A 115,343-nucleotide genomic window follows, 5' to 3' on the forward strand; every position below is an offset into this window, starting at 1 on the left:
TCCTTCGGCGCGGTCGCACGTGGGCTCTTACGGTTCCGCCGACCGATTCCCGGAAGGGCGTCGCTGTAGCGGAACGCTCCGATCCTCTCGTCATGCTGCGCATTGAGCCGGTGGATCAGGAACATTCCCACGATGATGACGAAGATGATCACGGCGACGGTGACGGCTGTCTCCACATCCTCACCTCCCCAGGGCGGAACTCAAGATCCCGATCGAGGCTCCGGCCGCCGAAGCGGCTCCGCCGTCGGTCTCCCACTCCTCTTCCCGGCTCCGAGCCTCCGCCGCGTCGTGGCTCATGGCCTCGTCGGCTATCAGACCGCTGGCCGTGCGGATGCCTCCCGGCACGGTTGCTGCTGCCATCAGCCGGGCGGTGGCGGCCGGCTCCGTCTCCGGAGGGATCACCAGTAGGTCCAGGCGGCCCACCGTGTAGGAGAGGAGGATCACTTTGTTCGGGTCCTGCTCGTCGGCGAACCAGCCGACATGCACGGTGTGCCCCGTGACGGGGACCTTACGCGGGATGACGGGCCAGTGGGCCGGGTTCACGGTGACGTGGGTGATCCGGCCCCAGCACGCGTCCAGCGCGTCCGTCAGAGTGGGGATCTCCCGGAGGAGATCACGGGAGCGGGGCCACCAGGCACCGTCCAGGAGACCTGGACCCGAGCCGGTCGGGGCCAGGGACAGCCGGGCCGACGCCGAAGGCAGGCGCTCTTTGATGATCGTAGGTTCGATGGTCGCGGTCATGACACGGACCTGTCCCCGAGCCTCCTGCTGGAGGCCGGTGTTGTTGCTCGCCGGGAACAACACCGACGTGGCGGCCGGTGTGCGAAGTACTCCCGGTGCTTTCACTCTACGCCGCTCCGAGGTCCGGGACGCGCTCGTGAGCAGGCATTTCACCGAGACACAACGGTGTGCCCCGCACCTCTTGGTCCCGCCTTATGGAGCACAGGAACGGGGCCACGAGAGGCCGAACATGCGAGAAGCGTTCGCGCCAGCCGTCTGCTGTCCCGAGGCGCTCGATCACCTTGAGGGTCTGCAGATTGGGGCGCACACTCGGCATCGCTCGCACGCGCTGGGCGAGTGCTCGGGCGTGGTCGTGGGGACGCGCTGAGTGATGGCTTGCCAGGTGTCGTGATCCTCAGGGCGGTTGAGGCGGGCGGGCATGGTGTTCCCGGCCGACTGCGGGGCTGGATTCGCGAACGCGCAGGTCCGACTGCCCTCAGCCGCCGTACTTCTGACGGCCCCACCAGTCATCCCCTGGGAGAAGCCGAGCAAGATCTTCTCCCAGATTTCTCCCAAACGATCTCCAGAAACCCGTCAGGGGCCTGATCCACTTGGTGGATCAGGCCCCTGACCTGGTGTTTCACTGTCGGGGTGGCGGGATTTGAACCCACGACCTCTTCGTCCCGAACGAAGCGCGCTGCCAAGCTGCGCTACACCCCGATGTCACTGCTTGTCGCGGCGACGACGTTTACTTTAGCCCACTGGTGGCTGGAGACGAAATCCGGTTTTGGTGCGGCGAAGGACGCGGCGGCGGATCGGGTTGGGGCGGGCGTGGTCGAGGGCCACGAGGAGGATGGCCAGGGCGTAGATGCCGAGGCCGATGAGAAGGGCGTTGCCCAGGACGCTCTTGTAGCCGTGCCGGTCCACGTCGAGGAACGGATAGAGGTAGCGGCCCGGTGAGCCGGGGAGGAACTCGCCTCGGACGAGGCTGAACGCCAGGTAGGTGAGGGGGTAGAGCAGCCATGTCGCCGCCTGCCGTAGCCGCAGCTGGCCGGGGGCTGTCAGGAGCAGCCAGTCCAGTACGGCCGCGACGGGTGTCACCGTGTGCAGGATCTGGTTGGTGATCGCGTGCCAGCCCGTCGGGGCGGTGGCCTCGCCCGTGAGGACGCCGGGGAGTCCGAAGGGGCTCGCCTGGTTTGCCAGCAGCAGGTGGTAGACGATCCCCGTGACCACGACGTAGAGCAGCGTGGCGCCCGTCAGGGCCGACGGCAGGGGACGGCGGGCCGTCCGGGCGCGGCGGGCCGCGAGGGTGAGGACCAGGGCCAGCAGGATGTTGCTCTGGATCGCGAAGTGGCTCAGGGTGCGCAGTGGGCCGCCGAAGGTCACCTCGACCGCCACTGCCGCGGTCGCGCCCAGGGCCACCAGTAGGCGGTACGCGGCGGCCCAGGGGCGGCGCGTGGGGTTCATCACCGCCGTGGCGGGGACGTGGGAGGGCAGCAGCGTGGGGATGCCCGGTATCGCGGGGAGGTCCGGGATGTCCCTGGGTATCGGGGCTGTCATGCCCTCACGCTAAGCAGATAGGGCAAAACGAGCGATACGGGTAATCCGTACGGGTTACGCGTAGGCCCGTAGATCGCCCAAGTTCCCGCGCTTCGTTAGGCCGAGCAGCCGAGCAGCCGAGCAGCCGAGCAGCCGAGCAGCCGAGCAGCCGAGCAGCCGAGCAGCCGAGCAGCCGAGCAGCCGAGCAGCCGAGCAGCCGCAGCCGGGCAGCCGGGCAGCCGAGCGGTCCTGCCTGACGTCGGGCTTCCCCGCTCGGCTGTCCTCTCCCGCTACTCCCGCCCCACCAACGTCAGCAACGTCGCCTCAGGCGGGCAGGCGAACCGGAACGGTGTGTATCGGTTGGCTCCGCAGCCCGCCGAGACATGCAGGTACGACGTACGCCCCTCCGCCGTATGCGTGGACAGTCCCTTGACGCGGTCCGTGTCCAGGTCGCAGTTGGTGACGAGGGCGCCGTAGAAGGGGACGCAGATCTGACCGCCGTGGGTGTGGCCGGCCAGGACCAGGGGGTAGTCGTCGGCCGTGTACGCGTCCAGGACGCGCAGGTACGGCGCGTGCACCACGCCCATCGCGAAGTCGGCCGTGCCCGACGGGCCGCCGGACACCTGCTCGTAGCGGTCCCTCTTGATGTGCGGGTCGTCCAGGCCGGTGAGCTCGACCGACATGCCCTCGATCTTCAGGGTCCCGCGGGTGTTCGTCAGGTTGACCCAGCCCGCGGTGTCGAAGCCGTCGCGCAGGTCCGTCCACGGGTTGTGGATCACGCCGACGGCGGGCGGGTTGCCGTTCAGGCCGTGGCGGCCCTGGACCTTCTCCAGCAGATAGCGGGCGGGGTTGCGCGGCTTGGGGCCGTAGTAGTCGTTCGAGCCGAAGACGTACGCGCCGGGGAACTCCATCAACGGGCCCAGCGCGTCCAGCACCTCCGGCACGCCCTCCGGGTCCGACAGGTTGTCGCCCGTGTTGATCACGAAGTCGGGGCGCAGGCCCGCCAGTGAGCGCAGCCAGCGCTGCTTCTTGCGCTGGCCGCTGACCATGTGGATGTCGGAGACCTGGAGCACGCGCAGCGGGCGCATGCCCGCGGGCAGGACGGGGACCGTCACCCGTCGGAGGCGGAAGAAACGGGCTTCGAAACCAGCCGAGTAGAGAAGACCGGCGGCGCCCACCGCCGTGATTCCGAGGGGTACTCCGTATCGCGCGCGCATACGACCATCGTGTCAGACCGGGGGAGCGCCCTGTGCCCGGCAACCCCTGGCTCCCCTTGGTCCCCCCACAGGGGCCGTCCTCTGTCGTCCTCTGTCGTCCTCCTCCGCCTCCGGTACGGCCCCTTCGCGCAGGTCCCTTGAAATCAACGGGCGTTCCGCTCCCTGCACCTGCGACAATCGACCCCATGACCACGCTCAAGTCGAAGCTGCAGGAAGACCTCAACGCCGCGATCAAGGAGCGCGACGAGCTCCGCTCCTCGACGCTCCGGCTGACGCTCGCCGCGATCACCAAGGAGGAGGTCGCGGGCAAGGAGAAGCGCGAGCTCTCCGACGACGAGGTGCAGAAGGTGATCACCCGCGAGGCGAAGAAGCGTCGTGAGGCTGCCGACGCGTTCGCGCAGGGTGGTCGTGCCGAGCAGGCCGAGCGGGAGAAGGCGGAGGGCGAGGTCCTCGCCGCGTACCTGCCGAAGCAGCTCAGCGACGACGAGCTGAACCAGATCGTCGCCCAGGCCGTCGAGGAGGCCAAGGCGGCCGGCGCCGAGGGGCCGCGGGCCATGGGTGCCGTCATGAAGATCGTGAACCCGAAGGTGGCGGGTCAGGCGGAGGGCGGCCGGGTCGCCGCCGCGGTGAAGAAGCTGCTCGCCGGCTGAGGCGCCGGTCGAGCGAGGCGCCGGTCGGGCGAGACGCCAGTCGGCCGAGACTCTCGTCGGCCCTGGGAGGGCATCCTGAGACCAGGGTGCCCTCCTTTGTGCGTTCGGAATGCGGACGCCTCGCCGGATGTGACGATCGCTCTCTCGTTCTAATTTCCATTGTGGTGGCGCGTTCCGGACGGTAAGGTCGTGGCGTCATGTTGCGCGTGGTGCAGGCGTGGCGGGGGTACGGGGATACGGGGCTTACCATTCCGATTTGCGCATTCTTTCTACGGGTGACCTGTGCGCGTTTTCGCGCGACCGCAGGCTCGTTTCTGTTGCCACGTTTTTCTCAGGTCCTCGACCAGGCCTGAAGTAATCGGGTCCTTGACCGGCCCGAAGCAAGGGGGAAATGAAATGAAGCGTGCTCTCAGCAAGAGATCCCTCACCCGGCTCGCGCTGGTTCCGGCCGCCGCGACCGTCTTCACGATGATTCCGCTGGCCGGCAGCGCATTCGCGGCGGGTTGTCACGACACGGGCTGTGAGAACAAGGGGCCCGTCTCCATGGGCTGCGACGCCGACGGGCACACCGTCCTGGTGGGCGAGGTCTACTCGGACAACGGCGGCCGTACCGACTACGAACTGCGCTGGAGCAACAAGTGCTGGGCCGGCTGGGCCCGTACCGGGGACTCGAAGTGGGCGGCCACGATCTCGGTCGAGAAGTGGAATCCGGACCGCACGAAGCTGATCACCCGCCGGACCGTGACCATCAAGAACGGCCAGCACGACTGGACCAACATGGTCGGCGGCAAGGGATACATGGTGCGCGCCTGCGCGACCGAGAAGAGCACCGGCAACACGGACTGCACGCGGTTCGTCGGCACCGACTCCTGAACCCTCCTCTCCTTCGCGTACTCGGGAGACATTGTCAGTGGCGTGAAGGGGTGGGTCGCGCTGGAAGCGCGAGCTCAACAGTTGGGGTTACTGGCGTCAAGAGTATGACTGCCGTAATTCATCACGCTTATGGGTCACCGGGAAATTCCTGTCCCTCCTATTGGGGCGACAGAGGGTTTTGTCCGGCGAATTCGCATTCTTCTGAAGAGAGGGTTCTCCATGAAGCTGAGCATCAAGCGACCACTGATTGCCGCCGCCGTCGGTGCCGCCGCCTTCGGGCTCGTGACCACCGTGGGCACCGGCCCGGCCGCCGCGTCCGGGCTGGCGACCGTCAGCTGGTGGCACAACTGGGACGGCCCGACGTACGCCGGCGGAAACGGCACCCTTGAGCCCCTCGGCGAGGTGCTGTGGTCGGAGGACATGCAGGCGGACGGCTGGGCGACCCGTGCCCAGCTGCAGTACAAGGACTCGTCCGGCAACTGGCACAACACCGGCGGGGTCTGCTTCGACGACACCTCCACCACGGGCGCGACCAAGTGCGACAGAAGCGTCGCCGAAGGCACACCGGTCCGGGTGCACATCTGGGCGTCCAAGAACGGCGCCACGCGCGCCAGCAACTACAGCAACGTCGTCGACGCCTGAGGCACGGGGAGCCGTGCGCGTGAGCCACGGCGGGTGAAGTCGCCCCGCACACAGGAGGGGCCCGGCACATGCCGGGCCCCTCCTCGTGTCACCTGCTGGGCAATCCGCTGGGTACGTTGCCGAGCGCGATCAGCCGCTCAGCCCCTCCCCCCGTTGCCGTTCCCATTGGTCTGGCCCTGCCACCAGCCCTCCGGGAGGGAGAACGTCGGGGTCGGGAACGTGCCGCCGTCCGCGCCGCCGGTGTTGCCGCCGCCGACCAGGCCACCGATGAGGTTGTCGCCGTTGTCCCCGTCGTTGCCACCGTTCTGGTTGCCGTTCCCGCGGCCGTTCTCGTCCTTGTCCTTGTCCTTGTCGCCGTCCGGGATGTCGATGAAGTTGAACTTGTCGGCCGGCTTGCCCGCGAGGGCGCCGGACATGGCGTCCTTCCAGATCGGGCCGGGGACCTCACCGCCGTAGACCAACTCGTGGTACTCGCCGCCGATCGTGATCTTCCGCATCATCACCGCCTGGGTGGCGCTGCCGACCCAGACGGCGCCGGAGAGGTTCGGCGTGTAGCCGACGAACCAGGCGTTGCGGCGTTCGTCCGTCGTACCCGTCTTGCCGGCGCTCTCCCGGTCGGTGAGACCCGCCTGCCTGCCCGTACCGGAGTCGACCACGCCGCGCAGCAGGTTGTTGATGGTGTCGGCGGTCTGCTCGGACATCGCCCGGGAACACGTCGACTTCGGCACCTCCAGCGACTTCTGCTTGCCGCCGACCTTCTGCGTGACCGACTCGATGGCGACCGGCGTGCAGTACATGCCGCGCGAGGCGAAGGCGGCGTACGCGCCCGCCATGGTGAGCGGCGAGATGCCGGTCGAGCCGAGGGTCAGCGACGACGGCACCTCGGGGATCTTGTCGCCGTTGCCCTGGCGGACCTGGAGCTTGTCGGTGATGTTGACGACCGGGCACATGCCGATGTCCTCAAGCATCTGCACGAAGTACGTGTTGACCGACTTCGCCATGGCCTGCTTCAGCCGGTAGGGACCGACCTCGGACTCGTCCTCGTTCTCCAGCTTGTAATTGCTGTCGTTGACCCAGGCCTTCTCACAGCCCCGCACGGTCTGCGGATACGGCATCTCGTACGGCGCGGAGTACTCCTGCGTCGGCGGCCGGCCCTCCTCCAGCGCGGCCGCCGCGAGGAACGGCTTGAACGTCGAACCGGTCGGGAAGCCGTAGTTGGAGCCGCCGTACGCCGCGTCGACCGAGTAGTTGAGCTCGGTCTCGTTCTTGCCGGAGCCGTACGGCTTCGACTGGCCCATGCCGAGGATCTTGCCGGTGCCGGGCTCGACCAGAGTGGTCGCGGCCGCGACCTTGTCCGACCTGTAGACGTGGCTCTTGAGCGAGGTCTGGACCGACTCCTGGGCCTGCGGGTCGAGCGTCGTCGTGACGGTCAGACCGCCCTGGTTCCAGACCTTGGCGCGGGCCTCGCGGTTCTTGCCGAAGACCGGGTCGCTGAGGATGACCTTCTCGACGTACTTGCAGAAGAAGCTGGCGCCCTTGACCGCGGTGATGCAGCCGTTCCTGGGCTTCTTCACCTTCAGGCCCAGTGGTGTCTCCTTGGCCTTGTCGGCCTCCGCCTGGGAGATGTCGCCGAGGTCGGCCATCCGCTGCAGGACGATGTTGCGCCGCTTGGTGGCCTCGGCCTCGTCGTTGATCGGGTCGTACCGGCTGGGCGACTGGACGATACCGGCGAGGAGGGCCGCCTCCTGGACCTTGAGGTTCTTGGCGGACTTGGAGAAGTAGCGCTGGGCGGCGGCCTCGACGCCGTACGCCTGCTGGCCGAAGAACGTGATGTTCAGGTAGTTCTCAAGGATCTTCTTCTTGCCGAGCTCCTCCTCCACCTGGATCGCGTACTTCAGCTCCTTGATCTTGCGGCCGATGGTCTGCTGGGTGGCCTGCGCGACCTTCGTCGGGTCGTCGCCGGCCTCCTCCACGAAGACGTTCTTCACGTACTGCTGCGTGAGGGTGGACGCGCCCTCGGAGACACCGCCGCTGCGCGCGTTGCGGTTGAGGGCGCGCAGGACGCCCTTCAGGTCGACCGCGCCGTGCTGGTAGAAGCGGGCGTCCTCGATCGCGACGATCGCCTGCTGCATGTACGGCGAGATGTCCTTGAGGTCGACCACCGTGCGGTCACGTGAGTAGACCGTGGCGATGGTGCCGCCCTTGGCGTCCAGGATCGTGGTGCGCTGGCTCAGCGGCGGGGTCTTCAGGTTGGCCGGGAGTTCGTCGAAACTCTCCACCGATCCCTTGGCCGCGAGCCCCAACGCGCCGACCGCCGGCAGGGCGATACCCGCCAGCACGGCTCCCGCGAGCACACTGACACCGAGGAACTTGGCGGCCTGCTGCGTTGGCGACAGACCACCGCCCGAGCGCTTCTTTGGCATGAGGGCAGCCTAAACCGTAGAGATGAGCGATCCGAGGGCCGATCGTGCGTGAGCATGGTCCGGCGCGGTGACCTGGGTCATGGGCTCGCGGGATGACATGAGCTGTGACCCACGTCGTGACGTAGGCCATGGCACGGCAAAGTCGGCCATCTGCCAGCCCGCGGAGCTCGCATGATGGATGCAGCCCATTCGCCGGACAGGCGCGCAGGCCTTGGCCTAAGCTGCTCTCAACTGTCACGGCAGTGCGGCCACGTATCAATACGTCCGGCGACCCCGAATCGTTTCGGATGTTGCTCACTTTTTTTGGTGGGCACGTGCCCGAATCCGCCTTGTGTGTCATCCGGCGTCCGTTGTGACTCAATAGAACTGTCCCGGTTTGCCGGGAAGGTCACGCATGTCGCCAGCTCACTCCCCCGGGTGATCTGCCGCTTACGCATAGTCCGTTCGGGCCATTCAAGATTGGGCCCGAAGGGGGTGTTGCGCTGTGCCCACCTTCCGTAACGTCCTCAACTGGCGGCGGTGAATATGCCGCTGCCGCCGTGGGGGAGCCTCGATTCGGGAGAGGACGGCGCCGGTATGGGCTGGGTAGTCGACTGGAGTGCGCAGGCGGCCTGCCGCACTACCGATCCGGATGAACTGTTCGTTCAGGGAGCAGCGCAGAACAGGGCCAAGGCGGTGTGCACCGGATGCCCGGTGCGCACGGAGTGCCTGGCCGACGCGCTCGACAACCGCGTCGAGTTCGGCGTGTGGGGAGGCATGACGGAGCGCGAGCGCCGCGCCCTGCTGCGCAGGCGGCCGACCGTCACCTCGTGGCGCCGGCTGCTGGAGACGGCACGTACGGAGTACGAGCGCGGGGCGGGCATCCTGCCGCTCGATGATGACGAGGTGTACGAGAACTACGCAGCGGTGAGCTGAGGAGGCCCACGAGGTCTCCCCGCACATCGCGGACAGGGTCTGCCCTCGGGCGGGCCCGAGAGGACTCCCTCAGGCGTCGGCCGCGGGATCGGGCAGCTCCGGCCGATGCGCCGCGAGTCGGTTTCCGATGTCCCGCAGTCCCACGAGGTCATGCACATCGCCGGGCAGCGCGGCCACTTCGGCCACGGCCACCTCGGGGTGGAGTGCGGTGAAGCGGTCACGCGTGCGCTGCTCGCGGGAGAGCAGCTGCATGCGCTCGGAGTGCAGCCTCAACAGCCCCGCGGCGAGCTGGTCGACGGACCGCTCCACATGCGGGGCGACGGGCTGCGGCCCGTCCATGGCTGCGGATCGCTCCATGTCCTCGGCGGCGTCCTGGGGGGCGGGGGAGCCTGCGTCAGGAGCCGGTGCATCGGAAGCGGCCGATTCTGAACTGCCGTACGTGTCGGGGGAGTTACGAAGTCCAGCTTTCCCGCCCTCCTGATCCACAATGCGGGGCTCTTCAAGATTTTCCGCGGCGGCGAGCGCCCGCTCGGCCGACAGCCGGTCGGCGCCGCTGCCGTGGACCCGGTTGAGCACCAGGCCCGCGAGCGGCATGTCCTCGGCGGCCAGCCGCTCCACGAAGTAGGCGGCCTCCCGCAGCGCGTCCCGCTCCGGTGCCGCGACGACCAGGAACGCCGTCCCGGGCGCCTGGAGCAGCTTGTAGGTGGCGTCCGCGCGTGTACGAAAGCCCCCGAACATCGAGTCCATCGCGGCCACGAAGGTCTGAACGTCCTTCAGCAGCTGCCCGCCGAGCAGCTTGCCGAGCGCCCCGGTCATCATCGACATGCCGACGTTCAGGAACTTCATCCCCGCACGGCCGCCGACCTTCGCCGGGGCCAGCAGGACGCGGATCAGCTTGCCGTCGAGGAAGGAACCGAGCCGCTTGGGCGCGTCCAGGAAGTCCAGCGCCGAGCGGGACGGCGGGGTGTCCACGACGATGAGGTCCCACTCGTCCTTGGCCCGCAGCTGGCCCAGCTTCTCCATCGCCATGTACTCCTGCGTGCCCGCGAAGCCCGCCGAGAGCGACTGGTAGAAGGGGTTGCCCAGGATCGCGGTGGCCCGCTCGGGGTCCGCGTGCGCCTCGACGATCTCGTCGAAGGTGCGCTTCATGTCGAGCATCATCGCGTGCAGCTCGCCGTCGCCCTCCACGCCCTTCACCCGGCGCGGGGTGTTGTCCAGCGAGTCGATGCCCATGGACTGGGCGAGCCGGCGGGCCGGGTCGATGGTCAGCACGACGACCTTGCGCCCCCGCTCGGCGGCGCGCAGCCCCAGGGCGGCCGCGGTGGTCGTCTTGCCCACCCCGCCCGAGCCGCAGCACACCACGATCCGCGTCTTCGGGTCGTCGAGCAGCGGATCGAGGTCGAGGGCACGCGCGGGGGAGAGGTGATGGGCCTGGCGGGCCGCGTCGTGCGCCTGGGTCGGTTCCGGACGACTCATGACATCCCCTGCTTCCGACGTACCGCGTACGGCTCCCGACTTGTGAACGGACTCATGACAGGCCCTGTTCCCGCAGCTCGCCCGCGAGTTCGTACAGGCCCGCCAGGTCCATGCCCTCGGCCAGCAACGGCAGTTCGTGCACGGACAGCCCCAACTCGCCCAGGACCGCCCGCTGCTCGTGCTCCAGCGCATGCCGCTCGGCGTACTCGTCGGCCTGCGTCAGCAGCGGGTCCACCAGCCGTTCCGCGTTGCCACCGCGCCGTGCCCCGCCCAGCCCGGCCGAGGAGAGCGCCTTGGCCACGGCCGCGCGCGGGACACTGCGTACGAGTTCCAGGTCTGCGGCGTCCAACACCTCGGGCCGCACCATGTTCACGATGATCCGCCCCACCGGCAGCCGCGCCGACCGCAGCTCGGCGATCCCGTCCACGGTCTCCTGGACGGGCATCTCCTCCAGCAGCGTCACCAGATGCACGGCCGTCTCCGCCGACTTCAGCACCCGCATCACGGCCTGCGCCTGATTGTGTATCGGCCCGATCCTGGCGAGGCCGGCCACCTCGTCGTTCACGTTCAGGAAGCGGGTGATGCGCCCGGTGGGCGGTGCGTCCATGACGACGTAGTCGTAGATGAACCGACCGGCCTTGTCCTTGCGCCGTACCGCCTCACAGGCCTTGCCGGTGAGGAGTACGTCACGCAGGCCCGGCGCGATGGTGGTGGCGAAGTCGATGGCGCCGAGCTTCTTCAGGGCCCGGCCGGCACCGCCCATCTTGTAGAACATCTGGAGGTAGTCCAGAAGGGCCAGTTCGGGGTCTATGGCGAGGGCGTACACCTCCCCGCCCCCTGGAGCGACGGCGATCTTCCGCTCCTCATAAGGCAGCGCCTCTGTTTCGAAGAGCTGCGCGATGCCCTGCCTGCCCTCGACCTCGACGAGAAGCGTCCGCTTCCCCTCGGTGGCGAGGGCGAGCGCGAGCGCGGCGGCGACCGTGGTCTTTCCGGTCCCGCCCTTGCCGCTGACGACCTGGAGCCTGCTCACGTCTTCGAGCCTAACCAGTCGGTGCGCCGACCACGCGGCGGCCTGTGGATAACTTGAGTGCGGTCGGCCGCGTGGCGGCTTGTGGCCAACGGATAAAGTCGGCCACATGACCAAGTGGGAATACGCAACCGTGCCTCTGCTCGTCCACGCCACGAAGCAGATTCTGGACACCTGGGGCGAGGACGGCTGGGAGCTCGTCCAGGTCGTGCCCGGGCCGAACAACCCCGAGCAGCTCGTGGCCTACCTGAAGCGGGAGCGGCAGGCATGAGCGCCGTCGAGGCGAGGCTCGCCGAGCTGGGCCTGACGCTCCCGGAGGTCGTGCCTCCGCTGGCCGCGTACCAGCCGGCCGTCCAGTCCGGCGTGTACGTCTACACCGCCGGCCAGCTCCCCATGGTGGAGGGCAAGCTCCCGGTCACCGGCAAGGTGGGCGCGGAGGTCACCGCCGAGGAGGCCAAGGAACTCGCCCGTATCTGCGCCCTGAACGCCCTCGCGGCCGTGAAGTCGGTGGCGGGCGACCTGGACCGCGTCGCGCGCGTGGTGAAGGTCGTGGGGTTCGTGGCGTCGGCGTCCGACTTCACCGGGCAGCCGGGTGTCATCAACGGCGCGAGCGAGCTCTTCGCGGAGGTCCTGGGCGACAAGGGCGTGCACGCGCGTAGTGCGGTGGGCGTGGCTGTGCTGCCGTTGGACGCGCCGGTCGAGGTCGAGGTTCAGGTGGAGCTGACGGGGGCGTAGGCCTTCGGCGGTGGAGCGCGGGTGCCGTGTAGTGGTGGCGGCGCGGTGGGGTTCTGGTCGGCCGTCGTGTGCGGTGGCCGACCATCCCGCGCCTCGGCTGGGAGTGAGGGGGCCTCGATGGACGCTCCCGGCTCGGTCCGCCGACGGCTAGATGAGCCCGTGCTCCTCCAGATAGTCCATCTGTGCCCGTACCGACAGTTCGGCCGCCGGCCACAGGGAGCGGTCCACGTCGGCGTAGACGTGGGCCACGACCTCGGTCGGCAGGCGGTAGCCGTCCTCGACCGCCGTCTCGACCTGGGCCAGACGGTGGGCGCGGTGGGCGAGGTAGAACTCGACGGCGCCCTGGGCGTCCTCCAGGACGGGGCCGTGGCCCGGGAGGACGGTGTGCACGCCGTCGTCGACCGTGAGCGACCGCAGGCGCCGTAGCGAGTCCAGGTAGTCGCCCAGGCGGCCGTCGGGGTGCGCCACGACCGTCGTGCCGCGGCCCAGGATCGTGTCGCCGGTCACGACGGCGCGGTCGGCCGGGAGGTGGAAACAGAGCGAGTCGGCGGTGTGGCCGGGTGTCGGTACGACGCGCAGCTCCAGGCCGCCGACGGTGATCACGTCCCCGGCGCCGAGCCCCTCGTCGCCGAGCCGTAGTGCCGGGTCGAGGGCACGCACGTGTGTGCCGGTGAGTTCGGCGAAGCGTGCGGCGCCCTCGGCGTGGTCCGGGTGGCCGTGGGTGAGCAGGGTCAGGGCGACGCGTCTGCCGGAGCTCTCGGCCGTCGCGACGACGTTTCGCAGGTGCCCCTCGTCCAGTGGGCCGGGGTCGATCACGACGGCGAGGTCGGAGTCCGGCTCGGCGACGATCCAGGTGTTGGTGCCGTCCAGAGTCATCGCGGAGGGGTTGGGCGCGAGGACGTTGACGGCGCGGGGGGTGGCGGGGCCGGTGAGGACCCCGCCTCGCGGCTGGCCGGGTAGGGCTGCTGCGTCCGTCATGCGAGGGGGCCTTCCAGGGCTGGGGGCGCTGTGGGGGCGTTGGGGGCGGTGCGGGTTGCGAGCCGTGTGGGCACTGGCGGTGCTGTGGGGGCGGTCATGCGGCGGTTCCGCCCGTCGGGATGTGCTTGGTGAACTCGTCGTGGCCCGGCCAGGAGAGCACGATCTCGCCGTCCTCCAGGCGGGCCTGTGCCAGGACGGGGGTCAGGTCGCGGTCGGGGGCTGCGGCGAGGGCCTCGGTGGCGCTGTCGTACGGCGTCAGCTGGCGCAGGGTCGCGATGGTGGGCGGCATCATCAGCAGTTCGCCCTTGTCGTACGAGGCCGCGGCGTCCGTGGGGCGGATCCACACCGTGCGGTCGGCCTCCGTGGAGGCGTTGCGGGTGCGCTGTCCCTCCGGGAGGGCGGCGACGAAGAACCAGGTGTCGTAGCGGCGGGGCTCGAACTCCGGGGTGATCCAGCGGGTCCAGGCGCCCAGGAGGTCGGAGCGCAGGGCCAGTCCTCGGCGGTCCAGGAACTCGGCGAACGACAGTTCCCGGGCGACCAGTGCGGCGCGGTCCGTCTCCCAGTCCTCGCCCGTGGTGTCGCCTACGACCGAGTCGTCGGTGGGCCCTGCGAGCAGGACGCCTGCCTCCTCGTATGTCTCCCGTACCGCCGCGCAGACGATCGCCTGTGCCGCCGCCTCGTCGACGTTGAGCCGTTGCGCCCACCACGCGCGCGTGGGGCCCGCCCAGCGGACCGGGTGCTCGTCGCGCGGGTCCACGCCGCCGCCCGGGTAGGCGTACGCCCCGCCGGCGAATGCCATGGAGGCTCGGCGGCGCAGCATGTGCACGGTGGGGCCGGTGCGGGTGTCCTTGAGCAGCATGACGGTGGCCGCCTGCTTCGGGGTGACGGGGGTCAGGCTTCCTTCCGCGAGTGCGCGGATGCGGTCCGGCCACTCCGGTGGGTACCACTGCCCGTTTGCCATGGGCGGAGGCTATCTCTTGGTGCGCGGATGTTCGAGGGGGTGCCCTTTGCCTCCGGCGGTTGGGCCGGGATGCGGGTGGTGGGGGTGCGCGTCCACGCCTACGGCGGCCCGTTGCTCTCCGGTGGGGGCGTGCGCGGCGCCTTGGGTTGCGTTGTGGGTCGGGGCCGCGCCGGGGGTGTCCGTCCTCGGATCGGCGGTCACCTTGGGCCAGGAGGTGCCGCGTGTTGACGCCGACCACTGCGGGCGGACACCCCCCGGCACGTCCCCTTCCCGCCGTGGGCGGCTGCGGGGCCGTGCCTCGCAAGGAGCAAATGCGACGAGGCCCCGTCTCGCAGTGAGACGGGGCCTCGTCGTACGGCGGTGTCTATCGCGATCGCTTCGCCAGGCGCTCCACGTCCAGGAGGATCACCGCGCGGGCCTCCAGGCGCAGCCAGCCTCGCTGGGCGAAGTCGGCGAGGGCCTTGTTGACCGTCTCGCGGGATGCGCCGACCAGCTGGGCCAGCTCCTCCTGCGTGAGGTCGTGGACGACGTGGATGCCCTCCTCGGACTGCACGCCGAAGCGGCGGGAGAGGTCCAGGAGTGCGCGGGCCACGCGGCCGGGGACGTCCGAGAAGACCAGGTCGGACATCGCGTCGTTGGTGCGGCGCAGGCGGCGGGCCACGGCGCGCAGCAGGGCGGTGGCCACCTCGGGGCGGGCGTTCAGCCAGGGCTGGAGGTCGCCGTGGCCCAGGCCCAGCAGCTTGACCTCGGTCAGCGCGGTGGCGGTCGCCGTGCGCGGGCCCGGGTCGAAGAGGGACAGCTCGCCGATGAGCTCTCCGGGGCCGACGACGGCGAGCATGTTCTCGCGGCCGTCGGGAGACGTGCGGTGAAGCTTTACCTTGCCCTCGGTGACGACGTAGAGCCGGTCGCCCGGGTCGCCCTCGTGGAACAGGGAGTCGCCACGTGCGAGGGTCACCTCACTCATGGAGGCGCGCAGTTCCGCGGACTGCTCGTCGTCGAGAGCCGCGAAGAGCGGATTGCGCCGCAGAACGTCGTCCACGAGTTCTCTCCTTGTCGACCTGCTCAGGGGATCTTGCTCCCCCTTGGTACCAGGGGACCGTGCTCCCCATTTTGCCGGACCGTCCAAACAGTGTGATCTGTCACAAGGATGCCGCACAGGTGTCCCGAGGTAAGCGGCAGGGGTCCAATTGGGGGCCGATCTTCAGGGTCCGGGGCGGATGTCGGTGCCGGGCTTTAGGCTGGCCGGGTGTCCAAATCGCCGGTGAGAGCACAGGCCAAGGGGGCTGGGCGGGTGGCTGCAAGTCGCGATTCCGCTGTGGGCGAACAGGACCCTGGTGGCGGAAGGAAAACGGCAAAAGTGGCGAAAAAGGCGCCGGATGAAGTGGCGGCCGGTGGCGAGAAAGCGGCCGTGAAGAAAGCTGCGACTTCGAGGGCGGGTGCGACTGCCAAGAAGGCCGCGCCGGTGAACAAGAAGGCCGCGCCTGTGAAGAAGGCGGCCGTGAAGAAGGCGCCTGTGAAGAAGGCGGCCGTGAAGAAGGCGGCCGTGAAGAAGGCCGAGTCCCGTACTGCCCTCGTCCGGCGTGCGCGGCGTATTAACCGTGAGCTCGCCGAGGTCTATCCCTACGCCCATCCCGAGCTGGACTTCGACAACCCGTTCCAGCTCGTGGTCGCCACGGTGCTGTCCGCCCAGACCACCGACCTGCGCGTCAATCAGACGACCCCCGCGCTCTTCGCCAAGTACCCGACCCCCGAGGACCTGGCCGCCGCCAATCCTGAGGAGGTCGAGGAGATCCTGCGGCCCTGCGGGTTCTTCCGGGCCAAGACCAAGTCGGTCATGGGACTGTCCAAGGCGCTCGTGGAGGACTACGGCGGTGAGGTCCCGGGGCGGCTCGAAGAGCTGGTGAAACTGCCGGGTGTGGGCCGTAAGACGGCCTTCGTCGTGCTCGGCAATGCCTTCGGGCGGCCCGGCATCACCGTGGACACGCACTTCCAGCGGCTGGTGCGGCGCTGGCAGTGGACCGAGCAGACGGATCCGGACAAGATCGAGGCCGAGATCGGGACGCTGTTCCCGAAGAGCGACTGGACGGATCTGTCGCACCATGTGATCTGGCACGGCCGGCGCATCTGCCACGCCCGCAAGCCCGCGTGCGGCGCCTGCCCCATAGCGCCCCTGTGCCCGGCGTACGGCGAGGGCGAGACCGACCCCGAGAAGGCCAAGAAGCTGCTGAAGTACGAGAAGGGCGGCTTCCCGGGGCAGCGGCTCAGGCCGCCGCAGGCCTATCTGGACGCGGGGGGCAAGGCTGCTCCTCCACTGGGGGCCGGATGACGGGGCGCACTGGGCGGGTCGGGGCGCCTGCGTGCCCTCGCTCCATCGGGTCGGAACGATCTCGGTGCCGTCAGGCGTTGGACTCGGCAGGGCGATAGGGGTGGCGATGACGCGGGCGAGTGAGACGCAGGACGGGTCGGTGACGGTCAGCAAGGACGGGCTGCCGGACTGGCTGGCTCCGGTGGTGCGGGTGGTGGAGACCGTGGAGCCGGTGCAGCTGAGCCGGTTCCTTCCGCCGGAGGACGGCGCGGGGCGCCAGTCCGCCGTGCTGATTCTCTTCGGCGAGGGCGAGCGGGGGCCCGAGCTGCTGCTCATGGAGCGGGCCAGTTCGCTGCGGTCGCATGCCGGACAGCCGTCCTTTCCCGGCGGTGCCCTCGACCCCGAGGACGGTGACCCGCAGGCCGACGGGCCGTTGCGGGCGGCTCTGCGCGAGGCCGAGGAGGAGACCGGGCTCGATCCTGGAGGAGTCCAGCTCTTCGGTGTGCTGCCGAAGTTGTACATCCCGGTGAGCGGCTTCGTCGTCTCGCCCGTGCTGGGCTGGTGGCGCGAGCCGAGCCCGGTCGATGTCGTCGATCCGAACGAAACGGCCCGGGTGTTCACCGTCCCCGTGGCGGATCTCACGAATCCGGACAACCGAGCCACGACCGTCCACCCCAGCGGCCACCGAGGCCCGGCATTTCTGGTCGAATCGGCCCTGGTGTGGGGTTTCACGGCCGGAATCATCGACCGCCTGCTCCACTTCTCGGGCTGGGAGCAGCCCTGGGACCGGGGGAAGCAGGTCCCGCTGGACTGGCGGTCATGACAGGGTGTCTGCCGTGCTGTGTTTTCCCGGGGGCTGCCGTGCCCGAATGCCGCTGCGCGGCGAGCCGGGCCCCGGGCTGACCGGGCGTGATCGGCAAGTGAAGAGGCGGAGCCTGAAGCAGTGAACGTGCTGGACATCCTGTTGCTGGTCGCCGCCGTGTGGTTCGCGATCGTGGGTTATCGCCAGGGCTTCGTCGTCGGCATCCTGTCGGTGATCGGTTTCCTCGGCGGCGGCCTCGTGGCCGTGTACCTGCTCCCGGTCATCTGGGACGCGCTCACCGACAACGCCGAGGTGAGCACGACCGCCGCCGTCGTCGCGGTCGTTGTCGTCATCGTCTGCGCCTCCGTCGGCCAGGCCCTGACCACCCACCTCGGCAACAAGCTGCGCCGGTACATCACCTGGTCCCCGGCCCGCGCCCTGGACGCCACCGGCGGCGCCCTCGTCAACGTCGTCGCGATGCTCCTCGTCGCCTGGCTGATCGGCTCCGCCCTCGCGGGGACGACGCTGCCGACGCTCGGCAAAGAGGTCCGTAACTCCAAGGTGTTGCTCGGCGTCTCGCGGGCGCTGCCCGACCAGGCGGACACCTGGTTCGCGGACTTCTCCTCCGTGCTGGCGCAGAACGGCTTCCCACAGGTCTTCAGCCCGTTCTCGAACGAGCCCATCAACGAGGTCCAGCCGCCCGACCCGGCGCTCGCGGGCAGCCCGGTGGCGACCCGCGCGCAGCGCTCCATCGTCAAGGTCATGGGCACGGCGACGAGTTGCGGCAAGGTCCTGGAGGGCACCGGCTTCGTCTTCGCCGACCGCCGTGTCATGACCAACGCGCATGTCGTCGGAGGCGTCGACGAACCCACCGTCCAGATAGGCGGTGAGGGCAGGAAGTACGACGCGACGGTCGTCCTCTACGACTGGGAGCGCGACATCGCCGTACTCGACGTACCGGACATGCGCGCGCCCGCGCTGCAGTTCACGGCCACCGACGCCGAGAGCGGCGACAGCGCGATCATCGCGGGCTTCCCGGAGAACGGGTCGTACGACGTGCGCCCCGCACGCGTGCGTGGACGCCTGCCTGCCAACGGGCCGGACATCTACCACCGCGGCACGGTGCGCCGTGACGTCTACTCGCTGTACGCGACCGTCCGCCAGGGCAACTCCGGCGGCCCGCTGCTGACGCCCGACGGCAAGGTGTACGGCGTGGTCTTCGCCAAGTCCCTCGACGACGCCAAGACCGGCTACGCGCTCACCGCTGACGAGATCCAGCAGGACATCGCCAAGGGCCGTACCGCCAACCAGCAGGTGGACAGCGACAGCTGCGCGCTCTAGGTCCGTGGGACCGGCCGGGAACTGCGTCCGGTCGGGTGAGGGCTGAGCCCGGTCGTGGAGAGGCCGCGGCCGGTCAGCCGCGCGGGTGGCGCAGGCGTACCGAGACCCAGCGGGCACGGCGGCGCAGAATGCGCGGAATGCCCACCCGAAGGTCGGGACCCGCCATCTGCGGGGCGCTGCCTCGCTGGTGGGAGCTCAGGCCGTTGGCCGAGCGGCGGTTGCGTGCTGCGTCACTGTAGTCGTGCGTCCAGCCCATACCCCGACGTCTGCCCCTGCCCCAAGGTCGATAACCGCCCTCAGGGCCCCCAATTGGCCTATGCGCCGGGCAATTGGCTGTTCGTAGGACAGGTGTTCAGTTCCGGATACCGGGCGCATCGGCGCGGTCACCGATCGGGTTCGGGGTCTTTCAGCCAGTTGATCAGTTCGGTCGAGAAAGCGACCGGATCTTCCTCGTGCGGGAAGTGGCCGAGGCCGTCGAACAGCCGCCAGCGGTACGGCGCTTCGACGTACTCGCCCGAACCGGCGGCGCTGCGCGTGCGCATGACGGGGTCGAGCGAGCCGTGCAGATGCAGCGTGGGGACGCGCACCGGCCGCTTCATCCGGCGGTTGAACTGGATGCCGTCCGGGCGGGCCAGCGAGCGCACCATCCAGCGGTACGGCTCGATCGAGCAGTGCGCCGTCGACGGGATGCAGATCGCGCGGCGGTACGTCTCCACCGTGTCGTCGTCCGGCAGGCGCGGGCCCGACCAGTCCCGGATCAGCCGGCCCACGAGCGCCCCGTCGTCGGCCGTCAGTTGCCGCTCGGGAATCCAGGGCCGCTGAAACCCCCAGATGTAGGAACTCGCATTCGTCTGCTTGACGTCCGAGAGCATCGCCGAACGCCAGCGCCGGGGGTGCGGCATGGAGGAGACCGCGAGCCGTCGGACCAGCTTGGGGCGCATCACGGCCGCCGTCCACGCCAGATATCCGCCCAGATCGTGGCCGACCAGCGCGGCGTCGGGCTCGCCGAGCGAGCGGACCACGCCGGTGATGTCGAGCGCGAGGTTGGCCGGGTCGTAACCACGCGGCGTACGGTCGCTGCCGCCGACCCCCCTCAGGTCCATCGCGACGGCCCGGAAGCCCGCGTCGGCGAGGGCGACGAGCTGGTGCCGCCAGGCCCACCAGAACTGCGGGAAGCCGTGCAGCAGCAGGACCAGCGGACCGTCGCCCATCTCCGCGATGTGGAAGCGCGCACCATTGGCGGCCACGTCCCTGTGTGTCCAGGGACCGTCCGGTCGTACGACCGAGGCAGGTTGCGCCGAAGGGGTGGCGGGATCCGTCATGACGACGAGCGTGCCACAGCCTCGATGGCCGCGGGCGCCCGGTCCTGCAACTCCGGCTGCGTGACCGGGCGCGGGTGCGGCTTGGCGTTCTGCAGAACACCCGCCGTCTCCTTCATCGAGGCGGCGACCTTCTGCGGGCCCTTGCTCTTCTTGGCCTTCTTCGCGAAGGCGACGCCGATCAGCGCAAGGACGACGGCGACGAGGACGTTCGCCGCGAAGGACAGCAGGAAGCAGATCGCGAGATTCCAGTCGCTCCAGGTCCGAATGCCGTACGCGAGGGCGAAGTTCAGCATCGGCAGCGAGAACACCAGCAGCACGCCGGCCGCCGTGAACGCGCCGCCGCTTGTCGCGCCGCGCTTGACGTCCTGCTTGAGCTGCGCCTTCGCCAGTGCGATCTCGTCATGCACCAGCGCCGACATCTCGGTCGTCGCCGAGGCGAACAGCTGGCCGATGCTGCGTTCGGCGCCGACCGGGCTGCCGTCGGGTGCGCTCATCGCGGTCTCCCTCGTCGTGTACGGATCCGTCTTCTGCCTGACTGCGTACGGTTCCGTCTTTTGTACCGTCCCGTCAGATCATGCCCGACGGTGCTCCTCGTCGCCTGCCCCGCCCGCCACTTCGGCAAGCGCGTGGCGTGCGGCGGCCTTCTCCTCGGCGATACGGCGGTGCTCGGCGGCCTTGCGCTCGTAGATCGCGGCCAGCCGCAGGTGGTACTCCGGCATGTCCTGCTCGTAGATGTCCGGAATGCCGTCCGCGTCCTCGTCGCGCTCCTCGTCGTCGACCATCCTGCGGTACTTGGCGTTGCGTATCTTCAGCAGCACCGTCGCCAGGGTCGCCGCGGCGAGGGAGCCCACGAGTACGGCCGCCTTCACCTCGTCGGTCAGCGCGGCGTCACCCGCGAAGGCGAGCTCGCCGATGAGCAGCGAGACGGTGAAGCCGATGCCCGCGAGGGTCGCGACGGCGAACACGTCGGCCCATTCCAGGTCGTCGCTGAGCGAGGCCCTGGTGAAACGTGCCGTCAGCCAGGTTCCGCCGAAGATGCCGAGCGTCTTGCCGACGACCAGCCCGAGGACGACGCCCAGCGTCTCCGGCTGGGTGAACACATCGCCGAGCGCGCCGCCGGAGATGGTCACACCTGCGCTGAACAGCGCGAACAGCGGGACGGCGAGCCCCGCCGACAGGGGGCGTACGAGGTGCTCGATGCGCTCGCCGGGGGAGTGCGGCTCGTCCTCGCGGCGCGTGCAGCGCAGCATGAGCCCCATCGCCACGCCCGCGATGGTGGCGTGGACGCCGCTGTTGAACATCAGCCCCCAGATCACGAGGGCGAGCGGCACATACACGTACCACCCGCGTACGCCCTTCCTCAGCAGCAGCCAGAACACGATCAGGCCGACGACGGCGCCGCCGAGCGCGGCGAAATCGATCTGCTCGGTGAAGAAGATCGCGATGATCATGATCGCGAACAGGTCGTCCACGACGGCGAGCGTGAGCAGGAAGGCGCGCAGGGCGCTGGGCAGGGAGGTACCGATGACGGCGAGCACGGCCAGTGCGAAGGCGATGTCCGTGGCGGTCGGAACCGCCCAGCCGGCCGACGATCCGTCTCCGGTGGCATTGGTCAGCGTGTAGACGAGCGCGGGCACCGCCATGCCGCACAGCGCGGCGACGACCGGCAGCGCGGCGGCCTTGGGGTCCTTGAGATCGCCGGCGACCAGCTCGCGCTTGAGCTCGATCCCGGCGACGAAGAAGAAGATCGCGAGGAGTCCGTCGGCGGCCCAGTGCTCGACGGACAGGTTCAGCCCGAGGGCCTCGGGGCCGAGGTGGAAGTGGCCGACGGTCTCGTAACTGTCGTGCAGCGCGGGTACGTTCGCCCAGATCAGTGCGGTGATCGCGGCGAGCAGCAGCAGGACACCGCCGACGGTCTCGGTGCGCAGCGCGTCCGCGACGAAGGTCCGCTCGGGCAGGGACAGCCGTCCGAGGACCTTGCGGACGGGGGCGGTGGTGCTGGGCGCGGGCACGGGGGAGACCTCCGGTCGGTGGGCAGGGCGGAACACATGCCGACCAGACTTCCCGGCGCACCTGAGGACATATTTTTGCTTAGCTTACCTAAAGATGCGCGGGAGTGCATCCGCCGATTTCCACCGTACGTACACGAAGGGCACCCGGCGCGCTCGTCGCCGGGTGCCCTTGATGTCCGTCCCTTACTCAGTCCTCGCTGGGCGCCGCCGGGAGCTTGGCCTGGATGAGGTCCATGACCGTCGAGTCGGTCAGGGTCGTCACGTCACCGAGCTGGCGGTTCTCGGCGACGTCCCGCAGCAGTCGGCGCATGATCTTGCCGGAGCGGGTCTTCGGCAGCTCGGCCACCGGCAGGATCCGCTTCGGCTTGGCGATCGGGCCGAGGGTGGCGCCGACGTGGTTGCGCAGGTCGGCGATGAGGTTCTCGTCCTCGGCGTTGGCCGTACCACGCAGGATCACGAAGGCGACGATCGCCTGCCCGGTCGTCTCGTCGGCGGCACCTACGACGGCCGCCTCGGCGACGGACGGGTGGGAGACCAGGGCGGACTCGACCTCGGTGGTGGAGATGTTGTGGCCCGACACGAGCATCACGTCGTCCACCCGCCCGAGGAGCCAGATGTCCCCGTCGTCGTCCTTCTTCGCCCCGTCACCGGCGAAGTACTTGCCCTCGAACCGCGACCAGTACGTGTCGAGGAACCGCTGGTCGTCGCCCCAGATGGTGCGCAGCATCGACGGCCACGGCTCGGTGAGGACCAGGTAGCCGCCACCGCCGTCGGGCACCTCGTTCGCCTCGTCGTCGACGACGGTCGCGGCGATGCCGGGCAGCGGGGTCTGCGCGGAACCGGGCTTCGTCTCCGTGACGCCCGGCAGCGGCGAGATCATCATCGCGCCGGTCTCGGTCTGCCACCAGGTGTCCACGATCGGCGTCCGGTCGGCCCCGATGTGCTTGCGGTACCAGATCCACGCCTCGGGGTTGATCGGCTCACCGACCGAGCCCAGGACACGGAGGGAGGAGAGGTCGAACTTCGCGGGGATGTCGTCGCCCCACTTCATGAACGTACGGATCGCCGTCGGCGCCGTGTACAGGATCGTGACCCCGTACTTCTGCACGATCTCCCAGAAGCGGCCCTGGTGCGGGGTGTCCGGGGTGCCCTCGTACATCACCTGCGTCGCACCGTTCGCCAGCGGTCCGTACACGATGTACGAGTGGCCGGTGACCCAGCCGACGTCCGCGGTGCACCAGTACACGTCCGTCTCCGGCTTGAGGTCGAAGACCGCGTGGTGGGTGTAGGAGGCCTGGGTGAGGTAGCCGCCGGAGGTGTGCAGGATGCCCTTCGGCTTACCCGTCGTCCCCGACGTGTAGAGGATGAAGAGCGGCTGCTCGGCGTTGAACGCCTCGGGCGTGTGATCGGCGGACTGCCGCTCGACGATCTCGTGCCACCACACGTCACGGCTGTCGTCCCAGGCGACGTCCTGTCCGGTACGGCGGACCACGAGGACGTGCTCGACGTTGTCGACCTTGGAGATCGCATCGTCCACGGCCGGCTTGAGTGCGGACGGCTTGCCGCGCCGGTAGCCGCCGTCGGAGGTGATGACGACCTTGGCGTCCGCGTCCTGGATACGGGTGGCGAGGGCGTCCGCCGAGAACCCGCCGAAGACGACGGAGTGCGCGGCGCCGATCCGGGCGCAGGCCAGCATCGCGATCGCCGTCTCCGGGATCATCGGCATGTAGACGGCGACCCGGTCGCCCTTCCGCACCCCGAGCTCCAGCAGCGCGTTGGCCGCCTTGGAGACCTCGTCCTTGAGCTCGGCGTAGGTGACCGCGCGGCTGTCGCCGGGCTCGCCCTCGAAGTGGATGGCGACCCGGTCGCCGTGCCCGGCCTCGACATGCCGGTCCACGCAGTTGTACGCGACATTGAGCTCGCCGTCCTTGAACCACTTCGCGAACGGCGGGTTCGACCAGTCCAGCGTCTCCGTCGGCTCCTTGGCCCAGGTCAGCCGACGGGCCTGCTCGGCCCAGAAGCCGAGCCTGTCAGCCTTGGCCTGTTCATACGCCTCCGCCGTGACGTTGGCATCGGCGGCCAGGTCGGCGGGGGGTGCGAACCTGCGCTCTTCCTTCAGCAGGTTGGCCAGGCTTTCGTTGCTCACGACATCTCCCTTTCCCAGGGTGTCCGTTGTGTCCCAGGCCACAGCTCATCAGACCCGGGGGCCCGATGACAAGGGTCGACGGAAAATTGGTTTAGACCTGTCGGTGGGGGCGGATCCGGAGCCGCGTCCGGCGCCGGGGTCATCCGTTCCCACGGACGTCGGACGGACCTGGTTCAGGTCTGTAATCCCTTTCACATTTCGTCCGAGCGCAGGTGAAACGCCACGCCAAGGGAAAGGCGGCGCCAGGCGAAATGCCGGCCTCTGGGGAGATGCGATGCCGGGGAGGGGCGATGCCGGGGAGGGGCGGCGCCAGGGAGGCGCCGCCCCGTCTCATGCGGACAGGTTGGCCACCCCCACGTCGTCGAACACCTCGTCTCCGTCCCCCTCGGTGAGCAGGTACGCCTGTGCCTCGCCCACGTGGAAGTACATCCCGTGCAGTTCCAGTGCCCCCGCCCGCAGGGCCCGGGCCACCGACTCATGGGCGCGCAGATGCTCCAACTGCTGGACCACGTTGGTCAGACAGAGCTGCTCGACCGTGTCGGCCGGCGCCCGCCCGGCGAGGCGGGCCCGCCGCTTCTCGTCGGACATCCGCTCCAGACTGGGCTGCCCGTGCCGCAGCCACCGCCGGAGCGGGGTCCCCGGGCCGCCCGGCTCGGAGGTGAGCAGCGCCTGCATGGCCCCGCACCCGGAGTGCCCGCACACCGTGATCGACCGAACCTCCAGCACATCCACCGCGTACTCGATGGCCGCCGCCACCGAGTCGTCCCCGCTCTCCTGGCCGGGCAGCGGAACGAGGTTGCCCACGTTGCGCACCACGAACAGGTCGCCGGGACCACTGGAGGTGATCATCGATGTGACCACACGTGAGTCCGCGCAGGTGAGGAACAGCTGGGACGGCTGCTGCCCCTCCCGTGCCAGCCGTGCCAGCTCGCCACGCACCAGGGGTGCGGTGTTGCGCTGGAACGCGCTGATGCCACGGGCCAGTTGATGCGCGCTCGGCCGGCTCGCGTCCGCTGCACCGGAGGTGTCGGCTCTGCCCTCGCCGGGACGGCCCGAGCCGGAGCCGCTGACCCCTTCGGCGTCGCCGGACCTGCTGACGGCACTGCCGGACGCAGACCCGTCGTTGTGCGTGTCGACTTCGCTCGTGGTGCCGGATGCCTCGGTGGCGCGAGGCGTGCCGGACCGATCCGTGTCTCCGGTGTCGGGCGCCTGCGCTTCCCCGGGTTGCCCCGAGGGTCCGTCGCGTCCGTCGCGGGACGTGGGGGACTCCGGGATCTCGCACTGGTGGTTGCGCCAGGGCGTCCAGGGGTGGCACCGGCAGTAGGCCGACCCGGCCGTGACGTTGCCGGCGTCGAGATGGAGGCCGATCGGCGTGGTGGGTTCACCGATCCGGACTCCGGCTCTGCGGCCGACCAGCTCCACGGCGCCGCCGCGCGCGGTGTGTGTGTTCTGCCAGTCCTGCAGTGACTCGTACGCCGCGTGGTCCATGAAGGACCCGTCCAACTCCACGACGGCGTGGGCGCCTTGGGGTACGAGATGCAGGGCCCGGCTGAGCCGTGGCACCGCGAGGAACGTCAGCTGACCTCGTACGTGTACGTGATGGACTCCTTCCTTCTCGTCATGCGTGATCCGGGTGCGGGTGAGGCGGTGCAGGGCGACGGCGACGGCCATGGCGATCCCGAGTGCCACGCCCTCCAGGACGCCGAAGATCACTACGCCGAGGGTGGTGACGGCGTAGACCAGCACTTCTCGGTGGCGGGTCACCGTGCGGATGTGGTGCAGGGACACCATCTGGATGCCGACGGCCATCACCAGGGCGGCGAGCGAGGCGAGCGGGATGAGCTCCAGGATCGGGACCATCAGCAGCGCGGCGACTACTACGAGAACGCCGTGCAGCATCGTGGAGTTCCGGCTGATGGCGCCGGATTGCACATTCGCCGCACTCCGCACGGCCACGCCGGCTACGGGCAGCCCGCCGAGTGTGCCGGAGACGATGTTGGCGGCGCCCTGTCCGAGCAGTTCGCGGTCCAGGTGCGAGCGCCCGACGCGGGCGGGCAGGCCGGGACGCGAGGCCACCATCTTGTCCACGGCGACCGCGCCGAGCAGCGACTGCACGCTGCACACCAGGGTGGTGGTCAGCACGGCGGCGATCAGGCCCAGCACCGGGCCTTCCGGCAGTCCGGCCAGGGCGTGGCTGCGCCAGGACGGCAGGTCCACCTTGGGCAGGGTCAGGTCGGCGAGCGAGGCGGCCGAGGTGGCGCCCGTGACGGCGACGAGCGCGGCCGGCACCTTGTGCAGCAGGCGTCCGGCCCGGCCGGGAATCCGTGGCCAGAGCAGCAGCAGGGCCAGGGTCAGCGCGCTCACCGAGACGGTGGCGGGCCGTACCTCGGCCAACTGGGCGGGCAGTGCGCGGAGGTTGTCGAGGACGGAGCTCTGCGGGGTGCCGCCGACGACGATGTGCAGCTGGGCGACGGCGATGGTGACGCCGATGCCGGCGAGCATGCCGTGCACGATGGCGGGGCTCACGGCGAGTGCGCCGCGCGCCACGCGCAGGGAGCCCAGGCCGAGTTGGGCGAGTCCGGCGAGGACGGTGACGGCGCAGGTCGTGCGCCAGCCGTACTGATGGATGAGGTCGGCGGTGACCACGGTGAGGCCGGCGGCGGGGCCGCTGACCTGGAGCGGGGAGCCGCCGAGCCAGCCGGCGACGAGGCCTCCCACGGCGGCGGCGACGAGGCCGGCCTGGAGGGGCGCGCCGGTGGCGAGGGCGATACCGAGGGACAGCGGGAGTGCGATCAGGAAGACCGCGATCGAGGCCGACAGGTCGGCGCCCGCGATGCGGGGACGGCGGGGCCGGGTCGGCGGTGGGCTGTGGGGTTCGTGGGTGTGCTCCGCCCGACTCGGGTCGTCGGCGCGGGTGGGGACGCAGGTGGACATGTTCCCGTCTCCTCCGGGGCAGCGCGGTCGCGGATCTGGTGGTCCCCCGCTCTGGCGAGGGGTCGGGTCGCGGCCGTGTGGTCACGGCATGCAGCGGCGGGATGCATCAACAGTCAGTAAACGGATCGTAATGCAGAGTAAAGGGCTGGAATAGATTTTCCGAGCAAATGGACTAATGAATCCCCCCAAAGAGTGATGTGACTAATTAGTCGGCTTGTCGTACTAATTCCTTCTCGGTCCCATGCGATCTTGGCGGCGCCGTCGGCTCCCGAGAGAAGGAAGAAGGTGGACGGAACATGGCCGCCACCCGCAGGACCGCCGCGCCCAGCAGGGCCGCCGCCCCCAGCAGGATCGCCGCGACGTGCAGGCTCGTCGGGGCGCACAGGATCGCGGCGGGTACCGCGATCGCCGCGGTCTGCGCCGCATCCCTCGCCGGCTGCACGTCCGGCACCGACACGACCCGGCAGGGGCTGCCCGGACCCGGACCCCAGAAGGCGAAGCCGGCGGCGCCCGGCACGCCCAAGCGCGTGGTCCGCCTGATCGGCGACGGCTCCACCGCGTACACCGGGGCCCAGCCGCACCTGTCCAGACCCGAGCGACTCAAGCCCGGTCAGAAGCCGCCGCAGTTCGTGGTGTTCTCGTGGGACGGCGCCGGCGAGGACAGCCAGAAGCTGTTCTCCCACTTCCGTGCGGTCGCCAAGGCGAACAACGCGACGATGACGTACTTCCTCAGCGGCGTGTACATGCTGCCGGACCGCAAGCGCGACCTGTACCGCCCGCCGCAGCACTCCCCGGGCCGCTCCGACATCGGCTTCAACGACGAGGCGGGCATCGCCGCCACCGCGAAGCAGCTACGGCTGGCCTGGCTGGAGGGCAACGAGATCGGAACCCACTTCAACGGCCACTTCTGCGGCAAGGGAGGCGGAGTCGGCGAATGGTCGGTGGCGGACTGGAAGGACGAGATCGTCCAGGCGAAGCGGTTCGTGAAGTCCTGGAAGACCACCACCGGCCTGAAGGCGGCACCCCTGCCCTTCGACTACGACAAGGAGCTCATCGGCGCGCGCACGCCCTGTCTGGAGGGCCAGAAGAACTTCGTCAAGGCCGCCCACGAGATGGGATTCCGCTATGACTCCAGCGGTGTCAACAACCAGGTCTGGCCCGCGAAGAAGGGGGGCCTGTGGGACCTGTCGATGCAGCTCGTGCCGTTCCCCGGACACTCCTACGAGCAGCTCACCATGGACTACAACTTCATGGTCAACCAGTCGGGCACCACGAGCCAGGGCGACCCCGCCAAGCACGACTTCTGGGGCGACCAGATGCGGGACGGCCTCCTCCTGGGCTTCCACCGCGCCTACCTGGGCAACCGCGCGCCCCTGATCATCGGCAACCACTTCGAGTCCTGGAACGGCGGCACCTACATGCGCGCCGTCGAGGAGGTCGTCGAGGCCGTCTGCAACAAGCCCGACGTGCGCTGCGTCTCCTTCCGGCAACTCGCCGACTGGCTCGACGCCCAGGACCCGGCAACCCTGAAGAAGCTGCGCACGCTGGGCGTCGGCGAGGCCCCGAAGCAGGGCTGGGCGTCCTTCCTGTCGGGACACCCGGCCCCGGCCCCGAAGGGAGCGCCCGGGGCGCCGGCGGTCAAGCGGTAGCAGTCAGACGGGAGTTGTCTTCGGTACCGGCGACGACACTCTCGTCCAGGACGAATCCGGGGTCGATCTGTGCTGCCAGGTCGGCCCCGGTGCGTTCGTTCCCCCAGGACTGGGCGTTCTTCAGGTGGAAGTGCGCCATCTGGCGGGTGTAGCGCTCCCAGTCCCGCAGCTCGTACGTGGCGTCCACGGCCGTGTGCAGTCGGCGCAGGGCGAGGTGGTTGGCGTCCTCCAGGAGCTCGAACCGGGGCGGGCGTCCCTTCTCCATGGCGCGCACCCAGTTCGAGTGCCCGACGGTCACCAGCAGGTCGTCCCCGACCTCGGCGCGGAGGAAGTCGAGGTCGTCCTGACCCTGCACCTTGTTGCCGACGACCTTCAGGACGACGCCGAAGTCGCGGGCGTACTCCTTGTACTGGCGATAGACGGAGACTCCCTTCAGGGTCGGCTCGGCGACGAGGAACGTGATGTCGAAGCGGGTGAACATGCCGGAGGCGAAGGAGTCCGAGCCCGCCGTCATGTCGACCACGACGTACTCGTCGGGGCCGTCCACCAGGTGGTTCAGGAACAGCTCCACCGCCCCCGTCTTGGAGTGGTAGCAGGCGACCCCCAGATCGGAGTCCGTGAAGGGGCCGGTGACCATCAAACGGACGGCGCCGCCGTCGAGTTCCACCGGCCGGGCGCAGGCGTCGTACACCGGATTGGGGTCGCACACCCGCAGCAGCCGCGAGCCCTCGCCGGGCGGTGTCGTCTTGATCATCGTCCGGGCCGAGGTGATCCGCGGATTGGAGCCGCGCAGATAGTCCTTGATCAGCGACAGCTGCTCACCCATCGCGGGCAGCGCGGCGGTCTCCGTCTCGTCGAGCCCGAGCGCGGCTCCCAGGTGCTGGTTGATGTCGGCGTCGACGGCGACGACCGGTGCGCCTGCCGCGGCGAGCCGACGGATGAACAGGGAGGACAGGGTCGTCTTGCCGCTGCCGCCCTTGCCCACGAAAGCAATTTTCATGTTCACGAAGGGTAGTGCCGCGATAGCTGTATGTGGCAGACGTGCGTGAAGTAGGCCACTCGATCGAGGGGTGCGAGTCATCGAACAGGGCGAAGCCCGAGGGGTCGGCGGTCGGGCGGAGGGTGGCGGCGGCCGTGTGGCGCGTGGGCGCGTAATGTCGTACTCATGAGTACGACAGGCGCGACCGCCGATCCGCTCGCGGCCCTCGGGTCGCTGCCGGGTGTGCCCGAGTCCGTGGAGTCCGTGCGCAAGGCCGTGGACCGGGTGTACGGCCACCGGATCATGCGGCGTCGCAGCAACGAGATCACCTCCGAGGCGGCCCTGCGCGGCGCCCGTGGTTCCGCGGCGTTGTCGGGCGCCGACTGGGCACTCGAAGAGGTCCGCCGGCGTACCGACTTCAGCGGTGACGACGAGGCGCGCGTCGTGGGTGCGGCCCTGCGGCTGACCGCCGAGGCGGGCCAACTGCTGTCCATCTGGCGGCAGTCACCGCTTCGGGTACTGGCCCGACTGCACCTGGTCGCGGCGGCGAGCAACGACGACACGGTCGGGCGTCCACGCCAGGAGGGCGAGCCGGTCGACGAGCCGCTGGTCGAGCTGCCGCCGCCGAGCGCGGCGGAGGTGCACGGCCGTCTGGAGGGGCTGTCCGAGCTGATCATCGCCGGAGGTTCGGCGCCCGCCTTGGTGACGGCCGCCGTCGTGCACGGCGAGCTTCTCGCGTTGCGCCCCTTCACCTCCCGCAACGGCCTGGTCGCGCGCGCGGCCGAGCGCATCGTCCTCGTGGGCAGCGGCCTCGACCCGAAGTCCGTCTGTGCTGCCGAGGTCGGTCACGCCGAACTGGGCCGCGCGGCCTATCTGGCGGCGCTCGACGGCTATGTCTCCGGCGCGCCCGAAGGCATGGCCGCCTGGATCGCCCACTGTGGCAAGGCGATCGCGCTCGGGGCGCGTGAATCGACGGCTGTGTGCGAGGCGCTGCAGCGCGGGGCGGCGTGACGCACGCGCGCGGGGCGGCATGTCACGCACGCGCGCGGGGCGAAGGGATGCACGCGCGCGTGGGGCGTCGTGAGGCTGCTTGAAAGTCGTAAGGCGCGAAAAAAAGCCCCCGCGCAGGGGCTCATCGCATAAGTTGCGGCGGTACGAGGATTCGTACCGCCGCTGGCATGTTCACCGGGTTACCAAGCGTCCTCGAATATGTTGCCCATCAGGTCGGGAACTTTGCCCGTCACCTGGTGCGGCTGGCCCGTAATCGACGGGTCGACGTCGCGTGGGTGCCCAATGTTCATGCTCGGTCCGTGGGGCCAAATGCGTATTAAAGGTGATCCTCTCGGATGTCCTTGGTCTCGCGGGCCGTTGAGTCCTTTGTACTCCAGGACACAACCAAGCGGAAGCCCTCGCTGCAGTTCTTTACTTTTACTCTCAAAAAGGTGACAAACGGGCACCGGTCCGTCGAACAAGGCGGACGAAATCCGGGAACTGCAGGTCAGGCAAGTGCCGTACGGCGCCGGCTCGCGTACCAGACGAGGCCCGCGGTCGCCGCGGCGGCTCCTATGGCGGCCGCCGCCAGGAGGGCGGGGCGCGGCGGTACGGAGAACGAGGGGAGCCGCTGCTTGAGCCGGACCGGGCGGTGGAAGTCGAGAATCGGCCACCCGCGCGCGAGTGCCTCACGACGCAGCGCGCGGTCGGGGTTCACGGCGTGCGGGAGGCCGACGGACTGAAGCATCGGCAGGTCGGTTACCGAGTCGCTGTAGGCGTAGCAACGGGAGAGGTCGTACCCCTCGGACGCGGCCAGTTCCTTGATCGCCTCGGCCTTCGTCGGGCCGTAGGCGTAGTACTCCACCTCGCCGGTGAAGCAGCCGTCGTCGCCCACGACCATGCGCGTGGCCACCACGCGGTCGGCGCCGAGCAACTCGCCGATGGGCTCGACCACCTCGGCGCCCGACGTGGACACGATGACGACGTCGCGCCCTGCCGTGTGGTGCTCCTCGATGAGGGACGCGGCCTCGTCATAGATGATCGGGTCGATCAGGTCGTGCAGTGTCTCGGCGACGATCTCCTTGACCTGCTGGACGTTCCAGCCGCGGACGAGCGCGGAGAGGTACTCGCGTGTGCGCTCCATCTGGGCATGGTCCATGCCGCCGACGCGGAAGACGAACTGGGCATATGCGGTCCGCAAGGCGGCCCTGCGGTTGATCAGACCGCCTTGGTAGAACGACTTGCTGAACGTGAGCGTGCTCGACTTCGCAATGACCGTCTTGTCCAGGTCAAAGAAGGCCGCTGTGCGGGGCAAGGAGTGGTTTTCCACGACCCTGAGCATAGGGGCAGCCCATTCGGCGTAAGGTGGGCGCGTGGGTTTGCCTGAGAGGGCTCTCGGGTACACCATGGAAGTCACGGATCGTTCGCGACCGTGCTAACCCGGTCCGACTCCTCCCCCCCCGAGTCGGCCGTGGAGACGACCCCCGCTCTCCCCCCCGGCGGGGGTCGTCGCATGTCCGGGGTGGTTTTTCTCTTCCCAGTACGGCCGCAGGGCCGAAGCGAGGCGGCTGCGGCCGCCCGACAGGCATGCCCGTGATCCGTGACTGTGTGTAGTCATCGCGCTGCTCTGCGGGAGTCGCACAGGGGTCGGTGCGGGGGTCACCGGTATGGGTGATGGCGATATTCACAACCACCGGGTTGTCCACAGTTATCGACCAAGATCCACACGATTTCCGGGATCGCTGCACCGTGATTCCAGTGCGTCCGGCACGGGCCGACTTCATGGCCGGTTCTGGTTAGTCGGGCGTGTTTGGCCGGTTCGTATCGGCCGTTCATATGGAGGCCGCTTGCCGGTTCTTCACACGTTTGGGATTCGCGGGCCGCAGGGCTGCGCGAGTGATGCAGCGAAGGGGGATGGAAACAGTGGCCGCAGCCGTCACACACGATCCACCGCCCACCGCCTCCGGGCGGCCGGGCAAGCCGTTGATCGTCACGGAAGATGCCGAACTGCTCGACGACCTGCTGCGCCTGTGCGCGGCGGCCGGAGCCACACCCGAGGTCCACCACGGGGTACCCGAGCCCAGAGGCAATTGGGAGGCCGCGCCGCTCGTCCTGGTCGGCGACGACGCGGCACGCCGCGTGCGCGGAGCCGGACGCAGGCGCGGAGTGGTGCTCGTCGGCCGGGACCAGGACGACTCGGGGGTCTGGCGCCGAGCCGTCGAGATCGGCGCCGATCACGTCCTGATGCTGCCCGACGGAGAGCAGTGGCTGGTCGACCGCATCGCCGACGTCGCCGAAGGCGTCGGCCGGCCCGCCCTCACCGTCGGGGTCATCGGCGGCCGTGGCGGGGCCGGAGCGTCCACGCTCGCATGCGCCCTGTCCGTCACCGCCGCGCGTGAAGGGCTGCGCACGCTGCTCGTGGACGCCGATCCGCTGGGCGGCGGACTCGACGTCCTGCTCGGCGGCGAGGCGACCGAGGGGCTGCGCTGGCCCGCGTTCGCCGGCTCGCGCGGACGGCTCGGCAGCGGCGCCCTGGAGGAGTCGCTGCCGAAACTGCACGCCCTGCGGGTCCTCAGCTGGGATCGCGGCGACTGCCTCGCCGTCCCGCCGCAGGCGATGCGAGCGGTGCTCGCCGCGGCCCGACGCCGGGGCGGCACGGTCGTCGTCGACCTGCCCCGCCGTATCGACGACGGGGTCGCGGAGGCCCTCGCCCAGCTCGACGTCGGGATCCTCGTGGTCCCCGCCGAACTGCGCGCCGTCGCCGCGGCCCGGCAGGTGGCATCCGCGGTCCGGATGGTCCTACGGGACCTGCGGGTGGCCGTACGCGGGCCGTACGCGCCCGGACTCGACGACCGCGAGGTGGCCCGCCTGCTGGAACTGCCGCTGGTGGGCGAGGTGCCGGTCGAGTCGGGACTGCTGCGGCCGCACGAGAGCAAGGCGCCGCCGGGCGCGGTGGGGCGGGGGCCGCTCGCACGGTTCTGCCGGGAGTTCTGGGAGCACGCCTTGCTCGAAGCGAGGGCGGCATGAGTACGGGTTCGGGGCTCGACCGGGTGAGCGGTGGCGAGGCTGGTTCGGTGCGGGCAGCGCCGGAGCGGTCGAGGTCGGGCGGGACTGCGGGCGGGACGGCGAACGGCAGGTCGCGTACGGCCACGCCGCGATGGGCGTCGGACGGACCGGGTGGCTGTGCGGTTGCGCGGCGGGGGGCGGGCCAGGTGGTGAGAACGGAGGCTGTGGAGCGAGAGCGAGAGCGAGAGTGGGAGCAGGAGCAGGAGCAGGAGCAGGAGCGGGAGTGGGAGTGGGAGCAGGAGCGGGAGCGCGGGCGGGAGCAGGAGCGGGAGCGGGAGCGCGGGCAGGAGTTGGACGGCGTGGCGCGTGTGGCGGCTGTAGGGCCGCAGTCGGGCGGCACGGTGCGGACGGCCGCTGCACGGCGGGAGTCGGCCGATCAGGCTGGTCGGGCAAGTGGTCGTGCGGCAGGTCCGTCGGCTGTGCGGTGGGCTTCGGACGGGGCGGCGGCAGGGGCGGGCATGCCGGCCGGGCTGCTTGACGGGGTGCGGCAGTGGCTGGCCGAGAGCGGGGCCGAGCCGACGCCCGCACGCGTGGCGCAGGCTCTGCGGGAGCAGGGGCGGGTACTGGGCGACGCCGAAGTACTCGGCGCGGCCGAGCAGTTGCGGTCCGAGCTGGTCGGGAGTGGGCCGCTGGAGCGGCTGCTCGCCGATCCGTCGGTGACCGACGTGCTGGTGTCGGCGCCGGACCGGGTCTGGGTGGACCGGGGCGGCGGCCTGGAGCTGACCTCCGTGTCCTTCCCCGACGCGGCGGCCGTACGACGCCTGGCGCAACGCCTCGCCGCGGTGGCCGGGCGGCGGCTGGACGACGCACGGCCCTGGGTGGACGCTCGGCTGCCCGACGGGACGCGGCTGCACGCGGTGCTGCCACCGGTCGCCGTCGGCTGTGCCTGCCTGTCGCTGCGGGTCGTCCGGCCGAGGGCCTTCACGCTCGACGAGTTGGTCGCTGCGGGCACGGTGCCGTCGGGTGGGGACCGGGTGCTGCGGGCGTTGGTCGACGCGCGGCTGTCCTTTCTGGTGAGCGGCGGGACCGGCAGTGGCAAGACGACGTTGCTGAGTGCGCTGCTCGGGCTGGTCGGGGAGGGCGAGCGGATCGTGCTCGCGGAGGACTCGGCGGAGCTCAGGCCGGACCATCCGCATGTCGTACGGCTGGAGAGTCGACCCGCCAACCAGGAGGGCGCCGGGCTCGTCACCCTTGAGGACCTGGTCCGGCAGGCCCTGCGAATGCGGCCGGACCGGCTGGTCGTGGGCGAGGTGCGTGGGCCTGAAGTGGTGGATCTTCTTGCCGCGTTGAACACCGGCCACGAAGGAGGCTGCGGGACCGTCCACGCGAATACGGCTGCCGACGTGCCGACCCGGCTGGAGGCGCTCGGCACCGCGGCCGGGCTCGACCGGGCCGCGCTGCACAGCCAGCTGGCGGCTGCGCTGTCGGTCGTACTCCACCTCGTGCGCGACCGGACCGGGCGGCGGCGGATCGCTGAGATCCATGTGCTGGAGAGGGATCCGTCGGGCCTGGTGCGGACCGTGCCGGCGCTGCGGTGGGGCGCGGAGGCGTTCGTGGCCGAGCGGGGGTGGGAGCGGCTGAGGGGGTTGCTTCGGGGGGAGAGCGGTGAGTTGCGCGGCGGCGTGAGTGGGGTGGGTGATCGGGGCGGGCTGGGTGAGTGTGGCGGGCCGGGCGGGCGCGACGGGCCGGGTGAGCGTGGCGGGTCGGGTGACTGTGACGGGCCGGACGCGAGCGACGGGCTGGGCGAGGGTGGCGGGTTCGGTGCTCGTGGCGGGGGCGTCGGTGGCGTACTCGATGGCGCTGCTCTGCGGGCGCGTGCTGTGCCGGGTGATCGCGACGGGTTCGGTGATCGGGGCGGGCCGGGTGATCGCGACGGGTTCGGTGATCGCTATGGGGGCGGTGGCGTGCGGCGTTCGGTGAGCGATGGTGAGGGGTTCGGTGGGCTGAATGGGTGAGATGTCGCTGGGCGCCGCTGTGGTGTGTCTCGGGGCGGCGGTCTGGCTGCTGGGTGGGTGGAATTCCGGGGCGCGGCGGGCGGAGTTGTTGCTTGCGGGAGGTGGGGCGGTGGGAGCCGGGCCGCCCGACTGGCGGCGGTTGGCCGGTGAGCTGCGGCGGCTGTGGGGGCGGTTACGGGCCGAGTGGTGGGCGCCGGCTGTGGGGCTGGTGCTGGGCGTTCTCGGGTCGTCGGTGCTGCCGGTCGTCGCGGGGGCGGCCGGGGTGCCGTTGCTGCGCAAGGTGCGGCTGGCCCGCGAGGCGCGGCGGGCACGGGAGTGCCGCGGCGACGCGGTGATCGCCTTGTGCGGGGCGCTTGCCGGGGAGGTGCGGGCCGGGCGGCAGCCGGGTGAGGCGTTGCTGCGGGCCGCGCGGGACTCCGGCGGGCTCGGCGAGGCGCAGGCCGCGGTGCTGGCGGCGGCGCGGTTCGGCGGGGATGTGCCGGTCGCGCTCGCCTCCGCGGCACGGCAGCCGGGAGCGGAGGGACTGTCGGGGCTGGCGGCGTGCTGGCGGGTGGCTGTGGACCAGGGCGCGGGGCTCGCGGCCGGACTCGACCGGCTGGAAGGAGCGTTGCGTGCGGAGCGGGACCAACGCGCCGACCTGCGTGCTCAGTTGGCGGGTGCTCGGTCGACGGTGGTGATGCTCGCGGGGTTGCCGGTCCTGGGGTTGTTGCTCGGTGCCGCCATGGGGGCTGACCCGCTGCGTGTGCTGCTGCATACCGGGGCGGGGCTTGCCTGCCTGGTGGTCGGCGGGGTGCTTGAGGGGCTGGGGATGTGGTGGGCGCTGCGGATCGTGCGGGGAGCGGAGGCGGTGTGAGCGGGCGGTGTGAGGGGGCGGTGTGAGGGGGCGGGCTGAGTGTGGGCGTGATCGGGAGGGGCTGTGAGGGAGAGGGGTGCCGGCGTTGTGGAACTGCGCGGGTCGGGAGAGGGAGGTGTCGGAGTGAGTGCGGAAGTTTTCCACAGGCTGGGGGTGGCCCTGGGGGCGGTGCTGGTCGTGGGGTGGCTGTTGCGGTGGCCTGTGGCGGCACGGCGAGAACGGAGGGTCCGGCGGCGGCTGGCCGAGTTGATGCCGGGCACCGAGGGGACGCCGAAACGCCGACGGTTCGACGTCCGGCAGGGCGTGCGGCAAGGGCTGCCCATGGTGGCGGTCGTGGGCGCGGGCTGGGTGCTGGTCGGTGGTGTCGCCGGGTTGGCGGTGGGGCTGGTCGTCGCCGGAGGGCTGGGGCTGTGGCGGCGTCGGCAGGGTGCCGTCGGCGTCGAGGAGGAGCTCGACGTCGGTGAGGTGGCTCGGCAGCTTCCGCTCGCCGCCGATCTGCTGGCGGCCTGCATCGCGGCGGGTGCCGGTCCGGTCATCGCGGCGCAGGCCGTTGGCGAGGCCTTGGGCGGTCCTGTCGGGGACGCGCTGGCGCGAGGTGCGGCGGAGGTGCGGCTCGGTGGTGAACCGGGTGAGGCGTGGCAGCGGTTGGCCTCGATGCCGGGGGCCGCGGCGTTGGCGCGGCTGCTGGAACGAGCCGATGTGTCGGGGCTTCCGGCGGCCGGACCGGCCGCGCGGCTCGCCTCGGAGGCTCGCGCCGGCTGGACGCGCGCCGCGACGGAACGGGCCAGGCGGGCGGCCGTCATGGTCAGCGCGCCGGTGGGGCTGTGCTTCCTGCCCGCGTTCATCTCGGTCGGTGTCGCGCCGGTGGTGATCGGGCTCGCGGGGGGAGTGCTGGGAGGGGGTGGTGGGTGACGCGGTGACGGGGTGACGGGTGAGGGCGGCAACGGCCGCAGGAAGAGGACATGGAGTTCGAGCTTGGAGTTCGGAAGCTCGGCAGCAGCCGGTCAGCAACAGGACTTCGGCAGCCGAAGTTCGACGGCAGACGTTTCAACAGCTGGTTCAGCAGCTGGTTTCAACAGGACTGAGAATCACGGGGGTTGAGATGTACAAGGCAGTAGAGGCGCGGATGCCCGCGCTGGTGTGCAGGGTGCGCGGGGCGCGGAGGGATGCGGGGATGGTCACCTCCGAGTACGCGATGGGGATCGTCGCGGCGGTGGCGTTCGCCGTGGTGCTCTACAAGGTCGTGACGAGCGGGGAGGTCAGCGCGGAGTTGCAGGCCATCGTTAAGCAGGCGCTCGATGCGCGGATGTGAGGGCGAGGGTGAGCGAGGGGCGTCCCGGGTGTCGGCGTGGGCGTCGGACCGGGGGTTCGTGACGGCGGAGTCGGCTGTGGTGCTGCCCGTGCTGGTGATGTTCGCGATGGCGCTGGTGTGGGGGCTGCTCGTGATGGCCGCGCAGATCCAGTGTGTGGACGCGGCCCGGACGGGCGCCCGCGCGGCAGCCCGGCAGGATCCGGCCGACGCGGTCATCGAGGTGACCCGTGAGGCGGCACCGCGTGGCGCGAGGGTCACGGTCGAGCGGGAAGGGGGCGAGGTTCGCGTGGTCGTAGTGGCCCAGCGGTCGTTGCTGCGCGGGCTCCCCTTCGAGGTACGGGAGGAGGCCGTGGCGGCGGCGGAGGAGAGCGTGGGGGCGGGGACATGAACGGAGGTTTCGCAGCGGGCCGGGGTTCTGTCGCCGACCGACGCCTTGGTCACGAGGTGGCGGGCGACCGATGTCCCGGTGTGGCGGTGGGCGACCGATGCCCCGGTGTGGCGGTGGGCGGTCGGGGGTCCGGCGCGGTGGCGGGAGGTCGGAGTTCCGGTGCGGCGGCAGGCGGTCGACGTCCTGGCGTGGCAGCGGGCGGTCGACGTCCTGGCGTGGCAGCGGGCGGTCGACGCTCTGGCCACGCCCACGCCCACGCCTACGCCTCCGACCCCGGCGCCGAGCATGGCTTGGGCTCCCGCACCGACTGGTGTACTGACCGGAAGCCCGCCATCGGTCGGCACAGGGCCCGGGAACCCGCCGCCCGCCCTCGCTCCGACCGAGGTTCCGCCACCGTCTGGAGCGTCAGTGTCATCGCCGTGCTCTGCGTCGTCTTCGGCGCGGTACTTGCCCTGGGACAAGCGGCCGTTACCCGGCACCATGCGGCCGGCGGTGCGGATCTCGCGGCGCTTGCGGCGGCCGACCACTGGGCGGAGGGCGGTGCGGCGGCCTGTGGCCGGGCCGAGCGGGTGGCTCGGGCGCAGGGTGTGCGGCTCGTGCGGTGCGAAGTGGTGGGTGAGGTCTCGGACGTGACGGCGGCGTCGGGCCGGGGGCCGTTCGCGGCAGAGGTCAGGGCGCGGGCGGGACCTGCGGGCCCGGCCCTGCCGACGGCGCTTCCGCCGGCTGGGCCCCCGCCGTCGCCTCCGCCGTTCGGCCCTGAGGGTGCGGCCCCGCCGACGCCGGCGTCTTGACCGGCCTCCCGGCTGGGGCAACGCCGTCGCCGACCGGGGTAACCCCGCCCTCAGTTGGCGTAACGCCAAACTCAGCCGGGGCGCTCGCACTCCCGGTTGGCGTAACTCCATCTCCAGCTGGGGCGTCCGCACTCCCGGTTGGCGTAACCCCATCCTCAGCTGGGGCGTCCGCACTCCCGGTTGGCGTAACCCCACCCCCAGCCGGGGAGCCCGCACCCCCACTAGGCGGGACCTGATCCCCAGCCGGGGCCCTCCCACCCTCAGCCGGGGCACTCCCACCCCCAGTCGGCGCACGCCCACCCCCAACGGGCGTCCCACCCCCCGCCAGGTCTCCCTCCCCCTCTGGCGCCCCCCGCAACAGCACCGTCAGCAACCGCACCGCCCCCCTCTTGTGCAGCGGATCGTTGCCGTTGCCGCACTTGGGGGACTGGATGCAGGACGGGCAGCCGGCGTCGCACTCGCAGGAGGCGATGGCCTGGCGGGTGGCGGTGAGCCAGGAACGCGCCGTGCGGAAGGCGCGCTCGGCGAAGCCCGCGCCGCCCGGGTGGCCGTCGTAGACGAAGACCGTGGGGAGCAGTGTGTCGGGGTGGAGCGGGATCGACACGCCGCCGATGTCCCAGCGGTCGCAGGTCGCGAAGAGGGGGAGCAGGCCGATGGACGCGTGCTCGGCGGCGTGCAGGGCGCCGCCGAGGATCTCCGGGGTGATCCGGGCCTCGTCCAGCTGGTCCTCGGTGACCGTCCACCACACGGCGCGGGTGCGCAGCGTACGAGGAGGGAGGTCGAGTTTCGTCTCGCCCAGCACTTCGCCGGTGATGAGCCGGCGCCGCAGGAAGGAGACCACCTGGTTGGTGACTTCGACGGAGCCGTAGCAGAGGCGCCCGTCGCCCCACGGGACCTCGATGTCCGTCTCCAGGACGGCGATCGCGGTCGTGTCCCGGGCGACCGTCGAATACGGCGGGGCGGCCTCCTCGACCAGGGCGACCGAGTCCTCCAGGTCGAGGGAGCGGACGAGATACGTGCGGCCCTGGTGCAGATGGACCGCGCCCTCGTGCACGGTGCTGTGCGCGGCGCCCGCGTCCACCGTGCCGAGCAGCCGTCCCGTCCCGGACTCGACGACCTGGACCGGGCGGCCGCCCTCACCGCGGATGTCGGTCAGGTCGGCGGCCCGTTCCCGGCGTGTCCAGTGCCAGGCCTTCGTACGGCGGCGCAGCAGCTTCGCGGCCTCCAACTGCGGCAGCAGCCCCTCGGCTTCCGGGCCGAACAGCGCCAGGTCCTCGTCCGTCAGCGGGATTTCCGCGGCGGCCGCGCACAGGTGCGGGGCCAGGACGTACGGGTTGTCGGGGTCGAGGACCGTCGACTCCACCGGACGGTCGAACAGGGCCTCGGGGTGGTGGACGAGGTAGGTGTCCAGGGGGTCGTCGCGGGCGACCAGGACGGCCAGCGCGCCCTGCCCGGAGCGACCGGCCCGGCCCGCCTGCTGCCACAGGGACGCGCGCGTGCCCGGGTATCCGGCGATCAGCACGGCGTCCAGGCCGGAGACGTCGATGCCGAGCTCCAGGGCCGTGGTGGCCGAGAGGCCGAGGAGCTCGCCGGAGTGGAGGGCCTGCTCCAGGGCGCGGCGTTCCTCGGGGAGATAGCCGCCCCGGTACGCCGCGACACGCCGGGCGAGCGAGCGGTCCACTTCGGCGAGGCGTTCCTGGGCGATGACCGAGATCAGCTCGGCGCCACGCCGGGAGCGTACGAAGGCGACCGAGCGGATGCCCTGTACCGCCAGATCGGTGAGCAGGTCGGCCGTTTCGGCGGTGGCCGTACGCCGGACGGGGGCACCCTTCTCGCCCTGCATCTCGGTGAGCGGGGGCTCCCAGAGGGCGAAGACCAGTTCGCCGCGTGGGGAGGCGTCGTCGGCGACCTCGACGACCGGGAGGCCGGTCAGGCGGCGGGCGGCCACCGCGGGCTCGGCGGCGGTCGCGGAGGCCAGCAGGAAGACCGGAGAGGCGCCGTAGCGGGCGCACAGGCGGCGCAGGCGGCGCAGGACCTGGGCGACATGGGAGCCGAAGACACCGCGGTAGGTGTGGCACTCGTCGATGACGACGTACTTCAGCGCCTTCAGGAAGGAGGACCAGCGAGGGTGGGACGGGAGTATGCCCCGGTGCAGCATGTCGGGGTTGGTGAGGACGTAGTTGGCGTACTGGCGGACCCACTCCCGTTCCTCGAACGGAGTATCGCCGTCGTACACGGCCGGCCGTACAGAATTGCCCAGCGGATGTGAAAGTTCCTTCACCGAACGGCACTGGTCCGCCGCAAGAGCCTTGGTCGGAGCGAGGTAGAGGGCGGTGGCGCCACGGCCGTTGGGGGCCTCGGAACCGTCCAGGAGCGTCGAGAGGACCGGTACGAGGTAGGCCAGGGACTTGCCGGACGCCGTGCCCGTGGCGACGACCACGCAGTCGCCGTCGAGGGCGTGCTCGGCGGCCCGTGCCTGGTGAGCCCAGGGATGTTCGATTCCGGCCGTCTGTACCGCGGCGATGACCTCCGCGCGGATCCGGTCCGGCCAGACGGCATGGCGACCCTCGCGCGGGGGCACATGCTCCGTATGAGTGATGCGCGAAGCCCGGCTCGGCCCCGAGGCGAGTCGGCCCAGCACCGCGCCCGGGTCCACCCGGGAAACGGGGCCCGTCGGGGATCGATCGGATCGGTGATTCTTGGCCATCGGCACCGAGTGTGTCACTGGCGTGACGGACAATGGGACCAAGGCGTCGTGCACGCCTGCCGGTAAGTGATTGAATGCCATCGCGGCTGGCGAACCGTCCTGGGGGCTTCAAGCCGAGGTGTCCCGAGGGGCGACCGCTCGATTAGCAAGGTGCTGGAGGATCCGTGGACCTGTCCCTGTCGACCCGTACCGTCGGCGATCGTACGGTCGTCGAGGTCGGTGGCGAAATCGACGTATATACCGCGCCCAAGCTGCGCGAGCAGCTGGTCGAGCTGGTGAACGACGGGAGTTTCCACCTCGTCGTCGACATGGAGGGCGTGGACTTCCTCGACTCCACCGGGCTCGGCGTGCTGGTCGGCGGCCTGAAGCGTGTGCGTGCCCATGAGGGCTCCCTGCGCCTGGTCTGCAACCAGGAGCGCATTCTCAAGATCTTCCGCATCACCGGTCTCACCAAGGTGTTCCCGATCCACACCTCGGTCGAGGAAGCGGTGGCGGCGACCGACTGATCACCGCACCAGGGTCCGCCACAGCGCGTGCCCGGTACGGCAGAAGTTGAAAGAGAAGGGGGACCGGGCTTTCGGCGGCCCGGTCCTCCGGACAGCACGCCCGTAGTTCGGAGGGGGATGCATGGCCACCGTTGAACTCCGCTTCAGCGCGCTGCCCGAGCACGTCAGGACCGCCCGACTGGTGGCGGCGGCGGTGGCGCGCAGGGCCGGAGTGGACGAGGCCGTCCTGGACGAGGTCAGGCTCGCCGTCGGCGAGGCCTGCACCCGTGCCGTCGGACTGCACCAGAGCGTCGGCATCACGGCGCCGGTGAAGGTGTCGCTGATCGAGGAGGAGAAACAGTTCTCCATCGAGGTCGGCGACGAGGCGCCGCGCTCCGCTCCCGGCGAGCGGGCACCCGGTGCCGCGGGCGACGACGGCGACGTGGAGGCCGAGGAGGACGAGATGGGCCTCGCGGTCATCAGCGGCCTCGTCGACGACGTGGAGGTCTCCGCAGGAGAGCACGGCGGGTTGATTCGTATGACCTGGCCGACCACACCGCCGGCCGCGGTGCTCACCTGATCGGCCTACCCGAACAACCCACCTCATCGCGAAGGGGCCCTGCTCAGCAGGGCCCCTTCGCGTTTCTCCGACGACGCCCGGGAATTCGTGAAGGAATTCACGATCAATCTCCCGATAATTCGATCAAGAGTCAATGCTCACGTCAACGGTTTTAGGGCATTAGCACTTTCGGGTTCAGTGGCTTGACGTCGATCATTTGCTGAACGGCACAAGAAGGCTAATTCCGCTTACCGCCATCTGTTTTGATCAGGTTCCGGTACCTAGAATCCGTCCACATCTTGAGCTCAGCCCAAGCGTCAAGGAGGACGAATGGCGGGGCTTTCTACCCCTCATCAGCTGGACCACCCCACAACCCTCGCAGCCGCAGTACTGACCGACGACAACCGGATCATCGTGACGGTCATCGGGGTCGTCGCGCTGGCCGCGCTCGTCGTCGCCGGCGTTCTGGTACGCCAGGTGCTAGCGGCGGGCGAGGGCACCGACAGCATGAAGAAGATCGCGGCAGCCGTCCAGGAAGGCGCCAACGCCTATCTGGCCCGGCAGCTGCGCACGCTCGGCGTATTCGCCGTCGCCGTGTTCTTCCTGCTCATGCTGCTGCCCGCGGACGACTGGAATCAGCGCATCGGCCGATCGGTGTTCTTCTTGATCGGCGCCGCGTTCTCGGCGGCCACCGGCTATATCGGCATGTGGCTCGCCGTGCGCAGCAATGTGCGTGTCGCCGCAGCCGCACGGGAAGCGACTCCGGCGCCTGGAGAGCCGGAAAAGGATCTCACCGCGGTCTCGCACAAAGCAATGAAGATCGCTTTCCGCACGGGCGGCGTCGTCGGCATGTTCACGGTGGGGCTCGGTCTGCTGGGCGCCTCCTGTGTAGTGCTGGTGTACGCGGCCGACGCGCCGAAGGTGCTCGAAGGATTTGGTCTCGGCGCCGCGCTGATCGCGATGTTCATGCGTGTCGGCGGCGGCATCTTCACCAAGGCCGCCGACGTCGGCGCCGACCTGGTCGGCAAGGTCGAACAGGGCATTCCGGAGGACGACCCGCGCAATGCCGCGACCATCGCCGACAACGTGGGTGACAACGTCGGCGACTGCGCGGGCATGGCGGCCGACCTGTTCGAGTCGTATGCCGTGACCCTCGTCGCCGCGCTGATCCTCGGCAAGGCGGCCTTCGGTGACTCCGGGCTCGCCTTCCCGCTGATCGTGCCCGCGATCGGCGTGATCACGGCGATGATCGGCATCTTCGCCGTGGCCCCGCGCCGCGCCGACCGCAGCGGCATGTCCGCGATCAACCGCGGGTTCTTCATCTCCGCGGTGATCTCGCTCGCGCTCGTCGCGGTCGCCGTGTTCGTCTATCTGCCGTCGTCGTACGCCGACCTCGACGGCGTCACCGACGGGGCGATCGCGGCCAAGAACGGCGACCCGCGGATCCTCGCGCTCGTCGCCGTGGCGATCGGCATCGTGCTGGCCGCTCTCATCCAGCAGCTGACCGGCTACTTCACCGAGACCAACCGACGCCCGGTCATGGACATCGGCAAGAGCTCGCTCACCGGTCCTGCCACCGTCGTCCTTGCCGGCATCTCCGTCGGCCTGGAGTCCGCCGTCTACACCGCCCTGCTGATCGGCCTCGGCGTCTACGGGGCGTTCCTGCTCGGCGGCACGTCGATCATGCTGGCGCTGTTCGCGGTGGCGCTGGCCGGCACAGGCCTGCTCACCACGGTCGGCGTGATCGTCGCCATGGACACCTTCGGACCGGTCTCCGACAACGCGCAGGGCATCGCCGAGATGTCCGGCGACGTCCAGGGCGCGGGCGCCCAGGTGCTCACCAACCTGGACGCGGTCGGCAACACCACGAAGGCCATCACCAAGGGCATCGCCATCGCCACCGCCGTCCTGGCGGCAGCGGCGCTCTTCGGGTCGTACCGCGACGCCATCACCACCGGCGCGCGGGACGTGGGCGAGAAACTCAGCGGTGACGGCGCGCCGATGAGCCTGATGATGGACATCTCGCAGCCCAACAACCTCGTCGGCCTGATCGCGGGCGCTGCGGTCGTGTTCCTCTTCTCGGGGCTCGCCATCAACGCCGTGTCGCGGTCTGCGGGATCTGTGGTCTACGAGGTGCGGCGGCAGTTCCGTGAGCGGCCCGGGATCATGGACTACACGGAGGAGCCGGAGTACGGCAAGGTCGTCGACATCTGCACCCGGGATGCCCTGCGCGAGCTCGCCACGCCCGGTCTGCTCGCGGTCCTGGCGCCCATCTTCATCGGGTTCACGCTCGGGGTCGGAGCCCTGGGCGCATTCCTGGCGGGCGCGATCGGCTCCGGCACGCTGATGGCGGTGTTCCTCGCCAACTCCGGCGGCGCCTGGGACAACGCCAAGAAGCTCGTCGAGGACGGCCACCACGGCGGCAAGGGCAGCGAGGCCCACGCCGCGACGGTGATCGGCGACACGGTCGGCGACCCCTTCAAGGACACCGCCGGTCCCGCGATCAACCCGCTGCTGAAGGTGATGAACCTGGTCGCGCTGCTCATCGCGCCCGCGGTCATCCAGTTCAGCTACGGCGAGGACAAGAACGTCGGGGTACGGGTCGTGATCGCCGTCTCCTCGCTCCTCGTGATCGTCGGTGCGGTCTACGTCTCCAAGCGGCGCGGCATCGCCATGGGTGACGAAGGCAACGCCGACAGGGTGGCCAAACCGGTCGATCCCGCGGTGGTCTCGTAGGCGGTCCTGCGACGGCCCAGTTCAAGGGGCGGGCGGGCGGCGCGCGTTGACGTGCCGCCCGCCCGCCTCGTGCTTGTTCACACCCCTGGCCGTGACGCTTCTCTCGCATGGTGCAAAGAGCGGCTAAGTCGTACATACATGGCATTCGGTGCGCTTTCGTCTCGCGTCCGACGTGTAGGGTCCCGTGGCTGAGCCATGGAAGGGACCAAACCGGTGAACAAGAAGCTCGCGGCCGCACTGTCCGGCGGTGCGGTACTGACGCTGGCACTGACGGGATGCACGAGCGACGAGGGCAACCCGGAGCTGGATGCCTGGGCCAAGAAGGTCTGCGACGCCGTGCCGGCGCAGAACGCGAAGATATCCGCCGCCTACGTCGCGATCACCAAGGCGGCCAAGGACACCACCAGCACGCCCAAGGAGCTCCAGCAGGCCGACTCCAAGGCCTTCCAGGACCTCGCCGACGGCTACAAGGCCCGCGCGAGCCTCATCGGCGGCGCCGGGGCACCTCCCGGCGTTGAGGACGGCGCGAAGGTCCAGAAGGACGTCGTCAAGCAGCTCACCGACCTCTCCGCGGCCTACGCCGACCTGAAGAAGCGGGTCGACGGGCTGAACACGAAGGACCAGGCGAAGTTCGCGTCCGGTCTGAAGGACGTGTCGGCCGAGATGAAGCAGGTCGAGACCCAGCGCAAGACCGCGGTCAACGCGCTGAAGAAGCTGGAGTCGGGCGACACAAAGAAGGCGCTGACGTCCCAGGAGGGCTGCAAGCAGGCCGCCGCGGCGTCCGAGTCGGCCGGGGTCACCGGCAGCTGAGCCGCCTCGCGGGGCGGGCACACGTCACAATGAGGGCGTGAGTGACTCCACGCTGCCTGCCCTGCCCGCCTCCGACCGCCCCGATGTCGCCGCCCGGCTGCGGGAGGCCCTGCTCAGGGCCTCCTTCACCGCCGACGGGTTGCTCGAACTGCTCGGCGCGCCCGCGTACACGGCGCTCGCCCGGAGCGAGACCGTGCCCGCGCTCCGGGCGACTCGCGGAGACACACCACTGGAGGCGCTCGTACGCCTCTTCCTGTTGCAGCAGCCCGTGCCGCACGCGCGCGTGGCGGACGTTCTGCCCGTCGACGCCCTCCTGGAGAGCGGGTGGCTGGTGCGGGTCGGGGGTGACTCCGAAGACGACCTCGCCGCGACCGTCGACGTACGCCCCTACGGCGGGCCCGGTGGCGAGGACTGGTTCATCGTGTCCGACCTCGGGTGTGCCGTCGGCGGTGCGGGCGGCATCGGCAGCAAGGACGAGGGGGTCGTCCTGGGCGTCGGCGGCGCCTCCACGACCCTCGCCGGCATCACCGTCCGTACGCCCGTCGCCTCCGCCCTGGACCTCGGCACCGGTTCCGGCATCCAGGCGCTGCACGCCGCGCAGCACGCCACGCGTGTGACGGCGACCGACCTCAACCCGCGCGCGCTGCACATCACCGCGCTGACGCTCGCGTTGTCCGCCGCCCCGGCCGCCGATCTGCGGGAGGGCTCGCTGTTCGAGCCGCTCAAGAACGGAGAGACGTACGACCTGATCGTGTCCAACCCGCCCTTCGTGATCTCACCGGCCGCCCGGCTGACGTACCGCGACGGCGGGATGGGCGGGGACGATCTGTGCCGGTCGGTCGTTCAAGGGGCGGGGGAGCGGCTGAGCGAGGGCGGGTTCGCGCAGTTCCTCGCCAACTGGCAGCACGTGGAGGGGGAGGACTGGCAGGACCGGCTGCGATCGTGGGTGCCGCGCGGGTGCGACGCCTGGATCGTGCAGCGCGAGGTCCAGGACGTCACGCAGTACGCCGAGCTGTGGCTCAGGGACGCCGGGGACCATCGGGGTGACCCGGCCGAGTACCAGGCGCGGTACGACGCCTGGCTGGACGAGTTCGAGGCGCGCAAGGTGAAGGCCGTCGGGTTCGGGTGGATCACCCTGCGGAAGGCGTCGGTCGCCGTTCCCTCGATCATCGCGGAGGAGTGGCCGCATCCGGTCGAGCAGCCGCTCGGGGACGTGGTCCGTGCGCACTTCGACCGGGTCGACTACCTGCGCGCCCGCGACGACGCGGCCCTGCTGGAGGACCATTTCAGGCTCGTCGGCGAGGTCGTGCAGGAGCAGGTCGGGCTGCCCGGCGCCGAGGACCCGGAGCACGTGGTGCTGCGCCAGCACCGCGGGATGCGCCGGGCCACCCAGGTGGACACGGTCGGCGCGGGATTCGCGGGCGTGTGCGACGGCTCGCTGAGCGCGGGCCGCATTCTGGACGCGATCGCCCAACTGATGAGCGAGGACCCGGTGTTGCTGCGCGACCGTACGCCCGCGCAGATCCGGCTGCTGGTGGAGCAGGGGTTCCTCGAACCGGCCGGCGGCGGCGCGCGGTGACGATGCGGACCGGGGAGGCCGGAGACGTCAGGGAGACCGGAGGGGCCGGTGACCCCGGTGACGCCGGGAAGACCGGGAACCCCGGTAACCCCGGTAACCCCGGGAACCCCGGGAAGACCGGTAACCCCGGGAACCCCGGTAACCCCGGGAACCCCGGTAACCCCGGGAACCCCGGTAACCCCGGTAACCCCGGGAACCCCGGTAACCCCGGTAACCCCGGTAACCCCGGGAAGACCGGGAACCCCGGGAAAGCTCGGGAAAGCCGGTTCCGGTGATTCGTATCGAGCTTGACGAGGCCGCGCTCGGAGCGACCCGCATCACCGTCAGCCCGCTGTGGGACGCGTTCTGCAGCCTGCACCTGGCGATGCCGCACCGGAACCCCTCCTGGCCGTACCAGAAGTGGGTCCCGCACGCGCGTGAGGTGATCCGGGAGGACGACCGGATCGCCCCGCTGCGCGCGCTCATGGAAGGGCCGCACAACTTCCCCGACTTCATGCTGCCCCAGCCGATCGGCGCGACGTCGATCGAACAGGAGCTGGAGATCGTGCGCGGCACAGCGCCGGACGTGGTGCGGGCCCAGCTGGCCGAGCACTACCCCGGCATGGACGACCATCCACTCGTACGGCCGTACCTGGAGGACCCGCAGGCCGCCTGCGCCGCCCTCGCCGACGCGTACGCCGCGTACTGGGAGGGTGCCCTCGCCGACCTGTGGCCGGTCATGCGGCGGCTCGTCGAGGACGAGGTCCTGCTCCGGGCGCGGACCTTCGCCACGGAGGGCGTGGACGCGCTCTTCGCCGGCCTGGAGTCACGCGCGAAGTGGGCACCGCCCGTGCTGGAACTGACCAAGCACATCGACGCCGAGTACCACGCGGGCGAGCGCAGGCTGCTGCTCGTGCCGCTGGTCTTCGCCGAGGGGTGCCGGCTGTACTCGACGGACCATCCCGAGGTGCTCACCGTCTCCTTCCAGGCGCGGGGCGCGGCCGTGCTGCGCGAACGGCAGGAGGAACCGGCGGGGGACCGGCTCGGGATGCTGCTGGGGCGCGGCCGGGCGGCGGTCCTGCACGAGCTCGGCGGGCCGCTCACCACCGCCGGCATCGCCGACCGGCTCGGCCTGGCTCCCAGCACCGTCTCCGAGCACCTGTCGGTGCTCTCCGAGTCCGGGGTGGTCACCCGGCACCGGGTCGGCCGGAGCGTGTACTACCAGCTCACCGACACCGGGCGCGCCCTGCTGGCGCTGCTGTCCGGGGAGGACGTGCTGCGCGCGGTGGGGTGAGCGGGCCGGTCCGCCTTCGAGGGCACGGGCGGTGTGTACGGGCTTCGGAGCGTGCACGCGCGTGTGAGTGCCAGAAGACACACGCACGCGTGGGCGACGATTCGGGAGCCGCCGAATTCATCGACCGTGCCCGAGCCGCCCGCCTACCGTCCGGCGCATGCTTGCCATCGAGGCGCACGGGTTGCGCCGTACCTACACGTCGCGAACCGGCTGGCTGCGGCCCCGGCGCACCACCACCGAAGCTGTACGAGGGGTCAGCTTCGAGGTGGCGCCGGGCGAGCTGTTCGGCCTGCTCGGCCCCAATGGCGCCGGCAAGACGACCACCATCAAGATGCTCAACACCCTGCTGCTGCCCACCTCGGGCACGGCCCGGGTGTTCGGGCACGACGTGGCCCGCGACCCCGTCGCCGTACGAAGGCGTATCGGCTACGTCTTCGGCGGCGACCGGGGCCTGTACGAGCGCCTCTCCGCCCTCGACAACCTGCGCTACTTCGCCGAGTTGTACGAGGTCGAGCCGCACGAGCAGCGGCGCCGGATCGCCGAACTACTGGAGCTGGTCGGTCTGGACGGGCGGGAACGGGAGCGCGTCGAGGGCTACTCGCGCGGTATGCGGCAGCGGCTGCACATCGCCCGTGGCCTGCTCCACCGGCCCGACGTGCTCTTCCTGGACGAGCCGTCGATCGGCGTCGACCCGGTCGCCGCACGGGATCTGCGCCGCACCGTCGCCGACCTGTCGGCCGCCGGGACGACGGTGGTCCTCACCACGCACTACATGGCCGAGGCCGACGAACTGTGCGACCGCATCGCCGTCATCGCGGGCGGGGAGATACGGGCCCTCGACGCGCCCGGGGCCCTCAAGGCCCGCGTCCAGGAACGCGACGTCCTCGAAGTCGAGGCCCACGGGCTCTCGGAGACGGAGCTGGACCGGGTGCGCGCGCTGCCCGGCGTCCGGGACGCGGCGGTCGACGACCGCGGCTCCGTACAGCTCCTGACTGTCCAGAGCGAGCGCGGAACCGAGCTCCACGCGCGTGTGCTCGCCGCGCTGGACGGCGTACGCCTGGGGCGCGTCGCCACGCGCGAGCCGACGCTGGAGGACGCCTACGTGGCGATCGTCGCGGAAGCGGAACGCGCCACCGCGGGACGGGCCGAGGACGCCGAACCGGGCGGTCCTGCCAGGGCTTCCGAATCGGGTGGTCCGGTGGGGCCTTCCGAATCGGCGGAGGTCCCGGCATGAGCGCCGCGCAGAACAGGCCCCGGCTCGTCGCCGTAGGTCTGAGGCGCCGGCCGCGACTCATCGCCGTAGGAGTGCGCACGCACGTCATCTACATGTCGCGCTCGCCCCTGGAGATCACCTTCGCGGTACTGGTGCCGCTCGTCTACGCGACCCTCGCCGTCCACCTCTTCCGCGCGGCGGGCGACCCCGACCGGCTGCTCACCGCTTCGGTCGGCGCGGGCCTCATGGGCATCTGGTCGTCGGTGCTGTTCGGGTCGGGCGGGGCGGTGCAGAACCAGCGCTGGCTCGGCACCCTGGAGTGCCTGGTCGTCGCGCCGACCCGGCTGCCGCTGGTGCTGCTGCCGATCACGCTGGCCACGTCGGTCGTGGGGACGTACTCGATGGTCGCGACCGTCGTCTGGGGATGGCTGCTGTTCGGTGTGCCGCTGCACTTCGCGCACCCGTTGCTCTTCCTGCTGGCGGTTCCGGGATGTGTCCTCGCTCTCGGGGCCATGGGGCTGCTGCTGGCCGCCACGTTCGTCCTGCTGCGCAATGCGAACGCACTGGCCAACGCGCTGGACGCGCCGGTGTGGCTGCTGTCCGGGATGCTCGTCCCCGTCACCGTGCTGCCCGCGTGGACCCACCCGCTGTCCTGGGCGCTGCCCACCACCTGGGGTGCCCGCGCCGTGCACGCAGCGGCCTCCGGCGGGGCCGTGGCCGCTCCGCTGGGGCTCGCGCTCGGCCTCGGCGCGCTCTACGCCCTGCTGGCCGTCGCAGTGCTCGGCCGGGTCGAGGCACGCGCGCGTGCCGCCGCGACCCTCGCCCTCACCTGACCGCCCACGGCTCCTGCCGCACCCGCACCGAGGAATCCGTATGCGTCAACTCGTCCGTACCGCACGCCTCGTCGTCATCGGCGGCGGTATCTCCTACCGGGCCCTGTTCAACTGGACCACGCCCTCGATGTTCATCGGCACCCTGCTGGTCGGCCCCGTGCTCCAGCTGCTCTTCTTCGTCTATCTGGGACGCCAGCTCCAGGTCGCCGACGACCGCTTCTACCTGCTGGGCAACGCCGTCCTCGCCTCCTCCACGGCCTGCGTGTACGGCGGCACCATGGCCGTCGCCAACGAGCGGCGCTACGGCACGCTCGGCGCGGTGCTGCTCAGCCCCCGCCGCCGGGCGCCGCTCTGGTTCGGGCGGGCCTTGCCGTACGTCCTCAACGGCCTGGTCGTCAGCGGGTTCACGCTCGCCGGGGGCGCGCTGGTGCTGGGCCTGCCGGTGCCGATGGACAGCTTGCCGCAGCTCGTCGCCGTCCTGGTCGCCGCCGCGGCAGCCTGCTCCGCGTTCGGGCTTGCGCTGGGCGCGCTGGGGCTCCGCTTCCGGGACGTGTTCCTGGTGTCGAACGTGGCCACTTCCGTGCTGCTCCTGCTCACCGGCGCGAACGTGCCGCGCGAGACGCTGCCGCACTGGATGCGCACGGCCGGCGAGGTCCTCCCCCTGACGCACGCGGCCGACGCGGCGCGACGGTCGGCAGCTGGGCAAGGGCTGGACACAGGCCTGCTGGGAGCCGAACTCGCGGTCGGCGCCGGGTACCTGGTCCTCGCCGTGCTGCTGCTGGCCCTCTTCGAGCACGGCAGCAGGCGGCGCGCGACCCTCGATGTGCTCTAGCCGTTCCACAGCCGTGGGGCGGAGGGCACACACGGGTCGCGAGTGCCTGGTTTGTTAGCTTTTGCAATGAAAAAGCCTCCTGTCAGTGGCAGGTGCGAAGCTGTCTTCGAGAGACGGACTCGACGTGTCCCCGGGGGAGGCGCGCCGACTTGGGCCTTGGGGAGGCGTGATGGCGGGGGAGACGCCGGATCACGGCAAAGGCAGGGTCGCCAGCGGGCGCTACCGGCTGCTGCGGACACTCGGCGCGGGCGCCATGGGCCGCGTGTGGTGCGCGTACGACAAGGAGTTGGCCTGCGAAGTCGCGCTGAAGGAGATCACGCTTCCGGACGCGCCGATGGACGCGAGCGAGACCGCGCAGCGGATCGCGCGGGCCCGCAGCGAGGCCCGGCACGCGGCGCGGCTGCGGGGACATCCCATGTGGCGACGGTGCACGACGTGGTGGTGCACGGGGGCTGCCGTGGATCGTCATGGAGTACGTGCCGGACGCGGTGGATCTCCAGGCGGTCGTACGGCGTTCAGGGCCGCTGACGCGCGTTCAGGTGGCCCGCGTCGGACCCGCGGTGCTCGACGCGCTGACCGCCGGGCACCGGATCGGCATCCTCCACCGGGAGGTGAAACCGGCCAACATCCTTCTCGCGCCGGACGCTTCGGGCGGCCCCTACGCGCACGTGCGCCTCACCGACCACGGCATCGCCCTCCGGCCCGAGTCCTGCGAGCCCCGGCTCACGGCCACCGCGGGCCTCCTCGGCACCCCCGGTCACCTCGCCCCGGAACGCGCGCGTGGCGAACCGCTCACCTCGGCCGCGGTCTGAGTCGGTGCCGAATCTCGGTGTCGTGGCCGTCGACACCGCCATCGACTTCGCCGAAGCCCGCGCGCAGGGTGTGCGGCGCTGCGAGAGGCAGAGCGGGGCGGTCGCCACGGCGCTGCCGGACGCCGCCGTCTACGCCGTCGTACCGACGAAGGATGGGTTCACCGCGGCCAACAGCGGTACGGCATGTCTCGTACCCGGGGCGGTATGCCGCGAGCGGCGAGGTGGGCCGATTCCGCGACGACGGGGTGGACCTGTGGGTCGGCCAGATGAGCAGTCGGCGGCTGCTGGGTCCACGTGGAACAGGAGGGCAGTTACAACGCCCCGTTGATCGACGGCACCAAACCCCACACCGACCAGGTCATAGGCACTGTTCAGGCGCCCCGGGGAAATGAGCCACAAGAACGGCTCCGACAACGCCACCGAGCCGTGCGGCAACAAATTCGGGCCGGTTTGGGCGCCGGGTCCGGAGCGCACGGTCCATGGCTGGATGGCGGACGTGGAGGACTGGGAACAGGGCTTCAACAAGGTCGTCCGCACGGTCAGCCGGTCCGACGACAAGAAGACGACCGGAAGGTGCCCGCGCCCGGGTCAGATCTGAGGCGGGTGAGGCTCACGAGGGATGTGAGTTCAGTGAGCCTGGTGAGTCCGATGAGTTAGATGGGACCGATGGGATCGATGGGTTCGGTGGGGCTGTCGTGGCGGAGGGGCTGTCGTGGCGGACGGGGCCGTCGGGCTCCGGGTGTCCACAGCCGTGTCGGCCCCGCGTTCACCTGAGGTTCGCCTGTGCGCCGTCCGCACGTGTCAGCCTCGCCGGGCTGGGCACTCGCGGACGGGAGAAAAGGGGCGATCGGAACCATGGAAAGGGGACCGGCGATCTTCGCCGGGGTCGTGTTCGCCCTGTTCGGAGGCGGGCTGCTGGCATGGACGGCGGTCCGGGTACGACAGCGTCAGCCCGTCGCTCACGGTGTGAGCCCCGTCGCATCGGCGACGCTCGCGGGCCTTGTCTCGGTGATCGCGCTGATCATCGGAACGTGGTGCTTCACCCGCCTGTGAGAACGGCCCGCGAGCTGGGCGGCCGATAATTGGGAGGGCCTCTTCCGGAAAGGCTCGAAAAGGCCGGTGAGCACTCCGGGCGGCAGGAATGGCGGAAGTCGGGTTACCGTTCGAGTGGCCGTTGCGGGCTTTTCCCGTTTGACAACGGGGCGGGATGTACCGTCACACTCCGCAGCGTCACCACCACCCGACCCCGGGAGCCAAGCGACCCTGGGGAGGCCCCAGCGTCGACCGGAGAGAAGAGCGAAGTTGTCCCCGACCAGCGAGACCGCACAGGGCGGCCGCCGACTCGTCATCGTCGAGTCGCCTGCCAAGGCGAAGACGATCAAGGGCTACCTGGGCCCCGGCTACGTAGTCGAAGCGAGCGTCGGGCACATCCGCGACCTCCCCAACGGCGCCGCGGAGGTGCCGGAGAAGTACACCGGTGAGGTCCGCCGCCTCGGTGTGGACGTCGAGCACGACTTCGAGCCGATCTATGTGGTCAACGCCGACAAGAAGGCCCAGGTCAAAAAGCTCAAGGACCTGCTGAAGGAGTCCGACGAGCTCTACCTCGCCACCGATGAGGACCGCGAGGGCGAGGCCATCGCCTGGCACCTCCAGGAGGTGCTCAAGCCCAAGGTCCCGGTCAAGCGGATGGTCTTCCACGAGATCACCAAGACCGCGATCCAGGCCGCCGTCGCCAACCCGCGCCAGCTCAACCAGAAGCTGGTCGACGCCCAGGAGACCCGCCGCATCCTCGACCGCCTCTACGGCTACGAGGTCTCGCCGGTCCTGTGGAAGAAGGTCATGCCGCGCCTGTCGGCCGGCCGTGTCCAGTCCGTCGCCACCCGACTCGTCGTGGAGCGGGAACGCGAGCGCATCGCGTTTCGTTCTGCTGAGTACTGGGACCTGACGGGCACTTTCGCGACCGGCCGCGCGGGGGACTCGTCGGACCCGTCGTCGCTGGTCGCCCGCCTGCAGACCGTCGACGGCAGGCGGGTCGCGCAGGGCCGCGACTTCGACTCCCTGGGACAACTCAAGAGCGCGAACACCCTCCACCTCGACGAGGCGAACGCCCGCGCCCTTGCCGCCGCCCTGGAGCAGACGCAGTTCGCCGTCCGGTCCGTCGAGTCCAAGCCCTACCGCCGCTCGCCGTACGCCCCGTTCCGTACGACGACGATGCAGCAGGAGGCGAGCCGCAAGCTCGGCTTCGGTGCGAAGGCCACCATGCAGGTCGCGCAGAAGCTGTACGAGAACGGCTACATCACGTACATGCGTACGGACTCCACGACGCTGAGCGACACCGCCGTCGCGGCCGCCCGTGCCCAGGTCACGCAGCTGTACGGCGCCGACTACCTGCCGTCCGCCCCGCGCACGTACGCCGGCAAGGTCAAGAACGCGCAGGAGGCACACGAGGCGATCCGCCCCTCCGGCGACCGCTTCCGCACCCCTGCCGAGACCGGGCTGACCGGCGACCAGTTCAAGCTCTACGAGCTGATCTGGAAGCGGACCGTCGCCTCCCAGATGAAGGACGCGACCGGTAACTCGGTCACGGTCAAGATCGGCGGCACCTCGGCCGACGGGCGGGACGTCGAGTTCAGCGCCTCCGGCAAGACGATCACCTTCCACGGCTTCCTGAAGGCCTACGTCGAGGGCGCCGACGACCCCAACGCCGAGCTGGACGACCGCGAGCGCCGGTTGCCGCAGGTCAGCGAGGGCGATGCGCTCAGCGCCGAGGAGATCACGGTCGACGGGCACGCCACCAAGCCCCCGGCCCGCTACACCGAGGCCTCCCTGGTCAAGGAGCTGGAAGAGCGCGAGATCGGCCGCCCGTCGACGTACGCGTCGATCATCGGCACGATCCTCGACCGCGGCTATGTGTTCAAGAAGGGCACGGCGCTCGTCCCGTCCTTCCTGTCGTTCGCCGTGGTCAACCTCCTGGAGAAGCACTTCGGCCGACTCGTCGACTACGACTTCACCGCCAGGATGGAGGACGACCTCGACCGCATCGCCCGCGGTGAGGCCCAGTCCGTGCCGTGGCTGAAGCGCTTCTACTTCGGCGAGGGCATCGGAGAGGGCGGCGCGGCCGACGCCGGCAACGGCGACGGGGACCACCTCGGCGGCCTCAAGGAGCTGGTGACCGACCTGGGCGCGATCGACGCGCGCGAGGTGTCGTCGTTCCCGGTCGGCAACGACATCGTGCTGCGCGTCGGCCGCTACGGCCCCTACATCGAGCGCGGCGAGAAGGACACCGAGCAGCACCAGCGCGCCGACATCCCGGACGACCTCGCGCCCGACGAGCTGACCATCGAACTGGCCGAGGAACTGCTGGCCAAGCCCAGCGGCGACTTCGAGCTGGGCACCGACCCGGTCTCCGGACACGCGATCGTCGCCAAGGACGGCCGCTACGGCCCGTATGTCACCGAGGTGCTCCCCGAGGGCACCCCGAAGACCGGCAAGAACGCCGTGAAGCCGCGTACGGCCTCGCTGTTCAAGTCGATGTCGCTGGACACGGTGACCCTGGACGACGCCCTCAAGCTGATGTCGCTGCCGCGAGTCGTCGGCGCCGACGCCGAGGGCCAGGAGATCACCGCGCAGAACGGCCGATACGGGCCGTATCTGAAGAAGGGCACGGACTCGCGGTCGCTGCAGAGCGAGGAGCAGCTCTTCACCATCACCCTCGAAGAGGCGCTGGAGATCTACTCCCAGCCCAAGCAGCGCGGACGCGCGGCCGCCAAGCCGCCGCTGAAGGAGCTGGGCGAGGACCCGGTCAGCAAGAAGCCGGTCGTCGTCAAGGACGGTCGCTTCGGGCCGTACGTCACCGACGGGGAGACCAACGCGACGCTGCGCTCCGGCGACAGTGTCGAGGAGATCACCCCGGAGCGCGGCTTCGAGCTGCTCGCCGAGAAGCGGGCTAAGGGTCCCGCCAAGAAGACGGCGAAGAAGGCCGCTGCGAAGAAGACGACCGCCAAGAAGGCCCCGGCGAAGAAGACGGCTGCGAAGAAGACCGCGGCCAAGAAGACGACCACGGCTGCGAAGAAGACGACGGCGAAGAAGACGACCGCCAAGAAGGCGACGGCTTCCAAGTCGGCGGCGGAGGACTGAGCCGCCCCCGCCTCGGGACCAACCGGGTCCTGACCGGGGCCGGTTGACGGTCCGGCTCTTCACTTCCGGTTCGCAAAACGAACGCCTCGGCATCAGTTTGGTGTCGGGGCGGGCGTACGTTCGGGCGCGCGCGTCGGGCTGTCAGTGCGTCCCGATAGGCTGAAAGCATGACCCGAGCCGACGAGCCAACGGCGCCCGACACCGCTCCCGACGACGCCTTCGCAGCGGATTCCCGCGAGCGCGCCGTCCGTGCCCTGCTGCGCCGACCGCAGCTCAAACGGCTGTGGAGCGCGCAGTTGGTGGGCGGTGTCGGCGACCTCCTCGCCCTACTGGTGCTGGTCCTGCTCGCCCTGCAGGCGGCGATCGCCGAGGGCTCGTTCGGCGGCGGATACCGAGGCGTGGCGTTCGCAGTGGCGACCGTCTTCGGCGTGCGCATCCTGGCGACGCTGCTCTTCGGCGCCGTACTCCTCGGCCCGCTGACCTCGCTGACCTCGCAGGAGGGCCCGCTCGACCGGCGCTGGACCATGGTCGGCGCGGACGGTCTGCGGGTCGCCCTGCTGATCGTCGCGCCCCTGTGGATCGACTGGACGCCGGACAACGCGCTGGCGGTCCTCCTGGTGACCGTCTTCGTGACCGGCGTCGCCGAGCGTTTCTGGACGGTCTGCCGGGAGAGCGCGGCGCCCGCGCTGCTGCCGCCCCCGCCGCCGGAGGGCGCGACGGTACGGCCGCTGCCGGACCACATGGACGCGCTGCGCCGCCTGTCGCTGCGCACGGGCTTCGTGGCGATCCCGCTGGCCGCCGCCGCACTCGTCGCCGCCGCCCTGCTCAACAACCTGCTGGGTGCCGGTCTCGACTGGTTCGAGCAGCACCAGGCGGCCCTCGCGTCGTATGTCGCGGCGGGTCTGTTCGCCGCGTCCCTGTCCGTGCTGACCTTCCTGGAGCTGCCCGACACACGCACCCCGCGCGCGCGGTCGCCGCTGGAGGGGCTGCGCCGGCCGAAGACCGGCTCCGGCATCGACAAGGGCCGTACCGGCGCGATCCCGCTGCTGGTGCTCGCCTGCGCCGCCGTCGCCGGGGCGGTGTCCGCCGTGGTCGCCGTGGCCGTCCTGCACGCCAAGGACCTGGGCGGCGGGCCGGTGCTGTACGGCCTGCTCGTGTTCGTGCTGACCGGCGGCGTGGTCGTCGGCATCCGTACGGCGCCCTCCGTGCTGCCCGCCCTGTCGCGGCGCCGCCTGCTGGCGCTGGCGATCGCCTTCACCGGCATCGCGCTGCTGGCCGCGGGACTCGTCCCGGACGTCACCACCGTGCTGCTGATCCTCGCGCTGGCCGGGATCGGCGCGGGTGTGTCCGCCAACACCGGGCACACCCTGCTCGACCAGGAGGCCGAGGAATTCCGGCGGCCCCGGACGACGGAGCACCTGCACGCGGTCGTACGCGTGTGTGTCGCGCTCGGCGCGGTGATCGCGCCGCTGGTGGCCGCGCTCATCGGGCCGCACCGGCTGGAGAGCGGCAAGTTCGTCTTCGCGCACGGCGGCGCGGCGTTCACGCTGATGCTGGTCGGGGCGCTGCTGCTGCCGGTGGCCGTGCTGGTGCTGGCCAAGGTCGACGACCGCTCCGGCGTGCCCCTGCGGCAGGACCTGCGGGACGCGGTGCTCGGCGGGGACGACCCCGAGCAGGTGCCCGCCACGACCGGCTTCTTCATCGCCCTGGAGGGCGGTGACGGCGCCGGCAAGTCCACCCAGGCCGAGGCGCTCGCCGAGTGGATCCGCGGCAAGGGCCACGAGGTCGTCGTCACGCGCGAACCGGGCGCGACGCCGGTCGGCAAGCGGCTGCGCTCGATCCTGCTGGACGTGTCGAGCGCGGGGCTGTCACACCGCGCGGAGGCGCTGCTGTACGCGGCGGACCGTGCGGAGCACGTGGACACGGTGGTCCGGCCCGCGCTGGAGCGCGGCGCGGTCGTGATCTCGGACCGTTACGTCGACTCCTCGGTCGCCTATCAGGGTGCGGGCCGTGACCTGTCGCCGACGGAGATCGCCCGCATCAACCGCTGGGCGACCAACGGACTCGCGCCGCATCTGACCGTGCTGCTGGACGTCTCGCCGGAGGTCGCCCGCGAGCGGTTCACCGAGGCACCGGACCGGCTGGAGTCGGAGCCGGCCGAGTTCCACGCGCGTGTGCGCGCCGGATTCCTGACGCTGGCCGCGGCCGACCCCGGCCGGTACCTGGTGGTGGACGCGGGGCAGGAGCCGGAAGCGGTGACGACCGTCGTCCGGCACCGGCTCGACCAGATGCTGCCGCTGTCCGAGGCGGAGATCCAGGCGCAGGAGGAAGCGCGCCGCAAGGCCGAGGAGGAGGCCCGCCGCAAGGCAGAAGAAGAGGCCGCCCGCAAGGCCGAGGAAGAGCGCCTGGAGCGTGAGCGCCAGGAGCAGCTCGCCCGGCTGCGTGCCGAGGAGGAGGAGCGCAAGCGGCGCGAGCTGGAGGAGGCGCAGCGCCGCGAGGCCGAACGGCAGGCGGAGGAGGCCCGGCAGCGGGCCGAGGAAGCGGCTCGGCGGGCCGAGGAGGAGCGGCAGCGGCTCCTCGCGGAGGAGAAGGTGCGCGCCGAGGAGGAAGCGCGCCGCAAGGCCGAGGAGGACCGGCGCCGCAAGCAGGCCGAGGAAGAGGCCCGGCTGCGCGCCGAGGCGGAGGCGGTCCGCCTGGAGAAGCAGCGCAAGGCGGAGGAGGCTCTGCTGCGGGCCGAGGAGGCACGCCGGCTGGCGGAGCAGGCGGCGGCCGCCGCGGAGGCGGGGCCGAAGTCGACGGGGCCTGGGGCGGGTACGCCGCAGGGGGACGCGGCGACGGTTCCTACGCCCGTGGTGACGCCGGGTAAGCCGGGTAAGGCGCCTTCCAGGGCGTCGGACGAGACGACTGTGTTGCGCCCGGTGCGCGACGAGGAGCGGCCGCCCCGTGGAGGTGCCGCGGGAGAATCCGAGTCCGAGGTGACCACGAGGCTGCCGCAGCCGCCGGTGCCTTCGGGCGCGGCCGACGAGACTGCGGTGCTGCCGCCGGTCCCGCCGGGTGCCGCGGACGAGACTGCGGTGCTGCCGCCGGTCCCGCCGGGTGCCGCGGACGAGACGGCCGTCCTGCCTCCCGTGCCGGGGGACGAGTCCGGGGGCCGGGTGCCGCCCGGCTACTTCCGCGACGAGGAACGCACGCGCGAGATGCCCCAGGTCGATGCGACGGGCACACCACGGCGCCGGGCTCGGTCCGACTGGGCTGAGGAGACGCCGCTGGACGATCTGCCGACGCTGGCGGACGAGCTGCTGGGGCCGCACGAGGACGAGTACGACGACGAGGGCGGCCGGGGACGAGGGCGTCGGCGCTGAGGTCGGTCGCTGAGCCGGGCGTCGGCGCTGAGGTCGGTCGCTGAGTCGGGCGTCGGCGTTGGGGTCGGTTGGTGAGTCGGGCGTCGGCGTTGGGGTTGGTCGCTGAGTCGGGCGTCGGCGTTGGGGTCGGTTGGTGAGTCGGGCGTCGGCGTTGGGGTCGGTTGGTGAGTCGGGCGTCGGCGTTGGGGTCGGTTGGTGAGTCGGGCGTCGGCGTTGGGGTCGGTTGGTGAGTCGGGCGTCGGGGCTGGGGTTGGTCGCTGAGTCGGGCGTCGGCGTTGGGGTCGGTCGCTGAGCCGGGTGGCGGTGTTGAGGTTGGTCGGTGAGCGGGGCGGCGTTGGTGCTTGGTCGCGGCAGTCCGCTCAGCGGCGCCGGCTGTGGCGTCGCGTCGGCGGCCGCCCGTGGCTACCCGTACTTCTGCCCCACGGCGGCCCTCGATGTCAGTGGCTGGCCCCCGTTGTCAGTGGTGCCGCGCACAATGGATCTCGCACCGCGAAATGTGAGCGAAGGGCGGCGTGACCCATGACGGTATGGGACGACCTGGTCGGCCAGGAGAAGGTGAGTGAGCAGCTGGGCGCTGCCGCTCGGGACGCCGACGCGCTGGTCACCGCCGCTGCCGCCGACGCACCGCCCCCCGAGGCGTCCAAGATGACGCACGCCTGGCTGTTCACGGGGCCCCCGGGGGCGGGCCGGAACCAGGCGGCGCGGGCCTTCGCCGCCGCGTTGCAGTGCGTCAGCCCGGACCGGGCGCTGGGCGGCGCCCCCGGATGCGGTTTCTGCGACGGATGCCATACGGCGCTCGTCGGCACGCACGCCGACGTCACCACCGTCGCCGCCGTCGGCACCCAGATCCTCGCCGACGACATGCGGGACACCGTCCGCAAGTCGTTCACCTCGCCGGCGAACGGCCGCTGGCAGATCATCCTCGTCGAGGACGCCGAGCGGCTGAACGAGAAGTCGGCCAACGCCGTGCTGAAGGCCGTGGAAGAGCCCGCCCCTCGCACGGTCTGGCTGCTCTGCGCCCCCTCCATCGAGGACGTCCTGCCCACGATCCGCTCCCGCTGCCGCCACCTGAACCTGAGCACCCCGTCGGTCGACGCCGTGGCCGACATGCTCGTACGGCGTGAGGGCATCGAGCCCGACGTGGCCGCCGCGGCGGCACGCGCCACCCAGGGTCACGTGGACCGGGCCCGCCGACTGGCCACCGACCCGGCAGCCCGTGAGCGCCGGGCCTCCGTCCTCAAGCTGCCGATGCGCCTCGGTGACATCGGCGGTTGCCTCAAGGCCGCGCAGGAACTCGTGGACGCCGCCAGCGAGGACGCCAAGCAGCTCGCCGAGGAGATGGACGGCAAGGAGACCGAGGAACTGAAGGCTGCGCTGGGTGCGGCCCAGGGCGGCAGGATGCCGCGCGGTACGGCGGGCGTGATGAAGGAGTTGGAGGACAAGCAGAAGCGGCGCCGTACGCGGACGCAGCGCGACAGCCTCGACCTCGCCCTGACCGACCTCACCGCCTTCTACCGCGACGTCCTCGCCCTCCAGCTCGGCTCCCGCGTCGCCCTCGCCAACACCGACGCCGAGGACGCCCTGGAACGCCTCGCCCGCGACAGCGCCCCGGAGGCCACCCTCCGCCGCATCGAGGCGATCGCCGCCTGCCGCGACGCCCTCGACCGCAATGTGGCGCCGCTGCTGGCGGTGGAGGCGATGACGATGGCGCTGAGAGCGGGCTAAGGGGCCAGGGCCTCGGGGCCGGTCGCCGGGGCCTGCCGCCGCCGTTGCAGGGCTGCGGGGTTTGTACGGCCCTGCGGGCGTATGGCCTTGCGAGCTGTATGACCCTCGCGAGTCGAAGGGCCCCCGCAAGTGATCAACAGGAGGTTGACCATGTAACTCGTACGAGCCGCGATGTGCACGCAGGGCATTCAATCCACTGCACAGAGTTACGCTCGCCAGATGCACACCAGGCGCAGCTCTCCAGTCAGCCCGGACCCGAGCCCGACCGGGCACGGCCGCCAACGCAACCGCCGCTCAAGCCCTTGGCGAACCCGCACGGCCGGTGCCTTCCTCGCCGCCGCCGCGATGATCGTCTCCGCCTGTACCTCCGGTGGGTCGACCGGGTCGGCGAACCCGGGAAGGCCGGCGGCCGAGGCGGCTCTGGCCGCGCTGCCGCAGGCGACACCGGCCGCGCTCGCGCCGTACTACGGACAGAGGCTGACCTGGCGCGGCTGCGGGGCGCCCGGCTTCCAGTGCGCCACGATGAGGGCGCCGCTCGACTACGCGAAGCCGGAGGCCGGGAGCATCCGGCTCGCCGTGGCCCGCAAGAAGGCGACGGAACAGCGGGAGCGGCTCGGGTCGCTGCTCGTGAACCCCGGCGGCCCGGGCGGCTCGGCGGTCGGCTACCTGCAGCAGTACGCGGGGATGGGTTACCCGGCAGGCGTGCGCGCCCGCTACGACATGGTCGCGGTAGACCCACGCGGAGTCGCCCACAGTGAGCCCGTCAAATGCCTCGGCGGGCGGGCGATGGACAAATACACGCAGACGGACTTCACACCCGACGACGCCAAGGAGACCGACGAGCTCGTCGTCGCGTACAAGAGGTTCGCGGAGGGCTGCGGGGCGGACGCGCCCGGCGTGCTGCGCCACCTCTCCACCGCGGAGGCGGCCCGGGACATGGACATCCTGAGGGCGGCGCTGGGCGACGAGAGGCTGACGTATGTGGGGGCGTCGTACGGCACCTTCCTCGGGGCGACGTATGCCGGGCTCTTCCCGAACCGGGTGGGCCGGCTCGTCCTGGACGGCGCGATGGACCCCTCCCTGCCCGCACGCAGGATGAACCTGGACCAGACGGCGGGCTTCGAGACGGCGTTCCGGGCGTTCGCGCGGGACTGCGTGCGACAGCAGGACTGCCCGCTGGGCACGAAGGCCGCCGACGTCGGCAAGAACCTCAACGCCTTCTTCAAGAAGCTCGACGCGAAGCCCATCCCGACCGGTGACACGGACGGCCGTGCGCTCGGCGAGTCCCTCGCCACCACCGGCGTGATCGCGGCGATGTACGACGAGGGGGCGTGGGCGCAGCTGCGGGACGCGCTGTCCGCGGCGATGAAGGAGAACGACGGCGCCGGCCTGCTCGCCCTGTCCGACAGCTACTACGAGCGCGACGGCGACGGCCGCTACACGAACCTGATGTTCGCCAACGCGGCCGTGAACTGCCTGGACCTCCCGGCGGCCTTCGCCACCCCGGACGACGTCCGCAAGGCCCTCCCCGCCTTCGAGAAGGCGTCCCCCGTCTTCGGTGAGGGCCTCGCCTGGGCCACCCTGAACTGCGCGTACTGGCCGGTGGCCCCGACCGGTGAGCCGCGCCGCATCGAGGCGAAGGGTGCGGCCCCGATCGTCGTGGTCGGCACCACCCGCGACCCGGCGACCCCGTACCGCTGGGCCAAGGCCCTCTCCCGCCAGCTCTCCTCCGCCCGCCTCCTCACCTACGAGGGGGACGGCCACACGGCGTACGGTCGGGGCAGCGCGTGCATCGACAGGACGATCAACGCGTACCTCCTCCGTGGAACCCCGCCCACCCGCGACAAGCGCTGCTGAGAGCCGGTCTCGACGGCCCCGGAGCGTCGCACTCCGGGGCCTTCGAGGGGCTGGTACGGAGCACCCTCGGAAACTGTGTAGACTTACCGACGTTGCTGATCGCACCATGGTGCGCACGGCGCGCCGCCTTAGCTCAGATGGCCAGAGCAACGCACTCGTAATGCGTAGGTCTCGGGTTCGAATCCCGAAGGCGGCTCCACTTGAGACCAGGTCAGATGCGCTCTGACCTGGTCTTTTGCGTTGCACTCCTGACGATTGGTCAGCTTCTGGCGCGGCTGTCGGGGGCGGGGAGCGCAAGGGGTGCGCATCGGATGTAGGCGTCCAAAGGTCTGACCAGGTCATATTCCGTCGGTGTTCAGGTCATCGCTCAGGACTCGTGATGCCCGGGCGTGTCTGTGGTGTGTGGGCGGTGGCGAAGCGGTGTCGAATGAGGGGCCCGCCCATGGGCTCCTGGCGCGAGCGGCGCGGGGTGGCGGAAGGTGTTCTCCGGTCGTGGACCCTGGTCGCCGGTGCTGGAGATTCAGCATCCTGTTGGGGGCCTACAAGGTGCCCGGGTGTGTTCCGTGCGGTGATATCCGGCTGAGGCCAGGTTGTGAGGCCCGGGCGACCCGATCGACCCGCAGCGCCCCTCACACGGCGAAGGACCGCTGAGCGATCGTACGATCGCGCTCACGGGGCCGCGAAGGCCACTACCGTGTTGTGGCCTCCGAAGCCCAGGGAATGGCTGAGGGCCAGGCGGATGGAGCGGGGGCGGGCGGCCGACGCGACGATGTCGATGCCGGCGGTGGTGTCGTCGGGTGCGGTGAAGTTCGCCGTGGGAGGCGTGGTCGCGTGGGCGATGGTCAGGACGGTGAGGGCGGCCTCGATGGCGCCGGCGGCTCCCATGGTGTGGCCCAGGGCGCCTTTCGCCGAGGTGACGGAGGGACGCCGGCGGCGGTAGAGGTCGCGGATCACCGTGGCTTCCACGCTGTCGTTGAGCGGGGTGCTGGTGCCATGGGCGTTGATGTGATCGACGTCGTCGGGGGCGGCTCCCGTCTGCGCCAGCGCCGTCGCGGTCGCCGCTCGCAGGCCCGTGCCCTCGGGGTGCGGGGCCGTCGCGTGATGGGCGTCGCCGGTGGCGCCGTGGCCGGCGAGGCGGGCCAGCACGTGGGCGCCGCGGGCGTCGGCGTGATGTCCGCGTTCCAGAACGAGGACACCGCAGCCTTCGCCGAGGACGAAACCGTCGCGGTCCTTGTCGAAGGGGCGTGAGGCGCGGGCGGGGTCGTGGCTGCGCCGGGACAGCGCGCCCATCTTGGCGAAGGCGGCTGTGCACAGCGGGGTGACCATGGCGTCGGTGCCGCCCGCGACCGCGATGTCGCAGGCTCCGGCCTTCAGGAGCAGGCAGGCCGTGATGAGGGCCGTGGCTCCGGAGGCGCAGGCCGTGGAGGTCTGCAGGGAGGGGCCGGTGACACCGAGGTCCAGGGCGAGGTGGCCGGCCGCCATGTTGGGGAGGAAGGCGGGCATGGTGAGCGGTGAGAGGACGGCGGGGCCGGTGGCGAGGAACTTGTGGTGCTGCGTTTCGAGGGTGTCGATGCCGCCGGCCGCGGTGCCGATGACCACGGCCACGCGGGCGGGGTCCCAGTCGGCCGGGTGCAGGCCGGCATGGTCGAGGGCTTCCCGGGCCGCGGTCAGCAGGAACCGTGTGCCGCGGTCGTAGCGCCACAGGCGGCCCCGGCCGCCCGGGAGGGCCGGCACGCGGCAGGACATGGTCACCGGCATCTCGCTCAGGACGGGGTCGGGGTGCGCGGTGGGCCGGCCGGCGCACACCGTCTCCCAGGTGGCCGGCGCGCCGATGCCGCCCGGCGTCACGAGGCCGACGCCGGTGACGGCCACCTCGTCGTTCACTGCGAGGTCCCGTGCCCGGGGGCGGATTCGCCCGTGGCCAGGAGTGCGGCCACCGCGCGGGCCACCTCGGTGAGGGTGAGGTCGGCGGAGGCGGCGGAGTCGTCGAGCGGGACCCGCCACTCCTCCTGGAGGGTGACGTAGAGCTCCACGACGGCGAGGGAGTCGAGGTCCAGTGCGTCGAGGGTGGAATCCGGGCCGATCCGGCCGGGATCGACCTCGAACTTGTCGCGCAGGAGGGTCACGAGGTGGTCGTAGACGTGGTCCACGGGTGGCTCCATGAGGGGTCGGTGGTGCGCGGGGGCGTGGTGTCCAGGTCGGTGTGCGGTGCCTCGGAGCGGGGGACGGCGCTGGGCCAGCGCAGGGCGACGGAGGCCCAGGTGAGACCGCCGCCGAACGCGGTCAGCAGCGCACGCTCACCGGGCGCGACCGCCCGGTGCACGGCGGGGTCCGCCAGGACCAGGGGGATGGAGGCGGCCGCGGTGTTGCCGAGGTCGCGGATGTTGCCGTACCGGTGCGAGGGCGCGATGCCCAGGCGGTCCGCGACCGAGTCCAGGATGCGCTGGTTGGCCTGGTGGCCGACGAACGCCCGTACCGTCTGCGGGGGCCAATGGGCCTGGTCGAGCGCCGAGTTGGCGGACTGGGTCATACGGCGTACGGCGTGGGCGTAGACCGTCCGGCCCTGCATCCGGAAGTACCGATCCGCGAGGGCGGCGGGCGGGAGGTGCCGCGGGTGGCGGGAGCCGCCGTGCGGGACGGTGATCAGGTCGTCGCCACCGCCGTCGGTACCGAGGTCGGTGGCGATCACCGCCCCGGGTTCGTCCGCGGTGCCCGCGCGCAGCACCACCGCTCCGGCGCCGTCGCCGAAGATCGGCGCGGTCTCGCGGTCGGTGGGGTCGACGATGGTGGTGTAGGTGTCGGCGCCGATCACCAGGGGCATGGCGCAGGTGCCGGCGCGGACGAATGCCGTCGCCGTGGCCAGCGCGTACAGGAAGCCCGAGCAGACGGCGGAGAGGTCGAAGGCCGGGACGGTGCCCAGGCCCAGCCGGTGGGCGACGGCGGGAGCGGTGGCGGGGCACGGGTGGTCGGGTGTGGTGGTGGCGAGCAGCAGCATGTCGGGCCGGTGGTTTCCGGCAGAGGCGAGCGCGGCCCGTCCGGCGCCGACGGCCAGGTCGCCGGTGCTGGTGCCGGGCTCGGCGTGGCGGCGGCGGGCGATGCCGGTGCGCTCGCGGATCCAGGTGTCGTCGGTGCGCAGCGCGCCGCGTGCGACGACCGTGTCGTTGTCGATGACCCGGGGCGGGAGGCAGGCCCCGATTCCGGTGACGACCGCGGTCCGCGCGGCGGCGCAAGTCCCGTCCCCGGTTCCTGCGGCGACCGCGGTCCCGGCGGCGCGAGTCCCGTTCCCGGTTCCTGTGACGTCCTCGGTCCGCGCGACGGCCCGAGTCCCGTCCCCGGTTCCTGCCACGCCCTCGGCTCCCGTGGCGGCCTCCGCTCCAGCCCCGCCCGTGGTGGAGCGCGGTGGGCTCGAACTGCTCCGGGATTCCCCGCTGTTCATACGGCGGCGAAGGGGGAGGCGGGCTTGGGGTGGCCGGCCAGGCCGCCGTCCGGTACCGCGAGTCCGCCGTCGACGACCAGGGCGTGCCCGGTGACGAACGACGAGGCCGGGGCGGCGAGGAAGAGTGTGGCGCCGACGACCTCGTCCGCGTCTGCCCACCGGCCCATCGGGACATGGCTGGTGAGCCAGTCCGACAGGGGGCCGGTCTCGCTGGCGAACGCGGTCATGTCAGTGCGGGTCCAGCCGGGGCACAGGGCGTTGACGCGGATGCCCTGCCGGGCCCAGCCGACCGCGAGGCTGCGGGTGAGGGACAGCTGCGCGGCCTTGGTGGCGGCGTACGCCTCCATCATGGGGGTGCCGACCAGACCGGCGACGGAGGACATCAGGATGAGGCTGGCGCGGCCGGAGTCGGCCAGGTGCGGGTGGGCGGCCCGGCACAGGGCGGCGGTGGCGTTGAGGTTGACGGTGACGACGGTGTCCCAGTCCTGCTGGCGGGCGTGCTGGAGCGGTGCCAGCAGGGGGGTTCCGTCCTCGGCCGTGGGCAGGGTGCCCGCGTTGTGCACGACGACGTCGAGGCCGCCCAGCGCGGCGGCCGCCCGCTCGACCAGGTCGGCTGCCGTACCGGGTACGGCGAGGTCCCCGTCGAGGGCCACGGCCTTGCGGCCCCGCTCTCCCACGGCGCGCAGGGTGTCGTCGAGCGCGGGCAGCGTCCGGGCGGTGACCGCCAGATCGCAGCCCGCGTCGGCCAGGCCCTCGGCGACGGCCTTGCCGATGCCACGGGACGCGCCGGTCACCAGCGCGCGTACGCCGTCCAGGCGGAACAGGTCCAGGGCATTCATCGGAGCACTCCTTCTGACTCGGAACGTGAAGCGGTTTCCGTTGAGGTGAGGGCGGGCGCTCCGCTCCAGGTGAGGAGGGCGCTGCCCCAGGTCATACCGGCGCCGAAGACGGCCAGCAGGACCCGGTCGCCGGCTTGCAGCCGGTGTCCGGCGGCGGCACGGGCGAGTGCGTAGGGCGCGCTGGCGGCGCCGATGTTGCCGACCTCGTCGCCGACGACCACCAGGCGGTCGGCGGGGATGCCGAGTTCGGCGCCGATGCGCCTGAGCAGTACGGGATTGGGTTGGTGGGCGACGTAGCAGTCGATGTCCTCGATGCTCAGCCCGCTCCGGTCGAGGGCGTCGGTGATGAGCCGGGGGAAGGTGTCGGTGATGAACCGGCCGATGGTGCGGCCGTCCATCCGGATGCAGTGGGCGCGGTCGCCGAGAGTGGCCGCGCTGGCCGGGCGGCGGCTGCCGCCGCCCGGGATCAGGACGCGGTCGGCGAGGGCGCCGTCGGAGCCGAGGCCGAAATGGGTGAACCCCTGGCCACCCGGCACCGGTCCCAGGATCGCTGCGGCGGCCCCGTCGGCGAACAGGACGGCGGTGCCCCGGTCGGTGGGGTCGAGGAACTTCGAGTAGGCCTCGACGCCGACGACGGCCGCGTACCGGATCTCCGGGCTGCCGCGCAGCCAGTCGTGGGCCACCTTGGCCGCGAACAGCCAGCCCGAGCAGGCCGCGCTGATGTCAAGGGCGACGGCGGCACGGGCTCCTACCGCGGTCTGGATGCGGCAGGCGGTCGAGGGTCCCAGTTCGTCGGGTGTGGAGGTGCCGCACACCAGCAGGCCGATGTCGGACACGTCGACGCCCGCGGCGTCGGCCGCCGCCCGCACCGCGTGTGCCGCGAGGTCCGAGGCGGCCTCGTCGTCGGCGGCCACATGGCGTTTGAGGACTCCGGTACGCTCGGCGATCCACTCCGCCGTCACGCCCGCACCGTGCGCCACCTCGGCGTTGGTGCGCACGGTGGGCGGCAGGTGGGTGCCCATACCGAGGACGCCGATACGGCGCTCAGCCGTCATGCCGTGCCTCCTCCTGTCCGGGTGAGCGTGGTCCGCAGGGCGGTGTCGCAGTCCGCGGGCGCGAGGTCGGTGGGATGCGCGAACGCCTCGATGAGCAGCGGCAGGTGGGGCCGGACCTCGTCGCAGAGCCGGTCGGCGGCGTCGGACAGTGCCCGCACGTCCGCCGGCCGCAGCGTTTCGAGCGCGAGGAGGGAGCCCGACCGGCGGCGGGCCGCCATGACGCCGTGCAGGGCCGCCAGCGGCCGCAGCGCGCGGGCCAGGTCGCGGTCCTGTGTGCCGGCGAGGGTGCGGACGACGTCCTCGGCGATGAGCGAGTCCGCGTAGGCCTCGCCGAGCGCGCCGGCGTCCTCCAGCAAGGGGTTCCACACCTCGAAGGGAACGGCGGCCTCGGTGCCGCCCAACCGTTTCGCCAGGTGCCGGGTCAGGTCGTGCCGATGACGGCGTACGAGCATCGGCCACCACCCCGGGGACAGGGGCGAGGGCGGAGTCCCGGCGTCCGCCTTCCGGTCGTCTGTTCCCCGGCTGTCCGTTTCCCGGCTGTCCGGTTTCCGGCCGTCCGCTTCCAGGCCGTCCGCATCCCGGCCGGCCGCGTCCCCGTCGGAGGCCTCGCGCTCGGCCGCTTCGGCCAGGGCGCTCCCGATGTCGTAGAAGATGAGCTGGCTGTCTCCGCCGGCCGTGTCGAAGGCGTGGTGGAAGCCGTGGTATCCGGCCAGCCGGTTGGCGTCCAGGTGTCCCGAGAAGCCGCAGCGCCGCTGGCACTCGGCGGTGACGCGGGCCGCCAGCCGGACCGTGGCGGCCTTGTACGCGGCCAGCGGACGGCTGACGGCGGTCCACGGACTGACCCCCATCTCCGTGACGCCTCCCTCCGCGGGGGCGTCGCGGGACTCCTCCCACAGCGCGCGTGCGCCATGGGCGGCGCAGGTCAGGGCGAACGCGTCGGCCAGCGCGCCCAGCACGGCGCGTTGCTGGGTGCGGTACGTGAGCAGGGGGACGCCGGGGGCCAGCCGCCCCTGAGTGCGGCGCCCCTGCGCGTAGGCGACGGCCTGGACGGCGGCCTGCCGGCTGGTGGCGGCGGCGACCGCCGGCATGGTCGCCCACAGCCCCTGGCCGACTCGCAGGGTGCGCTGCAGGCGTCCCGCGGCGGACCCGGCGGGATCGTCGAAGGTGCCGTCGGGCGCGATGTGGGCGCCGTCGGCGAGCCAGTGGGCGTGCGGGAGCCGGGCATGGTGGAAGCGCACCTGGACGTAGTCGAGGGGCAGCGCACTCAGACCGATGGGAGAGGAGATCTCGACGCCGGGCAGCGGTCCGCCGTCGCCGGTCAGGTCGGCCACGAAGGCGAAGACCCCGTGGTCGGTGCCGCCCGTGACCAGCCGTGCCAGCACTACCGCCGTCTGCGGTACGTCCAGGGTGCCCGCGCTGCCGAACTTGGCGGCCGCTTCGTCCGGGGTGTGCAGGACGAACTCGCCGGTGGCCGTATCGAGTTCGGCTCGGGTGCGGGTTGCGAGGTGGCTGTTGGCCTGCCCTGCCTCGGTGATCAGGTAGATGCCCCTGGCCCGGCCGGACCGCAGGGCCGCCATGCGGAACGTCAAGTCGTCCGAACCGTTGCCCAGTTCGGCCATGGACCCCAGGCAGAGCAGGTGGTGGACGAGTGCCGCCAGGCAGAGGGAGGGGTCGGCGACCGCCGCCCAGGCGTGCGCCGCGGTCAGCCGTGCCGGGTCGTCGAAGAGGTCGTACGGCAGGGTCTCGCTCAACAGCCCTAATTGCTGCAGGAGTTGTGCGCCTGCGCTGTCGGCCGGGGCGTCGGCGGCGAGTGCCTTGTGCAGTTCGGAGAGGAAGGCGGGGTCGCAGGGGCCGTGGACCAGCCGCCGCATCTCGTCGCGGGCGGCCGTGGGCCGGTGTGTGAGGGGCATCGCTGGTCCTTCAGGGCGGGGATCGCGCGTCACCAGGGGAAGTCGGGTTCGGCGAGCGGGGCGTGGACGGGTGGGGCGGGGCTTGTGGAGAGCACCCGGCGGGCACTGGAGGCCAGGGCGTCGCCCGTGCCCGCTTCGAAGAAGACGTCCGGCCGGTGCGCGGCCGCCTGGCGCAGCGCGGTGGGCACCACGGCCGGCCGCACCAGGCAGTCCGCCAGGCGTCGGGGCAGGTCGTCGTCGGGGCGGTAGCGACGTCCGGCCACGGCCGAATAGACGGGTACGCGCGCCGGCGAAAGGGCGTAGGCGCGCACCGACGACGCGAACGCCTCGGACTGGGCGGCCAGCGCCGGGTGGTGGGAGGAGAACGGCAGCCGCAGCCGTACGGCGGCCACGTTCGTGTCGCCGGCCACCTTCTCGATCCGGGCCAGGGCCGGCACGGGGCCTGCGATCACCACGGACCGGTCGTCGTTGACCACCGCCACCACGGCGTCCGGCGCCCCGGTCCGGTCCAGCAGCCGGCGGGCGGATTGCTCCGAGCAGCCGAGCAGGGTCAGTCCGCCGGGGCAGGAGGACAGCACGACGGCGAGGTCATGGGCCGCGCGTGCCCCGTCGGCGATGGTGAGGACCCCGGCGGCGGTCAGCGCGGCGATCTCCCCGAAGCTCACCCCGACGACCGCCGTGGGGGCTCCGACGAACGCGCTCAGTGCCCGGTGTGCCGCCATCGAGGCACCGAACAGGGCCAGTTGGGAGGAGCCCGTGCCCGCCTGCGCCAACTCGCGTCCGGTGGGCGGCTGTTGCCCCAGCAGCCAGGGACCGAGCGGTCGTAGGCCGCGCTCGACCGCGACCTCGTCGACCTGCTCGAAGACCTCGCGGAGGGCCGGGTTCAGTCGGTCGGAGCGGGCGGAGCGGGCGGTAGGGGCGGCGCGGGCGGTACGGGCGGCGCGGGTCAGGGCTCCGACGGAGAAGTCTCCTTGTCCCGGGAACAGATGGACGGAACTGTGCCGGGAAGCCGGACGCTTCGATCCGCGCGGGGGACTTGCGGACATCTCGTCCTTCCGTCGGGTCGGGCAGGTCGTCGGTGCACGAGGGGCGTACAACCGTCACGGGTGCGCCTCCGGTGCGCACTGTTTACGGCCGAAAGGGGCGCCGCACCCTGAGCCTGCCTGGTCGAAAGCGCTTCCATCGCCTGTGCGGGAGGCAAACGTGTTGAACACATGCGGACGTTGAACGGCAGTACTCGCGATCGGACAAGGGGGACAGGGAGAGGAGTGTGCGATCGCCCCGTACGCCGAACCAGGCCCTGCGACTCCTCCTGGCCGAGGCCGGGTGGAGCGGGGCCCAACTCGCGCGCCAGGTCAACTCGCTCGGCGCCGAGCGGGGCACCCCGCTGCACTACGACCGCACCGCGGTCGCCCACTGGCTGGCCGGCAGTCGCCCCCGACCTCCCGTTCCCGCCCTCGTGGCGGAAGCCCTCTCCCGCCGTCTCGGCAGACCGGTCCCGGTGCAGGACACTGGACTGCTCGACACCAGGCTGCCGGGACACGGCGCCGGGACGCCGCCCGGTGAAGGGAGCGCCGTGGAACGCCTCGACCGGATACTGCGTGACACCGACCGCCGCCGCATCGCCCTCGTCGGCGCCTACTCGCTGGCCGCACTGGCGATTGACACTGGTCCGCCGGCCGCCGAAGAAGGCCGGCCCGCCGCTTCCGCCCCGCCGAGGTCCGTCGGTCCGGCGCACGTGAGTTCGGCACGGGAACTGCTCACGGTGTTCTCGCGCGGTGACATCGTGCTTGGAGCCGGATCGGTGCGCGAGCCCCTGCGCCAGTACCTGTCCACCACGCTGCTTCCCTGGCTCCGAGGCGACTTGAAACCCGCCGTCCGGCGTGACCTGTTCACGGTGGCCGCACAGCTCACCTATCTCTGCGCGTTCGCTCACTTCGACATGAACCACCACGCCGCAGCGCAGCGTCTCTATCTCGCGAGCATCGAACTCGCCCGTGAGGCGGGCGACATCATCGGCCACGCGCTCGCTCTGCGGGGACTCAGCGTGCAGGCCCACGGACTGGGGCACTTCGCCGAGGCCGATCACCTGGCCGAACATGCCGTACGGACCGGCGTGCGGCACACACCGCCGCACCAACAGGCCTTCCTCCTCGGCCAGTTGGCCGTGACGCGGGCCCGTCGGGGCGACCGCCGGCACACCCGCCACCTCACGGCGGCCGAGCGTTGCCTGGAAAGGTCGGCCGACGGCGCCTCCGCCGTCGGCGCCTTCCACTCCGGCTCACTCGCGCTCCTGCGGGCGACCGTGGCCAAGAGCCAGGGAGACCACCGTACGGCCGCCCGGGCGCTCGCCCTCTCGCTGCGCGGCCGGCCCGCCGATGAGCGCCGCTCCCGTGCCCTCTGCCTCGCCGAACTGGCCGAGACCCAGCTGGCGTCCGGCCACCTGGAACAGGCGTGCCGGACCTGGCACGAGTTCCTCGACATCTTTCCGGACATACGCAGCGCCCGCGCCGACGATCGCCTGCGCACGCTGATCGCCTCACTCCGCCCGAACGCCAAGAACGCCGCTGCCGCGGCACTCCTCGGACGAGCACGTGGGATGCGCACGCGCGGACGCCGGAGGGGACCGTTGGAGTGACAAGCGCGGGCATGGGGAGGGCCGAGGCAGCGCGGACCTGTTGGATGACGTTGCAGTTCTCGCGCTCCTGCGACCTCCGACAGGAACGCGCTCTCCTTCGAACCCCGATCAGGAAGATGAACCGAAGCGTCCTCGCGGAAGTACTCCACTCCACCAGCCTCCACATCACCGCCGGCAGCCTCACGGTGGCCACGTCCTGGCGGCATCCCACGCGCGGCCCGGTCGACTGTCCGGCCCATCGCCTGGTCGCCGCACACGCCCGGCAGTCCGGTCTCGCCGCCGACTCCCGCCCCCTACCGGACGAGGAGCTCCGAGACGGCCTCACGACGGCGCCGACGACAGTCTTCACCGTCTCCTACGAGCGCCTCGAAGGCGGACACCGGGGTCTCGCGCTCGCCGCCCGCAGCGACGACGCCCCCGCCCTCTGCTTCGCCCGCCGCCAGATCGAGTCCTGGCGAGCCGTGCTGCGTACCCGGCGAGTGCTCTACGTGGCCGCACAGGACCCCCTTGGCCCGCGGCCGTCGAGTGCCTCGGTGCCGCCGCAGGCTCCCGGAGGCTCCCGTGACCGGTGGCGGATCTGCGGCTGCCCCACCGCCGTCGCGTGCCCGTCGGCCGAGAACGCGGAACGCACGCTGCACCGGTTCCTGGAACGGGGGGACGAGGTGGTCGTCGTGGGCACACCGGTCGCAGGATCCCCCGCCTGGGCGGGCGGCCGGGCCCTCCAGGGGGACCTCAGAGCGGTGAGCACTCCGCGACAGGCGGAGACCCTCGCCGTCGCGGACCCTGACCGTCTCGCGTTCGTCGTCGCCCCCGGTGCCGTCGTCTCCGAGGTGGCGGACATCCTCAGAGTGCTGCGCCGCCGCCATCCGCGCCTGCGGGGCCAGCATCCACGCGAGTGGTGCTACACCATGGACGATCTGCACACAGCGGTCGCTGCGGCACTGGCCCAGTCCGACCGGCTCCTGGTCGTCGGCCGGGACACAAGCCCCGTGACCAGAACGGCGCTCAACCAGGCGGCCCGCGCCGCCCTGCGAGTCCGCGCCGTGACGACGCTGGACCGCCTGCGTCCGGACGACGTCGACGCCGCGACGATCACGGTCCTGGACGCGACGGTCGACGGGCGGGCCCTCAGGGAGGTGGGTCGGGCCCTGGACGGCCTGGGCCCCGCAAGCCATGTCTGGCGTCAGGTGCACTCGGTCAAGGAAACCTCACACCCTGCCTCCCAGCCCCTTTCATCAGGATGACTGTTCACGGCCTGCTTCTTACGACTGGATCGCCCTCGTCCTCGCGATCCTGGGAGCGGGCACGGGCCTCGCCATCGCAGCTATGAACGCGGGCAGCGCTGCCGACGGTGGTGCGCCGGCGGTCCGGCCGGCCGCCACGGTCAACGCGACGCGGCAAGCCGGAGCAGCATCGGTATCGCCATTCTCGGGCCGATGCTGACTACTCGTGTCACGAACTCTCGCCGACGATCTGGCGGGCACACTCTTGCTATTTGGCGGGGTGATTCTGCGGCGTTGTGGCTTGTCTGAAGGTAGGAGGTGGATTGCCTCGCGAACCGCGCGCTGTCCCTGAGTCGCACGACGGGGTACGACCTTGCCAGCGCGGCCGGTATCCCTGCGCGGTCCTGCGGCAGGGCAACGCGCAAACGGGCACCTTCTCCTGGCTGCTGTTGTTGCTGTGTGTGCCGCTGTGCAGGCCGGTTCATCGCATCGCCAAGGCGCGGGGCCGAAGGCGGCTCCATTTCAACCCCAGGTCAGGCATATGACCTGGGGTTTCTTGCTGTTCATGCTGTCCGGTCCGGGCGAGGGCAGAGATGTCGACCTGCGCGGCCGTAAATGCGTAGGTCAAGCGTCTGCACCGAGCGCGTCCCGTCCGCCGCCCCCTGTCACAGACTGCTCGGCGACGCCGTACGCGCGAGAGCCCGGTTGCACTGGCGCACCGGCTTCGGCTGGGGACGGCCTGCGTGTCACCGCGGACGCCATGGCCCGCCCAGATGCCGTCCCTGGCGGATGACTGCCGCCGACTGCACGGCCGAACTCGGGAAGGGCGAGTCCACACCGCCGGCGGGAGCGCCCGTGGCCGGCCCCTGGGACCCCGAACTGGCCTCTGTCATGGAGGAGTCGGGCAGAACGGTCATGGAGAAACGTCTCCTGTCCGCGCTTCTGTCCGACCTCACCCGTACCCGACCCGGCGAGTCCTGACCGTGGTTGGCCGTAGGCGCACTGTCGGCCGACCTGGAAGCGGCACTAGGCTGGCCGACGAGGCCCGAGCCCCCGGCAGCAGCTCAGTCGCTCTGCTCCAGGGAGGCGCGCCGTGCACGCAGGTCTCGACACCAGCGATGCGCGCGCCTCGGTTCGGCGTCGGGGCGTCGGGCGCACCGTAACGAGATCCTTCTGTCGGCCGGTCGGCGGCCTGCGATGAACGCCACCATGCGTCCGCCGACGACAACCCGGGCCACCGGCTTGTGGACCTGTTCCCTCCTGCAGGTCGTGTACGCGACCCGAGTACCGGCGAACTTCACGCCCAGCCACGCAAGGAGTCCCCTGTGACCGTGACCGCGACCGCTCCCGAGGCCACTCTCGGCGACGAGTTCGGCAAGGAACTCGACCGCATACGTGCCGAGGTCATCGCCGCGCGCGGCGCCGACGACGCGCGCTACATCCGTACGGTGATCGCCGTGCAGCGCGGCCTGGAGGCGGGAGGCCGGGGCGCCCTCGCCGTCTCGCTGTTCCCGCCCGCCTGGGTGGCGGGCACCGCCCTGCTCTCCCTCGCCAAGATCCTGGAGAACATGGAGCTGGGCCACAACATCCTGCACGGCCAGTGGGACTGGATGGGAGACCCGGCGATCCACTCGACGACCTGGGAGTGGGACTTCCTCACCCCCGCCGAGGCCTGGAAGCACACCCACAACCACCTGCACCACACCTGGACCAACGTCGTGGACCGCGACCGCGACCTCGGGTACGTCGCCTTCCGGATGAGCGCCGACCAGGCCTGGCATCCACGCCATCTCGCCCAGCCGTTCTACAACTTCCTGCTCGCGCCCCTCTTCGAATGGGGCATCGCGCTGTACGACCTGGAACCGGATGTCGTCGTCGCCGGCCGCAAGCCGTGGCGCTCCTTCCTCAACGACGTGCGCGGGTTTCTCGCCAAGGCGACCCGCCAACTCGCCAAGGACTACGTGTTCTTCCCGCTGCTGGCCGGGCCCTCCGCGCTGCCGTGTCTGCTCGGGAACCTCACCGCCAACACGGTGCGCAACCTGTGGACCCACACCATCATCTTCTGCGGGCATTTCCCCGGTGACGTCCAGACGTTCACCGAGGAGCACATCGAGGGCGAGACCCGCGGTGAGTGGTACCTGCGTCAGGTCCAGGGCTCCGCCAACATCGAAGGCGGCCCGCTCTTCCACGTCCTCAGCGGCAATCTCGGCCACCAGATCGAGCACCATGCCTTCCCGGATCTGCCCAGCAACCGCTACGCCGAGATCGCCCCGCACATGCGTGCTCTCTGCGAGAAGCACGACATCCCGTACATCACCGGACCGTTGTGGCGGCAGTACGGCTCCACCTGGGGACGCATCCTGCGTTTCGCCGTACCGACCGGATGAACTTCCCGGACGGAACCGGTATGTCGTCGTGCCCGTCGTGCCGAACCCCGTTGCCGACCGTGACCGCGACGCGGGCGACCGGTCGGATTCCCCTGATCGCAGGAGACGGCCGTCGCAGTCCGACCGGTGTGAGGTACGCACCGTTTTCCTGCGGCGGCTGTCCTTCTTGCGGGGAGGACGCTGTCACTGACCGGCAGGCACCGACATGTGCAGCAGCCGTTCGGTGATCTCCCTGTACTGCCTCAGGGCGAGCCGTAGTTCCTCGGTCTGCACGTCGGCGTCCGGGTCCTGCCAGCCTGTGCGCAGGACGCGCCGTCGTTCCGCGAGGGTGTCGGCGAACCGGGTGGTGACCTCGTCGAGGACGGCGTCGGCCTCCTCCACCGCTTGGCGCGGCCCGTCGACGAAGGTGGCCAGGGCCTGCTGGAGGCGCAGGGCCAGCTTGTCCCGGTCGCCCTGCGGGATCAGGGCCGGGCCGGGCGTGCGATCGGGGCCGCCGGCGCCGGTGCCGGGCTCACGCGGTGCGTGAGCGGAATCGGTGCGGGGCGCCTGCGGGGCGAGCTGGGTCGGATCCGGGCTCCCAGGCTGGGACTGCGGTGCGCGTTCGGGGTCGTGGGACATCAGGTGCTGCTTCCCTTCGCGTGGCGTCGGGTCAGTGGCCACGGCGCTTTGCCTTGGCCGTCGGGGGCGGAGGGCCGGGGCGGGTTGGCCGGCTGCCCGGTCACCAGTGCTTCGAAGAGGCTTCGGGATTCGACCATCGCCTCCCGCATGTCCTCGGTGCCGCTCGGCCCGTGGGCCGCCGTGTGCATGCTGCGGTAGCCCTGGACGTGGGGGGCGTGGTGGACGGAGAGGGCGGCGATCTGGTCCTCGAACCGCTCGCCGTCGGGGAAGCCGCGGTCCCTTGCCAGGCGTGCCAGCAGTGTGTCCGCCTCGGTGACGGCCTGCTGCGGTGATTCGACGAACTGCTCCTGGATGGCTGCCCATCGCGCCCTGTAGCGCTCGCGGGCCGCGGGCGACAGCGCCTGCTGCGTGAGGGAGCCGTGCTCCTCCACACGCTTGCCGAGTTCCTGTTCGGCGGCCTTGGTGTCGCCGTCGTGGTCGGCGACCGCGCGGGCGTACTCGGGTCCGAAGCGGCGCTTCAGTCCCTGCCCGCCACCGCCTCGGGTTCGTCCACGTCCCGTGTAGAGGAGGATGGCCAGGCCGATGACGGCCACGGCGATGATCACCAAGATGATCATGGCTGCCTTCTCCGGCTCTCGGTTCGCACGCTGGTCTGCTTCATTGCCGTCGATTCCTGTCGGCTTGTCGGGCGTTCGGGCCGGCCGGGTGGTGTCCGCCCGACGTGGGCACCACCCGGGGCGTTGGTGGTCAGGGCCTGAAGGCGTCCTTGGCCTTGTCGCCGGACTGCTTCAGGTTTCCGGAGACCCGGTCGGTCCTGCCTTCGCGCTGCAGTCGCCTGTTGCGGGTGGTCCGGCCGATGCGTTCGGTGACCCGGCCCTTGAACGCCTGTGTTTTGTGTTTGATGGTCTGTCCGACACTCATGGCCGGCCTCCTGCTTGTCTGGTGAGTGGGTTCCGCGTGTGATCGCCGTACAGGCCGTTGTCCCTGCGGGCAGGGTCGAACTCCGGAACGGACTACCGGCGGCGGCCACCGCCGCGCCCGCGCATCGCGAAGCCGGCGATCCAGACGACCAGCAGGACGGCGGCGACCCACCACAGGATCTGCATCGCGAAGCCGAACCCGAAGACCACCAGGATCAGCAGAAGGAGAAGAATCCAGATCATCGCCGGGCCTCCAGATCGCGGGGATTTCCTTGATTCCGCGGGGTCCGGGCGAAGTGGGAAGGTGGAATGCCGCGCCCCGACGTTCCGGAGTGGCATGGCCCTACACCGTGCTGTCAGTCAACGCCCGGCAACCTCCCCTGTCAACGTGGTGTCGACACGGGCGAGTTCTGGGAGCTGCGCCGGGGCCGCCGGGGTGAGCGGAGCCTCGGCGGGGGATTCGGCCGGCTCGGTCGACGGCGGCAGGATGTGGTCCTCCCACCACGAAAGGGCCATCACGGCGATGAGCAGGACGAAGGGGGTCGAAGCGGGAACGATCAGCGCGTACATGTGTACCGCCTGGTAGGGGATGCGCGCGACGCGGCGGGCAGCAGTTCGATGCCCGCTTGAGGCGCATCGGGGCTTCGCCGGGATCTCGTCACGACGGGCGTGTGCGGGAACGGCCGGGCTCGTGACGCGGCGGGTTCCGGGACCGATGCGCAGGGTGCGCCCACTGGGGAGCGCGTTGGCGGTGCGACGCTGCCGGGGGCCGGGGCGGCATGTCGCACGCTAGCCCTCGCCGCAGTTCCCCGCCAGGTGTCAAGCAGCCATTCATGCCGCACAAGACGCGCTGACGTCGCACGGTACCCGCAACCGTGGGGCAGGACTACGCTGTGGGGTGAGGCCCCAGTCCCCGGTATCGATGCTGTGTCCCGCTCCCGGGGAGGCCCACTGGGTTCGTCCTGCACCTCATCCTCATCGCCGTTCTGTTCGGCTTCGGCTTCCTCCATCCCAACTGGTGGGTGGCTGCGGCCGTGTTGGTCTTCGGCGCGACCCGCCGCGGCCGCGATCGTGGCGGAGGCCGAAGCCGTGGCGGTTCCGATGTCGGGGACCATCGGCAACCCCGGGACTACCAGGAGCGCCGGGATCGCCAGGACCGTCGCTACAGCCGCCAGCACCGGGCGCGCTGGCGGAGTGAGGACCGTCGGGACCATGACCACCACAGGTGACCCGTGGAGTGGGCGGGCAGCCACGGTCCGGGACGGCTCCGACCAGACCGGAGACGTCGAACTCGTGAAGAGGTACATGCCATGCGACGCACAACCGTGCTCCAAGAGGACTGGTGGAAACTGCGGGCCGAGGCCATGTGGGGGAGCGCATCGGCGGGGCAGGACCTCGTCGCACTGCGCGCCGAGAACGATCAGCTGCGGCGGTCGCTGGCCGGCCGTGCGGTCATCGACCAGGCCCGCGGAATGGTGATGGTCCTGACCCCCTGCAGCCGCGGGGCGGCCAGGAACCTGCTGGTCGACGTCTCGCGGCAGTGCGACACCAGACTTCCGGAGGTGGCCGCGGCCGTGGTCGCCGCCTGGGAGGGCAAGCCGCTCCCGGAGCGGATGCAGCGTGCGCTGCGGGGTGAACTGCGGCGGTTTCACGCGGAGGACCGAGGGCGCGACTCGTCATCGGCCGATGAGTCGTCCAGGTAGGGAGAGACCATGATCCACGCAGCCGACGTCCGAGAATGGCGCAACCGCGATGTCGTCGACTCCGAGTCGCACAAGATCGGTGTCCTGGAGGCGGTCTATGTGGACACCACCACCGATGAGCCGGCCATGGCCACGGTACGGACCGGACTGCGCACCCGGCACCGTCTGGTCTTCGTCCCTCTCGACGACGCGATCGCCGGGCCGGACTATCTCAGGGTCGGCTATGTCAGAATGCTGGTGAAGCAGGCTCCTTCGATCGGCACCGACGACGTGCTGCCCGCCGAGCAGGAGGAAGCGGTCTTCAAGCACTACGGACTTCGCTACCAGCCCGGTGCGGCCGGCGAACGGCAACTGGCGCGCCGCTGACCGCCCTCGGACGGGAGGGCTGCCGTGTTCGCCGGGCCCGGCATCTTCGATGGCTGCCGTCCGTTTCGACCCGGACGGGACCAGAGGCGTGGTCGCGACGCTCCGCTGCTTCCCGCAGCCCCCCCGGCGCCGGCCCCCTTCCGCCGACGAGCAAGCGCGCAGGGCACCGGTGCGGGACGGGCCGCCCGTGGTCCGCCCCTTCGATGCCCACGTACCGGGACCTGTGCGCGGCGTTGGCTGTCCGTGACATGCGGACGGCGCTGAACCGCCACCCACGGCCCCCAGCCCCGTCGTGCTGAGCCGACCGCGTCCGTTCGACGTGTCCCGGGTCCGACGACTCGGGTCGCCGGGAACCGACCGTCCGACAGCATCCGGAGACTGCCCCGGGCAGCCGCGCCCGCGTCTGCCCGGGCAAGGCCCTAATGCACCCGGTCCTCGGGGGTCTCCTGCGTGTCCTCGTCCGGCAGGTGCACGTCGTTGACCGCGATGTTCACCTCGACGACCTCCAGGCCCGTCATCCGTTCCACCGCCGCGATCACGTTCTCACGGACCTCTGCGGCGAGGTCGGTGATGCTCACCCCGTATGCGACGACGACCTGGAGATCGATGGCGGTCTGCTTCTCACCGACCTCGACCTTGACGCCGCGCCCCGCGCTCGGATGACCGCCCGGGACCCGGTCGCGCATCGCGCCCATGGTGCGGGTGAATCCGCCGCCCAGCGCGTGGATTCCCGGGACCTCCCGTGCGGCGATGCCGGCGATCTTCTCCACCACTCCGTCGGCGATGGTCGTCCGGCCGCGGGTCCCCGGCTGTTCCCGGAGCCCGGGGCGTGCGGATTGCATTGCCGTGCCCAGGCCGGTGCGGGGCTCCCCCGGGCCGGGTTCGGGCAGGGTCGAACCGTTCGGTTCCGTCATGCGAAGCCACCTCCTCAGGTGGTGCACTGACTGACGTGCCCGGCGGCCGTCGGCCACCGCGTTTCGCGCCGCTTGACCAGTACCGCGCTACGCGTCGGACATGCCCGCGTACGGCGTCACATCGCGGCCACGGTCCAGGCGCTGGGACCAGGCGGGTCAGCGGACCCCACCGGACCGCGCCGGGGACTATGCTGCTGTACGGACGTCCCAGACCCCGGCGGCTTGTCGTTGCTCGACACATAGTGCGCGGGGAGCGGACTCTTGGTCCGTCACCCGGCGCATCCCAGGAGGGAACGGGTGGGCCTCTTTCCTGTCGCACAGGCGGTCGGACCTGCCTACGCTCCGATTCCGCCGAACGTACGCCCCCGCCGGGAGCGCGCCAGGTGGTGCCGGATATCCGGCACGGCCGGGCCCGCTGCCGGATGATCTTCCGAACCGAGGCGTCATGCCCCTTCCACAGCTCTCCGTGTATCGCCATGACAGAAGGAAACGGGCGCTGATCACCCTGGCCGGTGAGATCGATCTCGAATCCACACCGTTGGTGCGCGCATCCCTGGAGCAGTGCTTGCGGGACGGCATCCGCGCCATCGACGTCGACCTCACCCCTGTCAGTTTCTGTGACTGCAGCGGCCTCAACGCCTTCCTGCACGCTGCGCAGCAGACCACCGTGGCCGGCGGGACCCTGCGACTGCACCACCCACCGCCGATGCTCGTCGTCATAGTCGGCCTCACCGGTTGCGGTTTCCTGCTCCTCGGTCCTCCGTACGACCCGCCACCTCCTTCCGGCGACTCCCCGGCTGTGCCGGCTCCAGCCCTGCCGCACGGATCTGTCCCGCCTGCGCCTGTTCTCTCGGGCGATGTGCGATGACGGCCGGACCCAGGCGGGGACAGCCACGGAAGCCGGGGAACGGCGAGGCCTCCGCCGTGGCTCCGGTGCGACTGCGCCGGCTGAACCGTCGGCTGGTGGAGGGCCTGCGTGAGGATCTGGCGGGGCTGTATGTGGAGTCCCGCGTGCCGACAGCGGGTGATGCGTACTGCCGTCCCGGCCGCCAGGACTTCCTGAACCGTCTCACCGCGGACATGGGCCGGCCGGGATTCGCCATGGTGATCGCCGAGTCGGACGGCCTGATGGGATGCGCCTTCGGATTCCCGGTGCGCGGCGACGGCTCGTGGTGGCTCGGCTTCGACGGAGTATTGCCGCGCGGCGTCGGGCAACTCACCGTGTCCGGCAACGTCTTCGCGTTCGGTGACATCCTGATCCGGCCGCACCCGCAGGACCGGGAACTCGCCCATCGTGTGCAGGAGCGGCTGCTGACCGACCACCAGGCAACGCTCGGCGCCACCCTGGTGGACGGGGCCGATCACCCGGCTCTCGCCGCGCTCCGCTCCTGGGGATGGCTGGATGTCGGAGAGCTGCGCAGGCCACTGGGCGTCACCACGTTCCGCGCGCTGGTGTTTCCCCTCGGGGAACGCACCACGGCGACGCTGGAGGGCCTTGTCACCATGACGGGAGGCGGTGGCCCGGGTGGGCGCTGAGAGCCGGTCGGTCCGCATTCGGATGCTGGTGGCCGAGCAGGCGGCCGGACGCGGTGCCCGGGTCGGTGTGGTGGACGTGTGCACCGCGGCCGTGGCCGCGCTGCCGGTCGGCGGGGCCGGGCTGTCGGCGATGTCCGGGACCGCGCCGAGCCATCCGTTGTGCAGCACCGACACCGTCAGCGAGCAACTGGAAGAGCTCCAGCTCACGCTGGGCGAGGGGCCCTGCGTGGACGCCTTTGTACGCGGCTCGGCCGTCCTGACACCCGATCTGCTCACCCGTGGCCTGCAGGACCGCTGGATGGTGTTCGCCGATGCGGCCCTGGAAGCCGGGGCCCGCGCGGTCTTCGCGCTTCCTCTGCAGATGGGCGCGATCAGCCCGGGAGTTCTGGACCTGTACGCCAACATTCCGACCGTACTGGACACGGAGGAACTGGCGGACGCGCTGGCGTTCGCCGATCTCGCGACTCTGGTGCTGCTGGACGCGCGCATCGACGAGACGGGCGGGCCGCGCGGTGGCCCCGTCGAGGACCTGGGCGCGTACCGGGCGGAGATCGACCAGGCCAGCGGGATGCTCACGGTTCAGCTCGGAGTCGGCATCGAAGAAGCCTTCGTCCGGCTCCGCGCCTACGCCTTTGCGCAGGGACGCCGGCTCGCCGACGTGGCCGCCGACGTGGTGGCCGGACGGCTTCGTTTCACCCCGGACGCGGAGCCGGACCAGGCGGGGGAGGACAACTGACGCATTGGTGCCGGCCGAGGAACGTGCCGTACTTCCCGCCCCTTCCCGGCGGGACCAGTCTCAATCGAGGGTGCCCACGATGGATCAACAGCTTCTGGCCAAGACCTTCGTCGAGCTGGCCGACAATCTGGTCGCCGACTTCGACCTCATCGATTTCCTGCGCCTGCTGACCGACCGCTGTGTCGGCATGCTCGACGCGAGCGCCGCCGGGGTACTGCTCGCCGACCGGGACGGCAAACTCCGCGTCATGGCCGCCTCCGACGAACAGGTGCGTGTGCTGGAGCTCTTCCAGCTGCAAAACGACCAAGGCCCCTGCCTTGAGTGTTTCCGCACCGGCGCGCCGGTGATCATCCCCGACCTGACCCGGGAGGTCGACCGCTGGCCGCGCTTCGTCACGGCGGCCCACAGCAGTGGATTCGGGGCAGTCCAGGCCCTGCCCATGCGTCTGCGGGAGGAGACCGTGGGCGCCCTGAACCTCTTCCGCGCCGCGCCCGGACCCTTCGACCCGGCCGCCACCCTCGTGGCCCAGGCACTGGCCGACGTCGCCACCATCAGCCTGCTGCAACAACGCACCGCGCAGCGCAGCACCGTGCTGAACGAACAGTTGCAGACGGCGCTGAACAGCCGGGTACTGATCGAACAGGCCAAGGGGAAACTCGCCGAACGCCAGGGCATCGACATGGAGCAGGCGTTCAGCGCGCTGCGCCGCTACGCCCGCGCCCACAACCGCCGCCTGGCCGACGTGGCCCGCGCCTTCATCGACGGCTCCGAACCCCTTGCCGGGCTGGGGTCCTGACCCACTTCGCGCCGCAGCCGACGCGCATCGGCACGCCGCTCCTGCACCGGGGACCGTGGGCCGGACGGCCGCCGCCGCACGACGGCGGCGGCCGTCCGGAGCGCGAGGAACGGGAGGCCCCCCTCCGCCATGTCCTCGCGCGTTGCCCTCCGCGGCGGCGGGACTGATGGGAACACCCCGTCTGGAAAATGCCGAGAGGACTTGGGCTGGAGCCGCGCTGTCCGGCGATGCGGCTCCGGCCGGGCCTGGTTTCCGACTCGGGGGCTGGGAGCCTGGACGGGGAGACCTGCTGCTACCTGACACGGCCGCAGTCCGGTCTTCCCTGCGCGCAGCCTAGAGCAGATTCAGGAGCGGCGGAACAGGGCCTGACGTAGGTGTGCTCGTCTCGGGTCAACGCCGGTCGGATACGCCGTGTCGCGTCGAGCACCGGGTCGATTCCGCTCTCCTCAGGCGAGCGGCAGCCACGGTGGGAGTGCCGGTTCCTTGACTGTGGCCGCGGGAACCCTTCGCCACAGGCTTGTACAGCCGAGGCTGATGGCCGGCACCTGCGGCACGCCCGGCCGAAGGGATGGCGCCATGACCTGAACGCCCCGGCGGGTCGGCCGGTCCGCCGCCCGGGCCGCAGTTGCCCCATGCCCCCAACTGGCCCCGGCACGGCGCCGACTCGGGGCTATGCTGGTGAACAGACGTCCCGGACCCCGGCGCCGCACATCGGCCACGATGGCACTCCCGCCCATCTGCCGGTCTCCTGAACCGAGGCGCCCCATGCGTACTCCGCGGCAACCCCACGAACCCGAAGGCCCGAAGCCGTCCGCCATGGACACGGTGCGGCTGCGCCGGCTGAACCGCTGGCAGGCCGAGGGCCTGCGAGAGGACCTGGCGGATCTGTACGTGGAGTCCACCACCACCCCGCCGGGCGAGGAGTTCCACGGTCGGCAGGAGTTCCTGCGCCGTCTGGCGGACGGCGTGAAACTGCCGGGATTCGACATGCTGCTCGCCGAGGCCCGGTCCCTGACCGGCTGTGTCTTCGGAATCCCCGTGCCACGTGACGGCTCCTGGTGGCAGGGGTTCGACGGGCCGCTGCCCCAGAACCTGGAGCAACTGACCGCGTCCGGACACGTCTTCGCGATCCTCGAAACCGTCATCCATCCGCACCAGTACGCCCGCGGGCTCGCCCGCCGGCTCCAGGAGCGCCTGCTCGCCGACCACCAGGCTTCGCTCGGGGTCACCTTGCTGGACCAGTCCGACCGCCCGGCCCGTGCTGCCTTGGAGGCGTGGGGCTGGCAGGAGGTGGGCCAGGTCCACCGCGCCCCGACCGTCCTGTGCGTACTGCTTCTGTCCCTCGGAGAGCGCACGACGCAGCATCCGGACGGCCTCGCACACAACGACCGGACCCAACGGCCCGGATAGCCGCCTGCGCCGGCCGGGCGCGACGCGTGCGAAGCCGTGGACGTGCGACGTGGACGTGCGAAGACGTGGAGGCGTCGAGAAGCCATGGAGGAGCAGGTTGAGCTGTCTCCGGAGCAGGAGGGGCGGCGGATCGCCGCGGTGCGTCGTTACGACATCCTGGACACCCCGCCCGACGGTGCCTTCGACCGGATCGCCGCGCTGGCCGCCCGCCTGTTCGACGCTCCGGCCGCCACGGTGACGATCGTGGACACCGACCGGGTCTGGTTCAAGGCCGCGTACGGTCTGGCGGGGGTCACGCAGATCGGCCGGGACCCGGGGCTGTGCACCTCGGTGATCACCACGGGCAGTCCTCTGGTCGTCCCCGACACCCTCGACGACCCGGTCGCCCGCGCCCACTGTCTGGTGACCGGCCCGGCCCGGGTGCGCTTCTACGCCGCCGCCCCGATCACCACCCGCGACGGTCACCGCCTGGGCACCGTGGACGTCCTGGACACCAGGCCGCGCCGCATCACACCGGACCAGGCCACCGCCCTGACCGACCTGGCCGCGCTCGTGATGGACGAACTCGAACTGCGGCTGTCCGCCCTGCGCATGCTCCGTGCCGAGCGGGAACTGGTGGAGGTCGAGCGCTCGGCACGGGAGCGCGCCGAGCGGGACCGGTCGGAGATCGCCGCGTACGCCTCCACACTGCAGCGCACCCTGCTGCCCCCGGCACTGCCGGAAGTGCCGGGCCTGGAGGCCGCCTGCCACTACACCACCGCCTCGGTCCACGACGTCGGCGGCGACTTCTACGACGTCTTCCCGCTCGGCGCCGGGCGGTGGGCGTTCTTCCTCGGCGACGTCAGCGGCCGGGGCGCGCCCGCGGCCGCGCTCACCTCGCTGATCCGCTACACCCTGCGCACCACCGCCCTGTTGGAGCCGGATCCGTGTGCTGTACTGCGGGCGCTCAACACCGCCCTGCTGTCGGCATCGTCCGACGGCAGCGGCTTCTGCACGCTCGTCTTCGGCACCCTCGCTCCCGACCCCGCGGGCGGCTTCGCCCTCACCCTCGCCGGCGGCGGCCATCTCCCGGCCCACCACCTGCGGCCCGCCCGTCGCGACGGGCCCTCCCGGGCCGCAGCCCGGACCGAGCCGGTGAACCTGGCGGGAGGGATGCTTGTCGGCGCCCTGCCGCAGGCGGACTTCGTCTCCCGGGCCGTTCGACTCCTGCCCGGCGAGGCGCTCTTCCTCTACAGCAACGGACTCACCGAGGCGCGTACTTCCCGCGGCGCCCGGTTCGGCGAGAGCGGCCTGTCCTCCCACCTCACCCACCACGCCGCCACCAACCGGGCCCTCGGCGCCACCGCGATCATCAGCGACCTCACCGCGCTGCTGAACACCTTCCCCGCAGGACCCGCGGACGACGTCGCGCTCCTCGCCCTCAGCGCCACCTCCACGACGCCCGCCACCACACCCTCCGGTGCCTCGGGCACAGCACACACCAGCGTGCCGCTCCCACGCCCCGACAGCACTTGACCGGGCCGAACGGGCGAAGAGCCGACAGGCCGACCGCCGGGCGCGCCCGCCGTCATCTCCGGTCCGCCGTATGGAGGCGCCGCAGCGCCTGGCGCAGCTCCTGCCGTAGATCGCGTCCGTGGAACGGACCGCCGGAGGAGTAAGCTGGTGTTCACCGAGGGTATTTCGCGCACCGGCCCCCATGCTTGTGTCGTTTTCGGCGATTGACTTCACCGGGCCGGTCCGACCGGCCCGGAGCAGGGTTCGCATCATGACAGCGACCGTTTCGTACGCGCCGGCAACCGAACACCGGCCCTCTTCTCCGTCTTTCCGCATGCCGCCGGCTCTCGCCGGTTCGGTTCCGGCTCTGCTGGACGGCCCCTGGTGGTACCGCTCCTGTTACCCGCGGGTGGAACTTCCCCGGGCGACTGCCGTGCTCGACCCGCAGACGACTCGCGTCTCGGCCGCGTGGCTGATGGCCGCCGTGAGCGACCCGCTGCGCACGTCGGCCACGGGCCGGCTGATGGAGGAAGCGGCGCGTCTGCGCACCGTGACGGCGACCGACCGGGCCGTGGAGGCCGTCTGGGACGCCGAAGGAGGCCGTGAGGCCCTCGGTCCGACCTCCCGTCCACGGATCCCGGCAGTCACGGCTCCGGCACTCACCATTCCGGCAGTCGCCCCGCCGACACCGAATGCGGCAAAGGGCATGTGAGGGTCATGGAGACCTTCGTGGTCGTGATGGCGCTCCTGGCGATGGTCGCTGTGGGCGTGCTCCTGATCCATCTGCTCAACAACCAGCACGACGAGCGCATCGCCGCTTTTCACTACGGCCGCTCCCGGTCGGCTGTCCGGGGGGTGGCACCATCGGCCCCGCAGAGGCTTCGCGGTCGTGCCGGAACGAGTGGCGCCGGCGATCGCCGCGACCATCGCGACGGGGGACGCGGACGGCTCCGGCCACGGCGCCGGACCCGGACGGGCGAGAAGTGAGTCGCCATGCTCCCCGCCATGCATTCTGTGAAGCTTCTGGCAGACACCGGCGGTGAACCGGTGCTTCCCGGCACCGCGGTCCTGCGGATGGAGACGACAGCCAGGCGCACGGGGACGTTCGACGGCGCGTGGTGGCCGCGGACACGCGACCTCAAGAGCCAGCTGTCGGGTCTCCTCACCGAGCTGACGGCTCGCCTGGGCCCCATCGCCCGCGTGGGCCTCGACGCGAGCGACTGGGACGGGTCTCCGGGCCATCTGTTCGTCGACGGGCACATGGTGCGCATCGACTGGTCCGCCGTGGGCGACAACTCCATGATCGTCACCCGCGGCGACGAGGACCACTTCCTGTTCCTGGTGATCCCGCCGAGGGCCGGTATCGGCCCCGCGCACGCCGCGATGGTCATGGCCGTACAGGACGGCAACGCCGTCTCGGCCGACCGGATTCTGGCCGCCACCGGCATCACCCGGGCCGGCCGGAGCGACGTACCGCAGAGTTCGCCCGGCTGAGCCGGGCCGACGTAGCAGAGCCTCAACAGCAGCCCCGGACCCCGGCCGCGCCACGGACAACCGGCCGGGGTCCTCCCGTGCCGGGTGCTCCCCGGACCGCTCGGGTCCGGAGACGCCATCGACGTAAGGAATGTGAGAACCATGGGTGTTCTGATCACTGTGCTGGTGGTGTTCGCCGCGGCCGGGCTGGTCCTGCTCGCCCTGAGCCTGCGCAACGTCCAGCAGTACGAGAAGGGCGTGGTGTTCCGCTTCGGGCGGCTGCTGCCGGACATCCGCGGGCCCGGCCTGCGCGTCATCCGGCCGATCGGGGACCGGATGCGGAAGGTGTCCGTCCAGACCGAGGTGCTGGGCATCCCGCCGCAGGGGTCCATCACCGCCGACAACGTGACGCTCACCGTCGACGCGGTCGTCTACTTCCGGGTCATCGACCCGGTCAAGGCCCTGGTGAACGTCCGCAATTACCCCAGCGCCGTCTCCCAGATCGCCCAGACCTCGCTGCGCGCGGTCATCGGCAGGGCGGATCTGGACACGCTCCTCTCCGACCGCGACCACATCAACGCGGAGCTCAAGAAGGTGATGGACGCCCCCACCGAGGAACCTTGGGGACTGCGCATCGAGCGGGTGGAGATCAAGGACATCGCCCTTCCGGCGTCGATGATGCGCTCCATGTCCAAGCAGGCCGAGGCCGAACGCGAGCGTCGTGCCCGGGTCATCGCCGCCGACGGTGAGTTCCAGGCTTCCCAGCGGCTGAGTGATGCAGCGGCGACCATGGCCGACACTCCGGGCGCTCTCCAACTGCGCCTGCTGCAGACCGTGGTGGACGTCTCGGCGGAGAAGAACAGCACCCTGGTCATGCCGTTCCCGGTGGAGATGCTCCGCTTCTTCGAGCACCAGAGCCGGGAGACCGACGGCGAATCCATCCACCGGAGCATCCCGCGTCCCGCGCTCCCCGAACGTCCGGAGGAATCCCAGGAACTCCCCGAACTGATCACCTCTGCCCCACCCACCGCGCCCGCCTTCCCTCTGAGCGGAGAACGGGTCGGCTCCCACGGAGATCGGACCGGCAGTCGCGCGGCAGTGGCGCGGGAACAGCGGGACAACTGGCCGACCCACGCGGACTCCGACTCCGAAGCGTCGCATGCCGGCGGCTGATCCCCGCCCGGTTCCGGGCAGTCGGCGGGTGAGCGCGAAGCTCCAAGGCGGCGAGTCGTCCACCATGGTCGCGGTGCGGTTGCGTCGGGTGAACCGTTGGCCGGCGCTGGACCGGGGAGGGGAACTGGCCGGTCTCTACGTGGACTCACGCGAGACGTCATCCCATGAGGCATACCGTCGTCCCATCCGCCGGCGTTTTCTGACCCGTCTGGCCTCTGGCATACGTCGGCCCGGGTTCGCCACGGTGATCGCGGAGACGGACGGTCTGGCGGGATGCGCCTTCGGATTCCCGCTCCGCAGTGATGGCGTCCGGCGGATCGGATGTGACGGAGTATTACCGCGCAGCATCGAGCAACTCATCGTGTTCGACGGCGTCTTCGCGATCACCGGCATTCTGGTCCGTCCGAAACCGCAGGACCAGGCGGCTCGACTGCGACGCCGACGAGGTGGACGCCACCCGGTTCCGTGACCTGGTGGACCGGGCCCGCAACGTCGCGGACCCGAGCAGCCGGGCCGTGCTGTTCACCGAGGCACTCGATGCGTGGCGCGGGCCCGCCTACGCAGACTTCGCCGACCGGGAGTTCGTTCGCGGGGCCGTGCAGCGTCTCACCGAGCAGCGGTTATCCGTACTGGGGGACGAGGACGGGCTGCGGGTCGTGCGCGGCGCGCTCCACGAACAGGACTGGGCGGCGCTCCTCGCCGCATTGAGCCGTGGCCTTGTACGCGAAGGCCGGCGGCTGTGAACTGTGCCAGCATGGTGTTGCCCACGAGTTCTGCGAGCCGGTTTGTCGCTGTGATCATGGGGCGGGGAGCGCAAGGGGAGCGCGGACGCCTGTGGACGGTGCAACACGGGGTGCGATCAGCGGGACCGCGACATGTGCTCTGATCTGCGGAGACGGGATCTGAGCCGATGACGTGGCACAGCCTGTCACGATCTCTGTCGCCCTCGTAATGCGAAGTCTCGGGTTCGAATCCCGAAGGCGGCTCCATCAAACCCCAGGTCGCATAGTCGATGACCTGGGATTTTCTGTTGCTCGGGGCATGGCGGGGCGCGCGGCCGCTCGTCGGTGGCCTCGGCGGTGTTCTTGCCGACTTGGGGCAGTCCGATCGGTTCTCGATCGAGATACCGAGGTCGACCCCTTGACCTCGGTGGCCTCGGCCACTAATTTGCGGTAGACGTCGACCCATAACGACCGAAAGGAGGCGACCAGCAGATGAACACCAGCTCTGATCTTGGTCGCCTCGCCCAGCGCACGGTCTGGGTTCCGGGTCGGATCGCGCACGGCTGCTGAGTACGCCGTTCTGATGTGCCCGTCCGTGGCACATTCCGGGTTTCCCGTCACCACCTTCCGGTACGTCGCTGTTGCGTGCCGTTTTGCGCCCGCTCCTCTCATGTGGCGCGCCTGAACACAGAAAGCTGCCTGAAATTGGCGAACATGATGAATCGACCTATCACGCACCGGAACGAAGGCCTGTCATGACAGAGGCGCGGATCACGGTCAACGGGAAAGAAACACCGATTTCACCGGCTGCGCCCCACACCACCGTGCTGGACTTTCTGCGCGAGCGTGGCCTCACAGGCACCAAGGAGGGCTGCGCCGAGGGTGAATGCGGCGCCTGTTCGGTCCTGGTGGCCCGTCCCGGGGTGAACAAGCCCACCGACTGGGTGGCGGTCAACGCCTGCCTGGTACCGGCCGCGGCGCTCGACGGTCAGGAGATCATCACCTCCGAAGGCCTCGCCACCGTCGGCGAACCCGGCACGCCGCCCACCCTGCACCCGGTGCAGGAGGAGATGGCGGTCCGCGGCGGCTCCCAGTGCGGCTACTGCACACCGGGATTCATCTGCAGCATGGCCTCCGAGTACTACCGGCCCGACCGCTGCGCGCACGCGGACGCGGGCTCGGGGGTGGACGCGGACGCGGCCGACAGTGCCGACCACGAGCACGGTCCGAACGGTTTCGACCTGCACGCGCTGAGCGGAAACCTGTGCCGCTGCACCGGCTATCGCCCGATTCGCGATGCCGCGTTCGCCGTTGGGGAACCCGCCGACGAGGACCCGTTGGCGCAGCGTCGCGAGCAGGCCCCGCCCGCACCGGTCGCCACCGAATACGCCCAGGACGACAGCACGTTCCTGCGTCAGAGCACCCTGGCCGAAACGCTGCAGCTGCTGCGCGAGCGGCCCGACGCGGTGGTGGTCGCCGGCTCCACGGACTATGGCGTCGAGGTGAACATCCGCTCCCGCCGGGAGGGTTGCGTGGTTGCCATCGACCGACTGCCCGAACTCCGGGAGCTGCGCGTCGAGTCCGACCACATCGAGATCGGGGCGGCGCTGACGCTCACCGAGATCGAGCGCCGCCTCGACGGCGACGTCCCACTCCTCGCAGAGCTGTTCCCGCAGTTCGCCTCCCGGCTCATCCGCAACAGCGGGACCCTCGGCGGCAACCTGGGTACCGGCTCGCCCATCGGTGACAGCCCGCCGGTGCTGCTCGCCCTTGAGGCGTCGTTGGTGCTCGCCGACGCCGACGGTGAGCGCGTGGTCCCGCTGGCGGAGTACTTCACCGGCTACCGGCAGAGCGTGCGCCGTACCGGCGAGCTGATCCGCTCGGTGCGCATCCCGCTGCCGCTGTCGCCGGTCGCGGCCTTCCACAAGATCGCCAAGCGGCGCTTCGACGACATCTCCAGCGTGGCGGTCGCCTTCGCGCTCGACATCGAGGACGGGATCGTCCGCAAGGCGCGCATCGGCCTGGGCGGCGTGGCCGCCACCCCGATCCGCGCGCTCGCCACCGAGGCGGCCCTGGAGGGCAAGCCGTGGTCGGCGGAGACGGTCGAGGCCGCGGCCCGGGTGCTGCGGGGTGAGGGCACGCCGATGGACGACCATCGCGCCAGCTCCCTCTACCGTTCCGCGATGCTCGGCCAGAGCCTCAAGAAGCTGCACGCACAGAACACCGAGGCGGTGTCGTCATGAGTCACCTGTCCGAGCGTCCCGAGAAGCCGGTCGTCGGCGTCGCCCTGCCGCACGAGAGTGCCTTCCAGCACGTCACCGGCACCGCGCTCTACACCGACGACCTGGTGCAGCGCACCAAGGACGTGCTGCACGCCTACCCGGTCCAGGTCATGAAGGCCCGCGGCCGGATCACCGCACTGCGCACCGAGCCCGCGCTCGCCGTGCCCGGCGTGGTCCGCGTGCTGACCGGTGCCGACGTGCCCGGCGTCAACGACGCCGGCATGAAGCACGACGAGCCGCTGTTCCCCGACGAGGTCATGTTCCACGGCCACGCGGTCGCCTGGGTACTCGGCGAGACCCTGGAGGCGGCCCGGCTCGGTGCGGCGGCCGTCGAGGTGGAACTCGACGAACTGCCCTCCTTGATCACGCTGCAGGACGCGATCGCGGCCGAGAGCTTCCACGGCGCCCGGCCGCTCATGACGCACGGCGACATCGACGCCGGCTTCGCCGACTCCGCGCACGTGTTCACCGGCGAGTTCCAGTTCTCCGGCCAGGAGCACTTCTACCTGGAGACGCACGCGGCCCTCGCCCAGGTCGACGAGAACGGGCAGATCTTCATCCAGAGCAGCACCCAGCACCCGTCGGAGACGCAGGAGATCGTCTCCCACGTGCTCGGCGTGCCCGCCCACGAGGTGACCGTGCAGTGTCTGCGGATGGGCGGCGGATTCGGCGGCAAGGAGATGCAGCCGCACGGGTTCGCGGCCATCGCCGCGCTCGGCGCCAAGCTGACCGGCCGGCCGGTCAGGTTCCGGTTCAACCGGACCCAGGACCTGACCATGTCCGGCAAGCGGCACGGGTTCAACGCCACCTGGAAGATCGGCTTCGACGCCGAGGGCCGTATCCAGGCCCTGGACGCCACCCTGACCGCGGACGGCGGCTGGAGTCTGGACCTGTCCGAGCCGGTCCTCGCCCGCGCGCTGTGCCACATCGACAACACCTACTGGATCCCCAACGCGCGCGTCGCCGGACGCATCGCCAAGACCAACACGGTCTCCAACACCGCCTTCCGCGGCTTCGGCGGACCGCAGGGCATGCTGGTGATCGAGGACATCCTGGGCCGCGTCGCGCCGAAGCTCGGCCTCGACCCCATGGAGCTGCGCGAGCGCAACTTCTACCGGCCGGGCCAGGGCCAGACGACGCCGTACGGGCAGCTCGTCACCCAGGCCGAACGGATCTCCACCGTCTGGCAGCAGGTGCGGGACGACGCCGGCATCGCCGACCGGGGGCGCGAGATCTCCGCCTTCAACGCCGCGCACCCGCACACCAAGCGGGCGCTCGCGATCACCGGCATCAAGTTCGGTATCTCGTTCAACCTCACCGCCTTCAACCAGGGCGGCGCGCTGGTGCTGATCTACAAGGACGGCTCCGTTCTGATCAACCACGGCGGCACCGAGATGGGCCAGGGCCTGCACACCAAGATGATGCAGGTGGCCGCGACCACGCTGGGCATCCCGCTGCACAAGGTGCGCCTCGCCCCGACGCGTACCGACAAGGTGCCCAACACCTCGGCCACCGCCGCCAGTTCCGGTGCGGACCTCAACGGTGGGGCGATCAAGAACGCCTGTGAGCAGCTGCGCGAGCGGCTGCTGCAGGTCGCCGCCACCCAGTTGGGGGCGAACGCCTCGGACGTGCGCATCGTCGAGGGCGTCGCGCGCGCCCTGGGCAGCGACAAGGAGCTGGCCTGGGACGACCTGGTGCACACCGCGTACTTCCAGCGGGTGCAGCTGTCGGCGGCCGGTTTCTACCGGACCGAGGGGCTGCACTGGGACGTGAAGTCGTTCCGCGGCACGCCGTTCAAGTACTTCGCCTACGGTGCCGCGGCGACCGAGGTGGAGGTCGACGGCTTCACCGGCGCGTACCGGATCCGGCGCGTGGACATCGTGCACGACGTCGGCGAGAGCCTCTCCCCGATGATCGACATCGGTCAGGTCGAGGGCGGTTTCGTGCAGGGCGCGGGCTGGCTGACGCTGGAGGACCTGCGCTGGGACACCGGTGACGGCCCGAACCGCGGCCGGCTCCTGACCCAGGCGGCGAGCACCTACAAGCTGCCGAGCTTCTCGGAGATGCCCGAGGAGTTCAACGTCAGGCTGCTGGAGAACGCCACCGAGGAGGGCGCGGTCTACGGCTCCAAGGCGGTGGGCGAGCCTCCGCTGATGCTGGCGTTCTCGGTGCGCGAGGCGCTGCGGCAGGCCGCCGCCGCGTTCGGGCCGAGCGGGGTCAGCGTCGATCTGGCCTCGCCCGCGACGCCGGAGGCGGTGTACTGGGCGATCGAGGAGGCTCGCCGGGGCGATGCCTCGCGGCTCGGTCATGTCGTGAACGGGGTTGCCGCGGGCGGCCACGTCGACGGCAGGATCAGCACCGACGCAGCAGCGCTGAGCGGTGCCTGACATGACGTGGATCGCCGCGGTCGCGCGGTTGCGGGCACGCCGGGAGCCCGGCGTGCTGGTGACCGTCGCGACCGTGCGCGGCCATGCCCCGCGTGACGCCGGTGCGAAGCTGGTCGTGGGGCAGAGTGCGACGTGGGGCTCGATCGGCGGTGGCAACGTCGAGGCCGTCGCGATCGACCGGGCCCGCGAGATGATCGCAGCGTCCAAGCCGGAGCCCGAGCTGATGGATTTCGCGTTGAACGACAAGGTGACCAACCAGCATGGTGTGCAGTGCTGCGGTGGCACGGTCCAGGTGCTGCTCGAACCGCTGCCGGTGGTACGGGCGGTGGCCATCTTCGGTGTCGGGCACGTCGGTCTTGAGCTGGCGCGCATCCTGGCGCGCCAGGACCTCGACCTCCATCTGATCGACAGCCGGGCCGACATGTTCACCGAGGAACGGCTCGACGTCCTCGCGGACGCGGTGGCGCAGGTGCACACGCATCACACGCCGCTGCTGCCCGAGGAGGTGCTGGAGGAGCTGCCGCGCGGCACCCACATCCTGATCATGACCCATGATCACGCCGAGGACGCCGCGCTGTGCGACGCCGCCTTGCGCACCCCCCATCTCGGCTCCATCGGGCTGATCGGGTCGGCGGCCAAGTGGGTGCGGTTCCGTAAACGTCTCGCCGACGAGGGCGGTCACGACGAAGCCACCATCGCTCGGATCAAGACCCCGATCGGGCTGGCCGACATCACCGGCAAGGAACCCGCGACGATTGCCGTGAGCGTCGCTGCCGATCTGCTGCGCACCCTCGAAACCGAGGAGAACTGACTCTCCGGCCGCTTTTCGCCCCTGTTACGGGCGGAAGGCGCTGGAGTTACCGAGTCCTGCCATTCATGCGAATCTACAAGAGGGGCCACCCGACCAGCAGACTCCTTCATGGTTTCGGTGACTGACCCTCAACGGGGCCCGGCGGGTGTACTGGGGCTGTTCCGCTTGAACAGCACGTGAACGAGTCACGGAAGGGACTTCAGCCCTCCGGCTCGAAACGAACGGCGCCGACACGAATGAAGAGAGCCATCGTGAGCACATGGTCGGCGTCCAGCCGCGCTGATATCCGCGGGTGTCGCCGACCGAGCTGATCTCAAAGCGGCGTCCGCGGAGTCCCACTATTTGCCCCACCGTCTGCAAAAAAAGGAGTGCCCGTGACCGCGCACACCCAAGAAGCGAGCATCCAGGAAGTCGAGCGCGCCTGGATGGAAAAGGCCATCGGCCTTGCCACCGACAGTGTGAGGAACGGCGGCGGCCCGTTCGGCGCACTGATCGCCAAGGATGGCGAGATCGTTGCCATCGGGAACAACAAGGTCACTTCGCACCTGGACCCGACGGCGCACGGCGAGGTGAGCGCGATCCGTGCCGCCTGCCAGAAGCTGGGCACCTTCTCGCTTGAGGGCTGCGTACTGGTCACCTCGTGTGAGCCGTGCCCGATGTGTCTTTCCTCCGCGCTGTGGGCGCGAGTCGACCGGATCATCTTCGCCGCTGATCGAGATGATGCTGCGGTGGCCGGTTTCGATGACCGCAGGTTCTACGACCTGTTCGAAAAGAAGCCCGCGGAGCTGTGGCCGATGGCGATCGAGCGAGTGGACACGCCGAACCGTACGGCGCCGTTCGACGCATGGCTGGCCAAGTCCGACCGCGTCGACTACTGAGAGCCCGTTTGAACGAGGCCTCTGGGTCGCCGTGTTGAGACGTCTGACGCCTCAACACAGCGACCTGGAGGCCTCGTTGGCTTTCTGCCTTTGTGTACTTGGCCAAGCCCGCCTGAGCTGCAGTTCCGTAGAAACACACAAACTGCGGGTCCCGGGCCGATCAAGGTTTCATACTTTCAACGCCTGTCTGGAACAAGCCAGTTGGCGATGGACTTCTCGGACAAGCCGAACCAACGAACGGGGAAAGCCTTGTCCGAGAAGCTGCCTGGCCGTCAGATCGAGATTTCCTGGCCCGACCTTGGCATCGTGGTCACCGCCGACCTTGACGACCGCAATCCGGCACTCGCCGACGCCCTGTGGGAGTCCTTGCCCTACCAAAGCCTCCAGGGACACGCCCTCATCGCGGGAGAGCACCTTTACCACGTAGCTCCGATACCCACTCTGCTGCACACCCCCCACAACACCCGTATCCCCGACCGGCGCGAGGCCCCCAACGGCACCGTGTTCTGCTCCGGCCTGCAGCATCTGGGTATCAAGTACGGCACCCTGACCGAGCCGATGCCCGCCACCCCCGTCGGCCAGGTTCGTGAGGCAGACATGCCCGCCCTGCTGGAAGCCGGGACCGCGATCTGGGACGCCGTCTACTCCACGAAGAAGCAGATCCTCGCCGAAGTCCGCCGCGCAGGCGAGCCGGGCGGCCACCGCGTCCCGATGCTCCACGCCACCAACACGGCTGCCAGCCACCTGATCGCCGACATCTACGCCGAGACCGAGAAGATCTGGCTCGCACCCCCGGCCGAGCTGGACGACCTCCACCAGGGCATCATCCCCTCCCGGGCAGGTAACTTCGGCACGGTCCTTCCCACCCTGCTGTTCGTCAACGGCGAGACCCGGCCCCTGGGTTACGCCGCCTACGGCGGACTCGTCCGCGCCGCGGTCCAGGACATGCCCATGGACTCCCTCGTCCGCATGGCCCGCCTCCTGGTCGGCGTCCCCGCCGAGTTCCTGGGCTACTGCGGTCTGGAGAAGCTGTGGGCGTTCACCCAGCGCTTCCTCGACGTCCTCGACCGCCTCGACCGTGACGACTTCTACGCCGTCACCAGCCAGATGGCCCTCTACATCAACTGCCTCGGCGGCTGGAACCTCCAGCTGTACCCGTGGGAGACCGGAGACCACCTGCGCCAGCAGGGCACCAAGGCGGCATAGCCCTGCCCGGAGCGGAGTCCGCCGAGGAGATGACGACACCGGCGCTCATCCCCGCCATCCGAAACCACACCACAGGAGAAGGAAGACCTTGAGCGCCCTGCCTGCCCGCGCTGACGCCGTCGTCATCGGCGGAGGAGTGATCGGAACCTCCGCCGCCCACCACCTCGCCGAAGCCGGCGTGAACACCGTGCTGCTGGAACGCGGAAGCCTCGGCGGCGGTGCGTCCGCGCACACGGCGGGCATGGTCCGCACGTACTTCCCCGGCAGCCCCGACACCGGGCGAAGGGCCGTGCGCAGCCTGAAGGCCTACCACGACTTCGCCCGGCACACCGGGGCCCCGCTCGGCCTGAAGCAGCTCGGGTTCATGGCGCTGTTCACCGATGAACAGCAGATCGTCGACTTCGCGGCCGGTCATGAAGCGCAGCAGGCCGCCGGCGTCGAGGTCGATCTGATCAGTGCGCGTGAAGCGGTGCGACACAACCCGCTGATCAATGAGCGTGCCGTGCTGGCCGCCGCCTGGTCCCCGGAGGCGTACCACGTGGACGGCCTGGACATCGTGCGTGGTTACGCGGCCGGCGCCCGCAACCACGGCGCCCGGCTGTTCACTCACACACCCGTGACGGGCATCGACGACGACAACACCGTCCACACCCCGCGGGGCAGCATCAAGGCGGACAGCGTGGTCTGCACGGCCGGGCCCTGGTCCGGCGAGGTGGCCTGCATGGCAGCGGTCGACCTGCCGCTGGCGCCCCACACGATGGAGATGCTGTTCACGGACGTCCCGCCCGCCCCGACCCCCGAGCTGCCCATGACGATGCACGCCGCGTCCGGGCTGCGCATCCGCTGGTGGAAGGACCGCATCCTGCTCGCCATGGGCGCACCCAAGGACGGCGAAGAACGGGAGGCCTGGCTCGGCCGCATCGACGGTCATCTCGGCACCCTGTTCCCGTCCTTGGACGGCATCGGCCTGCAGCGCGCATGGAGCGGCGACTTCGACGCCAGCCCCACCAACGCCGCCTTCATCGGCCGGCACCCGGACCGCCGCTTCCTGTACGCGGCCGGCTTCACCGGCGCCGGTCTGTGCCAGGCACCCGCGGCCGGGGAGCAGCTCCGCGACCTGCTGATCGCCAAGTAGCCCTACATCAGGCTTCATACCAAGAAAGATTGCCGTGATTGTTCTCGGATGTAATGGTTTCAGCCGGGTGTCGGAGTTCTTCTCCGAACGCCTCGGCGCGACCGGCATCAACAAGCATTACCTCTTGGGCCACGACGCCGCCGCCGCGCTCCTGATCGACGGCCGGCTGGTCGCCGCGGTGGAGGAGGAGCGCCTCAACCGGGAGAAGAAGACCACCGACTTCCCCACGAACGCGATCGACTGGTGCCTCAAGGAAGCCGGGATCACGTTCGACGACGTCGACCTGTTCGCCTTCCCCTGGAACTGGTCCCCCCAGGTGCTGGACGAGACCCTGGACGGCATCCGCAACTCGCCGCTGCCGGAGGCCGACAAGGCCGGCATCGGTGGCACCATTGCCGACTTGTTCGACCAGGTCGTCAGCCACGAAGCGATGCTCGCGGACTTCGAGGCCCGCACCGGTCACCGCCCCGACCCGGCCAAGGTCCGCTTCGTTCCGCACCACTTGGCGCACGCCACGACCGGCTACTACCTCGCCGGGATGACGGACGCCGCGTTCGTCGTCAGCGACGGCCGGGCCGAGCGCTTCTCGACCTTGACGGGCGAGATCCGCGACGGCCGGATCACCGTCTTCGAGGACACCGTCACCGGCTCCGAGTACTCCATCGGCACCCTGTTCTCCTCCATCACCCGCTTCCTCGGCTTCGTCCCCAACAACGACGAGTACAAGGTGATGGGCCTTGCGGGATACGCCGATCCGCCGAGCCCGAACCCGTTCGTCGAGCAGCTGCTGGTGCTGCACGACGACGGCCGCTACTCCTTCAGCAAGCCGCTGCGGACCAACGATCTGCACAGCCACGACGCCCTGTTCGAGGAGTACTTCGGCCCCTTCGAGGACACCCTCGAATACACCTCCCGCGTCTCCGCCGCCGCGCAGGAGATGCTGAACGTCGCCACCGCCCACCAGGTCGCCCACCTGGAGAAGCGGACCGACCTCAACCTGCTGTTGTTCGAGGGCGGCGTGGCCCTCAACTGCCTGAACAACACCCCGATGTTCGAGGGCTCCCGCTTCGAGGACATGCAGGTCAGCTTTGGTGCCTCGGACACCGGCATCACCATCGGAGCCGCGGCCCACGCCTGGCTCAACGACCCCGGCACCGACCCCGCGCACATCCGCGAGGCCGCCGCCGCACCCGTCACCCCCTATCTGGGACCGGCCTACGACGAGGCCGCGATCGAGGAGGCCATCGAGGGCTTCAGCGACCGCGTCACCGGCTTGCGCCTGGACGAGGGGGAGATCGTCGATCAGGTGGCGCAGCTGCTGACGGAGAAGGTCGTCATCGGCTGGTTCGAGGGCCGCGTCGAGCACGGGCCGCGCGCGCTGGGGCACCGCAGCATCATCGCCAACCCCGGCTTCAGTGACATCAAGGACATCATCAACACCCGGGTCAAGCACCGCGAACCCTTCCGCCCGTTCGCTCCCCTCGTCCTGGAGGAGCAGGCGCCGGAGATCTTCGACATGGGGCGCAAGACCAACTCCCCGTACATGACGTTCGTCTTCCCGGTCCGCGACGAGTACAGGGACCGCATCCCCGGTGCCGTACACGTGGACGGCACCTCCCGCATCCAGACCCTGACGGACGAGGGCACCCCACGACTGACGGCACTGCTGCGGAAGTTCATCGAACTCACCGACACGCCCTGCCTGATCAACACCTCGTTCAACGTCGCCGGCGAACCCATCGTCTGCACGCCCACCGACGCCCTGAACTGCTTCCTGGGAACCGAGATCGACTACCTGATCCTCGGCAATCACCTCGTCACCAAGAAGAACTAGAAGAACCAGAAAAGGAACAAACCGTGCTAATCCAGCGCAAGCACACCATGTACCACTCCACGATCCTCGATGCCGACCCGGACACCGTGTGGGCGACCATCCGCGACGCCATGCAGATCCTGGAGATCGTGTCCCCCGGCGATCTGGACGTCCACCGGGACGTCAGCTGGGTCGAGGGCGGCTCGGTCGAAACGGTCCCGGCCCGCTACGACTTCAGGCTCACGCTCAGCGGCAAGGTCGTCCAGCAGGAGATCGCAGCCCGCGACGAGATCAACAAAACCCAGTCCTACCGGGCCGTCGCGCCCACCAGCGGAGTCGCCGCCTACGAGGCCACCATCCGCGTATTCCCCATCACCAACGACCCGGCCCGCAGTTTCTTCGACTGGTCGCGGACCCTGGAGATCGCCGAGGACGCCGACCTGAACGTGGTCGAGGGCATCATCGACATCATGGAGAAGCAGACCGACGCCGTACGAGACCACTTCGCGCAGACCTCGAAGTGAGTGACGTGACGACGCTCGTCCTGCTGCGGCACGGCGAAACCCTGCTCACCCCGCATCGGCGGCTCTCCGGCAGCGGAGGTACCAACCCGGGCCTCTCACCGGCCGGCCGCAGCCAGGCCGAGGCGACAGCGGACGCCCTCGCCGATCGCGGCGACATCGACGCGATCGTCACGTCACCGATGCGGCGCTGCCGGGAGACCGCCCATTCCGTGGCCACGCGCCTCGGCCTGAGCGTCCGGGTCGACCGGGACCTGCGGGAAGCGGACTTCGGCGCCTGGGAGGGCCTGACCTTCACGGAAGTCCGCGAACGCTATCCGGACGACCTGAGTGCATGGCTCGCCTCGCCCGAGAGTCCGCCCTCGGGCACAGACGAGACCATGCAACAGGTCGCCCGCCGGGTCGCCGCCGTACGAGACGGCCTCGTGGCCCAGTACGCCGGCGCCACGGTTGTGGTCGTCTCCCACGTCGGACCACTCAGAACCCTGATCCGCCTCGCTCTCCAAGCCCCACCACACTGCTTGTTCCGCATGGAAGTCTCAGCGGCCTCCCTGTCGACGGTGACGTACGACGAGGACGGCACCGCCACGGTGCAGGCCCTCAACGACACCCACCACTTGAACTGAACTGCCGCCAAGGGTCCCGGCACACTTCACATGTGCCGGGACCCTTGGCGTGTCCTCGGCTCCCTCCCGCCCCTCATCCGCCTCAACCCACCTCCCCGCCAAGGCCGTTGACCCACCCCACCCGTACCAGCAGAATGAGCCCGCATCCATGAGAGCGCTCTCAAAACTCGGCGAGGGAGACCCATGACCGGCATGACCGACAGGCAGGGCCCGGCGCTCAGCCGGCGCACACTCATCGGGGCCGGCATCGGCGCCGCGGTCCTCACCGCGGCCGGGGCCCCCATCGCCCAAGCCGACGGGACCACTGCCAACGCCGCTCCCGGCACCGCTGCCCCCGGCACCTCCGCCCCCGCTCCCGCCGCCCCCGGCCCCTCCGCCCCGAGCCGGGCCCAAGCCTTCCTCGCCGCCGCCATGGACGCCTACCCCGACCACGGCAGCACCCGCCTCGCCCAGAGCTACGCCGACCAGGCCGGGCTCTTCAGTACCGCCTTCACCTACGACAACGCCCTCGCGATCCTCGGTCTCCTCGCCACCCGTACTCCCGGCGGACAGGACCGGGCCGTCGTGCTCGGGGACGGGCTGTTGTACGCGCAGGCGCATGATCCGGCCCATGACGACGGTCGGCTTCGGCAGGGGTACAACGTCGGGCCGTACACCTTCTACGACGGGTCGCTCCAGCCGGACGGGTTCGTGCGGGCGGATGGCACCGTCAATGTCGGGACGCAGTTCGGGTTCACGGGGACGGCCGTGGGGGACATGGCCTGGTCCGGGATCGCGCTCGGCGCGCTCGCCCGGCGGACCGGGGAGCGGCGGTTTCTCGACGGTGCCGTGCGGATCGGGGAGTGGATCGAGCGGAACGGGCGTACCGACGAGCCCCTCGGCGGGTACAAGTTCGGGGTCGACGGGGCCAACCAGAAGCTGCCCTTCACCTCCACCGAGCACAACACCGACCTCGTCTGCCTCTTCGGCCGGCTCGCCCGCCTCACGGGGGACGGGGTCTGGCTGGAGCGGCGTGCTCGGGCCCGGGCATTCCTGGAGAACATGTGGGAGGCGGACGGCGGGTTCTTCTACACCGGCACCAATGACGGGGTGACGGTCAACAAGTCGCCCATTCCCGAGGACACCCAGACCTGGACCTACCTCGCCCTCCACTCCCGTGCCCACGCCTCGTCGCTGGACTGGGCCGCCCGGGAACTGGCCGTCCTCGACCATGCCGAGCGGCGCAACAGCACGATTCCGGCGGGGCAGTCGTACGACGGTGTCACCTTCAGCTCTGCCAGTCTCCTCGCGAACGAGGACGCCCCGATCGCCGACTCGCAGCCCAGGCCCGACCGCAACGGGGTGTGGTTCGAGGGGACCGCTCATCTCGCGCTCGCGCTGCGGGAGCGGCGGGGACGGGGTGACGAGGCGCGGGCGCGGCGGCTGATCGACTCCCTTGAGCGGGCTCAGGAGCGGCTCGGGGGTGGCCAGACCGTGGGTGGGCGGGCGTTGCCCGAGCGGTCCGGGGTGGTGTCGGCGAGCAGCCCGCTCGACACGGGGTTCGGGTTCGGGTACTACCCGTACCGGCACGTGGGGGCTACCGCCTGGTATCTGATGGCGGCCCTGCGGTCCAATCCGTTGCGGGCCGATCTGTTGCGGGGCTGACCGTCGGGCATCCTGCGCTCACCCCTCCCGCTCCCGGTCCCCTCCCGCTCCCGTAACGCTGGCTTCGCCGTGGCCACGGCCAGGGTCCGCGACGCCGACATGATCCAGACGACAGGCCCTGAGGGACGCTGACCGCAGCGCTCACGTCAGCCGACCGGGAGTGGCTGTTCGGCCCAGATCGTCTTGCCGGTGGGGGTCTGCCGGGTGCCCCAGCCCTGGGTGAGCTGGGCGACCATGTGCAGTCCGCGGCCGCCCTCGTCGAAGGTGCGGGCGCGGCGCAGATGGGGGGCCGTGCTGCTGGCGTCGGACACCTCGCAGATCAGCGTGCGGTCCCGGATCAGGCGTAGCCCGATCGGTACGTCGCCGTAGCGGATGGCGTTGGTGACCAGCTCGCTCACCACCAGCTCGGTGACGAACGCCGCCTCCTGGAGTCCCCATGCCGCGAGCTGCCGGGAGGCCTGCGCGCGGGCGTCGGCGACGACCGCCGGGTCGGACGGCAGGGCCCAGTCGGCGACCTGGTCGGCGTGCAGGGCGCGGGTGCGGGCGAGCAGGAGGGCCACGTCGTCGTCGGGGCTCTCGGGGAGCAGATCCCCGAGGACGGCGTCGCAGGTGTTCTCCAGCGACGCCGCCGGGGAGGCCAGGGCGGCGCAGAGGCGTTCCAGGCCGAGGCCGAGGTCGTGTTCACGGTTCGCGATCAGACCGTCGGTGTAGAAGGCGAGCAGGCTGCCCTCGGGGAGCTCCAGCTCGGTCGCCTCGAAGGGCATCCCGCCGATACCGAGCACCGGACCGGGCGTGAGGCGGACGACGCTGACCGAGCCGTCGGGGAGCAGTACGGCGGGCGGGACATGGCCGGCGCTGGCGACGGTGCAGATCCGGGAGACCGGGTCGTAGACGGCGTACAGACAGGTCGCGCCGACCCCGCCGGTGTACGGCAGCTCGTGGACGATGGTGTCGTCGTCCGAGGTGAGATGGCTGACCAGGTCGTCGAGGTGGGTGAGCAGCTCGTCCGGGGGCAGGTCCACGTCGGCGAGGGTGCGTACGGCGGTGCGCAGCCGCCCCATGGTGGCCGAGGCGTGGATGCCGTGCCCGACGACATCGCCGACGACCAGCGCGACCCGGGTGCCCGACAGCGGTACGACGTCGAACCAGTCGCCGCCCACACCGGCGCCCGTACCGGCGGGCAGATAGCGGTACGCCACCTCCACGGCCGCCTGTTTCGGCAGGTCACGGGGGAGGAGGCTGCGCTGGAGGGTGAGGGCGTGGGTCCGCTCGCGGGTGTAGCGGCGGGCGTTGTCCACACCGACGGCGGCCCGGCCCGCGAGCTCCTCGGCGAGGATCAGGTCGTCCTGCTGGAACGGCGGAGAACCCTTGCCGCGCACGAAGACCGCGACGCCGAGGGTGGTGCCGCGGGCCCGCAGCGGGGTGGCCATCACCGAGTGGAAGCCGTGCTCGCGGACGATCGCGGCCCGTGCCGCGTGCTCGGTGACCCAGCGGGCGAAGTCGGGGTCGCGCGCGCCGCTGAGCACCGGCCGGCCGCTGATCAGGGAGCGGGCGGGCGGTGAGAACGGGGGATAGGTGTCGACCTCGCCGAGCTCGACGGCGGCCTCGGGCACACCCTCGCCCTCGGTGGCCGACTGGTGGGCGATCCGGCGCAGCACCACGGCCGCGTCGACCGGCCCCGGCACCGGCTCGTCCCCGCGCAGCACCGAGTCGAGCAGGTCCACGCTGGCGAAGTCGGCGAGCCGCGGGACGGCCAGATCGGCCAGTTCCTGGGCGGTGCGGTTCACGTTCAGGGTGGTGCCGATGCGGGTGCCCGCCTCGTTCAGCAGGGCCAGCCGATGCCGGGCGGCGTACTGCTCGCTGCTGTCGAAGGCGGCGGTGCCGACCCCGGCGACCTCGCCGGACGCGGGGTCGCGGACGGGCCACAGCTCGACGATCCAGGAGCGCTGCTGCCGGGCGGCGGCGGACGGCTCCGGGGCGAACCCCTCGTACCGCATCGGTACAGCCTCCTCGGCAACCCGCCGTACGCAGCCGAGGAAGCCCTCGTCGGAGCGGGCGTCGCCGAGCGGGTCGGCCTGTGCGCCCGCGTTCGGCCGCCAGGTACCCGACGCGGCGCTGTAGGCGGACAGGGCGATCGAGGACTGGGCGAAGGCCCACTCCGTCATCCGCCGGTCGCGCTCCGCGGCCGGGGTGCCCGTGGTCGCGGTGACGACGTACGCCTGGGTCGCGCCGTCGCCGCCCAGGGAGGGATGGGCGTGCAGGGCCAGTTCGACGCGGTGGCCGTCGCGGTGCCGGAGGGCGGCGGTGCCGCTCCACTCCTGGGAGGCGACGGGGGAGAAGCCGGTGGCCTCCCGTTCCATGAGGAGGTCGGCCGCGCCGCGCCCCACCACCTCGGCGGCGCCGTATCCCAGCAGCCGCCGGGCACCCTCGCTCCACCCCGTGACGATGCCCGCCAGGCTGATGGTGGCTGTCGCGGTATCTGCTGACCACCCGCTGTGACCGAAGTTCTGATCAAAAGTGGTCATTCTTGCTCAACTCGCGCTGGTGAGGTTACTCACGGTTCCAGCGTGCGCGTCGCGGGAGAATCGGACAAGTCGGATTCCCGTGCATGGAGATGGCCGTCATGAGTTATTCCGGTACGCCACTCGCCAAGAAGATCGGCATCAAGCCGGGCCACCGGGTCCGGCTCCGCCACGCCCCAGCCCACTGGGACATCCCCGGACTGCCGGAAGGCTGCGAGGTGGGGGAGGGAAGCCCGCGCGGCGCGGACGTCGCCGTCGCGTTCTACCGTTCGTACGGCGATCTCGTGGCCGACGGCCCCACCCTGGTCGGCGACCTCGCCGACGACGCCATGCTGTGGATCGCCTGGCCCCGCCGGGCGGCCGGCCACGTGAGCGACATCACCGAGAACGCGCTGCGGGAGCTCTTCCTCCCACTGGGCATCGTGGACGTGAAGGTCGCCGCGCTGGGGGAGGACTGGTCGGGCCTGAAGTTCGTGAGGCGCAGGGAGAACCGCAGCGCGTAGCCCGCCGTCCTGCAGTGCGTGGCCCGTCCTGCAGTGCGTGGCCCGCCTGCAGCGCGGATCCGGTCCTGTATGGCCCGCTCGCCCTGCCCGTCGACCGCCCCGCAAAACGGCGAACTTAAGAAGTCCTTACCGTGAACCACTAGCATCGCGCCGGTAATCACAGCCGGGACGAGGCGCGGGGCGCGGCAAGGGGGCGGGCATGACGGAGCCGAGGATCGCGGTCGCCGTGGTGACCATGGGCAACCGTCCCGCCGAGGTCGACGCGCTGCTGGAGTCCGTGGCCAAGCAGGACCTCGCCCCCCACCGGATCGTCATCGTGGGCAACGGCTGCCCGCTGCCGGACTTCGCCGAGCGGCTCGCCCTGCCCGGCGAGGTCACGCCGATCGAGCTGGACGAGAACCTCGGCTGTCCCGGCGGGCGCAACGCGGCCCTCGAACAGCTGCGGGAGTTCGGGGACGTCGACGTCGTGGTCGACCTGGACGACGACGGACTCCTCGTCGACGCCGACGTACTGCGCCGGGTGCGGGACCTGTACGCCGCCGACGACCGGCTCGGCATCGTCGGCTTCCGCATCGCCGACGAGAACGGCGAGACACAGCAGCGGCACGTGCCCAGGATCGGCAAGTCGGATCCGCTGCGCGGCGGATACGTCACCGGCTTCCTCGGCGGCGGGCACGCGCTGCGCATGACGATGCTGGCCGAGACCGGGGACTGGCCCGCCGAGTTCTTCTTCGCCCACGAGGAGACCGACCTGGCCTGGCGGGCCGCCGATGCCGGCTGGCGCATCCTCTACGCCCCCGAGATCCTCCTCCAGCACCCGAAGACCTCGCCCGCCCGGCACGCCATCTACCACCGGGTGACCGCCCGCAACCGCGTCTGGCTGACCCGGCGCCGGCTGCCGCTCGCGCTCATCCCGGTCCACCTGGGCATCTGGATCCTGCTCACCCTCGCCCGCAACCGCTCGCGGGCCGGCCTGCGCGCCTGGTTCGGCGGCTTCCTGGAAGGCCTGCGGGAGCCGGCGGGCGAGCGACGGCCGATGCGGTGGCGCACGGTGTGGGGGCTGTGCAGGCTCGGCCGACCGCCGGTCATCTGAGAGCGCGCTGGAACGCGAGAGCGCGCAGGAACGCGAGAAGGGGACGCGGGCCCCGGTCGCTCACCTCTGCCGACCGGGACCCACATGCGTCCCAGGATCCGGCCGCGGCGGCGTCACTCCCCCGAGTTACGCGTTCAACGCGCGCACCGTCGGGCCAGATCCGATGTTGTGATCACATCAGGCCGCACCAACGGATCGCTAACATGTGGCCAACGACGTTCCGTTTCGACGTCGTTCGATTGGCGTGAAGTCGATGGACGGTATCGGGAAAAGGCCTGGACTGGAACCGTTTTCCGCCTTTACACATCAGGTAGAGGTGGCGGGAAACCGTCGTACTAGGGGCGGATCTCCGCCAGGCACGGTGGTTCCCGACATGCGGTGGACCCCGTCGTGAAGCGTGGGCGCGGGGCGCGCCGCGAGGGAAGGCAGTGGCGGCGTGAAGCGGTGCGGGCTGCGGTTCGGACTGCTGGGACCGCCGGTTCTGTACGAGGTCTCCACGGTCCGGAGCGGTTCCGAGGACGGGTCGGTCCAGGGCGGTTCCGAGGCCCGGTCGGGCCAGGAGGGTTCCGAGGATCGGCGGCCGGGCCAGGAGGGTCCCGAGGTCCGGTCGGGCCGGCGTGGTTCCGAGGATTGGTCGGGCCAAGGCGATTCCTACGGTGATCGGAGTCCCGGCGATGACTCCGCCAGCGACGTACCCGGCTGTGCCGTCCGGACCATCAGCAGCCCCAAGGTGCGGGCCCTGCTGGCCGCGCTGCTGCTCGAAGGCGGCCGGATCATCTCCGTGGAGTCGCTGACGGACGTGCTGTGGGGCGGAGCGCCGCCCGCCTCCGCGCGAGCCTCGCTGCACAACCACGTGGCCCGGCTGCGGCGGCTGCTCGACGACCCCGAGCGGCTGCGCGCGGTGCCGCCCGGCTATGTGCTGCGGGTGAACGAGGGCGAGTTGGACGTCGACGTCTTCGTGAGCCGCGTCGCCGCGGCCCGCGCCGCGCACGCCGGACGCGACTGGGAACGCACGCTGCACGAGTGCGGGGCGGCGCTCGCCCTGTGGCGGGGCACGCCCCTGTCCGGGCTGCCCGCCGAGGTAGGCGGTTTCGCCCTGGTCCAACGTCTGCGGGAAGCGCGGCTGCTGCTCCTGGAGTGGCGCTACGACGCCGAGCTGGCCGTGGGCGGCCCGCGCCTGGAGGCCCTCGTCCCGGAACTGACGGCACTGGCCGTCGAATACCCCCTCCGTGAGTCCTTCCACCGCCACCTGATGCTCGCCCTCCACCGCACCGGCCGCCGTGCCGAGGCCCTCGCCGTCCACCGCGACCTACGCACCCGCCTGATCGAGGAACTCGGCGTGGAGCCGGGGGCGGGGGTGCGGGAGGCGCATGTGGAGGTGCTGAGAGAGGGACCGGAGAACGAACCCGGACGCGCGACGCCAGCCCCTGTCGAGGGCGTGGTTGGTGGGTCTGGGCGTGGGCTGCGGGGTTCTGTGGGGGGTGCGGTCGGTGGATCGGGGCGGGGCGAGATGGGGGCCGCTGTCGAGGGCGTGGTTGGTGGGTCTGGGCGTGGGCTGCGGGGTTCTGTGGGGGGTGCGGTCGGTGGATCGGGGCGCGGCGAGATGGGGGCCGCTGTCGAGGGCGTGGTTGGTGGGTCTGGGCGTGGGCTGCGGGGTTCTGTCGGGGGTGCGGTCGGTGGATCGGGGCGCGGCGAGATGCGGGCCGCTGTCGAGAGCTCGGTCGGCCAGGACGGTGCGGTGCCGCGCGGTGCCGTCGGGGCTGCTGCCTTCCACGAGGACGCCGTACTCCGCGGCGCCGCGAGCCCTGACGCAGCCGCGCACGACGACGACCTCCGGAGACCTGCGCACACCGATACCGTCCGCGATGCGCACCCGGTGCCCGTTCCTGCGGGGACGCCGACCACCCTGCCTCACCACACCCCGGACACCCCTGCCACCCCGCCTCACGAGGCACAGCCCCGCCCGCCCCGCCCGGCCCAACTCCCGCCACCCCCTGCCCACTTCACAGGCCGGGCCGCCGTCCTCCACGACCTGAGCCACACGCTTGCCCCCGCTCCAGCCCTCGCTCCAGCCTCCGATTCCGATTCCGCTTCCGCGCGGCAGCGCCCCCGCACCGCCACGGTCGCCGTGATCAGCGGTATGGCCGGCGTGGGCAAGAGCGCGCTCGCCCTGCAAGCCGCCCACGGTCTGGCGAACCGTTTCCCCGACGGCCAGCTCTACGTCAACCTGCACGGCGCCACCCCCGGCATGCCCCCGCTCACCCCCGGCCAGGCCCTCATCGCCCTCCTCCGCGACCTCGGCGCCTCCCCCCGCTCCATCCCCGAACATCCGGACGCGGCAACCGCGTTGCTGCGCTCCCTGCTCGCCCCGACCCGCACCCTCATGGTCCTGGACGACGCCGCGAACGCCGCACAGGTACGGCCCCTGCTCCCGGCCGGCCCCGGCTGCGCGGTGATCGTCACCAGCCGCTCCCCACTGACCGCCCTGGACGGCGTCCGCCGCTTCCCGCTCACCCCCCTCACAGCGGAGGACAGCGCGGCACTGCTGCGCGCGGCTTCGGGTCGCGACGGAGCGATGGACCGAGCTACGTCCCTGGACGCCCGTGACGGTGTTGCCGGCGCCGCGGGCTCTGCGGCCGCGGGCTCTGCGATCGAGGGCCGCGCGATCGGAGGCCCTGCGGCAGCTGACCGCACCGAAGCCCACCCGACCAGTGCCGGTGCCGGTGCCCACCCGGCCAGTGCCGGTGCCGGTGCCCACCCGGCCAGTGCCGGTGCCGGTGCCCACCCGGCCAGTGCCGGTGCCGGTGCCCACCTGGCCAGTGCCGGTGCCGGTACCGGCACTGAAGCCCGCCCCGCCGATCATCACCCCGTGAGCCACCCCCCGACCACTCCCGCCATCGACGCCGTCCACCCCCTCGTCCAACTCACCGGCGGCCTCCCCCTGGCCCTCCGTATCGTCGCCGCCCGCCTCGCCGCCCGCCGTGCCCTCACCCCCGAGGTGCTGGCCCGGCAACTGGCCGCCACCGAGAGCCGGTTGCACCACCTGGAGTACGACGACCTCAGCGTCCGCCGGTCCCTCGCCGTCGCCCACGACGCCCTCGCCGCCTCCGACCGCGAGGCCGACCGGGACGCGGCCCTGGTCCTGCGGCGGATCGGTGCCGTGGACCTGCCGACGTACGGTGCGCCCCTGCTGGCCCGCCTCACCGGCACCGACGAGCGCCGTGCCGAGGCCGCGCTCGACCGACTCGTCGACGTGGCCCTCCTGGAGGAGACGGCGTACGGTCGCTACGCCCCCCACGACCTGGTGCGCGACTTCGCCCGCGAACTCGCCGAGCCCGACGGCGACTTCACCGAAACCGCCCTGCGCTGGTACGCCGCCGTCGCCGAACGCGCCCTCACCGCCATCGTCGAACCCGGCCTCGACCGCGACGACCGCCGCCGCCCCACCCCGACCCAACCCGCGGATCACCCGACCACCGTCGACACCGTGTCTCCCTTCGACTGCTCCGAAACAGCCTTCGCCTGGGGCGACCTGGAACTGGAGAACGTCGTAGCACTGGCGGAACGACACGGCGGCGACACCGGCACGGACAACCACACCGACACCGGCACGGACCATCACACAGGCACAGGCACAGCCACAGCCACAGCCACAGGCACCGGCCCAGCCATCGGCGCCGACGAATCAGGCGCCCTCACCCCTGCCGCCGACAGCCACACCCCCACCCCCACCCCTGATGTCTCCCCCTTCTCCGGCGCCCTCTCCGCCCTCACTCCCCACCTCTCCACCCTCATCCGCCTCCTCTTCCCCTACCTCCAACGCAGCGGCCGAGTAGCCGAGATGGAGGTGCTCGGCCAGGCGGCACTCCGCATCGCCCGTCGGCTCGGGGACGACGCCGCCGAGGCGTACGCGTTGGTCGATCTCGCCGGTCTGTACTTCCTCACCGGCCGTCAGACCGAGGCGCTCCACCTCAACGACCGGTCCCTGGCGATCTGGCGGCGGCTCGGGGTGGTCTCCTGGATGCGTCGTTGCCTGAACAACCGGGGCCTGCTGCTGGAATCGCTCGGCCGCCACGCCGAGTCCGGGCAGGCGCTGCGGCAGAGCCTGGAGTACTCACGGCAGCTGAACGACCCGTACGGCGAGGCCGTGACCTACAGCCACCTCGGCAACCTGTACGAGCACACCGACCCCCGCGCCGCCATCGAGCAGCACCACCGCTCGCTGACCATCGGTGACGAGATCGGCAACGTCATCGTGCAGCACTCCGCGCACTGCAACATCGGCTACGCCCACCTCACCCTCGGCGAACCGGCGGCAGCCGCCGCGCACTTCGAGGAGAGCCTGCGCATCCTCGGCGGCCACGGCGACTGGCACGGCGAGTCCCAGACCCGCCTCGGCCTGGTCCGCGCCCTGCGCCTGCTCGGCCGTACCGACCGCGCGGGGCACGAATGCGCCGACCTGCTGCGCCGAGCCGAGGCCCGCGCCGACCGCTACACCGGCGGCCTGGCCCGTCACCAGCGCGGTCTGCTGCTGCGAGACGGGGGCCGGGTCCAGGAGGCGTACGCCGAGTGGCGCAAGGCTCTCGACGCCCTGGACGGCACGGACGCGAAGGAGGTCGTCCAGGAGCTGGGGGAGTTGCTGGACGCGGCCGACGGACGGTGATCACTTCGCGTCGGCATAGCACTCCACCACCGCGGTCGTGAACGGGAACCGCACCGGCGTCTCCCCGAACGTCAGCCGCCCGGCCAGGTCCGCGGCCTCCCGGATCGCCGTCACGACCGCCTCGGCCTCCTCCTCGGGACAGTGCACGATCACCTCGTCGTGCTGGAAGAAGACCAGTTCCGCAGCCATGCCCGCACAGGACTGCCGCAGCGCAGCGAGCAGCAGCAGCGCCCAGTCGGCGGCGCTGCCCTGCACGACGAAGTTGCGGGCGAAGCGGCCCCGGGCGCGGGCGTTGGTGGAGGCGTAGCCCGGCACCCACTCCTGTGGCCCGGAACCCTCGCTCGGCCCGTCCTCCGCCGCCGGCACCGGAATGCCCGCCTCCTCGGCCGCGTCGTCCGACGCCCCGGCCGCCGGCGGACACGTCCGCCCCAGCCAGGTCCGCACGAGCCGCCCCTCCTCACCGGCCCGCGCCGCCTCGTCGACGTACGCCACCGCCTTGGGGAAACGGCGTCTGAGCGCGGCGAGGTTCTTCAGCCCGTCGCCGGAGGTCTGGCCGTAGACCGCGCCCAGCACGGCGAGCTTGGCCTGGCCGCGGTCTCCGGAGAAGGCGCGGTCGGAGACGGACTGGTAGAGGTCGCTCTCCCGCCCGGCCACCTCCATCAGCCCGGGGTCACGGGAGATCGCGGCGAGCACCCGCGGCTCCATCTGGTCGGCGTCGGCCACGACGAGCCGCCAGCCGGGGTCGGCGACCACGGCACGCCGGATGACCTTGGGAATCTGCAGGGCGCCCCCGCCGTTGGTCACCCATCGCCCGGTGACCGTCCCGCCCGCGAGGAACTCCGGCCGGAACCGCCCGTCCCGCACCCAGTCCTGCAGCCAGGACCAGCCGTGGGCCACCCAGATCCGGTACAGCTTCTTGTACTCGACCAGCGGCTTCACCGCCGGATGGTCGAGGGACTCGATCTCCCAGCGGCGGGTCGATCTGACCTTGATCCCGGCCTGCGCGAAGGCCTTGATCACATCGGCCGGCAGATCGGGCCGCACCCGGCGCCCGAACGCGGCCGACACCTCGTCGGCCAGCTCGGCCAGCCGCCGCGGCTCGCCGCCCCCGGCATAGCGCTCACCGAGCAGTTCGTGCAGCACCCGGCGGTGCACCTCGGCGCTCCAGGGCAGCCCGGCCCGGTTCATCTCGGCGGCGACGAGCATCCCCGCCGACTCGGCCGCCGTCAGCAGCCGCATCCGCTCCGGGTACGCGGTCCTGTCATGCCGGCGCTGCTGGTCGGCGTACACCTCCACCAGGTCGGCGAGCGGCAGGTGGACCGCCTGTGGCTCGAAGAGCGAGGACTGCGAGCCGGGTTCGGCCGCGCGCTGGGGCGGATCGGGCGGTACGGGGCCGCCGTGCAGCCGGGCGAGCGCCGCCGCGGCTGACCTCGGCTCGCCGTACCGCCCCTCGTGGCCGAGCAGGAGCGTCTCGGCGGCCTCGATGTCGTAGCACCGCTCCACTCGCACCCCCGTGGCGAGCAGGCGCGGATAGACCTCGGCGGTGGACCGCCACACCCACCGCGCGACCTCCGGACGCCCCCGCACGGCCTCGGCGGCGTCCGCCGCCCACCGCACCGGCCCGGCGAGCAGCCCGTCCGGACCGAGGGGGGCGCTGTGCACGCCTCCGTCCTCGGCCGGAACGAGTGCCCACCGGTCGGTCATGCTGCGAGTGTGGCACCCGGGTCTGACAACGGCTTCAGTCCTTGGCCTCGCCCTCCTCACGGGCCTCCTTCGTCGTCTGCTCGCCGCTCTTCAGGAACTGGGAGAGCAGTCCGACGACGTACTCCTCCATCGCCTCCTTGGTGAGGCCGAGGCCGGACAGGACGCCGGTGCCGTTCTCGAACTCCAGCAGGGCCAGCAGGATGTGCTCGGTGCCGATGTAGTTGTGACCGAGGCGCAGGGCCTCGCGGAAGGTGAGCTCCAGGACCTTCTTGGCGTCGGAGTTGT

Annotated in this window: 95 protein-coding genes, 2 tRNA genes and 4 pseudogenes (1 of these 101 running past the window's edge); 66 read left to right on the forward strand and 35 right to left on the reverse strand. The window is 70.9% G+C overall.

Annotation, left to right across the window (positions count from 1 at the left end):
• Positions 1-180: 180 nt before the first annotated feature.
• The 4 genes from POF73_RS27625 to POF73_RS27640 form a co-directional block, all read right to left on the reverse strand.
• The gene (locus POF73_RS27625; protein ID WP_272120762.1) at positions 181-741 is read right to left on the reverse strand and encodes a DUF5994 family protein; all 561 of its coding nucleotides are present in this window, start codon (positions 739-741) and stop codon (positions 181-183) included.
• 625 nt (positions 742-1,366) lie between these two features.
• Positions 1,367-1,440, reverse strand: a tRNA-Pro gene (locus tag POF73_RS27630).
• Positions 1,441-1,473: 33 nt separating this feature from the next.
• Positions 1,474-2,280, reverse strand: a complete 807-nt coding sequence (locus POF73_RS27635; protein WP_272120764.1) for a Pr6Pr family membrane protein — start codon at positions 2,278-2,280, stop codon at positions 1,474-1,476.
• 269 nt (positions 2,281-2,549) lie between these two features.
• The gene (locus tag POF73_RS27640; protein ID WP_272120766.1) at positions 2,550-3,476 is read right to left on the reverse strand and encodes a metallophosphoesterase; all 927 of its coding nucleotides are present in this window, start codon (positions 3,474-3,476) and stop codon (positions 2,550-2,552) included.
• Between the two features lie 185 nt (positions 3,477-3,661).
• Here POF73_RS27640 and POF73_RS27645 point away from each other — a divergent pair, with 185 nt between their 5' ends.
• From POF73_RS27645 to POF73_RS27655, 3 genes are all read left to right on the forward strand, one after another.
• Positions 3,662-4,126 carry a GatB/YqeY domain-containing protein gene (locus tag POF73_RS27645; RefSeq protein ID WP_031482673.1) on the forward strand — a complete coding sequence of 155 codons (465 nt, stop codon included), beginning with the start codon at positions 3,662-3,664 and terminating at the stop codon, positions 4,124-4,126.
• Between the two features lie 396 nt (positions 4,127-4,522).
• Positions 4,523-4,999: a DUF2690 domain-containing protein gene (locus tag POF73_RS27650; protein ID WP_272120770.1), complete on the forward strand. Its 477-nt coding sequence runs from the start codon at positions 4,523-4,525 to the stop codon at positions 4,997-4,999.
• 219 nt (positions 5,000-5,218) lie between these two features.
• Entirely contained in the window at positions 5,219-5,641 is a 423-nt protein-coding gene (locus POF73_RS27655) for a hypothetical protein (protein WP_272120772.1), read from the forward strand.
• Positions 5,642-5,778: 137 nt separating this feature from the next.
• Here POF73_RS27655 and POF73_RS27660 read toward each other — a convergent pair whose 3' ends face one another.
• Entirely contained in the window at positions 5,779-8,064 is a 2,286-nt protein-coding gene (locus POF73_RS27660) for a transglycosylase domain-containing protein (RefSeq protein WP_272120774.1), read from the reverse strand.
• Between the two features lie 576 nt (positions 8,065-8,640).
• Between POF73_RS27660 and wblA the strand changes: the two genes are divergently transcribed.
• Complete coding sequence (gene wblA, locus POF73_RS27665) at positions 8,641-8,979, forward strand: transcriptional regulator WblA (RefSeq protein WP_062697668.1); 339 nt, start codon at positions 8,641-8,643, stop codon at positions 8,977-8,979.
• 69 nt (positions 8,980-9,048) lie between these two features.
• On the opposite strand, the gene POF73_RS27670 is transcribed toward wblA, so the two are convergent.
• Together POF73_RS27670 and POF73_RS27675 are read right to left on the reverse strand one after the other, a co-directional pair.
• Positions 9,049-10,455: an ArsA family ATPase gene (locus POF73_RS27670; RefSeq protein ID WP_272120778.1), complete on the reverse strand. Its 1,407-nt coding sequence runs from the start codon at positions 10,453-10,455 to the stop codon at positions 9,049-9,051.
• Positions 10,456-10,507: 52 nt separating this feature from the next.
• The gene (locus POF73_RS27675; RefSeq protein ID WP_272120780.1) at positions 10,508-11,485 is read right to left on the reverse strand and encodes an ArsA family ATPase; all 978 of its coding nucleotides are present in this window, start codon (positions 11,483-11,485) and stop codon (positions 10,508-10,510) included.
• Positions 11,486-11,591: 106 nt separating this feature from the next.
• Between POF73_RS27675 and POF73_RS27680 the strand changes: the two genes are divergently transcribed.
• Together POF73_RS27680 and POF73_RS27685 are read left to right on the forward strand one after the other, a co-directional pair.
• Positions 11,592-11,753, forward strand: a complete 162-nt coding sequence (locus tag POF73_RS27680) for a DUF4177 domain-containing protein (protein ID WP_010986011.1) — start codon at positions 11,592-11,594, stop codon at positions 11,751-11,753.
• Positions 11,750-12,217, forward strand: a complete 468-nt coding sequence (locus tag POF73_RS27685; protein ID WP_272120786.1) for a RidA family protein — start codon at positions 11,750-11,752, stop codon at positions 12,215-12,217. Before POF73_RS27680 ends, POF73_RS27685 begins: the two co-directional genes overlap by 4 nt.
• Positions 12,218-12,364: 147 nt before the next feature.
• Here the strand turns inward: POF73_RS27685 and POF73_RS27690 are convergent, their stop codons facing one another.
• From POF73_RS27690 to POF73_RS27700, 3 genes are all read right to left on the reverse strand, one after another.
• On the reverse strand, positions 12,365-13,195 hold the full coding sequence (locus POF73_RS27690; RefSeq protein WP_272120789.1) for an MBL fold metallo-hydrolase: 831 nt from the start codon (positions 13,193-13,195) through the stop codon (positions 12,365-12,367).
• A gap of 94 nt (positions 13,196-13,289) precedes the next feature.
• Positions 13,290-14,156, reverse strand: a complete 867-nt coding sequence (locus tag POF73_RS27695; protein ID WP_272120792.1) for an NUDIX hydrolase — start codon at positions 14,154-14,156, stop codon at positions 13,290-13,292.
• Between the two features lie 364 nt (positions 14,157-14,520).
• Positions 14,521-15,195 (reverse strand): Crp/Fnr family transcriptional regulator, encoded by a 675-nt coding sequence (locus POF73_RS27700; protein ID WP_015658871.1) that lies wholly within the window; start codon positions 15,193-15,195, stop codon positions 14,521-14,523.
• Between the two features lie 318 nt (positions 15,196-15,513).
• On the opposite strand from POF73_RS27700, the gene nth reads away from it, so the two are divergent.
• The 3 genes from nth (at position 15,514) to POF73_RS27715 (ending at position 18,604) form a co-directional block, all read left to right on the forward strand.
• Positions 15,514-16,482 (forward strand): endonuclease III, encoded by a 969-nt coding sequence (gene nth, locus POF73_RS27705; RefSeq protein ID WP_272120800.1) that lies wholly within the window; start codon positions 15,514-15,516, stop codon positions 16,480-16,482.
• Positions 16,483-16,588: 106 nt separating this feature from the next.
• Positions 16,589-17,284 (forward strand): NUDIX hydrolase, encoded by a 696-nt coding sequence (locus POF73_RS27710; RefSeq protein WP_272120802.1) that lies wholly within the window; start codon positions 16,589-16,591, stop codon positions 17,282-17,284.
• A gap of 120 nt (positions 17,285-17,404) precedes the next feature.
• Entirely contained in the window at positions 17,405-18,604 is a 1,200-nt protein-coding gene (locus POF73_RS27715; RefSeq protein ID WP_272120805.1) for a MarP family serine protease, read from the forward strand.
• A gap of 73 nt (positions 18,605-18,677) precedes the next feature.
• Here POF73_RS27715 and POF73_RS27720 read toward each other — a convergent pair whose 3' ends face one another.
• From POF73_RS27720 to POF73_RS27745, 6 genes are all read right to left on the reverse strand, one after another.
• Entirely contained in the window at positions 18,678-18,860 is a 183-nt protein-coding gene (locus POF73_RS27720; protein WP_272120807.1) for a hypothetical protein, read from the reverse strand.
• Positions 18,861-18,987: 127 nt separating this feature from the next.
• Positions 18,988-19,926, reverse strand: coding sequence for an alpha/beta fold hydrolase (locus POF73_RS27725; protein WP_272120809.1), 939 nt, complete (start codon positions 19,924-19,926; stop codon positions 18,988-18,990).
• The gene (locus POF73_RS27730; protein ID WP_272120811.1) at positions 19,923-20,420 is read right to left on the reverse strand and encodes a phage holin family protein; all 498 of its coding nucleotides are present in this window, start codon (positions 20,418-20,420) and stop codon (positions 19,923-19,925) included. Before POF73_RS27730 ends, POF73_RS27725 begins: the two co-directional genes overlap by 4 nt.
• A gap of 78 nt (positions 20,421-20,498) precedes the next feature.
• Positions 20,499-21,938, reverse strand: a complete 1,440-nt coding sequence (nhaA, locus tag POF73_RS27735) for a Na+/H+ antiporter NhaA (protein ID WP_272120813.1) — start codon at positions 21,936-21,938, stop codon at positions 20,499-20,501.
• A gap of 187 nt (positions 21,939-22,125) precedes the next feature.
• Positions 22,126-24,126, reverse strand: coding sequence for an acetate--CoA ligase (gene acs / locus POF73_RS27740; protein ID WP_272120815.1), 2,001 nt, complete (start codon positions 24,124-24,126; stop codon positions 22,126-22,128).
• A gap of 288 nt (positions 24,127-24,414) precedes the next feature.
• A complete protein-coding gene (locus POF73_RS27745; protein ID WP_272120817.1) occupies positions 24,415-27,018 on the reverse strand; it encodes a SulP family inorganic anion transporter in 2,604 nt (867 codons plus the stop codon).
• A gap of 296 nt (positions 27,019-27,314) precedes the next feature.
• On the opposite strand from POF73_RS27745, the gene POF73_RS27750 reads away from it, so the two are divergent.
• Positions 27,315-28,667 (forward strand): hypothetical protein, encoded by a 1,353-nt coding sequence (locus tag POF73_RS27750; protein ID WP_272120820.1) that lies wholly within the window; start codon positions 27,315-27,317, stop codon positions 28,665-28,667.
• Here the strand turns inward: POF73_RS27750 and POF73_RS27755 are convergent.
• Positions 28,657-29,667 (reverse strand): ATP-binding protein, encoded by a 1,011-nt coding sequence (locus tag POF73_RS27755; protein ID WP_272120822.1) that lies wholly within the window; start codon positions 29,665-29,667, stop codon positions 28,657-28,659. The two genes, POF73_RS27750 and POF73_RS27755, sit on opposite strands and share 11 nt — an antisense overlap.
• Before the next feature lie 165 nt (positions 29,668-29,832).
• On the opposite strand from POF73_RS27755, the gene POF73_RS27760 reads away from it, so the two are divergent.
• On the forward strand, positions 29,833-30,657 hold the full coding sequence (locus tag POF73_RS27760) for an oxidoreductase (protein ID WP_272120824.1): 825 nt from the start codon (positions 29,833-29,835) through the stop codon (positions 30,655-30,657).
• A gap of 487 nt (positions 30,658-31,144) precedes the next feature.
• Here the strand turns inward: POF73_RS27760 and POF73_RS27765 are convergent, their stop codons facing one another.
• Complete coding sequence (locus POF73_RS27765; protein ID WP_272120826.1) at positions 31,145-31,978, reverse strand: HAD family hydrolase; 834 nt, start codon at positions 31,976-31,978, stop codon at positions 31,145-31,147.
• 572 nt (positions 31,979-32,550) lie between these two features.
• On the opposite strand from POF73_RS27765, the gene ssd reads away from it, so the two are divergent.
• From ssd to POF73_RS46310, 7 genes and pseudogenes are all read left to right on the forward strand, one after another.
• Positions 32,551-33,663, forward strand: a complete 1,113-nt coding sequence (gene ssd, locus POF73_RS27770; protein ID WP_272120828.1) for a septum site-determining protein Ssd — start codon at positions 32,551-32,553, stop codon at positions 33,661-33,663.
• Between the two features lie 497 nt (positions 33,664-34,160).
• Positions 34,161-35,312, forward strand: a pseudogene (locus tag POF73_RS27775) (TadA family conjugal transfer-associated ATPase); the annotation flags it as partial.
• 337 nt (positions 35,313-35,649) lie between these two features.
• Positions 35,650-36,510: a type II secretion system F family protein gene (locus tag POF73_RS27780; protein WP_272120830.1), complete on the forward strand. Its 861-nt coding sequence runs from the start codon at positions 35,650-35,652 to the stop codon at positions 36,508-36,510.
• A gap of 123 nt (positions 36,511-36,633) precedes the next feature.
• Positions 36,634-37,422, forward strand: coding sequence for a type II secretion system F family protein (locus POF73_RS27785; protein ID WP_272120832.1), 789 nt, complete (start codon positions 36,634-36,636; stop codon positions 37,420-37,422).
• Between the two features lie 190 nt (positions 37,423-37,612).
• Positions 37,613-37,822, forward strand: a complete 210-nt coding sequence (locus POF73_RS27790; protein ID WP_272120834.1) for a DUF4244 domain-containing protein — start codon at positions 37,613-37,615, stop codon at positions 37,820-37,822.
• Entirely contained in the window at positions 37,809-38,210 is a 402-nt protein-coding gene (locus POF73_RS27795) for a TadE family type IV pilus minor pilin (RefSeq protein ID WP_272120836.1), read from the forward strand. The genes POF73_RS27790 and POF73_RS27795 overlap by 14 nt, the downstream gene beginning before the upstream one ends.
• A pseudogene (locus POF73_RS46310) lies at positions 38,207-38,839 on the forward strand (Rv3654c family TadE-like protein); the annotation flags it as partial. The gene POF73_RS27795 and the pseudogene POF73_RS46310, both read left to right, overlap by 4 nt.
• Positions 38,840-38,879: 40 nt before the next feature.
• Here the strand turns inward: POF73_RS46310 and POF73_RS27805 are convergent.
• Positions 38,880-41,708, reverse strand: coding sequence for a DEAD/DEAH box helicase (locus POF73_RS27805; RefSeq protein ID WP_272120838.1), 2,829 nt, complete (start codon positions 41,706-41,708; stop codon positions 38,880-38,882).
• A gap of 164 nt (positions 41,709-41,872) precedes the next feature.
• On the opposite strand from POF73_RS27805, the gene bldG reads away from it, so the two are divergent.
• From bldG to POF73_RS27895, 17 genes and pseudogenes are all read left to right on the forward strand, one after another.
• Positions 41,873-42,214: an anti-sigma factor antagonist BldG gene (gene bldG / locus POF73_RS27810; protein ID WP_003975386.1), complete on the forward strand. Its 342-nt coding sequence runs from the start codon at positions 41,873-41,875 to the stop codon at positions 42,212-42,214.
• Positions 42,215-42,335: 121 nt separating this feature from the next.
• Complete coding sequence (locus POF73_RS27815) at positions 42,336-42,773, forward strand: ATP-binding protein (protein ID WP_272120861.1); 438 nt, start codon at positions 42,336-42,338, stop codon at positions 42,771-42,773.
• Between the two features lie 309 nt (positions 42,774-43,082).
• On the forward strand, positions 43,083-45,488 hold the full coding sequence (locus POF73_RS27820; protein WP_272120863.1) for a sodium-translocating pyrophosphatase: 2,406 nt from the start codon (positions 43,083-43,085) through the stop codon (positions 45,486-45,488).
• A 195-nt stretch (positions 45,489-45,683) separates the two neighbouring features.
• Positions 45,684-46,298, forward strand: a complete 615-nt coding sequence (locus POF73_RS27825) for a small secreted protein (RefSeq protein WP_272120865.1) — start codon at positions 45,684-45,686, stop codon at positions 46,296-46,298.
• Positions 46,299-46,335: 37 nt separating this feature from the next.
• Positions 46,336-47,877 carry a N5-glutamine methyltransferase family protein gene (locus POF73_RS27830; RefSeq protein WP_272120867.1) on the forward strand — a complete coding sequence of 514 codons (1,542 nt, stop codon included), beginning with the start codon at positions 46,336-46,338 and terminating at the stop codon, positions 47,875-47,877.
• Positions 47,878-48,148: 271 nt separating this feature from the next.
• A complete protein-coding gene (locus POF73_RS27835; RefSeq protein ID WP_272120869.1) occupies positions 48,149-49,150 on the forward strand; it encodes an ArsR/SmtB family transcription factor in 1,002 nt (333 codons plus the stop codon).
• Between the two features lie 157 nt (positions 49,151-49,307).
• Positions 49,308-50,384 carry an ABC transporter ATP-binding protein gene (locus POF73_RS27840; RefSeq protein WP_272120871.1) on the forward strand — a complete coding sequence of 359 codons (1,077 nt, stop codon included), beginning with the start codon at positions 49,308-49,310 and terminating at the stop codon, positions 50,382-50,384.
• Positions 50,381-51,196, forward strand: a complete 816-nt coding sequence (locus POF73_RS27845; RefSeq protein WP_272120873.1) for an ABC transporter permease — start codon at positions 50,381-50,383, stop codon at positions 51,194-51,196. The genes POF73_RS27840 and POF73_RS27845 overlap by 4 nt, the downstream gene beginning before the upstream one ends.
• A 40-nt stretch (positions 51,197-51,236) precedes the next feature.
• The gene (locus POF73_RS27850; protein ID WP_272120875.1) at positions 51,237-52,028 is read left to right on the forward strand and encodes an ABC transporter permease; all 792 of its coding nucleotides are present in this window, start codon (positions 51,237-51,239) and stop codon (positions 52,026-52,028) included.
• Positions 52,029-52,197: 169 nt separating this feature from the next.
• Positions 52,198-52,834: pseudogene (locus POF73_RS46315) on the forward strand (serine/threonine-protein kinase); the annotation flags it as partial.
• Positions 52,835-53,228: 394 nt separating this feature from the next.
• Positions 53,229-53,438 (forward strand): hypothetical protein, encoded by a 210-nt coding sequence (locus POF73_RS27865; RefSeq protein ID WP_272120881.1) that lies wholly within the window; start codon positions 53,229-53,231, stop codon positions 53,436-53,438.
• A gap of 257 nt (positions 53,439-53,695) precedes the next feature.
• Positions 53,696-53,893 carry a hypothetical protein gene (locus POF73_RS27870; RefSeq protein WP_272120883.1) on the forward strand — a complete coding sequence of 66 codons (198 nt, stop codon included), beginning with the start codon at positions 53,696-53,698 and terminating at the stop codon, positions 53,891-53,893.
• Between the two features lie 249 nt (positions 53,894-54,142).
• Positions 54,143-56,977, forward strand: a complete 2,835-nt coding sequence (gene topA, locus POF73_RS27875; RefSeq protein ID WP_272120885.1) for a type I DNA topoisomerase — start codon at positions 54,143-54,145, stop codon at positions 56,975-56,977.
• A gap of 167 nt (positions 56,978-57,144) precedes the next feature.
• Positions 57,145-60,339: a dTMP kinase gene (gene tmk / locus POF73_RS27880; RefSeq protein WP_272120887.1), complete on the forward strand. Its 3,195-nt coding sequence runs from the start codon at positions 57,145-57,147 to the stop codon at positions 60,337-60,339.
• A gap of 519 nt (positions 60,340-60,858) precedes the next feature.
• On the forward strand, positions 60,859-62,064 hold the full coding sequence (locus POF73_RS27885; RefSeq protein WP_272120889.1) for a DNA polymerase III subunit delta': 1,206 nt from the start codon (positions 60,859-60,861) through the stop codon (positions 62,062-62,064).
• Between the two features lie 219 nt (positions 62,065-62,283).
• Complete coding sequence (locus POF73_RS27890) at positions 62,284-63,921, forward strand: alpha/beta hydrolase (protein WP_272120891.1); 1,638 nt, start codon at positions 62,284-62,286, stop codon at positions 63,919-63,921.
• Between the two features lie 122 nt (positions 63,922-64,043).
• Positions 64,044-64,120: transfer RNA gene (locus tag POF73_RS27895), tRNA-Thr, on the forward strand.
• A 470-nt stretch (positions 64,121-64,590) separates the two neighbouring features.
• Here the strand turns inward: POF73_RS27895 and POF73_RS27900 are convergent.
• The 7 genes from POF73_RS27900 to POF73_RS27930 form a co-directional block, all read right to left on the reverse strand.
• Positions 64,591-65,805 carry a beta-ketoacyl-[acyl-carrier-protein] synthase family protein gene (locus POF73_RS27900; RefSeq protein ID WP_272120893.1) on the reverse strand — a complete coding sequence of 405 codons (1,215 nt, stop codon included), beginning with the start codon at positions 65,803-65,805 and terminating at the stop codon, positions 64,591-64,593.
• Positions 65,802-66,071 (reverse strand): acyl carrier protein, encoded by a 270-nt coding sequence (locus POF73_RS27905; RefSeq protein ID WP_272120894.1) that lies wholly within the window; start codon positions 66,069-66,071, stop codon positions 65,802-65,804. Before POF73_RS27905 ends, POF73_RS27900 begins: the two co-directional genes overlap by 4 nt.
• A complete protein-coding gene (locus POF73_RS27910; protein WP_272120972.1) occupies positions 66,044-67,117 on the reverse strand; it encodes a beta-ketoacyl-ACP synthase 3 in 1,074 nt (357 codons plus the stop codon). Before POF73_RS27910 ends, POF73_RS27905 begins: the two co-directional genes overlap by 28 nt.
• A 236-nt stretch (positions 67,118-67,353) precedes the next feature.
• Positions 67,354-68,196, reverse strand: a complete 843-nt coding sequence (locus POF73_RS27915) for an SDR family NAD(P)-dependent oxidoreductase (RefSeq protein WP_272120897.1) — start codon at positions 68,194-68,196, stop codon at positions 67,354-67,356.
• Positions 68,193-69,251, reverse strand: coding sequence for a 3-oxoacyl-ACP synthase III family protein (locus POF73_RS27920; protein ID WP_272120898.1), 1,059 nt, complete (start codon positions 69,249-69,251; stop codon positions 68,193-68,195). Before POF73_RS27920 ends, POF73_RS27915 begins: the two co-directional genes overlap by 4 nt.
• Positions 69,248-71,161 carry an acyl-CoA dehydrogenase family protein gene (locus POF73_RS27925; protein ID WP_272120899.1) on the reverse strand — a complete coding sequence of 638 codons (1,914 nt, stop codon included), beginning with the start codon at positions 71,159-71,161 and terminating at the stop codon, positions 69,248-69,250. The genes POF73_RS27920 and POF73_RS27925 overlap by 4 nt, the downstream gene beginning before the upstream one ends.
• Positions 71,162-71,190: 29 nt before the next feature.
• Positions 71,191-72,207 carry an ACP S-malonyltransferase gene (locus POF73_RS27930; RefSeq protein ID WP_272120901.1) on the reverse strand — a complete coding sequence of 339 codons (1,017 nt, stop codon included), beginning with the start codon at positions 72,205-72,207 and terminating at the stop codon, positions 71,191-71,193.
• Between the two features lie 224 nt (positions 72,208-72,431).
• On the opposite strand from POF73_RS27930, the gene POF73_RS27935 reads away from it, so the two are divergent.
• The 4 genes from POF73_RS27935 to POF73_RS27950 all read left to right on the forward strand — a co-directional run bounded on the left by POF73_RS27935 (position 72,432) and on the right by POF73_RS27950 (position 77,409).
• Positions 72,432-73,799 carry a hypothetical protein gene (locus POF73_RS27935; RefSeq protein ID WP_272120903.1) on the forward strand — a complete coding sequence of 456 codons (1,368 nt, stop codon included), beginning with the start codon at positions 72,432-72,434 and terminating at the stop codon, positions 73,797-73,799.
• A 116-nt stretch (positions 73,800-73,915) separates the two neighbouring features.
• Complete coding sequence (locus POF73_RS27940) at positions 73,916-75,043, forward strand: 4-hydroxy-3-methylbut-2-enyl diphosphate reductase (RefSeq protein ID WP_272120905.1); 1,128 nt, start codon at positions 73,916-73,918, stop codon at positions 75,041-75,043.
• A 594-nt stretch (positions 75,044-75,637) separates the two neighbouring features.
• Positions 75,638-76,003 carry a DUF2399 domain-containing protein gene (locus tag POF73_RS27945; protein WP_272120907.1) on the forward strand — a complete coding sequence of 122 codons (366 nt, stop codon included), beginning with the start codon at positions 75,638-75,640 and terminating at the stop codon, positions 76,001-76,003.
• Between the two features lie 350 nt (positions 76,004-76,353).
• Positions 76,354-77,409, forward strand: coding sequence for a fatty acid desaturase family protein (locus POF73_RS27950; RefSeq protein ID WP_272120974.1), 1,056 nt, complete (start codon positions 76,354-76,356; stop codon positions 77,407-77,409).
• A gap of 183 nt (positions 77,410-77,592) precedes the next feature.
• On the opposite strand, the gene POF73_RS27955 is transcribed toward POF73_RS27950, so the two are convergent.
• From POF73_RS27955 to POF73_RS27975, 5 genes are all read right to left on the reverse strand, one after another.
• Positions 77,593-78,027, reverse strand: coding sequence for a hypothetical protein (locus tag POF73_RS27955; RefSeq protein WP_272120909.1), 435 nt, complete (start codon positions 78,025-78,027; stop codon positions 77,593-77,595).
• Positions 78,027-78,644, reverse strand: a complete 618-nt coding sequence (locus POF73_RS27960) for a hypothetical protein (protein WP_272120911.1) — start codon at positions 78,642-78,644, stop codon at positions 78,027-78,029. Before POF73_RS27960 ends, POF73_RS27955 begins: the two co-directional genes overlap by 1 nt.
• A gap of 130 nt (positions 78,645-78,774) precedes the next feature.
• Positions 78,775-78,948, reverse strand: coding sequence for a CsbD family protein (locus tag POF73_RS27965; protein WP_097267141.1), 174 nt, complete (start codon positions 78,946-78,948; stop codon positions 78,775-78,777).
• Positions 78,949-79,040: 92 nt separating this feature from the next.
• Positions 79,041-79,190: a hydrophobic protein gene (locus tag POF73_RS27970; protein ID WP_115905775.1), complete on the reverse strand. Its 150-nt coding sequence runs from the start codon at positions 79,188-79,190 to the stop codon at positions 79,041-79,043.
• 117 nt (positions 79,191-79,307) lie between these two features.
• The gene (locus POF73_RS27975; protein ID WP_272120917.1) at positions 79,308-79,517 is read right to left on the reverse strand and encodes a hypothetical protein; all 210 of its coding nucleotides are present in this window, start codon (positions 79,515-79,517) and stop codon (positions 79,308-79,310) included.
• A gap of 740 nt (positions 79,518-80,257) precedes the next feature.
• Here POF73_RS27975 and POF73_RS27980 point away from each other — a divergent pair.
• Positions 80,258-80,650, forward strand: a complete 393-nt coding sequence (locus POF73_RS27980) for an ANTAR domain-containing protein (protein ID WP_272120919.1) — start codon at positions 80,258-80,260, stop codon at positions 80,648-80,650.
• A 9-nt stretch (positions 80,651-80,659) separates the two neighbouring features.
• Complete coding sequence (locus POF73_RS27985) at positions 80,660-81,016, forward strand: PRC-barrel domain-containing protein (RefSeq protein ID WP_272120921.1); 357 nt, start codon at positions 80,660-80,662, stop codon at positions 81,014-81,016.
• A gap of 419 nt (positions 81,017-81,435) precedes the next feature.
• Here POF73_RS27985 and POF73_RS27990 read toward each other — a convergent pair whose 3' ends face one another.
• The gene (locus POF73_RS27990; protein WP_272120923.1) at positions 81,436-81,930 is read right to left on the reverse strand and encodes an Asp23/Gls24 family envelope stress response protein; all 495 of its coding nucleotides are present in this window, start codon (positions 81,928-81,930) and stop codon (positions 81,436-81,438) included.
• Positions 81,931-82,375: 445 nt separating this feature from the next.
• Here POF73_RS27990 and POF73_RS27995 point away from each other — a divergent pair, with 445 nt between their 5' ends.
• From POF73_RS27995 to POF73_RS28100, 22 genes and pseudogenes are all read left to right on the forward strand, one after another.
• Entirely contained in the window at positions 82,376-82,798 is a 423-nt protein-coding gene (locus POF73_RS27995) for an STAS domain-containing protein (protein WP_272120925.1), read from the forward strand.
• A gap of 56 nt (positions 82,799-82,854) precedes the next feature.
• Entirely contained in the window at positions 82,855-83,466 is a 612-nt protein-coding gene (locus POF73_RS28000) for a hypothetical protein (RefSeq protein WP_272120927.1), read from the forward strand.
• Positions 83,456-84,202: an ANTAR domain-containing protein gene (locus tag POF73_RS28005; RefSeq protein WP_272120929.1), complete on the forward strand. Its 747-nt coding sequence runs from the start codon at positions 83,456-83,458 to the stop codon at positions 84,200-84,202. The genes POF73_RS28000 and POF73_RS28005 overlap by 11 nt, the downstream gene beginning before the upstream one ends.
• Positions 84,203-84,281: 79 nt before the next feature.
• Positions 84,282-84,998, forward strand: coding sequence for a GAF and ANTAR domain-containing protein (locus tag POF73_RS28010; protein WP_272120931.1), 717 nt, complete (start codon positions 84,282-84,284; stop codon positions 84,996-84,998).
• Between the two features lie 765 nt (positions 84,999-85,763).
• Positions 85,764-86,408, forward strand: a complete 645-nt coding sequence (locus POF73_RS28015) for a hypothetical protein (protein ID WP_272120933.1) — start codon at positions 85,764-85,766, stop codon at positions 86,406-86,408.
• 84 nt (positions 86,409-86,492) lie between these two features.
• Positions 86,493-87,923: a PP2C family protein-serine/threonine phosphatase gene (locus POF73_RS28020; protein WP_272120935.1), complete on the forward strand. Its 1,431-nt coding sequence runs from the start codon at positions 86,493-86,495 to the stop codon at positions 87,921-87,923.
• Positions 87,924-88,173: 250 nt separating this feature from the next.
• Positions 88,174-88,614, forward strand: a complete 441-nt coding sequence (locus tag POF73_RS28025) for a hypothetical protein (protein ID WP_272120937.1) — start codon at positions 88,174-88,176, stop codon at positions 88,612-88,614.
• A 5-nt stretch (positions 88,615-88,619) separates the two neighbouring features.
• On the forward strand, positions 88,620-88,889 hold the full coding sequence (locus POF73_RS28030) for a hypothetical protein (RefSeq protein WP_272120939.1): 270 nt from the start codon (positions 88,620-88,622) through the stop codon (positions 88,887-88,889).
• A gap of 18 nt (positions 88,890-88,907) precedes the next feature.
• Positions 88,908-89,396 carry a DUF5994 family protein gene (locus POF73_RS28035; protein ID WP_272120941.1) on the forward strand — a complete coding sequence of 163 codons (489 nt, stop codon included), beginning with the start codon at positions 88,908-88,910 and terminating at the stop codon, positions 89,394-89,396.
• A gap of 141 nt (positions 89,397-89,537) precedes the next feature.
• Positions 89,538-90,548 carry an SPFH domain-containing protein gene (locus POF73_RS28040; RefSeq protein ID WP_272120943.1) on the forward strand — a complete coding sequence of 337 codons (1,011 nt, stop codon included), beginning with the start codon at positions 89,538-89,540 and terminating at the stop codon, positions 90,546-90,548.
• Between the two features lie 28 nt (positions 90,549-90,576).
• Positions 90,577-91,017 (forward strand): hypothetical protein, encoded by a 441-nt coding sequence (locus POF73_RS28045; protein ID WP_272120978.1) that lies wholly within the window; start codon positions 90,577-90,579, stop codon positions 91,015-91,017.
• Positions 90,995-91,291, forward strand: coding sequence for a BTAD domain-containing putative transcriptional regulator (locus POF73_RS28050; protein WP_334313628.1), 297 nt, complete (start codon positions 90,995-90,997; stop codon positions 91,289-91,291). Before POF73_RS28045 ends, POF73_RS28050 begins: the two co-directional genes overlap by 23 nt.
• Before the next feature lie 734 nt (positions 91,292-92,025).
• Entirely contained in the window at positions 92,026-93,513 is a 1,488-nt protein-coding gene (locus tag POF73_RS28055; protein WP_272120945.1) for a xanthine dehydrogenase small subunit, read from the forward strand.
• Positions 93,510-95,939: a xanthine dehydrogenase molybdopterin binding subunit gene (gene xdhB, locus POF73_RS28060; RefSeq protein WP_272120947.1), complete on the forward strand. Its 2,430-nt coding sequence runs from the start codon at positions 93,510-93,512 to the stop codon at positions 95,937-95,939. The genes POF73_RS28055 and xdhB overlap by 4 nt, the downstream gene beginning before the upstream one ends.
• A gap of 1 nt (position 95,940) precedes the next feature.
• A complete protein-coding gene (gene xdhC / locus POF73_RS28065; RefSeq protein WP_272120949.1) occupies positions 95,941-96,750 on the forward strand; it encodes a xanthine dehydrogenase accessory protein XdhC in 810 nt (269 codons plus the stop codon).
• Positions 96,751-97,175: 425 nt separating this feature from the next.
• Positions 97,176-97,628: a nucleoside deaminase gene (locus POF73_RS28070; RefSeq protein WP_272120976.1), complete on the forward strand. Its 453-nt coding sequence runs from the start codon at positions 97,176-97,178 to the stop codon at positions 97,626-97,628.
• A 249-nt stretch (positions 97,629-97,877) separates the two neighbouring features.
• A complete protein-coding gene (locus POF73_RS28075; protein ID WP_272120952.1) occupies positions 97,878-98,834 on the forward strand; it encodes a hypothetical protein in 957 nt (318 codons plus the stop codon).
• 88 nt (positions 98,835-98,922) lie between these two features.
• Positions 98,923-99,969, forward strand: a complete 1,047-nt coding sequence (locus POF73_RS28080) for an NAD(P)/FAD-dependent oxidoreductase (protein ID WP_272120954.1) — start codon at positions 98,923-98,925, stop codon at positions 99,967-99,969.
• Between the two features lie 67 nt (positions 99,970-100,036).
• Positions 100,037-101,803 carry a carbamoyltransferase family protein gene (locus POF73_RS28085; protein ID WP_334313629.1) on the forward strand — a complete coding sequence of 589 codons (1,767 nt, stop codon included), beginning with the start codon at positions 100,037-100,039 and terminating at the stop codon, positions 101,801-101,803.
• Positions 101,804-101,826: 23 nt separating this feature from the next.
• Complete coding sequence (locus tag POF73_RS28090; protein WP_272120957.1) at positions 101,827-102,306, forward strand: SRPBCC family protein; 480 nt, start codon at positions 101,827-101,829, stop codon at positions 102,304-102,306.
• A gap of 11 nt (positions 102,307-102,317) precedes the next feature.
• Positions 102,318-102,929 (forward strand): annotated as a pseudogene (locus tag POF73_RS28095) (histidine phosphatase family protein); the annotation flags it as partial.
• A 192-nt stretch (positions 102,930-103,121) separates the two neighbouring features.
• Positions 103,122-104,573, forward strand: coding sequence for a Tat pathway signal sequence domain protein (locus POF73_RS28100; protein WP_272120958.1), 1,452 nt, complete (start codon positions 103,122-103,124; stop codon positions 104,571-104,573).
• Positions 104,574-104,719: 146 nt separating this feature from the next.
• Here the strand turns inward: POF73_RS28100 and POF73_RS28105 are convergent, their stop codons facing one another.
• Positions 104,720-107,098, reverse strand: coding sequence for an ATP-binding SpoIIE family protein phosphatase (locus POF73_RS28105; RefSeq protein WP_272120960.1), 2,379 nt, complete (start codon positions 107,096-107,098; stop codon positions 104,720-104,722).
• Positions 107,099-107,196: 98 nt separating this feature from the next.
• On the opposite strand from POF73_RS28105, the gene POF73_RS28110 reads away from it, so the two are divergent.
• From POF73_RS28110 to POF73_RS28120, 3 genes are all read left to right on the forward strand, one after another.
• The gene (locus POF73_RS28110; RefSeq protein ID WP_272120962.1) at positions 107,197-107,598 is read left to right on the forward strand and encodes a DUF3052 domain-containing protein; all 402 of its coding nucleotides are present in this window, start codon (positions 107,197-107,199) and stop codon (positions 107,596-107,598) included.
• 199 nt (positions 107,599-107,797) lie between these two features.
• Entirely contained in the window at positions 107,798-108,691 is an 894-nt protein-coding gene (locus POF73_RS28115) for a glycosyltransferase family 2 protein (RefSeq protein WP_272120964.1), read from the forward strand.
• Between the two features lie 436 nt (positions 108,692-109,127).
• Positions 109,128-113,354, forward strand: a complete 4,227-nt coding sequence (locus POF73_RS28120) for a BTAD domain-containing putative transcriptional regulator (protein ID WP_443049657.1) — start codon at positions 109,128-109,130, stop codon at positions 113,352-113,354.
• Here POF73_RS28120 and POF73_RS28125 read toward each other — a convergent pair whose 3' ends face one another.
• On the reverse strand, positions 113,355-115,058 hold the full coding sequence (locus POF73_RS28125; RefSeq protein WP_272120968.1) for a bifunctional 3'-5' exonuclease/DNA polymerase: 1,704 nt from the start codon (positions 115,056-115,058) through the stop codon (positions 113,355-113,357).
• Positions 115,059-115,092: 34 nt separating this feature from the next.
• Positions 115,093-115,343 carry part of the coding region annotated (locus tag POF73_RS28130; protein ID WP_272120970.1) for a Clp protease N-terminal domain-containing protein on the reverse strand (this coding region is incomplete at its 5' end). The annotated region continues 442 nt past the right edge of the window, so 251 of the 693 annotated nt are shown.

This window comes from Streptomyces sp. HD (genome assembly GCF_028369295.1).
GTDB lineage: Bacteria > Actinomycetota > Actinomycetes > Streptomycetales > Streptomycetaceae > Streptomyces.

Excerpts from the sequence above, each read along its gene's own strand:
- POF73_RS27655 (WP_272120772.1), top strand. The coding sequence starts at position 5,219 with ATGAAGCTGAGCATCAAGCGACCACTGATTGCCGCCGCCGTCGGTGCC.
- POF73_RS27975 (WP_272120917.1), bottom strand. The coding sequence starts at position 79,517 with ATGTACGCGCTGATCGTTCCCGCTTCGACCCCCTTCGTCCTGCTCATC.
- POF73_RS27890 (WP_272120891.1), top strand. The coding sequence starts at position 62,284 with ATGCACACCAGGCGCAGCTCTCCAGTCAGCCCGGACCCGAGCCCGACC.
- POF73_RS27945 (WP_272120907.1), top strand. The coding sequence starts at position 75,638 with ATGCGTAGGTCAAGCGTCTGCACCGAGCGCGTCCCGTCCGCCGCCCCC.
- POF73_RS28100 (WP_272120958.1), top strand. The coding sequence starts at position 103,122 with ATGACCGACAGGCAGGGCCCGGCGCTCAGCCGGCGCACACTCATCGGG.
- POF73_RS27805 (WP_272120838.1), bottom strand. The coding sequence starts at position 41,708 with ATGGCCAAGAATCACCGATCCGATCGATCCCCGACGGGCCCCGTTTCC.
- POF73_RS27765 (WP_272120826.1), bottom strand. The coding sequence starts at position 31,978 with ATGCTCAGGGTCGTGGAAAACCACTCCTTGCCCCGCACAGCGGCCTTC.
- POF73_RS27635 (WP_272120764.1), bottom strand. The coding sequence starts at position 2,280 with ATGACAGCCCCGATACCCAGGGACATCCCGGACCTCCCCGCGATACCG.
- POF73_RS27730 (WP_272120811.1), bottom strand. The coding sequence starts at position 20,420 with ATGAGCGCACCCGACGGCAGCCCGGTCGGCGCCGAACGCAGCATCGGC.
- POF73_RS27870 (WP_272120883.1), top strand. The coding sequence starts at position 53,696 with ATGGAAAGGGGACCGGCGATCTTCGCCGGGGTCGTGTTCGCCCTGTTC.
- POF73_RS27995 (WP_272120925.1), top strand. The coding sequence starts at position 82,376 with ATGCCCCTTCCACAGCTCTCCGTGTATCGCCATGACAGAAGGAAACGG.
- POF73_RS27825 (WP_272120865.1), top strand. The coding sequence starts at position 45,684 with ATGGAAGGGACCAAACCGGTGAACAAGAAGCTCGCGGCCGCACTGTCC.
- POF73_RS28105 (WP_272120960.1), bottom strand. The coding sequence starts at position 107,098 with ATGACCACTTTTGATCAGAACTTCGGTCACAGCGGGTGGTCAGCAGAT.
- POF73_RS27820 (WP_272120863.1), top strand. The coding sequence starts at position 43,083 with ATGGCGGGGCTTTCTACCCCTCATCAGCTGGACCACCCCACAACCCTC.
- POF73_RS27760 (WP_272120824.1), top strand. The coding sequence starts at position 29,833 with ATGAGTACGACAGGCGCGACCGCCGATCCGCTCGCGGCCCTCGGGTCG.
- POF73_RS27660 (WP_272120774.1), bottom strand. The coding sequence starts at position 8,064 with ATGCCAAAGAAGCGCTCGGGCGGTGGTCTGTCGCCAACGCAGCAGGCC.
- POF73_RS28025 (WP_272120937.1), top strand. The coding sequence starts at position 88,174 with ATGACAGCGACCGTTTCGTACGCGCCGGCAACCGAACACCGGCCCTCT.
- POF73_RS28035 (WP_272120941.1), top strand. The coding sequence starts at position 88,908 with ATGCATTCTGTGAAGCTTCTGGCAGACACCGGCGGTGAACCGGTGCTT.
- POF73_RS27780 (WP_272120830.1), top strand. The coding sequence starts at position 35,650 with ATGGGTGAGATGTCGCTGGGCGCCGCTGTGGTGTGTCTCGGGGCGGCG.
- POF73_RS27920 (WP_272120898.1), bottom strand. The coding sequence starts at position 69,251 with ATGACGGCTGAGCGCCGTATCGGCGTCCTCGGTATGGGCACCCACCTG.
- POF73_RS27885 (WP_272120889.1), top strand. The coding sequence starts at position 60,859 with ATGACGGTATGGGACGACCTGGTCGGCCAGGAGAAGGTGAGTGAGCAG.
- POF73_RS27695 (WP_272120792.1), bottom strand. The coding sequence starts at position 14,156 with ATGGCAAACGGGCAGTGGTACCCACCGGAGTGGCCGGACCGCATCCGC.
- POF73_RS28070 (WP_272120976.1), top strand. The coding sequence starts at position 97,176 with ATGGAAAAGGCCATCGGCCTTGCCACCGACAGTGTGAGGAACGGCGGC.
- POF73_RS27930 (WP_272120901.1), bottom strand. The coding sequence starts at position 72,207 with ATGTCCGCAAGTCCCCCGCGCGGATCGAAGCGTCCGGCTTCCCGGCAC.
- POF73_RS27865 (WP_272120881.1), top strand. The coding sequence starts at position 53,229 with ATGAGCCACAAGAACGGCTCCGACAACGCCACCGAGCCGTGCGGCAAC.
- POF73_RS27750 (WP_272120820.1), top strand. The coding sequence starts at position 27,315 with ATGGCCGCCACCCGCAGGACCGCCGCGCCCAGCAGGGCCGCCGCCCCC.
- POF73_RS27845 (WP_272120873.1), top strand. The coding sequence starts at position 50,381 with ATGAGCGCCGCGCAGAACAGGCCCCGGCTCGTCGCCGTAGGTCTGAGG.
- POF73_RS27745 (WP_272120817.1), bottom strand. The coding sequence starts at position 27,018 with ATGTCCACCTGCGTCCCCACCCGCGCCGACGACCCGAGTCGGGCGGAG.
- POF73_RS27670 (WP_272120778.1), bottom strand. The coding sequence starts at position 10,455 with ATGAGTCGTCCGGAACCGACCCAGGCGCACGACGCGGCCCGCCAGGCC.
- POF73_RS27685 (WP_272120786.1), top strand. The coding sequence starts at position 11,750 with ATGAGCGCCGTCGAGGCGAGGCTCGCCGAGCTGGGCCTGACGCTCCCG.
- POF73_RS27840 (WP_272120871.1), top strand. The coding sequence starts at position 49,308 with ATGCTTGCCATCGAGGCGCACGGGTTGCGCCGTACCTACACGTCGCGA.
- POF73_RS27680 (WP_010986011.1), top strand. The coding sequence starts at position 11,592 with ATGACCAAGTGGGAATACGCAACCGTGCCTCTGCTCGTCCACGCCACG.
- POF73_RS27990 (WP_272120923.1), bottom strand. The coding sequence starts at position 81,930 with ATGACGGAACCGAACGGTTCGACCCTGCCCGAACCCGGCCCGGGGGAG.
- POF73_RS28020 (WP_272120935.1), top strand. The coding sequence starts at position 86,493 with ATGGAGGAGCAGGTTGAGCTGTCTCCGGAGCAGGAGGGGCGGCGGATC.
- POF73_RS27970 (WP_115905775.1), bottom strand. The coding sequence starts at position 79,190 with ATGATCTGGATTCTTCTCCTTCTGCTGATCCTGGTGGTCTTCGGGTTC.
- POF73_RS27710 (WP_272120802.1), top strand. The coding sequence starts at position 16,589 with ATGACGCGGGCGAGTGAGACGCAGGACGGGTCGGTGACGGTCAGCAAG.
- POF73_RS28040 (WP_272120943.1), top strand. The coding sequence starts at position 89,538 with ATGGGTGTTCTGATCACTGTGCTGGTGGTGTTCGCCGCGGCCGGGCTG.
- POF73_RS28115 (WP_272120964.1), top strand. The coding sequence starts at position 107,798 with ATGACGGAGCCGAGGATCGCGGTCGCCGTGGTGACCATGGGCAACCGT.
- tmk (WP_272120887.1), top strand. The coding sequence starts at position 57,145 with ATGACCCGAGCCGACGAGCCAACGGCGCCCGACACCGCTCCCGACGAC.
- POF73_RS27940 (WP_272120905.1), top strand. The coding sequence starts at position 73,916 with ATGAACCGAAGCGTCCTCGCGGAAGTACTCCACTCCACCAGCCTCCAC.
- POF73_RS27915 (WP_272120897.1), bottom strand. The coding sequence starts at position 68,196 with ATGAATGCCCTGGACCTGTTCCGCCTGGACGGCGTACGCGCGCTGGTG.
- POF73_RS27985 (WP_272120921.1), top strand. The coding sequence starts at position 80,660 with ATGATCCACGCAGCCGACGTCCGAGAATGGCGCAACCGCGATGTCGTC.
- POF73_RS28015 (WP_272120933.1), top strand. The coding sequence starts at position 85,764 with ATGCGTACTCCGCGGCAACCCCACGAACCCGAAGGCCCGAAGCCGTCC.
- POF73_RS27850 (WP_272120875.1), top strand. The coding sequence starts at position 51,237 with ATGCGTCAACTCGTCCGTACCGCACGCCTCGTCGTCATCGGCGGCGGT.
- POF73_RS27795 (WP_272120836.1), top strand. The coding sequence starts at position 37,809 with ATGCGCGGATGTGAGGGCGAGGGTGAGCGAGGGGCGTCCCGGGTGTCG.
- POF73_RS27925 (WP_272120899.1), bottom strand. The coding sequence starts at position 71,161 with ATGCCCCTCACACACCGGCCCACGGCCGCCCGCGACGAGATGCGGCGG.
- POF73_RS27980 (WP_272120919.1), top strand. The coding sequence starts at position 80,258 with ATGCGACGCACAACCGTGCTCCAAGAGGACTGGTGGAAACTGCGGGCC.
- POF73_RS27650 (WP_272120770.1), top strand. The coding sequence starts at position 4,523 with ATGAAGCGTGCTCTCAGCAAGAGATCCCTCACCCGGCTCGCGCTGGTT.
- POF73_RS27815 (WP_272120861.1), top strand. The coding sequence starts at position 42,336 with ATGGCCACCGTTGAACTCCGCTTCAGCGCGCTGCCCGAGCACGTCAGG.
- POF73_RS27625 (WP_272120762.1), bottom strand. The coding sequence starts at position 741 with ATGACCGCGACCATCGAACCTACGATCATCAAAGAGCGCCTGCCTTCG.
- POF73_RS27720 (WP_272120807.1), bottom strand. The coding sequence starts at position 18,860 with ATGGGCTGGACGCACGACTACAGTGACGCAGCACGCAACCGCCGCTCG.
- POF73_RS28030 (WP_272120939.1), top strand. The coding sequence starts at position 88,620 with ATGGAGACCTTCGTGGTCGTGATGGCGCTCCTGGCGATGGTCGCTGTG.
- POF73_RS27755 (WP_272120822.1), bottom strand. The coding sequence starts at position 29,667 with ATGAAAATTGCTTTCGTGGGCAAGGGCGGCAGCGGCAAGACGACCCTG.
- POF73_RS27640 (WP_272120766.1), bottom strand. The coding sequence starts at position 3,476 with ATGCGCGCGCGATACGGAGTACCCCTCGGAATCACGGCGGTGGGCGCC.
- xdhB (WP_272120947.1), top strand. The coding sequence starts at position 93,510 with ATGAGTCACCTGTCCGAGCGTCCCGAGAAGCCGGTCGTCGGCGTCGCC.
- xdhC (WP_272120949.1), top strand. The coding sequence starts at position 95,941 with ATGACGTGGATCGCCGCGGTCGCGCGGTTGCGGGCACGCCGGGAGCCC.
- POF73_RS28110 (WP_272120962.1), top strand. The coding sequence starts at position 107,197 with ATGAGTTATTCCGGTACGCCACTCGCCAAGAAGATCGGCATCAAGCCG.
- POF73_RS27965 (WP_097267141.1), bottom strand. The coding sequence starts at position 78,948 with ATGAGTGTCGGACAGACCATCAAACACAAAACACAGGCGTTCAAGGGC.
- POF73_RS27725 (WP_272120809.1), bottom strand. The coding sequence starts at position 19,926 with ATGACGGATCCCGCCACCCCTTCGGCGCAACCTGCCTCGGTCGTACGA.
- POF73_RS27790 (WP_272120834.1), top strand. The coding sequence starts at position 37,613 with ATGTACAAGGCAGTAGAGGCGCGGATGCCCGCGCTGGTGTGCAGGGTG.
- POF73_RS27645 (WP_031482673.1), top strand. The coding sequence starts at position 3,662 with ATGACCACGCTCAAGTCGAAGCTGCAGGAAGACCTCAACGCCGCGATC.
- POF73_RS27690 (WP_272120789.1), bottom strand. The coding sequence starts at position 13,195 with ATGACGGACGCAGCAGCCCTACCCGGCCAGCCGCGAGGCGGGGTCCTC.
- POF73_RS27960 (WP_272120911.1), bottom strand. The coding sequence starts at position 78,644 with ATGATCATCTTGGTGATCATCGCCGTGGCCGTCATCGGCCTGGCCATC.
- ssd (WP_272120828.1), top strand. The coding sequence starts at position 32,551 with ATGGAAACAGTGGCCGCAGCCGTCACACACGATCCACCGCCCACCGCC.
- POF73_RS28055 (WP_272120945.1), top strand. The coding sequence starts at position 92,026 with ATGACAGAGGCGCGGATCACGGTCAACGGGAAAGAAACACCGATTTCA.
- POF73_RS28125 (WP_272120968.1), bottom strand. The coding sequence starts at position 115,058 with ATGACCGACCGGTGGGCACTCGTTCCGGCCGAGGACGGAGGCGTGCAC.
- wblA (WP_062697668.1), top strand. The coding sequence starts at position 8,641 with ATGGGCTGGGTAGTCGACTGGAGTGCGCAGGCGGCCTGCCGCACTACC.
- POF73_RS28010 (WP_272120931.1), top strand. The coding sequence starts at position 84,282 with ATGGATCAACAGCTTCTGGCCAAGACCTTCGTCGAGCTGGCCGACAAT.
- POF73_RS27955 (WP_272120909.1), bottom strand. The coding sequence starts at position 78,027 with ATGTCCCACGACCCCGAACGCGCACCGCAGTCCCAGCCTGGGAGCCCG.